General features: G+C 73.3%; 96 protein-coding genes and 3 pseudogenes. 60 read left to right on the top strand and 39 right to left on the bottom strand.

The annotated features are described in order from the left end of the window. Positions 1 to 164: 164 nt before the first annotated feature. On the top strand, positions 165 to 1,235 hold the full coding sequence (locus tag IE109_RS03395; protein ID WP_189548936.1) for a glycoside hydrolase family 43 protein: 1,071 nt from the start codon (positions 165 to 167) through the stop codon (positions 1,233 to 1,235). 97 nt (positions 1,236 to 1,332) lie between these two features. On the opposite strand, the gene IE109_RS03390 is transcribed toward IE109_RS03395, so the two are convergent. The 5 genes from IE109_RS03390 to IE109_RS03370 all read right to left on the bottom strand — a co-directional run bounded on the left by IE109_RS03390 (position 1,333) and on the right by IE109_RS03370 (position 8,666). Then, a complete protein-coding gene (locus tag IE109_RS03390) occupies positions 1,333 to 2,028 on the bottom strand; it encodes an ester cyclase (protein ID WP_189548935.1) in 696 nt (231 codons plus the stop codon). 93 nt (positions 2,029 to 2,121) lie between these two features. Further along, positions 2,122 to 4,956, bottom strand: a complete 2,835-nt coding sequence (locus IE109_RS03385; protein ID WP_229890512.1) for a helix-turn-helix transcriptional regulator — start codon at positions 4,954 to 4,956, stop codon at positions 2,122 to 2,124. Positions 4,957 to 5,160: 204 nt separating this feature from the next. Next, the gene (locus IE109_RS03380; RefSeq protein WP_189549596.1) at positions 5,161 to 6,972 is read right to left on the bottom strand and encodes a S8 family peptidase; all 1,812 of its coding nucleotides are present in this window, start codon (positions 6,970 to 6,972) and stop codon (positions 5,161 to 5,163) included. Between the two features lie 786 nt (positions 6,973 to 7,758). After that, positions 7,759 to 8,181 carry a hypothetical protein gene (locus tag IE109_RS03375; RefSeq protein ID WP_189548933.1) on the bottom strand — a complete coding sequence of 141 codons (423 nt, stop codon included), beginning with the start codon at positions 8,179 to 8,181 and terminating at the stop codon, positions 7,759 to 7,761. 5 nt (positions 8,182 to 8,186) lie between these two features. Continuing rightward, complete coding sequence (locus IE109_RS03370; RefSeq protein WP_189548932.1) at positions 8,187 to 8,666, bottom strand: ATP-binding protein; 480 nt, start codon at positions 8,664 to 8,666, stop codon at positions 8,187 to 8,189. Between the two features lie 214 nt (positions 8,667 to 8,880). Here IE109_RS03370 and IE109_RS03365 point away from each other — a divergent pair, with 214 nt between their 5' ends. The 4 genes from IE109_RS03365 (at position 8,881) to IE109_RS03350 (ending at position 11,836) form a co-directional block, all read left to right on the top strand. Then, positions 8,881 to 9,744, top strand: a complete 864-nt coding sequence (locus tag IE109_RS03365) for a Sco1979 family transcriptional regulator (RefSeq protein WP_189548931.1) — start codon at positions 8,881 to 8,883, stop codon at positions 9,742 to 9,744. Further along, a complete protein-coding gene (locus IE109_RS03360; RefSeq protein WP_064072405.1) occupies positions 9,745 to 9,990 on the top strand; it encodes a DUF397 domain-containing protein in 246 nt (81 codons plus the stop codon). It abuts the gene before it with no gap. 132 nt (positions 9,991 to 10,122) lie between these two features. After that, on the top strand, positions 10,123 to 10,911 hold the full coding sequence (locus IE109_RS03355; RefSeq protein WP_189548930.1) for an SAM-dependent methyltransferase: 789 nt from the start codon (positions 10,123 to 10,125) through the stop codon (positions 10,909 to 10,911). 550 nt (positions 10,912 to 11,461) lie between these two features. Beyond that, positions 11,462 to 11,836, top strand: a complete 375-nt coding sequence (locus IE109_RS03350; protein ID WP_189548929.1) for a hypothetical protein — start codon at positions 11,462 to 11,464, stop codon at positions 11,834 to 11,836. A 51-nt stretch (positions 11,837 to 11,887) separates the two neighbouring features. Here IE109_RS03350 and IE109_RS03345 read toward each other — a convergent pair whose 3' ends face one another. From IE109_RS03345 to tgmA, 5 genes are all read right to left on the bottom strand, one after another. After that, entirely contained in the window at positions 11,888 to 13,783 is a 1,896-nt protein-coding gene (locus IE109_RS03345) for a M64 family metallopeptidase (RefSeq protein ID WP_189548928.1), read from the bottom strand. A gap of 57 nt (positions 13,784 to 13,840) precedes the next feature. Next, a complete protein-coding gene (locus IE109_RS03340) occupies positions 13,841 to 15,163 on the bottom strand; it encodes a 6-phospho-beta-glucosidase (protein ID WP_189548927.1) in 1,323 nt (440 codons plus the stop codon). Between the two features lie 90 nt (positions 15,164 to 15,253). Then, positions 15,254 to 17,050: a hydroxysqualene dehydroxylase gene (locus IE109_RS03335; protein WP_189548926.1), complete on the bottom strand. Its 1,797-nt coding sequence runs from the start codon at positions 17,048 to 17,050 to the stop codon at positions 15,254 to 15,256. Positions 17,051 to 17,172: 122 nt separating this feature from the next. Continuing rightward, positions 17,173 to 18,111, bottom strand: a complete 939-nt coding sequence (tgmB, locus tag IE109_RS03330) for an ATP-grasp ribosomal peptide maturase (protein WP_189548925.1) — start codon at positions 18,109 to 18,111, stop codon at positions 17,173 to 17,175. A 23-nt stretch (positions 18,112 to 18,134) separates the two neighbouring features. After that, the gene (gene tgmA, locus IE109_RS03325) at positions 18,135 to 18,329 is read right to left on the bottom strand and encodes a putative ATP-grasp-modified RiPP (protein ID WP_189548924.1); all 195 of its coding nucleotides are present in this window, start codon (positions 18,327 to 18,329) and stop codon (positions 18,135 to 18,137) included. A 129-nt stretch (positions 18,330 to 18,458) separates the two neighbouring features. On the opposite strand from tgmA, the gene IE109_RS03320 reads away from it, so the two are divergent. Together IE109_RS03320 and IE109_RS03315 are read left to right on the top strand one after the other, a co-directional pair. Next, on the top strand, positions 18,459 to 18,947 hold the full coding sequence (locus IE109_RS03320) for a YchJ family protein (RefSeq protein WP_189548923.1): 489 nt from the start codon (positions 18,459 to 18,461) through the stop codon (positions 18,945 to 18,947). Beyond that, positions 18,944 to 19,216: a DUF2283 domain-containing protein gene (locus IE109_RS03315; protein WP_189548922.1), complete on the top strand. Its 273-nt coding sequence runs from the start codon at positions 18,944 to 18,946 to the stop codon at positions 19,214 to 19,216. The genes IE109_RS03320 and IE109_RS03315 overlap by 4 nt, the downstream gene beginning before the upstream one ends. An 88-nt stretch (positions 19,217 to 19,304) precedes the next feature. On the opposite strand, the gene IE109_RS03310 is transcribed toward IE109_RS03315, so the two are convergent. Both IE109_RS03310 and IE109_RS03305 read right to left on the bottom strand, forming a co-directional pair. Then, entirely contained in the window at positions 19,305 to 19,565 is a 261-nt protein-coding gene (locus tag IE109_RS03310) for a hypothetical protein (protein WP_189548921.1), read from the bottom strand. A gap of 212 nt (positions 19,566 to 19,777) precedes the next feature. Continuing rightward, on the bottom strand, positions 19,778 to 21,007 hold the full coding sequence (locus IE109_RS03305; protein ID WP_189548920.1) for a PucR family transcriptional regulator: 1,230 nt from the start codon (positions 21,005 to 21,007) through the stop codon (positions 19,778 to 19,780). A 520-nt stretch (positions 21,008 to 21,527) separates the two neighbouring features. On the opposite strand from IE109_RS03305, the gene IE109_RS33670 reads away from it, so the two are divergent. From IE109_RS33670 to IE109_RS03225, 16 genes are all read left to right on the top strand, one after another. Then, a complete protein-coding gene (locus IE109_RS33670) occupies positions 21,528 to 22,181 on the top strand; it encodes a hypothetical protein (protein ID WP_189548919.1) in 654 nt (217 codons plus the stop codon). A 121-nt stretch (positions 22,182 to 22,302) separates the two neighbouring features. After that, positions 22,303 to 23,856, top strand: coding sequence for a DUF6801 domain-containing protein (locus tag IE109_RS03295; protein ID WP_189548918.1), 1,554 nt, complete (start codon positions 22,303 to 22,305; stop codon positions 23,854 to 23,856). A 189-nt stretch (positions 23,857 to 24,045) separates the two neighbouring features. Beyond that, the gene (locus tag IE109_RS03290) at positions 24,046 to 25,089 is read left to right on the top strand and encodes an ABC transporter ATP-binding protein (RefSeq protein ID WP_189548917.1); all 1,044 of its coding nucleotides are present in this window, start codon (positions 24,046 to 24,048) and stop codon (positions 25,087 to 25,089) included. Beyond that, entirely contained in the window at positions 25,086 to 26,138 is a 1,053-nt protein-coding gene (locus tag IE109_RS03285) for an MlaE family ABC transporter permease (protein WP_229890509.1), read from the top strand. The genes IE109_RS03290 and IE109_RS03285 overlap by 4 nt, the downstream gene beginning before the upstream one ends. A gap of 2 nt (positions 26,139 to 26,140) precedes the next feature. Further along, positions 26,141 to 26,947 carry an MlaE family ABC transporter permease gene (locus IE109_RS03280; RefSeq protein ID WP_189548916.1) on the top strand — a complete coding sequence of 269 codons (807 nt, stop codon included), beginning with the start codon at positions 26,141 to 26,143 and terminating at the stop codon, positions 26,945 to 26,947. Further along, positions 26,944 to 28,179 (top strand): MCE family protein, encoded by a 1,236-nt coding sequence (locus IE109_RS03275; protein WP_189548915.1) that lies wholly within the window; start codon positions 26,944 to 26,946, stop codon positions 28,177 to 28,179. The genes IE109_RS03280 and IE109_RS03275 overlap by 4 nt, the downstream gene beginning before the upstream one ends. Next, positions 28,176 to 29,207, top strand: a complete 1,032-nt coding sequence (locus tag IE109_RS03270) for an MCE family protein (protein ID WP_189548914.1) — start codon at positions 28,176 to 28,178, stop codon at positions 29,205 to 29,207. Before IE109_RS03275 ends, IE109_RS03270 begins: the two co-directional genes overlap by 4 nt. Beyond that, the gene (locus IE109_RS03265; protein ID WP_189548913.1) at positions 29,204 to 30,355 is read left to right on the top strand and encodes an MCE family protein; all 1,152 of its coding nucleotides are present in this window, start codon (positions 29,204 to 29,206) and stop codon (positions 30,353 to 30,355) included. The genes IE109_RS03270 and IE109_RS03265 overlap by 4 nt, the downstream gene beginning before the upstream one ends. Further along, on the top strand, positions 30,352 to 31,503 hold the full coding sequence (locus IE109_RS03260; RefSeq protein WP_189548912.1) for an MCE family protein: 1,152 nt from the start codon (positions 30,352 to 30,354) through the stop codon (positions 31,501 to 31,503). Before IE109_RS03265 ends, IE109_RS03260 begins: the two co-directional genes overlap by 4 nt. Further along, positions 31,500 to 32,702, top strand: a complete 1,203-nt coding sequence (locus IE109_RS03255) for an MCE family protein (RefSeq protein ID WP_189548911.1) — start codon at positions 31,500 to 31,502, stop codon at positions 32,700 to 32,702. The genes IE109_RS03260 and IE109_RS03255 overlap by 4 nt, the downstream gene beginning before the upstream one ends. After that, positions 32,702 to 33,898: an MCE family protein gene (locus tag IE109_RS03250; RefSeq protein ID WP_189548910.1), complete on the top strand. Its 1,197-nt coding sequence runs from the start codon at positions 32,702 to 32,704 to the stop codon at positions 33,896 to 33,898. The genes IE109_RS03255 and IE109_RS03250 overlap by 1 nt, the downstream gene beginning before the upstream one ends. Beyond that, positions 33,895 to 34,404, top strand: a complete 510-nt coding sequence (locus tag IE109_RS03245) for a hypothetical protein (protein WP_189548909.1) — start codon at positions 33,895 to 33,897, stop codon at positions 34,402 to 34,404. The genes IE109_RS03250 and IE109_RS03245 overlap by 4 nt, the downstream gene beginning before the upstream one ends. Before the next feature lie 14 nt (positions 34,405 to 34,418). After that, complete coding sequence (locus IE109_RS03240; protein WP_229890506.1) at positions 34,419 to 35,024, top strand: nuclear transport factor 2 family protein; 606 nt, start codon at positions 34,419 to 34,421, stop codon at positions 35,022 to 35,024. 15 nt (positions 35,025 to 35,039) lie between these two features. After that, complete coding sequence (locus tag IE109_RS03235; protein WP_506417180.1) at positions 35,040 to 35,576, top strand: Rv1363c family protein; 537 nt, start codon at positions 35,040 to 35,042, stop codon at positions 35,574 to 35,576. A gap of 58 nt (positions 35,577 to 35,634) precedes the next feature. Continuing rightward, the gene (locus IE109_RS03230; protein WP_189548908.1) at positions 35,635 to 36,414 is read left to right on the top strand and encodes a nuclear transport factor 2 family protein; all 780 of its coding nucleotides are present in this window, start codon (positions 35,635 to 35,637) and stop codon (positions 36,412 to 36,414) included. Next, positions 36,411 to 37,793, top strand: a complete 1,383-nt coding sequence (locus IE109_RS03225) for a lytic transglycosylase domain-containing protein (RefSeq protein WP_189548907.1) — start codon at positions 36,411 to 36,413, stop codon at positions 37,791 to 37,793. The genes IE109_RS03230 and IE109_RS03225 overlap by 4 nt, the downstream gene beginning before the upstream one ends. Here the strand turns inward: IE109_RS03225 and IE109_RS03220 are convergent. Continuing rightward, positions 37,770 to 38,846, bottom strand: a complete 1,077-nt coding sequence (locus IE109_RS03220; RefSeq protein WP_189548906.1) for an ATP-dependent DNA ligase — start codon at positions 38,844 to 38,846, stop codon at positions 37,770 to 37,772. The genes IE109_RS03225 and IE109_RS03220 overlap by 24 nt on opposite strands. 74 nt (positions 38,847 to 38,920) lie before the next feature. Between IE109_RS03220 and ligD the strand changes: the two genes are divergently transcribed. Next, a complete protein-coding gene (gene ligD / locus IE109_RS03215) occupies positions 38,921 to 39,931 on the top strand; it encodes a non-homologous end-joining DNA ligase (protein ID WP_189548905.1) in 1,011 nt (336 codons plus the stop codon). Positions 39,932 to 39,935: 4 nt separating this feature from the next. On the opposite strand, the gene IE109_RS03210 is transcribed toward ligD, so the two are convergent. Both IE109_RS03210 and IE109_RS03205 read right to left on the bottom strand, forming a co-directional pair. Continuing rightward, a complete protein-coding gene (locus tag IE109_RS03210; RefSeq protein ID WP_229890504.1) occupies positions 39,936 to 42,131 on the bottom strand; it encodes an OmpL47-type beta-barrel domain-containing protein in 2,196 nt (731 codons plus the stop codon). Positions 42,132 to 42,145: 14 nt separating this feature from the next. Next, the gene (locus tag IE109_RS03205; protein ID WP_189548904.1) at positions 42,146 to 44,641 is read right to left on the bottom strand and encodes a ThuA domain-containing protein; all 2,496 of its coding nucleotides are present in this window, start codon (positions 44,639 to 44,641) and stop codon (positions 42,146 to 42,148) included. A 195-nt stretch (positions 44,642 to 44,836) separates the two neighbouring features. Here IE109_RS03205 and IE109_RS03200 point away from each other — a divergent pair, with 195 nt between their 5' ends. The 4 genes from IE109_RS03200 (at position 44,837) to IE109_RS03185 (ending at position 48,735) form a co-directional block, all read left to right on the top strand. Next, on the top strand, positions 44,837 to 45,826 hold the full coding sequence (locus tag IE109_RS03200) for a multicopper oxidase domain-containing protein (protein WP_189548903.1): 990 nt from the start codon (positions 44,837 to 44,839) through the stop codon (positions 45,824 to 45,826). A 225-nt stretch (positions 45,827 to 46,051) separates the two neighbouring features. Next, a complete protein-coding gene (locus tag IE109_RS03195) occupies positions 46,052 to 46,852 on the top strand; it encodes a VOC family protein (RefSeq protein WP_189548902.1) in 801 nt (266 codons plus the stop codon). Between the two features lie 234 nt (positions 46,853 to 47,086). Next, positions 47,087 to 47,335, top strand: a complete 249-nt coding sequence (locus IE109_RS03190) for a WhiB family transcriptional regulator (RefSeq protein ID WP_189548901.1) — start codon at positions 47,087 to 47,089, stop codon at positions 47,333 to 47,335. Positions 47,336 to 47,394: 59 nt separating this feature from the next. Next, positions 47,395 to 48,735: an SDR family oxidoreductase gene (locus tag IE109_RS03185; RefSeq protein WP_373297619.1), complete on the top strand. Its 1,341-nt coding sequence runs from the start codon at positions 47,395 to 47,397 to the stop codon at positions 48,733 to 48,735. Here IE109_RS03185 and IE109_RS03180 read toward each other — a convergent pair. The 5 genes from IE109_RS03180 to ssgD form a co-directional block, all read right to left on the bottom strand. Continuing rightward, entirely contained in the window at positions 48,707 to 49,648 is a 942-nt protein-coding gene (locus IE109_RS03180) for a chitosanase (protein WP_229890597.1), read from the bottom strand. The genes IE109_RS03185 and IE109_RS03180 overlap by 29 nt on opposite strands. Positions 49,649 to 49,876: 228 nt before the next feature. Further along, positions 49,877 to 50,848 carry an acyl-ACP desaturase gene (locus IE109_RS03175; RefSeq protein WP_189548900.1) on the bottom strand — a complete coding sequence of 324 codons (972 nt, stop codon included), beginning with the start codon at positions 50,846 to 50,848 and terminating at the stop codon, positions 49,877 to 49,879. A 118-nt stretch (positions 50,849 to 50,966) separates the two neighbouring features. Beyond that, the gene (ddaH, locus tag IE109_RS03170) at positions 50,967 to 51,743 is read right to left on the bottom strand and encodes a dimethylargininase (protein WP_189548899.1); all 777 of its coding nucleotides are present in this window, start codon (positions 51,741 to 51,743) and stop codon (positions 50,967 to 50,969) included. A 151-nt stretch (positions 51,744 to 51,894) separates the two neighbouring features. Continuing rightward, a complete protein-coding gene (locus IE109_RS03165; protein WP_189548898.1) occupies positions 51,895 to 53,529 on the bottom strand; it encodes an ABC-F family ATP-binding cassette domain-containing protein in 1,635 nt (544 codons plus the stop codon). A 286-nt stretch (positions 53,530 to 53,815) separates the two neighbouring features. After that, positions 53,816 to 54,232, bottom strand: a complete 417-nt coding sequence (gene ssgD / locus IE109_RS03160; protein ID WP_189548897.1) for a spore wall synthesis regulator SsgD — start codon at positions 54,230 to 54,232, stop codon at positions 53,816 to 53,818. 149 nt (positions 54,233 to 54,381) lie between these two features. Between ssgD and IE109_RS03155 the strand changes: the two genes are divergently transcribed. Continuing rightward, entirely contained in the window at positions 54,382 to 55,479 is a 1,098-nt protein-coding gene (locus tag IE109_RS03155) for a WD40/YVTN/BNR-like repeat-containing protein (RefSeq protein ID WP_189548896.1), read from the top strand. Between the two features lie 71 nt (positions 55,480 to 55,550). On the opposite strand, the gene IE109_RS03150 is transcribed toward IE109_RS03155, so the two are convergent. Continuing rightward, on the bottom strand, positions 55,551 to 55,859 hold the full coding sequence (locus IE109_RS03150; protein ID WP_189548895.1) for a YciI family protein: 309 nt from the start codon (positions 55,857 to 55,859) through the stop codon (positions 55,551 to 55,553). An 84-nt stretch (positions 55,860 to 55,943) separates the two neighbouring features. Between IE109_RS03150 and IE109_RS03145 the strand changes: the two genes are divergently transcribed. Together IE109_RS03145 and IE109_RS34225 are read left to right on the top strand one after the other, a co-directional pair. Further along, positions 55,944 to 56,633: an endonuclease V gene (locus tag IE109_RS03145; RefSeq protein ID WP_189548894.1), complete on the top strand. Its 690-nt coding sequence runs from the start codon at positions 55,944 to 55,946 to the stop codon at positions 56,631 to 56,633. Positions 56,634 to 56,702: 69 nt separating this feature from the next. Continuing rightward, positions 56,703 to 56,994 (top strand): annotated as a pseudogene (locus tag IE109_RS34225) (VOC family protein); the annotation flags it as partial. Positions 56,995 to 57,105: 111 nt separating this feature from the next. On the opposite strand, the gene IE109_RS03135 reads toward IE109_RS34225, so the two are convergent. Beyond that, the gene (locus tag IE109_RS03135; protein ID WP_189548893.1) at positions 57,106 to 58,296 is read right to left on the bottom strand and encodes a saccharopine dehydrogenase family protein; all 1,191 of its coding nucleotides are present in this window, start codon (positions 58,294 to 58,296) and stop codon (positions 57,106 to 57,108) included. Between the two features lie 185 nt (positions 58,297 to 58,481). Here IE109_RS03135 and IE109_RS03130 point away from each other — a divergent pair, with 185 nt between their 5' ends. From IE109_RS03130 to IE109_RS03115, 4 genes are read left to right on the top strand one after another with little or no spacing between them, the layout of a single operon-like run. Beyond that, on the top strand, positions 58,482 to 59,753 hold the full coding sequence (locus IE109_RS03130) for a CaiB/BaiF CoA transferase family protein (RefSeq protein WP_189548892.1): 1,272 nt from the start codon (positions 58,482 to 58,484) through the stop codon (positions 59,751 to 59,753). Continuing rightward, positions 59,750 to 60,892, top strand: a complete 1,143-nt coding sequence (locus IE109_RS03125) for an acyl-CoA dehydrogenase family protein (RefSeq protein ID WP_189548891.1) — start codon at positions 59,750 to 59,752, stop codon at positions 60,890 to 60,892. Before IE109_RS03130 ends, IE109_RS03125 begins: the two co-directional genes overlap by 4 nt. Positions 60,893 to 60,915: 23 nt before the next feature. Continuing rightward, positions 60,916 to 62,130, top strand: a complete 1,215-nt coding sequence (locus tag IE109_RS03120; RefSeq protein ID WP_189548890.1) for an acetyl-CoA C-acetyltransferase — start codon at positions 60,916 to 60,918, stop codon at positions 62,128 to 62,130. Between the two features lie 41 nt (positions 62,131 to 62,171). Beyond that, positions 62,172 to 64,346: a 3-hydroxyacyl-CoA dehydrogenase NAD-binding domain-containing protein gene (locus IE109_RS03115; RefSeq protein WP_189548889.1), complete on the top strand. Its 2,175-nt coding sequence runs from the start codon at positions 62,172 to 62,174 to the stop codon at positions 64,344 to 64,346. Between the two features lie 111 nt (positions 64,347 to 64,457). Here the strand turns inward: IE109_RS03115 and IE109_RS03110 are convergent, their stop codons facing one another. After that, positions 64,458 to 65,231 (bottom strand): MerR family transcriptional regulator, encoded by a 774-nt coding sequence (locus IE109_RS03110; protein ID WP_189548888.1) that lies wholly within the window; start codon positions 65,229 to 65,231, stop codon positions 64,458 to 64,460. A gap of 225 nt (positions 65,232 to 65,456) precedes the next feature. Here IE109_RS03110 and IE109_RS03105 point away from each other — a divergent pair, with 225 nt between their 5' ends. Further along, a complete protein-coding gene (locus tag IE109_RS03105) occupies positions 65,457 to 66,242 on the top strand; it encodes a GNAT family N-acetyltransferase (protein ID WP_189548887.1) in 786 nt (261 codons plus the stop codon). 195 nt (positions 66,243 to 66,437) lie between these two features. Here IE109_RS03105 and sph read toward each other — a convergent pair whose 3' ends face one another. Beyond that, positions 66,438 to 67,385, bottom strand: coding sequence for a sphingomyelin phosphodiesterase (gene sph / locus IE109_RS03100; protein ID WP_373297632.1), 948 nt, complete (start codon positions 67,383 to 67,385; stop codon positions 66,438 to 66,440). A 226-nt stretch (positions 67,386 to 67,611) separates the two neighbouring features. Between sph and IE109_RS03095 the strand changes: the two genes are divergently transcribed. Beyond that, positions 67,612 to 68,538 carry an oxygenase MpaB family protein gene (locus IE109_RS03095; RefSeq protein ID WP_189548885.1) on the top strand — a complete coding sequence of 309 codons (927 nt, stop codon included), beginning with the start codon at positions 67,612 to 67,614 and terminating at the stop codon, positions 68,536 to 68,538. On the opposite strand, the gene IE109_RS03090 is transcribed toward IE109_RS03095, so the two are convergent. The 4 genes from IE109_RS03090 to IE109_RS03075 all read right to left on the bottom strand — a co-directional run bounded on the left by IE109_RS03090 (position 68,510) and on the right by IE109_RS03075 (position 73,509). Continuing rightward, positions 68,510 to 69,880 (bottom strand): GH1 family beta-glucosidase, encoded by a 1,371-nt coding sequence (locus IE109_RS03090; protein WP_189548884.1) that lies wholly within the window; start codon positions 69,878 to 69,880, stop codon positions 68,510 to 68,512. The two genes, IE109_RS03095 and IE109_RS03090, sit on opposite strands and share 29 nt — an antisense overlap. 211 nt (positions 69,881 to 70,091) lie before the next feature. After that, positions 70,092 to 70,931, bottom strand: a complete 840-nt coding sequence (locus IE109_RS03085; RefSeq protein WP_189548883.1) for a carbohydrate ABC transporter permease — start codon at positions 70,929 to 70,931, stop codon at positions 70,092 to 70,094. Then, positions 70,928 to 71,878 carry a carbohydrate ABC transporter permease gene (locus IE109_RS03080; protein ID WP_189548882.1) on the bottom strand — a complete coding sequence of 317 codons (951 nt, stop codon included), beginning with the start codon at positions 71,876 to 71,878 and terminating at the stop codon, positions 70,928 to 70,930. Before IE109_RS03080 ends, IE109_RS03085 begins: the two co-directional genes overlap by 4 nt. A 299-nt stretch (positions 71,879 to 72,177) precedes the next feature. Then, positions 72,178 to 73,509: an ABC transporter substrate-binding protein gene (locus tag IE109_RS03075; RefSeq protein WP_189548881.1), complete on the bottom strand. Its 1,332-nt coding sequence runs from the start codon at positions 73,507 to 73,509 to the stop codon at positions 72,178 to 72,180. Between the two features lie 271 nt (positions 73,510 to 73,780). Between IE109_RS03075 and IE109_RS03070 the strand changes: the two genes are divergently transcribed. Beyond that, complete coding sequence (locus tag IE109_RS03070; protein ID WP_189548880.1) at positions 73,781 to 76,633, top strand: glycosyl hydrolase; 2,853 nt, start codon at positions 73,781 to 73,783, stop codon at positions 76,631 to 76,633. Between the two features lie 21 nt (positions 76,634 to 76,654). Here IE109_RS03070 and IE109_RS03065 read toward each other — a convergent pair whose 3' ends face one another. Both IE109_RS03065 and IE109_RS03060 read right to left on the bottom strand, forming a co-directional pair. Then, positions 76,655 to 77,704: a LacI family DNA-binding transcriptional regulator gene (locus IE109_RS03065; RefSeq protein ID WP_189549590.1), complete on the bottom strand. Its 1,050-nt coding sequence runs from the start codon at positions 77,702 to 77,704 to the stop codon at positions 76,655 to 76,657. Positions 77,705 to 77,851: 147 nt separating this feature from the next. Then, complete coding sequence (locus IE109_RS03060) at positions 77,852 to 79,375, bottom strand: M1 family metallopeptidase (RefSeq protein ID WP_189548879.1); 1,524 nt, start codon at positions 79,373 to 79,375, stop codon at positions 77,852 to 77,854. A 213-nt stretch (positions 79,376 to 79,588) separates the two neighbouring features. Here IE109_RS03060 and IE109_RS03055 point away from each other — a divergent pair, with 213 nt between their 5' ends. The 5 genes from IE109_RS03055 to IE109_RS03035 all read left to right on the top strand — a co-directional run bounded on the left by IE109_RS03055 (position 79,589) and on the right by IE109_RS03035 (position 87,289). Further along, positions 79,589 to 81,685 (top strand): Xaa-Pro dipeptidyl-peptidase, encoded by a 2,097-nt coding sequence (locus tag IE109_RS03055; protein ID WP_373297617.1) that lies wholly within the window; start codon positions 79,589 to 79,591, stop codon positions 81,683 to 81,685. Further along, the gene (locus IE109_RS03050) at positions 81,682 to 83,004 is read left to right on the top strand and encodes a M14 family metallopeptidase (protein WP_189548878.1); all 1,323 of its coding nucleotides are present in this window, start codon (positions 81,682 to 81,684) and stop codon (positions 83,002 to 83,004) included. Before IE109_RS03055 ends, IE109_RS03050 begins: the two co-directional genes overlap by 4 nt. A 109-nt stretch (positions 83,005 to 83,113) precedes the next feature. Beyond that, positions 83,114 to 84,829, top strand: coding sequence for a BCCT family transporter (locus IE109_RS03045; RefSeq protein ID WP_189548877.1), 1,716 nt, complete (start codon positions 83,114 to 83,116; stop codon positions 84,827 to 84,829). Positions 84,830 to 84,972: 143 nt separating this feature from the next. Beyond that, positions 84,973 to 85,506, top strand: coding sequence for a GNAT family N-acetyltransferase (locus tag IE109_RS03040; protein ID WP_189548876.1), 534 nt, complete (start codon positions 84,973 to 84,975; stop codon positions 85,504 to 85,506). A 130-nt stretch (positions 85,507 to 85,636) separates the two neighbouring features. Continuing rightward, positions 85,637 to 87,289: an ABC-F family ATP-binding cassette domain-containing protein gene (locus IE109_RS03035; protein ID WP_189548875.1), complete on the top strand. Its 1,653-nt coding sequence runs from the start codon at positions 85,637 to 85,639 to the stop codon at positions 87,287 to 87,289. A 70-nt stretch (positions 87,290 to 87,359) separates the two neighbouring features. On the opposite strand, the gene IE109_RS03030 is transcribed toward IE109_RS03035, so the two are convergent. From IE109_RS03030 to IE109_RS03020, 4 genes are all read right to left on the bottom strand, one after another. Beyond that, a complete protein-coding gene (locus IE109_RS03030) occupies positions 87,360 to 88,193 on the bottom strand; it encodes a pectate lyase (RefSeq protein ID WP_189548874.1) in 834 nt (277 codons plus the stop codon). Between the two features lie 206 nt (positions 88,194 to 88,399). Beyond that, positions 88,400 to 90,865: a Tex family protein gene (locus IE109_RS03025; RefSeq protein WP_189548873.1), complete on the bottom strand. Its 2,466-nt coding sequence runs from the start codon at positions 90,863 to 90,865 to the stop codon at positions 88,400 to 88,402. Between the two features lie 85 nt (positions 90,866 to 90,950). After that, entirely contained in the window at positions 90,951 to 91,082 is a 132-nt protein-coding gene (locus IE109_RS33665; RefSeq protein WP_260604312.1) for an LPFR motif small protein, read from the bottom strand. 181 nt (positions 91,083 to 91,263) lie between these two features. Continuing rightward, positions 91,264 to 92,127: an SCO6745 family protein gene (locus IE109_RS03020; RefSeq protein ID WP_189548872.1), complete on the bottom strand. Its 864-nt coding sequence runs from the start codon at positions 92,125 to 92,127 to the stop codon at positions 91,264 to 91,266. A 252-nt stretch (positions 92,128 to 92,379) separates the two neighbouring features. Between IE109_RS03020 and IE109_RS03015 the strand changes: the two genes are divergently transcribed. Next, positions 92,380 to 92,922 carry a DJ-1/PfpI family protein gene (locus IE109_RS03015; protein WP_189549588.1) on the top strand — a complete coding sequence of 181 codons (543 nt, stop codon included), beginning with the start codon at positions 92,380 to 92,382 and terminating at the stop codon, positions 92,920 to 92,922. Between the two features lie 94 nt (positions 92,923 to 93,016). Here IE109_RS03015 and IE109_RS03010 read toward each other — a convergent pair whose 3' ends face one another. Then, positions 93,017 to 93,763, bottom strand: coding sequence for an enoyl-CoA hydratase/isomerase family protein (locus IE109_RS03010; RefSeq protein WP_189548871.1), 747 nt, complete (start codon positions 93,761 to 93,763; stop codon positions 93,017 to 93,019). 162 nt (positions 93,764 to 93,925) lie between these two features. Between IE109_RS03010 and IE109_RS03005 the strand changes: the two are divergent. Then, positions 93,926 to 94,411, top strand: a pseudogene (locus IE109_RS03005) (ATP-binding protein); the annotation flags it as partial. Between the two features lie 328 nt (positions 94,412 to 94,739). On the opposite strand, the gene idi reads toward IE109_RS03005, so the two are convergent. The 4 genes from idi to galE form a co-directional block, all read right to left on the bottom strand. Next, on the bottom strand, positions 94,740 to 95,333 hold the full coding sequence (idi, locus tag IE109_RS03000) for an isopentenyl-diphosphate Delta-isomerase (protein ID WP_189548870.1): 594 nt from the start codon (positions 95,331 to 95,333) through the stop codon (positions 94,740 to 94,742). A gap of 100 nt (positions 95,334 to 95,433) precedes the next feature. Beyond that, on the bottom strand, positions 95,434 to 96,690 hold the full coding sequence (locus tag IE109_RS02995) for a bifunctional class I SAM-dependent methyltransferase/N-acetyltransferase (RefSeq protein WP_189548869.1): 1,257 nt from the start codon (positions 96,688 to 96,690) through the stop codon (positions 95,434 to 95,436). A 200-nt stretch (positions 96,691 to 96,890) separates the two neighbouring features. Beyond that, a complete protein-coding gene (locus IE109_RS02990; protein ID WP_189549587.1) occupies positions 96,891 to 97,835 on the bottom strand; it encodes a cation diffusion facilitator family transporter in 945 nt (314 codons plus the stop codon). Positions 97,836 to 98,054: 219 nt separating this feature from the next. Then, positions 98,055 to 99,044: a UDP-glucose 4-epimerase GalE gene (gene galE / locus IE109_RS02985; RefSeq protein WP_189548868.1), complete on the bottom strand. Its 990-nt coding sequence runs from the start codon at positions 99,042 to 99,044 to the stop codon at positions 98,055 to 98,057. Positions 99,045 to 99,258: 214 nt separating this feature from the next. On the opposite strand from galE, the gene IE109_RS02980 reads away from it, so the two are divergent. The 15 genes and pseudogenes from IE109_RS02980 to IE109_RS02910 form a co-directional block, all read left to right on the top strand. Further along, on the top strand, positions 99,259 to 101,115 hold the full coding sequence (locus tag IE109_RS02980; RefSeq protein ID WP_189549586.1) for a DUF5941 domain-containing protein: 1,857 nt from the start codon (positions 99,259 to 99,261) through the stop codon (positions 101,113 to 101,115). Further along, a complete protein-coding gene (locus IE109_RS02975) occupies positions 101,112 to 101,861 on the top strand; it encodes a phosphocholine cytidylyltransferase family protein (protein WP_189548867.1) in 750 nt (249 codons plus the stop codon). Before IE109_RS02980 ends, IE109_RS02975 begins: the two co-directional genes overlap by 4 nt. Continuing rightward, positions 101,849 to 102,910: an iron-containing alcohol dehydrogenase family protein gene (locus IE109_RS02970; protein WP_189548866.1), complete on the top strand. Its 1,062-nt coding sequence runs from the start codon at positions 101,849 to 101,851 to the stop codon at positions 102,908 to 102,910. The genes IE109_RS02975 and IE109_RS02970 overlap by 13 nt, the downstream gene beginning before the upstream one ends. Continuing rightward, the gene (locus IE109_RS02965) at positions 102,888 to 103,667 is read left to right on the top strand and encodes a CDP-alcohol phosphatidyltransferase family protein (RefSeq protein WP_189548865.1); all 780 of its coding nucleotides are present in this window, start codon (positions 102,888 to 102,890) and stop codon (positions 103,665 to 103,667) included. The genes IE109_RS02970 and IE109_RS02965 overlap by 23 nt, the downstream gene beginning before the upstream one ends. 5 nt (positions 103,668 to 103,672) lie before the next feature. After that, positions 103,673 to 104,545, top strand: coding sequence for a glycosyltransferase family 2 protein (locus IE109_RS02960; RefSeq protein WP_189548864.1), 873 nt, complete (start codon positions 103,673 to 103,675; stop codon positions 104,543 to 104,545). Positions 104,546 to 104,690: 145 nt separating this feature from the next. Further along, positions 104,691 to 105,620, top strand: a complete 930-nt coding sequence (locus tag IE109_RS02955; RefSeq protein WP_189548863.1) for an ABC transporter permease — start codon at positions 104,691 to 104,693, stop codon at positions 105,618 to 105,620. Further along, positions 105,613 to 106,425 carry an ABC transporter ATP-binding protein gene (locus IE109_RS02950; RefSeq protein WP_229890498.1) on the top strand — a complete coding sequence of 271 codons (813 nt, stop codon included), beginning with the start codon at positions 105,613 to 105,615 and terminating at the stop codon, positions 106,423 to 106,425. Before IE109_RS02955 ends, IE109_RS02950 begins: the two co-directional genes overlap by 8 nt. A 426-nt stretch (positions 106,426 to 106,851) precedes the next feature. Continuing rightward, entirely contained in the window at positions 106,852 to 107,757 is a 906-nt protein-coding gene (gene hpnC, locus IE109_RS02945) for a squalene synthase HpnC (protein WP_189548862.1), read from the top strand. 8 nt (positions 107,758 to 107,765) lie between these two features. Beyond that, the gene (hpnD, locus tag IE109_RS02940) at positions 107,766 to 108,704 is read left to right on the top strand and encodes a presqualene diphosphate synthase HpnD (protein WP_189548861.1); all 939 of its coding nucleotides are present in this window, start codon (positions 107,766 to 107,768) and stop codon (positions 108,702 to 108,704) included. Positions 108,705 to 108,808: 104 nt separating this feature from the next. Then, entirely contained in the window at positions 108,809 to 110,206 is a 1,398-nt protein-coding gene (gene hpnE / locus IE109_RS02935) for a hydroxysqualene dehydroxylase HpnE (RefSeq protein ID WP_189548860.1), read from the top strand. Beyond that, positions 110,203 to 111,303 carry a polyprenyl synthetase family protein gene (locus tag IE109_RS02930; protein WP_189548859.1) on the top strand — a complete coding sequence of 367 codons (1,101 nt, stop codon included), beginning with the start codon at positions 110,203 to 110,205 and terminating at the stop codon, positions 111,301 to 111,303. The genes hpnE and IE109_RS02930 overlap by 4 nt, the downstream gene beginning before the upstream one ends. Before the next feature lie 113 nt (positions 111,304 to 111,416). Further along, positions 111,417 to 113,465, top strand: coding sequence for a squalene--hopene cyclase (gene shc / locus IE109_RS02925; RefSeq protein WP_189548858.1), 2,049 nt, complete (start codon positions 111,417 to 111,419; stop codon positions 113,463 to 113,465). Between the two features lie 80 nt (positions 113,466 to 113,545). Beyond that, a complete protein-coding gene (locus IE109_RS02920) occupies positions 113,546 to 114,175 on the top strand; it encodes a phosphorylase family protein (RefSeq protein ID WP_229890595.1) in 630 nt (209 codons plus the stop codon). 5 nt (positions 114,176 to 114,180) lie between these two features. Beyond that, the gene (gene hpnH / locus IE109_RS02915; protein WP_189548856.1) at positions 114,181 to 115,203 is read left to right on the top strand and encodes an adenosyl-hopene transferase HpnH; all 1,023 of its coding nucleotides are present in this window, start codon (positions 114,181 to 114,183) and stop codon (positions 115,201 to 115,203) included. A 4-nt stretch (positions 115,204 to 115,207) separates the two neighbouring features. Further along, positions 115,208 to 115,343 (top strand): annotated as a pseudogene (locus tag IE109_RS02910) (flavodoxin-dependent (E)-4-hydroxy-3-methylbut-2-enyl-diphosphate synthase); the annotation flags it as partial.

Raw genomic sequence — 115,343 nt, 5'->3', positions numbered from 1 at the left:
CGGGGCCGTCGCCCCGCGACGCGGTGGACGCGCGACCCGTTGACCTTCCCGTGCCACGCCCTTACCGTTTCGCCGTTCGGTATCGCAGATGACGTCCGGGATACCGAACAAGCGTTGTCCACAAGGCCGTTGACCCGGCACCGGGACGGAAGGGCATCCACCGCATGAGCCACCACCCGACATCCCCCACCCGCCGACTGCTCCTCCAGGGAGCCCTGGCCGCGGGCGCGCTCGGCGCCGTGCCGGGGGTGGCGAGCGCCGCCCCCGCGGCCGGCGCCGCGCACCGCGGGTACACCAACCCCCTCGTCCGCAACCGCGCCGACCCGCACATCCACCGCCACACCGACGGCGGCTACTACTTCACCGCCACCGTCCCCGAGTACGACCGCGTCATCCTGCGCCGCTCCCGCACCCTCCGCGGACTGGCCACCGCGGCCGAGGCGGTCGTGTGGCGGAAGCACGACAGCGGTGACATGGGCGCCCACATCTGGGCGCCGGAGATCCACCACATCGACGGGAAGTGGTACATCTACTTCGCCGCCGCCCCCGCCGACGACATATGGAAGATCCGCATGTGGGTGCTGGAGAACCCCAGCAGGGACCCCTTCAAGGGCACCTGGACCGAGAGGGGGCGGATCGTCACCGCGTGGGACACCTTCTCGCTCGACGCCACCACCTTCACCCACCGCGGCTCCCGCTACCTCGCCTGGGCGCAGCACGAGCCCGGTACGGACAACAACACCGCCGTCTTCCTCTCCCGGATGGCCGGCCCCTGGACGCTCACCGGTCCCCAGGTCCGGCTCACCACCCCGGAGTACGACTGGGAGTGCGTGGGGTTCAAGGTGAACGAGGGCGCCTCCTTCATCCGGCGCAACGGCCGCGTCTTCATGACGTACTCGGCGAGCGCCACCGACAGCAACTACTGCATGGGGCTGCTCACCGCCGACGCCGACAGCGATCTGATGGACCCGCGCTCCTGGACCAAGTCGCCCCGCCCCGTCTTCGCCGGCGACGACACCACCCGCCAGTACGGCCCCGGGCACAACTGCTTCACCGTCGCCGAGGACGGCCGCACCGACGTCCTCGTCTACCACGCCCGCCAGTACAAGGAGATCAGCGGCGACCCGCTGAACGACCCCAACCGCCACACCCGGGTCCAGCCGCTGCGCTGGCGGCCGGACGGCACCCCGGACTTCGGCGTACCGGTCGCCGACGGCCCCGCACCCGGAGCGTGACCCGGTGCGCCCGCCGCGCCGGCACCCCGCCGCGGCGGGCGCACCCCGACCGCGTCGCCGCGTTGCGTCCGGCACCGCCGGGCGGTACGGCGCCGCGCTACTCCGGAACGACGCCCAACTGCCGCATCATGCCCATGTCGTCCACGTTCCACCAGCTCTCCGCGATCCTGCCGCCCTCGCAGCGGAAGGTCGCGTGACCGGTGCCGGTGACCTCCCGGCCGGTGGCCTCCAGTCCCTGGTACGCCGCGACGTGCCGGCCCTTGAACGACATCCGCAGGCACACGGTGTCGCCCTCGGCGACGAGTCCCTCGATGGTGCACGTCGGCCGGAACGCCCCCATGATCTCCCGGTTCGCCGCCTTGGCGGCCTCCAGGTCCATGTCGTAGGACGGCTGGGACGGGTCGTGCTCCCGGTAGCCCGGGGCGCACAGCTCGTCGGCCGCGTCGCTGTCGGCATTGTTGATCACTTCGTCGACGAACCTCCGCACGACCAGCTTGTTGAGCTGTTCGTCCCGGACGACGTCGAGGTCCGTGAAGGTGGGTTCGCCGTCGCACAGGGCCGTCATCTCCCGGAAGATGCGGTCGGTCTCGGGCAGCCTCGAGTTCTCCATCGCCTCCTCGTACGAGGGGAACTCCACGATCTCCAGCACGTGCGTGGAGTCCGAGCGGTCGCGGCCCATCATCGCGTGGGTGGCCGTCCGCCTGCCCTGGGTCGCCTCGGCCCAGCTGTCCAGCAGCCGGTTCATCTCCTCTACCCGGTCCGTCTTGCAGTCGATGATCTGTACGAATGTCATGACGCCTCCCGACATCGGAAACGACTGCGCTGCTCACAGCGTATGCCGGTCGGCCGGACCCGGCAGAGGACCGCCTCCCCGGGGCCGGCCGGATCAGCGCGACGGCGTGGCGAGCCCGCTGAGGGCCGTCGCCAGCTGGGCGCGGGAGCGGACGTCGAGCTTCTGGTAGATGCGGGTCAGCCGCGCCTCCACCGTCTTCACGCTCAGGTACAGCCGGGCGGCGGCCTCCTGGTTGCTCGCCCCCTCCCCGACGAGCCGGGCGAGCCGCAGCTCGGCCTCGGTCAGCCGGGACAGGGCGCTCCCGGCGGCCGGGACGGCCGCGGAGTCCGCCGGGGACGGGCTCTCCGCCGTCAGCCCGAGCCACGGCACGGCACCCGCCCGTTCGAAGACGGCCGCCGCCGCCTGCATCGCGGCCTGCGCGGCCGAGCGTCTGCGGCGCCGCCGCTCCACCCGGGCCAGGGCGATCAGGCAGCGGCCCTGCTCCAGGACCAGCCCGTGCCCGGCGAACCGGTCGGCCGTCTCCACGAGCAGGTCGACCGCCTCGTCGGTCTTCCCGCCCGCCGCCAGGCACAGCGCGTACACCCGGTCGCACCCCAGCAGCACCGTCGTACGGCCGAGCCGCTCCGCGACCGGGCCGACGTCGGCCAGCAGCGCCTGCGCCTCCTCGGGCGCGTCGCCCGCGAGCAGCGCCTCCGCCAGCTCCTCGTGCCAGCGCAGCATGGAGGGGTCGACCGCGCACTGGGCGCTCTCGGCGTCCCGCACCCGGCGCAGTGTCTCCAGCGCCCCGGCGACGTCCCCGGTGACCAGCTGGACCCGGCCGAGCGCGTAGAGGCTGCGGGAGAGGAAGACGTGGTCGCCCTCCTCCTCCGACGCCCGGACGCTGCGCCGCGCGTACCCGGCCGCCCGCGCGAAGCTGCCGCCCGCGGTCTCGGCCAGCGCCAGCGCGTACCACGCCGGGCCCGGCGACAGGCCGGCCTCCAGCGTCAGGGCGAGCGACCGGCCGGCGTGCGCCAGCGCCGCCGCGCACTGGCCGCGCCGGGCCTCGACCTCGGCGAGCGTGCGGAACAGCTCGATCGCGTCCTCGACCGGCCCCCGCCGCTCGACCAGCGGGAGCAGCGCGTACAACTGGTCGCGGGCCTCCGCGAGCCGGTCGTCGAACAGGGCGTGGCGGATCGTCAGGATCTGGGCGGTGTTGCGGACGCCCAGCGGCCGGTCCGTCATCTCCAGCGCGCGCGCCTCGGCCAGCGTCCGCTCCGCGTCCGGCGAGCCCAGCACCCGGTCGATCCGCGCCTGCTGGGTGAGCGCCTGCGCGGCGGTGTGCCGGTCGCCGACCGACATCGCCAGGGCCGCCGACTCCACCGCCGCCGTCCGCGACCGCACCGGGTCGCCGTCCGCCAGGACGTACTTCACCGCCAGGCGCAGCTGGACCGCGGCCCGCAGCGCCGGCTCGCCCTCGGAGTCCTCCATGGCGTGCACGTAGATCTCGTCCAGGTCGGTCAGGCCCTGCCCGGCGGTGTCGAGCACGGCCAGCCGCACCCGCACCCGGTCGGCGGGCGTCGCGTCCCGCGCCAGCAGGTCCGCCGCCGCGCGCATCGCGAGATCCGCGCGGGCGGCCCGCGCCGCCTCCTCGGCCGCGTCCACCAGCCGCTGGAGCCGGCGGCGCCCCAGCCCCGGGGGCGTCGTCTCGGCGGCGAGCAGCGCCAGCTCGGCGGCGAGCGCGCTGTTGCCCCGCCGGCGCGCCGTGTCGGCCGCCTCGGCGACCTCGGCGGCCAGCTCCTCGTCCGGCACGTCGTTGGCCAGCGCCCGGTGCCGTACCGCCTCCACCGGATCGTCGGCCACCGCGGCGAGGGCGGCGTGGCCCCGGCTGCGCTCGGTCCAGCAGGTGTCGTGGACCAGCGTGGACGGCAGCAGTCCGGCCGTGAAGGCGACCGTCCCGTCCTCGGTGAGCGATATCAGCCCGGCGCGCTCCGCGGCGGCCAGCTCCGCCTCCGCCGTCGGGCGGCCCGCGCGCCGCAGCAGCGCGGTGGTCGGCCGCAGCGCCAGGGCGGCCAGCAGCAGGGTGGCCCGCACCGGGGCGGAGGCGGGGGCGAGCATCCGGCGCGCGACGTCCCGGGCGCGGCCCGACAGCGGCAGCGCCTCGGCGTGGTGCACCGGTGTCCTGGAGTCGGCCAGCGAGCGGCCCACGGCGAGCGCGAGGCGCGGGTTGCCGCCGCTGGCACGGTGGATGCGCCCCGCGAGCCGGGACGGCAGCCGGTGGTGGACCAGGAGTTCGGCCATCTCGTCGGCCTGGAGCGGCGGCACGAGCAGGACGTCGGCCTCGGAGGCCACCCACAGCGGCATGGGCGCGCCGCCGCTGTCGGCCCCGCCCCCCGCGTACGGGGCCGGCGTCTCGACGGCGACGACCCGCAGCGCGGACGGCGCGAGGTGCAGGGCGAAGCGGAGCAGGTCGGCGCTGTCGGCGTCGATGCGCTGGGCGTCGTCGACGACCAGCAGGACGGGGGACCGCTCGGCCAGGGTCCGCAGGACGCCGGCGAGGGCCAGCCGCAGCGCGATCGGGTCCCAGCCGCTCTCCAGCGCGGCGGCCTCCCGGCAGAGCACCGCGACGGCGTCCCGCTGCGGACCCGGCAGGCCGTCCAGCGCGAAGGCGGGCACCGAGGCGACGAGCGCGGCCGCCGCGGCGCCGGGCATGTCGTGGTCGGCGGGCTGCGGGGCGAGCCACACCACCGTCTCGCCGCGCGCGGTGGCCTGGTCGGCGGCCGCCTGGGCCACCTCCGTCTTTCCGACGCCGGGCGGCCCGGTCAGCAGGGCGCGGCCCCGGCCGAGGAGGACGCGTTCGAGCCTGGCCAGCAGCTCGGTCCGCCCGACGGGCGCGGCCCGGTCGGTCCGTCCCGGGACGTACGGCGTGGAGGGGTACGGCGTCGACCTCACCTGCGACCACCACCCTCCGGCGCGCGGACCCCCTGCCCACGGACCCCCTGTCCGTGATCTGTCTCGCGAGCGCAGCATACGAACTCGGCCACGGGAGTCCAGGTGTCCTGTCCGGTATGTGGACGAACACACAAGCGGGCGTGCCCGCGGCGAATCGCCACGAGCACGCCCCTGACCTGCGAAGATGCGAGTACCGCGGGTCGATCAGAAGGTCAGGCCCCAGGAGTCGATGTAGCCGGTGTCACCCGACGCCACGTCCCGCACCTGGAGCTTCCAGGTGCCGTTGGCCGTCTCGGCGGAGGCGTCGACCGTGTACGTGGCGAGGATGTTGTCGGCCGAGTCGTTGCTGCTGGAGTTCTTCAGCCGGTAGGCGGTGCCGTCCGGGGCCACCAGGTCGACGACCAGGTCGCCGCGCCAGGTGTGCTTGATGTCCACGTCGACCTTGAGGGCGGCGGGGGCGTTGCCGGTGCGGCCGGTGACGGAGATCGGGGACGTCACCGTGGCGTTGTCCGAGATCGTTACGTTCGTGCTGTTGGTGAACGCCGTTCCGGTACCGGGGGTGGTGGTACCGGTCACGGCGTTCACGGTCTTGGTGGCGTCCGCGATGCCGGTGCCGCAGCCGCCGGTGCAGGTGCCGGGCAGCGGACGGGCGTTGGCCTTGATCGCGGACTCGATCTCGGCCGGGGTCAGCGTCGACTTGGCCGACTTCAGCAGGGCGGCGAGGCCGGCGATGTGGGGGGCGGCCATGGACGTGCCCTGGTAGGGCTTGTAGTTCTCCAGCGACTGGGTGGTGGTGCCCGAGTTCAGCGTGGAGAGGATGCCGTTCTCGGGGGTGGTGACGGTGCCGGGCGTGTCGGTGGCGCGGCGGGTCTCACCGCCGGGGGCCGAGACGTCGACGATGGTGCCGTAGTTCGAGTAGTACGAACGGTTGCCCTCACGGCTGGTGGACGCCACGTTGATGACGCCCGCGCAGTTGGCGGGGGTGAAGCCGGACGCGTTGGCGTTGCTGTTGCCGGCCGCGACGACGACGGTCGTGCCGCGCGAGACGGCGCCGTCGATGGCGTTCTTGTAGACGGTCGGGCAGGTGGAGCTGGCGCCGCCGAGGCTCATGTTGATGACCTTGGCCGGGTTCGGGTTCGCCGGGATGCCCGGGACGCTGCCGCCGGAGGCCCAGGTGATCGCGTCGGCGATGTCCGAGGACGCGCCGCCGCACTTGCCGAGCACGCGGACGTGCTGGACCTTCGCGCCGTACGCGATGCCCGCGACGCCCTTGGCGTTGTGGGTGGTCGCCGCGATGGTGCCGGCGACGTGGGTGCCGTGCCAGGAGGAGTTGCTCGCCTTGGAGCCGGTGCCGCACTCCCCGTCCGTGGCGTTCCAGTCGCCCTCGTCCTTGGGGTCGGCGTCGCGGCCGTTGCCGTCGCGGGCGTCGGTGGAGCTGGAGATGAAGTCGTAGCCCGCGACGGTGTTGCCGCTGAGGTCGCTGTGCGCGGCGGCGCCGGTGTCGATGACCGCGACGGTGACGCCGCTGCCGGTGGTCTTGTCCCAGGCGCCGGGCACGTTCATGCCGCCGGTGGCCTCGAAGAGGTCCCACTGCTTGGCGTACTCGGTGTCGTTCGGCGTGACGGCCATCGCGTAGGCGCGGATGTCGGCCTCCACGGAGGCGACCTGCGGGTCGGCGCGGAAGGCGTCCATGACCTCCGCGACGTCCTGCTTGGTGGCGTCCGCGCCGAGGTCGACCAGCGCGGCGCCGCTCGCCAGGCGGCGCTCGAAGCTGAGCTTCTCGCCCGTCTCCGCGCCCTTGGCGGCGGCGTCGCTCTTGGCCGCGGTGTCGGACGTGGCCTCGGCGGTCCGGGACTTGTAGGTGACGATGACCTTGTCCACGGGGGCGCTGGGCAGCGTGGCCGCGGACATGGCCTGCGAGGCCGGGACCGCCGGCTTCGGGGTGGGGGTGGCCTCTCCGGCGAGGGCCACCGCGGAGGTGGCGGTCACGCCGAGGATCGTGGCGCTCGCCGCCACGACGGATATGAGTCTCCGCCTGGAACCGTTCAAGGTGTTCCCTTTCAGGGCAGCTCCGGCGACTCCCGGAGCGGCTGACGGTGCAGGGCGCGACGGGCGGCGGGCGCGTGGGGAACGCGGACGTGCCGTGGGGGTGGCACCCCGTGTTCTCCGGGCCGGGTACGCCCCTCGCGCCGCCGCCGACGCGACGACCCCTGGGGCGGGGCCGTCACCGGGGGAACCCGCGTATTACATGCACCTGACAGGCAGATGAAGGGGAACCTCCGGTGCGGCAGACAGTAGGGAAACCCGCGTCGCACCCGATACGGGGAAAACCCTTGTCACCCCCGCGCGGCCCGAGGGCAGGCACGGGGACACCCCGCCTCACCTGCGCTTTCGGGCTCCGCCGACCGCCGCCCGCGCCCGTGCCGGCCGTCACCGGGTCCCGCCCTCCCGGCGAATCGGCCGCGCGGCCGGGCGGGATCGTGCGGGGTGCGGAGTACGGGGCCGCCACCGCGGCGCACGGGCCGTGACGCGGCGCCCCGGTGCGGAAGGGTCGGCCGTCCCGCGAGGAGGCGCGCCCGGAGGGGGTCGCGCGGCGCGGCATCCGCGCCGCGCCGACCCGGGTCGGCGCACGCTGGCGGGAAGGCACCCCGGGAGGGGGGTCCGGGACGGCGCGGCGCGATTACGGCCGGCGGTGGCGTACGCGCGGCTGTCCGCGGCGTACCCGCGGCTCGCGCGGCCCGGCCCCCCAGCCGGGGCCGCGCGAGCCGGCCGCCGTGGCCGGGGCCACGGCGGTCGCAGGGGTCACAGCCGGGTGCCGACGCCCGGGACGGTCCAGGCGGGGGCGATCCCGGTGAGCTGGCAGATCATGAGGTACAGCGGAATCGGCGGGGTGTACGGCGAGGTCGTGCCGGGCCGGTGGATCAGCCGGGGCCGCCGGTCGGGGACGTAGGCGTCCACCGCGTAACAGGAGGGCAGCGGCCACCGCAGGTCGGCGTCGGAGCCGGCCGGAACGATCCACCACCACCATTCCGTGTCGGCGAACACGCAGCCGTTGCCCGGCAGCCGTGACAGCAGCCGGAAGCCGTACCGCGCCGGTACCCCCACCGCGTCGCAGCCCAGCGTGGCGGGCAGCGCGGGCGGCAGGGCCAGCCGCACCTCGCCCCCGGGGTGGGCGGACCGGGCCTCCGCCTGCCGCCGGCCGCGCGCCGACAGCAGCGTGGCCATCGACCTCAGCACGGCGCCGCCGGTCCGGCCGGGCCGCCGCCGTGCCCCAGCTCCGCCCAGACGACACGCCCGGCGCCGTGGCGCGCGTGGTGCGCGCCCCACGCGCTGCTGACGGCGTCCACCAGCAGCAGGCCCCGGCCGCCCTCCTCGGGCGAGCCGCGGCGCAGCCGGGGCGCGGCGGCCGGGCAGCCCTCGTCCTGGACGGACACGCGCAACTGCTCGCCGCAGTCCCGGAGTTCGCAGACCACCCGGTGGCTGACGGTGTGCACCACGGCGTTGGTGACGAGTTCGGAGACCACCAGGGTCACCGCCTCGCACAGCGAGCCGTCCACCTCCCACAGCACCAGCCGTTCCTCGACGAGGTGCCGGGCCCGGGCGACCGATTCCGCGCGTGCGGGAAGTTCGAAGGAGAAGCGGCGGACGTCGGCGGAGATCGGGGGTCGCGGGGCTCTGAGCCGGGGGGTGAGCGCGTTACCAGGAGCCACGACCGATTCCTCACATGGGGGAGCGGCGCCGTACGTCGCCTCTCCCGTGGCAGAGCGCGGCAGCCGCGTGAACTGGTTCACCAACTGGTTCACCGGAATACTTTCCTCCCGACACGGACACTTGGCAAGTGGCACTCTGAAAATTGCAGAGTGTGGTGTTCTCTCTGCCCGCCGCATGGCACACTCGTCCAAAAAGCGCGTGGGGAGGTCTTAAGTGAGCGAGCCGCGGTCCGCCCCCACCGTGGGACAGGTCGTACTCGGCAAGCGTCTGCAGGATCTGCGGGAGCGGGCGGGCATGAGGCGGGAGGAGGCCGCCAAGGTGCTCCGCGTGGCCCCGGCCACGATCCGCAGAATGGAGACCGCGGAAGTCGCGCTGAAGATCCCCTACGTACAGCTCCTGCTCCAGGCGTACGGGGTGCCCGCGGGCGAGGCGGAGGGCTTCGTCCGGCTGGCCGAGGACGCCAACAGGCCCGGCTGGTGGCAGCGCTTCCACGACGTGCTGCCGGGCTGGTTCAGCATGTACGTCAGCCTGGAGGGCGCCGCGAGCGTCATCAGGGCCTACGAGCCGCAGTTCGTCCCCGGCCTCCTCCAGACCGAGGAGTACGCCCGGGCGATCCTGCGCGGCGGCGCGGTCGGCCAGGTGGGCGACGAAGACATCGAGCGCCACGTGGCCCTGCGGATGGAGCGGCAGGCCCTGCTCACCCGCCCCGACGCCCCGAAGTTCTGGGTGATCATGGACGAGACGGTGCTGTGCCGTCCCGTCGGCGGTGGTCCGGACGTCATGCGGGCGCAGATCGACCGGCTGCTGGAGGCCGCCGAGCTGCCGAACGTCACCCTCCAGGTCGCCGAGTTCTCCACCGGCCACCACCCCGGCACGTACGGACCGTTCGTCCTCTTCCGCTTCGCCGTGCCCGAACTCCCGGACATGGTCTACAGCGAGTACCTGACCGGCGCGGTCTACCTCGACGCGCGCCCCGAGGTGGCCTCGCACCTCGAGGTCATGGACCGCATGGCGGCGCAGGCCGCCACGGCACAACGCACGAAGGAAATCCTCAAGGGTTTCCGCAAGGAGCTGTGAATGGATAGCGCAGAGCGCATATACAACGGCATGCCCGCCGCCGAGCTCGGGGCCGAGGGGTGGCACAAGCCGTGGAGCGGCGGGAACGGCGGCAACTGCGTCGAGGCGATGAAGCTGGCCGACGGCCGGGTGGCGGTCCGCCAGTCCGCCGACCCCGACGGCCCCGCGCTGATCTACACGCACGGGGAGATCGCCGCGTTCATCCAGGGGGCCAAGTCGGGCAAGGCCGACTTCCTCCTCACCTGAGCCACCCTCGGCGCCCGTCCGCCCCGCCACCCGACCCAGCGGGAGCGGCACCGGCGACCACACCCGCACCGGCACCGGTCGACACACCGACCACCGACCACGTCCGTCCACATCACCAGGGGGAGCGCCCGAATGACCCGGATCGACACCAGCAAGCCACACCCGGCCCGTATGTACGACTGGTTCCTGGGCGGCAAGGACAACTATCCGGTCGACGAGGAGATGGCCAGGCAGCTCCTGACCATCGACTCCCGGGGACGCGACATGGCGCGGGTCAACCGGGCCTTCATGCACCGGGCCACCCGCTGGCTCGGCGCCCGGGGCGTCCGGCAGTACCTGGACATCGGCAGCGGCATCCCGACCGAGCCCAACCTGCACCAGATCGCCCAGCAGGTCGCCCCCGAGTCCCGGGTCGTCTACTGCGACAACGACCCCATCGTCCTCGCCCACGCCGAGGCGCTGCTGCGCTCCGCCCCCGAGGGCGTGACCGACTACATCCAGGCGGACGCGCGCGAGCCGGAAGGCATCCTCGAAGAGGCCGGCAAGGTCCTCGACTTCTCCCGGCCGGTCGCCCTCTCCATGCTCGCCCTGCTGCACTTCGTGGACGACGAGGACGGGGCGTACGAACTGCTCCACCGGCTCGTCGAGCGGCTGCCGTCCGGCAGCTACCTGGTCCTGTCGCAGGTCACCGGCGACTTCGACCCCGAGGGCGCCGCCAAGGCGCGTGCGATGTACCGGGGGCGCGGCCTCACGCTCCGGCCGCGCACCCGTGCCGAGTTCACCCGCTTCTTCGAGGGGCTGGAGCTCGTCGAGCCCGGGGTCTCGCTCACGGCGGACTGGCACCCCGAGCTCGGCGAGGCCGTCCCGGTCGCCGGCGACGACCCCATCCCGGGGTACGCCGGCGTGGCCCGCAAGCCGTAGCGGCTGGAGCGTGTTCGTCGCTTCTTCCGCCGCTGGGCGAAGGCGGTGAACACGCGGGCCGCGCCGAGGACCGGCCGGACGCCTGTCATCACGGACGCGGCCCACCGGCAAGGCACCGCTACGTCACGTCCGTCCGGGCCGCTCAAGGGGCCTTTGGCGCACTCCTCCTGTCGGGCCCGCCCCGGAAGCGCTCGACGGGAGTGCGCCTGCCCTGGCGGAACGCGGCCAGACCGGCGTCGAAATCCATTGCGGACCCCACGAACAGAACCGACTCGTCACCTGCCACGAAGATGCTTCCTCCACCCCGGACGCCGGCCCGGCACACCCGGATTCCCAGTCCGTCGGGCAACTCCCGTACCGTAAGTGGTCCAGCGGCGCCGAGTTCCCCGAAGAGCGTCGCCGCTATGCCCGCCAAGCGTTGGACATCCATGTCGCACTCCCTTGTGTTCCACCCGGCGCACCTTCCCACGCGGGGGAAGGCAGGCCGGCCGAGGGTGCCGGCGCTCGGCCCCATCCCTGAACCATCCGCATCCCGGAGAAGGAGCGCGCAGTGGATGCCGCAACGGCTCGGTTCATAGCGACCATCACGGCGCTGCCGCCCGAGACGCTCGCCGCCGCGTTCGACCACGCGGTAGGTCTGCGCCGGCAGGGCGGCCGTGAGGCGAGCCGTGCCCTCAGGCTCTCGGCATCGGAGAATTCCGAGCTCGACCACGCGGTGAGGTCGGCGCTCCTTCCGCGCGGTGAGGAACTCAACGCGTACCGCGCGGGTCTCCACTCGCGTGCCAAGTCCGTCTGTGTGATCGCGGCCAGAGCCGTACGGAAGCCCGGCACGCTCTCAGCCGAGCAGTACGCCCTGCTCACCGCCCCGTTCACCGTCCTCGATGTCGCCGTCCCCCGCCACCACGCCACCCGCCCCGTCCGGTAGGTCACGCGCGGTGCCGGATTCCGGACCCGACACCGACCGGAGAGACGGAACTCAACGCGCCGCCGGGGGCACCAGCGTGACGAGGAACCTCTTCGCCGGACCGGTGTTCCCGGCGGAGTCGATCGTCCGGTACTCCACGGTGTGCGTGCCGTACTCCGGTGTCGCGTCGTCCCACGGCACCACGCGCGGGGTGCCCAGCTTGCCGTAGACCAGGCCGTCGATCTCCGTGCCGCCCGGGGTGAACCGGAACGGCGCGTCCGCGTCCGTCGGCCAGCCGTAGTACGTGTACCAGCCGTCGCCGTCCACCCGGAACTGGCTGACCACGTACCCGGGGTGGTCGTCGCGCGCGGTCAGCCGCATGGTGAACGGGCCGTCGTACACGTACTCGACCGGACGGCCCGGCCGGTGGACCGTGCGCAGCGGCCGCGACAGCTCGTACGCGGCGGAGGCCGCCGTCGCGTCGACCGTCCAGCGCAGCTCGCGGTCCGTGCCCGCGATCCGGGCGGTCAGTGTGTGCGTGCCCGGCCGCAGCCGCAGCGCCGCCAGGTCCAGGTCGCGGTCGTTGCCCCCGGCGCCCACCCGCCGGCCGTCCAGCCGCCACTGGACGGCGAGGGTGCGGTCGTCCGGGTGCGTGGTGTCGGCGTACACCACCGACCGGGCCCCGACGGGCACGTCGGTGGCGGTGTGCCCGGTGAAGCCGGCGGCCACCGGGGCGGGCCGGGTGGTGACCGCCGTGTCGACGGTCCAGGCGACCGTCCGGGTCAGCGCCGGGGAAGCCCGCACCGCTGGGTCCCGCACGAACGGCGTCGGGTCGGTGATCGTCGCCGTCAGGGTGTGCCGGCCGGGCGCCACCTCCAGCCTCCGCAGGTCGAGCGTGCGGGCGCCGGCCACCGACCGCAGGGGGCGCCCGTCCAGCCGCCACACGACGTCCAGTTCGCCGCCCGTCGGGTGCAGGGTCTCCACCCACACCGTCCGGTCGGCGCCGACCGGCGCGGCGTTCGGGGTGTGTGCCTGGACCAGGTTCACCTTCGAGGAGATCGCCCGCACCATGACCTCGCGGCCCACCTGGTCGAAGGCGTAGCCCAGGGTCTTCATGATCGAGTGCCTGCTGGGCCGCCACACCCCCTCGGTGCCGTACAGACCGCCCTCGTGCCGGCCGATGACGCCGCCCGACTCGCTCTTCTCGCCCAGCCAGCGCCACCACTTGGCCCGCCGGTCGCGCATCTGCCCCTCGGTGAGCACCGTGTGGTGCGCCGACGACGGCTCGGCTCCCTCGTACGCACCGCCCGGTTCACCGCGACGGTAGTAGTCGTACTCGTCCTGGAGCCCGCCCAGCGAGTGGCCGATCTCGTGCGGGGTGATGAGGGAGGACAGGGCGTTGCCGCCGGACGCCGTGGCGTAGGTCCCGCCCGCGCCACCGTAGGTGTCGCTGTTGGCGAGGGCGACGATCTGCCGGTTGGCGCCCGTCGTGCCGGGGACGAGGTCGGCGAGCGTGTTCGCCGCGCCGCTGTCGACCGTCAGCAGCCGCTGCACGCCGCCCGCGTCGCAGCCGCCCCAGAAGCCCATGCCCAGCGGGGTGTCGCGGCGCGGCGCGTCCAGGCCGGGGTCGCAGTCGACACCGGACTCGGGGGAGGGCACCTCGACGGCCCACACGTTGACGTACGAGCGGTAGGAGGCGAACGGCTCGATGCTCCACAGGACGTTGAGGTGCTTGTCGACGTCCGCCCGGAACTCCGGGAGCTGCGCGGCGGTGTAGCCGTCCCCGAGCAGCACCAGGTTGAACCGCTTGTCGGCGGGACCGGTGGTCTGCACGGGGACGACGGTGGCGGACGCGGTGACCGGTGGGCGTTCCCCGGCGGTGGCCGGTCCCGAACCCACCGGCGCGGTGGTGAGGAGGCAGGCCGCGCCGATCAGCGCGGCGGCTCGTCCAAGGCGTTGGGCAACCATGGGGCCGGAGCGTACGGCGGAGCCAACGCGCCGTAAAGACGCCCTTGTTGGCCACCGTTACGCCAGGTGGCCCAGCTCCGGGTGCTCACGCGCATAAGCGGCGAGGAGCCGTCGCGCCACCGATACCGAGTCGACCAGCGGATGCAGGGCGAAGGCCTTGACGGCCGTCTCCCGCGAGCCGCTCTCCGCCGCCGCCAGCACCTCGCGCTCGGCCGCCTTGACCGCCGTCACCAGGCCGGCCGCGTGGAGCGGGAGCGGCGCCACCGACACCGGGTGGGCACCGTTGGCATCGACGAAACAGGGCACCTCGACCACCGCGTCCGCGTCCAGGACCGGCAGGGTGGCGCGGTTGCGGACGTTCAGGATGAGGGTGGTGCGCTCGTCGCGGGCGATGGCCCGCATCAGCGCCAGGGCGACCCGCTCGTAGCCACCCGGCTCCAGGTCCTCCTCGGCGCGCGCGCCGGCACCGGCCGCCTCGCGGTTGGCCGCCATGTAGGTCGCCTCGCGCTCGGCGAGGGTGGCGTGCCAGCTGTCGAGGGAGGGGGAGCCGTAGAACGCGGCCTGCTGCTCGCGCAGGTACGCGCCCCGCGTCCGCGCGGCCTCCCGGTAGGCGCGCACCGCCTCCCGGTTGAAGTAGTAGTAGTGCAGGTACTCGTTGGGGATCGCGCCCAGTGACCGCAGCCAGTCGGCGCCGAACAGCTTGCCCTCCTCGAACGAGCCCAGCGCCTCCGTGTCCGCCAGCAGCCGTGGCAGCTCGTCCCGCCCGGCGACCCGCACCCCGCGCAGCCAGCCGAGGTGGTTCAGGCCCGCGTAGTCGAACCACGCCTCGTCCGGGTCGGCGCCCAGCAGGCGCGCCACCCGCCGCCCCAGGCCCACCGGCGAGTCGCAGATGCCGATCACCCGGTCGCCCAGGACCCGGGACATGGCCTCGGTCACCAGACCGGCCGGGTTGGTGAAGTTGATGACCCAGGCGTCCGGCGCGATCCGCGCCACACGGCGGGCGACGTCCAGCGCCACCGGTACCGTTCGCAGGCCGTAGGCGATGCCGCCCGCGCCCACCGTCTCCTGCCCCAGGACGCCCTCGGCGAGCGCCACCCGCTCGTCCGCGGCCCGCCCGGCCAGCCCCCCGACGCGGATCGCCGAGAACACGAAGTCCGCGCCCCGCAGCGCCTCGTCCAGGTCCGTCGTCGCCGTCACCGCCGGCGCGTCGGACACGTCCCGGGCCTGCTCGGCCAGCACCCCGCCGATCGCCGCCAGCCGTTCTGCGTCCACGTCGTGCAGCGTCACCCGTGTGACCCGGCCCTCGGCGCGGTCCCCCAGCAGCGCCCGGTACACCAGCGGCACCCGGAACCCGCCGCCACCCAGAATCGTCAGCTTCATGCGGTCACGCTACTCGGCCGCCCGGGCACGGGCCGTCCTCGCCCGCACCCGGACGGCACGTGGCGTCCCCCGGGCGTCGTCCGGCGCCCCTCAGCCGACGTCCAGCGCGTTGGGCAGGCCCAGCCGGAAGCGGGTGCGGTCGTGACGCTTCAGCGCCTCGATCTCCGGCGCCCGGAACAGGGGCTTCACCGTGCAGCGCGGCGCGTTCGAACCAGTGCGGTCCAGCAGCGCGTTCACCGCCTGCCGGGCGGCGGCGTTGGCGCCCTCCATCGTGGCCAGGTCGATGTCCACCGACACGTAGTCGCCCGCCAGGAAGAAGTTCGGGACCGCCGTGGCCGCCGGGGGGCGCAGGTGGAACGTACCGGCCGGATGGATCAGCAGCTCGTCCTCGTTGGTGGGGTGCGGCGTCCCGAGACCGTCCACGCCCGGGTCCAGGAACCACGAGTGCAGGGCGCCGTCCTTCAGCACGGTACGGCCCGTGTCGTTGAGGGCGGCCTTGAGCTGCGCCCACACCTCGCGCGCGACCTGCTCGCGGGTGCACTGCTTGGCGGTTCTCCCGTACAGGATCCCCGGCCTGTCCCACTCCGAGATGTCCACGGACAGACACTCCACGGCCACGCCGTCGCCGTAGTCGGCGGCGAAGTCCCGCTCCGGCCAGTGCCCGGCCTGCGCGATCGCCGTCAGGGACCAGGGCGAGTCGATGCAGTTGACGTGGCCGCGCACCATCGGCGGCCGTTCCGTCAGATAGAACTGGATGCCCGTCATCCAGTCCGTGCGCAGCCCGTCGCAGCGCGCCAGCCGCGGGTCCGCCGCGCGCAGCGCGGCACCCCAGGTGCGCCGCGCGTGCTCCACCGGCAGCGCGCACACGTAGTGGTCGGCGGTGACCGTGGTGCGGGCGCCCCCGGCGTCCTCGACCAGCGCGCCGGTGACCCGCCCGTCGCCGTACCGCACCTCGCGCAGTGTCGACCCGATCCTGAACTCCACGCCCAAAGACCGCAGATGGGCCACCCACGGGTCGATCCACGCCTCGTTGGTGGGCGCGTTGAGGATCCGGTCCGGCGGGCCGTCCGCGCCGCGGCCGAGCGCGTTGAAGACGAACGCCTCGCCGAGCGTGCCGACCGTGCGGGTGCTCGCCTCCTCCGCCTTGGTCGCCACGATGTTGCGGGTGACGCCGATGGCCAGGATCCGCTGGTACGTCTCCGACATGCGCGCCGCCCGGGTGAAGTCCCACCAGGGCGTGCGCTCCCAGACCGTGTCGCGGCGCTCGTCGCAGCTGGTCAGGAAGACGAGCGCGCGGTTGACGAAGTACGCCCCCTCGTGGAGGGGCAGGCCGGCGGCCGTCTCGACGAGCGCGGTGAGGGCTCGGCGGATCTCGTCCAGGGTGAGCCGCTCCGGCCGGTGGCCCGGCCACGGAATGGACATCCGCAGGTCCTCGCGGCCCGAGCGGGCGAACATCATCTCGCGGGGTGCGATCAGGTTGTCGTACACACCGTGGGCGTTGCCGGGGAAGGGGATGCGCCGCATGGTGTCGGGCAGGTTGTGGTAGATGCCCGGGATGAAACGGAAGCCGTGCTCGGCGGGCAGGGGCCTGCGCCCGCCCCGCGCGCTGCCCGGCACGTCCATGCTGCGCGCCTTGCCGCCGAGCGCGCGGCGCTCGTGGACGGTGACCCGGAAGCCGCGCTCGGCCAGCTCGTGCGCCGCGGTGAGTCCGGCGACGCCGCCGCCGAACACCGCGACCGAGGGCGGCTCCGTGCCGTCCGCCGGGCCGGCCGGAGCGGCGGACGCCGCCGAGGCGGGGACGGCCGGCAGGGCACCCGCCCCCACCGCCCCGGTGACGGCGGTGGCGCCCGCCATGAAGGTGCGTCGCGTCGTACCCGTACGGTGCATGCCCCACCCACCTCTTACCCACGGTAACGTCTCGTCGGAAGCAGGAGCTTAGGGCCGCCCCGCCGGACCCGGAACCACCGCGCGCCCCCCTTCGCACAATGGCCGGTTTCCACCAGCCCCGGTCAGGGGCGCGCCGGCGGCGGAGCGCCCAGCCAGGCGGCGACCGCCCCGGCGATCGGCTGACCGGTCTCCAGCTCCACGAAGCCGAACTGCCCGCCCTGGTTGCACTCCAGGAACCACCACAGGCCCTCGGCGTCCTCGGCGAAGTCGAACGCGGCGTACGCCAGGCCCGCCAGGTCCATGAACTCACGCACCGGCCGGGCGATCCGGTCCGGCACCCCGGCCGGCTCCCACGCGTGCCCGGTGTCGCCGTACCGCCCGTCCACCTGCCCCTCGGCGGACGCCTTGCGCGCGGCGAACAGCCGCCCGCCCACGCACGTCAGCCGGATGTCCGCCCGCTTGGCCACGTACTGCTGGAGGAGCGTCGGACCGGCCGCCACCCCCGCGAAGTCCGTGCCGGGCTCCACCAGGGTCGTGGGCAGCGCGACCGGCGGGTCGGTGCGCGGCGGGCCCGACAGGGACTTGACGACGACCCGCCCGTACCGCGCCGCGAACTCCGCCGCCACCCCCGGGAAGGTCGTGATCAGCGTGGGCGGCACGGCGAAGCCGCTGAGGTGCGCGACCCGCAGCTGCCACGGCTTGTACCGGGCCTGCGCCGCCTGCCGCGGATGGTTCATCCAGCGCGCGGTCGTGGAGTACAGCATCCCGTACAGCGCCTGCGCGGTCTCGGCGCCCAGCCAGGCCGACGTCCCGGGCGCGTGCGCCGCCGGCTCGCCGGGCCTGCGCACCCAGACGGAGCGCAGGGCCCGCGAGCCGACCATGCGGCCCCGCGCCGACAGGTAGCAGTGGAAGTCCCCGTGGACGTACTCGGCCGACAGGTCGGCCCCACCGGGCAGATCGGCCGGGTCCAGCCGCACCAGCGGCACGCCCCGCTCGTGCAGCTCGGCCACCACCAGGTCCGCCGTGACGTCCTGAGGACTCGTCAGGACCAGTACGGTCATCAGCGCGTACCCGACCGGGTCGCTCAGTCGTCGAAGTGCGTCTGGGAACCGGCGGTGGACGTCGTCGTCCCGGCGGCCAGCATCAGCGCGCGGTCGCTGATCGCCGGGCGCCCGTCGGACAGGACGTTCAGCTGGAGCGCCGGGTCGTAGACGTAGGAAGCGGTGACGTCCTCCGAAGCCTTCTGCGGACGCGCGTAGCTGCACGCGAACGGCTGCATGATCCCCTCCATCACTCGTCAACTTCGGTACGGGTGACGGTACGGCGTCGAAGCCCCGCGAACTCACTACGCTGCGTCGCGGTGCGGGCACCGGCCGCGCGCCCGCCGCCGACCGGCACAATGGGAGGCATGTCCCGACGCACCTCCGCCCGCCGTCCCGCCCCCCGCCCCACCTCCCGCGACGCACGGCCCGCCGGGCGTCCCCGGTCCGCGTCCGGGGTGCGTGCCGACGGCCCCTGCCCGTGCGGCCTGCCCGCCGCCTACGCGGCCTGTTGTGGCCGGTTTCACAGCGGTGAGGCCCTCGCCCCGACCGCCGAACTGCTGATGCGCTCCCGCTACAGCGCCTTCGTCGCCGGTGACGAGCCCTACCTCCTGCGAACCTGGGCGCCGGCCACCCGGCCCGCGGCCGTCGACTTCGACCCGGCCATGCGGTGGACCGGCCAGGAGATCGTCGCCACCACCGACGGCACCCTCTTCCACACCACCGGGACGGTCACCTTCGTGGCCCGCTACACCCACCGGGGCGAACCCGGCGCGATGCGCGAGCACAGCCGCTTCGAGCGGGCCGGCGGCGCCTGGGTGTACGTCGACGGTGACGACGAACCGGCCGGGCCGTGAAGGGCGGCGCCGGCCCGCACGTCACCCACGACCCGCGGAACGACACCGCGTACGTCTCCCTCGTCGCGCACGTGGAGGACGGTTCCGCCGTCCGCCAGGTCACCGTGCCCGGCCCGGGCGGCGGGACCGAGCTGACGCTCGACTTCGACGCGGCCGGGCGCCTGCTGGGCGTCGAGGTCTTCGGGGCCCGCGCGGGGCTCACCCCGGAGACCCTCGCGCGGGCCGCCCCGGCGGGCGAGGCCCGCGGGGCGGTGCCGGACCACACCTGAGGGTCCCGGGTCGGGCGCGGGGCCCGGCGCCGGCGCCGGGCCGGGCGGCGGGACGGAGCGGGGCGCGGGGCCGGGCCGGACCCGCGGGTCAGCGCCAGGCAGCGCCCGGCCGCAGCAGCAGCCCCGGGTTGTAGGCGCCGAGCACCTTGTTCGCCCTGGCCAGCGCCGCCAGCGCGTGCTCGCGGTCCGCCTGGTCCTCGGCGCACAGCGGTGCGCGGAACCGGTACACCTCGCGGGCGGCGCACTCGGCGTCGACCTCCGCCTGAAGGATGCCGATCGGCATGCACGACCCGATGAGGGCGGCGACCCGGTCGGGGATCGGGACGGGGACGAGGGGCGACGCGGTCACGTGGAGTCCTTCGTGGGTCAAGCCTGCTTGTGGCAGTCGTCTGTTTGCTGTGCTCCCTCCATGGGTACAGCATCGAGTTCGCGTTTTCCCCAAGGGTTTGTATCTGTGCTGCAACCGTTTGCCCAGGAGACCGTACTTTTCCGTTTCTGCGAACCCGGGCGGGCCGTGCCGGCCCCGGACGATCAGCCAGGAGCCCTGCGCCCGGGGGGAGTTCAGTCGCCGCCGCGCCGGCCGCGCGTCCCCGCGGCGCGCAGATGCAGGGCGCGGAGCACCGCCTCGGTCGCGAACCGGGAGCGCGGATCGGCGAGCCGGCCGCCGAAGCGCGCCTCCAGGTTGCGCATCCGGTAGCGCACGGTCTGGGGGTGGACGTCGAGCAGCTCACCCATCTGGGCGGCGGTGCCACGGGTGTCCAGCCAGATGCGCAGGGTCTCGATGAGCCGGTCCCTGCGGGTGGGGGTGAGCCCGGCGAGCGGCGCGAGCTCCCGTTCGGCGAGCTGGTCGACGAGGGCGGGGTCGGCCAGGAGCCAGAGGGTGATCAGGTGGTCGGACGCCAGCGTGAGCGGGGCGTCCTCGACGATCCCGGCGTCGACCAGCTCCAGCACGCGGCGGGCCCAGCGGAGCGAGTCGGCGGCGGACGCGGTGGGAACGGTGAGGCCGACCGCGCCCCGGGTGGCGGGCAGCGCCGCCTCCAGATCCCGTCTCCGGGCGTCGTCCAGCGGACCGGGGAGCAGCAGGTGCGGCTGCGGATCGCTCAGGTCGATCAGGACATCGTTGTCGAGTTTCCCGGACCGGGAGAGCCGGGCCGGCGGGCGCAGGGCGACGAGCGTGACCCGCTCCGGCAGCGGCCAGCCGGTCTGGTCGGCCAGTTCGGTGACGGCGGTGCGCGGAACGGGCGGCCCGGCGAGGACGAGGTGGAGCAGCCGCCTGCGTAACGCCTCGGCCTCCTCCACCGTCTCCGCCCGCACCTGGACGTAGCCCTCGCGGGAGAGGGCCTCCAGCTCGTCGACGTAGGCGAAGAGGGCGTCGGCGAAGCTCAGCATCAGGGAGGGGGAGAGGTTGTAGCGCCGGCCCACCTTCTTGGCGCGCCGCAGCGCCACCCGGGCCCCCAGGCGGTACGCGCCCTGCAAGTTCTCCATGGTGCGGCCCTCGTACGCCTCGAACCGGCCGAACCTCCGGCACATCTCGTCGCGCAGGGTCGTGGGAGCCGACGGGGAGGCGACCCGGTCGACGAAGACGGAGATGTTCTGCTCCACACCGAGGCGGATCGCCTGGCCGTACGGGCCGTTGAGGAGCCGGGCGTACTCGGGGTAGGCGCGAGTGACCTCGATGCCTATCTCCTTGGTGAGGCTGGGCAGTTCCGGCCGGATGATGGCGGCGAACTCCTGGGGAAGCGGCCCCAGTGGCTCGCCCGCGTCCGACGGCTGGGTGGTGGACCGGGGCATGGCGGGTTGCCCCTCCTTCTCCGGGTGTACCGGTGGGGGAGGTGGTGCGGGGGCGCGTGGGGGGAAGCGCTCCCACGTACGGACGGGGTTGAGCACTTCGTGGGTGCCGAACATAGACCAGGAGCCTCGGGGCGCGCATCAGTTCCGACCATGGCCGCGGGCGCCCGGCCCGGATCTGGCCGAAGCCCGACCGTCAACCGGGCCGAGAGACGGCCGGCAGGGGGGCGGAGGGGCGGGAGTGCTCACTCGCGGACAAGAAACCCTCGCGATCTGTTGCCCGGGCGACAAGAAAATACCCGCCGGTAAGAGTGGCGGGGAAAACTTACGGGCGAGTATTGCGCGGCCGGTTACTCACTCGTAGCGTCAATCGCGCAAGGTGCTCGACCTGGTGGCCGTGCGAATCAGGCCCCGCGTTCCGTGAATTGAGCCGCTGCCGCTTTTCCCCGCCGCGTACGAGCCGCATACGCGGAGTGGAGAAGCGGTCATCAGGTACGCCCCATCCCTCAGGAGGGAACAGCCCGTGCGACGCATTACCAAAATCTCCGCCATTTCCGCCGCCGCGTTACTGGTCGCCGCCGGAGTCTCCGCCACGACCGCCTCGGCCGCCCCCCAGGCCCAGTGGACCGTCAGCAACCCGGCCGCCAACGACGCCTTCAGCGCCACCAACGTCGCGGCCGTCAACGCCGTACTCACCAACGTCACCACCGGCGCCACCATCACCTGCTCGGTGTACGCCGCGAGCGGGACGGCCGTCGACGGCGTGTACGCCAGCGGCGCCGGCCTGGCCACCATCGCCAACGCCACGTTCGGCACCTCCACCACCAAGTGCAACGGCCCGCTGGGGTCGAAGTGGGTCTCGCAGTCGGTCCAGCCCATGAAGCTGAACGGCGTGACCTACAGCGGCGGGGTCACCAAGGGCACGCTGACCGGCGTCAAGGTGACCCTCACCGGTACCAGCCTGCTGGGCACCTGCAACGCGACGATCGAGGGCTCCGCCAACACCGGCACCTACACCAACGGCACCGGTGTGCTGGAGATCGTGCCCGACGCGACGCCCGCGCTGACGGTCACCAGCGCGTCCGGCTCCTGCGCCGGTCTGATCAAGACCGGTGACAAGGCCAAGTTCGGCGCGAAGTACCAGGTCTCGCCGGTCATCACGGTCACCAGCCCGTAAGCGCCACACGGGCGAGCCCGTAACGAGTCGTGCGGTCGGCCGGCACCGGCCGCACGGCCACGTGAGGGCCCGCGCCCACCGCGGGACGGACAGCAGCGGGCGATGTGGGGGTGAGCGACCGATGGGTGACAGCAGCACGGGCGGGAGCCGGCACCGGCGTACCTGGGCACGGACGGCGTCGATCGGGGCGGCCGTACTGGTGGCCGGGCTCGTGCCCGGAACCGGTACCGGCATCGCCGTGGACGAGGGCGTGCGGCCCGTCGAGGCGGAGTTCGGCTACCGGTGCGGCCTGCCGGGCGGCGGACACCCCGCCCGGGTGCGGGTCTCGGCCGGGCTGCCGCGGCAGGTCGCTGCCGGCCGGCCGGTGCGGGCGTCGGACGTGCGGGTCGCCGTGGAACTGCCCGAGGAGGCGGTGGCCGCCCTCCGTGCCACGGGCGCGGCGACCGCGAACGGGGCGGCGCGCCTCACCGGGCGGGTCGCGCAGGGCGACGACGCCGCGGACCTGCCGTGGACCCAGCTGACCGTCCCGGACCGCGCCCTCCCGGCCACCGGGCCGCACACCGTCGAAGGCGCCGGTGCCGTGCCCACCGTGACCGCCTCCTCGGGGGGCGACCTCACGTTCTCCACCGGGCCCGTCACCCTGGACCTGCTCCTGCGTCGGGCCGACAGCACCCCGGCCACGCCGCCGGGGCTCGCCGTCACCTGCGACCCGGACCCGGACCAGGACCTGACCATCGGCCGTGTCGCGGTCCTCACCGTGCCCGGCGCGGACGGGCGGCCACCGGTGGTGGACGAGCACCCCCCGGCCGGTGGCGTGCCCTCCGCCCACCCCGCCCGCCCCGCCCGCCCCGGCGCTCCCGGCGACCCCGGCGACCCGGGGCGCGGGACACCCCCCGTGCCGCCCGGACCGTCCGCCGGCCGGGAGCCCGGTCCGAGGGCGGGCGCGGCCGACGAGTGCGTGGAGCAGCCGCCCGTGACACAGGACCCGGTACCGAGCCACGGCTACATCGCCGGCTTCGCCAACGTCCTGAAACTTGGCTCGGCCATGTTCATCAAGGACCCGGGCCTGATGAAGGTGGACATGGCGAAGGCCACCCAGACCTACCAGTGCCCGCGCGACGACGGGCTGGTGTTCACCATGTACAGCGACGCGACGTTCTCGTACCGGGGGAAACCGCAACTGCCGCCCGTCCGGTCGACGTTCCTCACCTTCGGGTTCATGCCGACGACGGCCACCGCGGAACTCACCCTGGACACGCCGATGGACATCGCCACCGGCAGCTACTTCTCACCGGACGGCCAGTTCTCCGAGGTGACGAAGGCGACCGCGCGACTGTGGGTGCGGCTCAGCGACGTGAAGGTGAACGGGACCCCGCTCGACGTCGGCCCCGCGTGCCGCACCGCCCGCCCCATGGAACTGTCCCTGACCGGCCGCGGCTCGTACGACGCCGAGGGCAGGCCGCACGGGTACACCGTGGTCACCGGCGGCCCCCTGACCGGCACCGCGACCATCCCCGGGTTCAGCGGCTGCGGCGTCACCGAGGACCTGGACCGGCTGTTCACGGCCTCCCTGTCCGGAGGCGGCAACCACACGAAGATGACCCAGGGCGTGCTGTGCTCGCCGGGCCAGCCGGAGTACTGCCCCGACCCGCCGAAGCCCAAGCCCGAGAGGTGATCCGGCCGGGTGCCGTTGCGCACACGGCGACAAGGAGACGGAACCGGTTTGTCACGCGCTGACAAACCATCCGGTCGCCCCGAACGCGTCGTGCGCGGCGCTTGTCGATGTCCTCCGAGTGACCGTAACGTGCGCCCTCCCGACGCACTTTTGTCACTTCCTCAGCAAGAGCGGGACCTGGGAGTTGTGGTGGGAACAGAAGTGGTCGTCGAAGGACTCACCAAATCCTTCGGCAAACAGAATGTGTGGCAGGACGTCTCCCTCACCCTGCCCGCCGGCGAGGTCAGTGTGATGCTCGGCCCCTCGGGCACCGGCAAGACGGTATTCCTGAAATCCATCATCGGGCTGCTGAAACCCGAACGCGGACGTGTCCTCATCGACGGCGTCGACATGGTGAACAGCCCAGAACGCGACATCTACGAAACGCGGAAGCTGTTCGGGCTCATGTTCCAGGACGGCGCCCTCTTCGGCTCGATGTCGCTGTTCGACAACATCGCCTTTCCGCTGCGGGAGCACACCCGCAAGAAGGAGTCCGAGATCCGTCGCATCGTCATGGAGCGGATGGAGATGGTGGGACTCGTCGGCGCGGAGGGGAAACTGCCCGGCGAGATATCCGGCGGAATGCGCAAACGCGCCGGACTGGCACGCGCCCTTGTCCTCGACCCGCAGATCATCCTCTGCGACGAACCCGACTCCGGGCTGGATCCCGTCCGCACCGCGTACCTCTCACAACTGCTGATCGACCTCAACGCCCAGATCGACGCCACGATGCTCATCGTGACGCACAACCTCGACATCGCGGCCACGGTCCCGGACAACATGGGCATGCTCTTCCGGCGCAACCTCGTCACCTTCGGACCGCGTGAGGTCCTGCTCACCAGTGACGAGCCGGTCGTGGCGCAATTCCTCAGCGGGCGGCGCGAAGGCCCCATCGGCATGTCGGAGGAGAAGGACGCCGCCACGCTGGCGCGCGAGCAGCGCACGCCCGCCCCGTACGCTCCCCGCACCCTCGCCCCCCAGCTGGAGCCGTCGCCCGGCCTGCCGTCCCGCGCCGCCGTACCGCGCCGCCGCGAGCGGGTCCTCGCCCTGCTGCCCGGGCTGCCGGAGCCCGCCAGGGCCGCGATCCTGCGGAGCTACGCGCCGGCGGGCCCGCCCGCCGGCACCGTCGGCGGTCCGGTCGGCGGGCCGGTCGGTGGTCCGGTCAACGGCGCCGTCGGCGGTGCCGCCTCATGACCGCGGACCACCCGGGGCCGCCCCGCCCGGCCCCCCCAGCCACTCCCGCCCCGGGCTCCGGTGGCGAGCCGTTCGCCCGAGGGGCCGCCGGCGACCATGTACGCGGCCCGGCCGCGCCCCCCGGCCGCGGCAACCCCCACCCGTACGAGACCCACCCGTACGAGACCCACCCGCACGAGACCCACCCGGCCCGGCCCGCCGCCAACCGCACCGCCCCCGGCCACGCCCCGCCGCCCACCGAGCCGGTCGCCCACTCCGCCCCCGGCGCGTACCGGCCGCCCGCGCGGGCGCTGGCACCGCTGCGGGAGACGGGGCGGCTGTTCGCGCTGGCCGCCACCGTGGCCCGCGACATGTTCCGGCGGCCCTTCCAGTTCCGGGAGTTCGTCGAGCAGTTCTGGTTCGTCGCGAGCGTCACCATCCTGCCCGCCGCCCTCGTCTCGATCCCGTTCGGCGCGGTCATCGCCCTCCAGGTCGGCTCGCTCACCCAGCAGTTGGGCGCCCAGTCGTTCACCGGCGGGGCCAGCGTCCTGGCCGTCATCCAGCAGGCCAGCCCCCTGATCGTCGCCCTCCTGATCGCCGGCGCCGGCGGCTCCGCCATCTGCGCCGACCTCGGCTCCCGCAAGATCCGCGAGGAGCTGGACGCCATGGAGGTCATGGGCGTCTCGCCCGTCCAGCGCCTGGTCGTCCCCCGGGTCCTCGCCACCATGCTCGTCGCCGTGCTGCTCAACGGCATGGTCTCCGTCGTCGGCACCCTCGGCGGCTACTTCTTCAACGTGATCATGCAGGACGGCACCCCCGGCGCCTACCTCGCCAGCTTCTCCGCCCTCGCCCAGCTCCCGGACCTCTGGATCAGCGAGATCAAGGCGCTGATCTTCGGCTTCCTCGCCGGCATCGTCGCCGCCCACCGGGGCCTCAATCCGCGCGGCGGACCGAAGGGGGTCGGCGACGCGGTCAACCAGTCCGTCGTCATCACCTTCCTCCTCCTCTTCTTCGTCAACATGGTCCTCACCGCCCTCTACCTCCAGCTCGTCCCGGCGAAGGGGGCCTGACGATGGCGTCCCCGCTCGCCTGGCTGGACCGCTCCGGCGACCACCTCATCTTCTACGCCAAGGCCCTGGCGTGGATCCCGCGCACGCTGCGCCGCTATTCCCGGGAGGTGCAACGCCTCCTCGCGGAGGTCGCCTTCGGCAGCGGTGGCCTCGGTGTCATCGGCGGCACCATCGGCGTGATGATCGCCATGACCCTGTTCACCGGCACCGTCGTCGGCCTCCAGGGCTACGCCGCGCTCAACCAGATCGGCACGTCCGCGTTCACGGGCTTCATCTCCGCCTACTTCAACACCCGCGAGATAGCCCCGCTCGTCGCCGGCCTCGCCCTCTCCGCCACCGTCGGCGCCGGCTTCACCGCTCAGCTCGGCGCCATGCGCATCAACGAGGAGGTCGACGCCCTCGAAGCGATGGGCGTGCGGTCCATGCCCTACCTCGTCACCACCCGCATCATCGCCGGCGTCGTCGCGATCATCCCGCTCTACGCGATCGGGCTGCTCTCCTCGTACGTGGCCTCCCGCGCGGTCACCGTGCTGTTCAACGGACAGTCGGCGGGCACCTACGACCACTACTTCACCCTCTTCCTCTCGCCGGACGACGTCCTGCTCTCCATCCTCAAGGTCCTGATCTTCAGCGTGCTGGTGATCCTCGCCCACTGCTACTACGGCTTCCGCGCCACCGGCGGGCCGGCCGGCGTGGGCGTCGCCGTCGGCCGCTCGGTGCGCAACGCCATCGTGCTGATCAGCGTGACCGACTTCTTCCTCTCGCTCGCGCTCTGGGGCGCGACCACGACCGTGAAGGTGGCCGGATGAACGGGACGACCGTACGCAGACGCCTCGCCGGGATCGTGTTCCTGCTCGTGCCCGTCCTCCTCGTCCGGCTCTCGCTCGCGGTGTACGACAAGGAGTTCACACGGGACGCCACGATCACCGTCCTCACCGGCAGCGCCGGCAACGAGATGCACCGCGGCGCCGAGGTGAAACTGCGCGGCGTGGTCATCGGCGAGGTGCGCGACATCCGCTCCGACGGCACCGGCGCCCGTCTCACCCTCGCCCTCGACCCCCGCCACCTCGACCGGGTCCCGGCCGACGTCACCGCCCAGATGCTGCCGACCACGCTCTTCGGCGAACGGTTCGTCGCCCTCGTACCGCCCGGAGGAAACCCCTCCCCGCGCGCCCTCGCCGCCGGTGACACCATCCCGCAGGACCGTTCCTCCAACGCGGTCGAGCTGGAGCAGGTCCTCGACCGGCTGCTCCCGCTGCTCACCGCCGTCAAGCCGGAGAAGCTGTCCGCGACCCTCACCGCCGTCGCCCAGGCCCTCGAAGGGCGGGGGGAGCGGCTCGGCGACACCCTCGTCACCCTCGAAGCGCACCTGAAGCGGCTCAACCCCCACCTGCCCGCCCTCAACCGGGACATCAGCCACCTCGTCGAGGTCAGCAGGGTCTATGGCGACGCCGCCCCCGACATACTCGACGCCCTCACCGACTTCACCACCACCAGCGGCACCCTCGCCGAGCAGCAGGCCGGGCTCGCGGACCTGTACGGCGCCACCACGGCCTCCGCCCAGGACCTCACCGCCTTCCTCCGCGACAACCGGAGCAACATCATCCGGCTGTCCGCCGTCTCCCGCCCCACCCTGGAGCTCCTCGCCCGGCACTCCTCCTCCTTCCCCTGCACCCTGCGCACCCTCGCGGGTTTCGTCCCCGCCATGGACAAGGCGCTCGGCAAGGGCACCGACGAGCCGGGCCTCCACGTGAACCTCCGGACCGTCCCCTCCCTCGGCCGGTACGTCCCCGGCAAGGACCGGCCCGTGTACGACGCGGCCGGCGGCGCCCACTGCTATGCCGTCCCCTACACCGGCGCGCCCGCCCCCGCGGCCGGCGCGGCCGACCGCGGCCTCGGCCTGCCCAACTCGCCGCAGGAGAACCAGCTCGTCAACGAACTGCTCGCCCCGGGCCTCGGCACCGCACCGCAGGCCCTCCCCGACTGGAGCACCGTCCTGACCGGACCCGTCTTCCGCGGAGCGGAGGTGACCCTCAAGTGAAGCGCCGCTCCCTCGCCGGACCGCTCCTGAAATCGCTCGCGTTCGTCGTGGTGACGGTCCTCGCCACCACCGTCCTCGCCTTCTCCGTCGCCAACAAGGGCGTCGGTGACACCGTCACCTACAAGGCCCGCTTCACCGACGCCACCGGACTCGTCGAGGGCGACAGCGTCCGCATCGCCGGGGTGAAGGTCGGACAGGTCGAGTCGATCAGGGTCGCCGACCGCCGGGTCGCCGAAGTCGCCTTCGCCGTACGCAGGGGCCGCGCCCTGCCCGCCTCGGCCACCGCGTCGATCAAGTACCTCAACATGGTCGGCCAGCGCTACGTCGACCTCGACCGGGACACCGGTCCCGTCGGGCGGTCGCTGCCCGCGGGGGCGGTCATCCCGCTCGAGCGCACCACCCCCGCGCTCGACCTCACCCAGCTCTTCAACGGGTTCCAGCCGCTCTTCCAGGGACTGTCGCCCGACGAGGTCAACAGCCTGGCCGGGTCGATCGTGCGGGTCCTGCAAGGAGAGGGCGGCACGGTCGACTCCCTCCTGGAGCACGTCGGGTCGCTCACCACGACCGTCGCGGCCAAGGACAAGGTCATCGGAGAAGTGATCAAGAACCTGAACACGGTGCTGAAGACGGTCAACGACCGGGAGGCCCGCTTCAACGACCTCGTCGTCACCCTCCAGCGACTCGTCAGCGGCTTCGCCGGCGACCGCGAGCCCCTGGGCGAGGCCATCACCGCCATGGGATCGCTCACCACCGTCACCGCCGGCCTCCTGGAGGACGGACGGGCGCCGCTCAAGGCCGACATCCGCCAACTCGGCCGGCTGTCCGGGCAACTGGCCCGGAGCACCGACCGGATCGAGGAGTTCCTGCGCACCACGCCCGCCAAGATGCAGGCCGTCGGACGCCTCGCCTCGTACGGGTCGTGGCTCAACCTCTACCTCTGCGAGGCCGCCGTCACCGGCGTCACCACCGACGACGGCTCCAGGCCCCCGACCGGCATCGCGATCACCGAACCGAGGTGCCGCGCATGAGAATCCCGCGCCCGGGCCCGTCGCGGCCCCGCTTCCCGCTCCACCGCCTCCCGTTCCCCGGCGTCCCGCTCCGCCGCCGGCCGCGCCCGGACGCCCCGCCCCCGGGGCGCCCCCGGCCGAAGCGGCCGGCGTTCACCCCCGTACGGCAACGCGACCCGATCACCGTCGGCGTCGTCGGCCTGCTCCTCCTCGCCCTGATCGCCCTCGGCGCGTACAAGGTGGACGCCCTCACCGGCGGCACCACCGCGTACACCGCGGACTTCACCGAGGCCGCCGGACTCGACGAGGGCGACGAGGTGCGCATCGCCGGCGTCAAGGTGGGCGAGGTCACCGCCGTCGGGCTCGACGGGGCCAAGGTCGAGGTGGCGTTCGAGGTCGACGACACCACCTGGATCGGCGACTCCAGCACCGCCGCCATCGCCATCAAGACTTTGCTCGGCGAGAAGTACCTGGCCGTCGACCCTCTCGGCGGCCGCGCCCAGAACCCCGCCGAACGCATCCCCGCCTCCCGTACCACCTCCCCCTACGACGTCACCAAGGCCCTCACCGGCCTCGGCGACACCATCGACGCCATCGACACGCAGGCGCTCGCCGAGAGCTTCCGGGCCATCTCCGCCACGTTCGCGAACTCGCCGCCCGACGTGCGCAGCGCCGCCACCGGGCTGTCCGCGCTCTCCCGGACGGTCTCCTCGCGCGACGCGCAGCTCGCCGAACTCCTCAAGGGCAGCAGGCAACTCACCAGGACCCTGGAGGGCAAGAAGAGCAGCTTCGAGACGCTCCTGGAGGACGGCGGACTGCTCCTCGGCGAGCTCCAGGCCCGCCGAGACGCCATCCACCAGCTGCTCACCGGTGCCAGGAACCTCGGCACCCAGCTCACCGGCCTGGTGCGGGACAACGAACGGCAGCTCGGGCCCACCCTGTCCGCCCTCGGCCGGGTCACCGGCGTCCTGCTGGAGAACCGCGAGAGCCTCGACCGGACGCTCGCACTTGCCGGGCCGTACTACCGGCTCGTCGGCAACACCCTCGGCAACGGCCGCTGGTTCGACACGTACGTCTGCGGCCTCGTCCCCAAGAACTACCTGGCCCCCGGCACACCCCCGGCCACCGGGTGCATGCCGCCCAAGCCGACGGGAGGCGGTGCCCGGTGAACCTCCGACGCGCTCTCGGCATCACCACCGGACTCGCCCTCGTGGCCGTCGCCGGAGCCTCCGGCGTCATTGCCCTCGACGAGTCCCGCGCCACCCGCATCACCGCCCGCTTCGACCGGGCCACCGGTGTGTACGAGGGCTCCGACCTCCGCGTCCTCGGGGTCCGGGTCGGCACGGTCGGCTCCGTACGCCCCCGGGGCAAGGAGGTCGAGGTGACCCTGCTGATCGACGAGGGCGTGCGCGTCCCCGCCGGAGCCCACGCCGTCATCGTCGCGCCCAGCGTCGTGGCCGACCGCTACGTCCAGCTCGCCCCCGCCTACACGGGCGGACCGGAGATCCGGGAGGGCGCGGTCCTGCCCGCAGCCCGCAACGCCACCCCCCTGGAGGTAGACCAGCTGTACGCGTCCATCACCGAACTCAGCGAGGCCCTCGGGCCCAAGGGGGCCAACGCCGACGGCGCCCTGGCCGGGCTCCTCGACACCGGCGCCGCGAACCTCCGGGGCAACGGCAAGGCCATCGGCGACTCCATCGAGCAGTTCGGCAAGGCCGCGAGGACCCTGGACCGCAGCAGCGGCGACCTCTTCGCCACCCTCACCCACCTCCAGGCATTCACCACCATGCTGAAGAACAACGACGGCGACGTCCGCACGGCCGAACAGCGGCTCGCGACCGTCACCGGCTTCCTCGCCGAGGACAAGGAGAACCTGGGCGCCGCCCTCAAGGAGCTGGGCACCGCGCTCGCCCGGGTCAAGACGTTCATCGAGGACAACCGCGGCAGCCTGAAGAAGAACGTCGATCTCCTCGCCCCGCTCACCCGGACGCTCGTCGACCAGCGCGCCTCGCTCGCCGAGGCACTCGACACCGCGCCCCTCGCCGCCGGGAACGCCCTCAAGGCGTACGACCCGGTGCACCGCACCCTCAACGGCCGCGCGAACATCAACGAGCTGAGCTTCGGCACCGGCGTCCCGGGCGCCGGAGCGGCGACCGGCACCGGGACGGGGACCGGCGTCCCCGGCACCGGAGGCGCGGCGCCCGCGCCGGACGGTCTCGTCCCCCTCACCCCCGACCGGCGCGCGGACCTGCCCGCGCTCCCGCTGCCCGTGGCCGGCACCGTCTACGGGACACCGGAGAAGGGCGGCGTACGGTGAACCGGCCCTCCCGTACCACCACCGCCGGCATCGCGGCCACCCTCGCCCTGGCCGTCGGCGTCCCGGTGACCGTCGCGAGCTGCGACGCGCCCGCCGGGGGCCTGGAGCTGTCCGGCATCGAGCAGTTGCCGCTGCCCGGAGGCGCCGACCTCGGCGACCGCCCGTACGAGATCACCGCCGAGTTCGCCGACGTCCTCAGCCTCGTCCCGCAGTCCGCGGTCAAGGTGAACGACGTCGCCGTCGGGCGGGTGACCGGCATCGCCCTCGACCGCGGGGACTGGACCGCCACCGTCACCATGCGGGTCAACGGCGAGGTGCGGCTCCCGGCCAACGCCTACGCCCACCTCGAACAGTCCAGCCTGCTGGGCGAGAAGTACATCCAGCTCACCGCGCCCCCCGCGCCCCGCGGCAGCCTCGGCGACGGCGCCCGCATCCCGATGACCCGCACCAACCGCAACCCGGAGGTCGAAGAGGTCTTCGGCGCCCTGTCGATGCTCCTCAACGGCGGCGGCATCCAGCAACTGCGCACCATCACCACCGAGCTGGGCACCGCCCTGGGCGGCAACGAGGCGGAGGTCCGCTCCCTGCTCGGACGGCTCAACACCGCGGTCGCCGCCCTCGACAGCAACAAGAGCGACATCACCGCCGCCCTCGACGGCGTCAACCGCCTCACCGCCACCCTCGCCACCCGCGAACGGGACGTCGACAAGGTCCTCACCGGGCTGACCCCCGGCCTGAAGGTCCTCCAGAAGCAGCGCGGTTCGCTCCTCACCATGCTCGGCGCGCTGGACACCCTCTCGGGCGTCGCCGTCGACACCGTCAACAGGAGCAAGGCGGACATCGTCGCCGACCTCAAGGCCCTCGGCCCCACCCTCAAGGCGCTCGCCGACTCCGGCGAGGCACTGCCCGACTCGCTGGAGGTGCTGCTCACCTACCCGTTCACCGACGAGGTGCTGCGCGGCGTCAAGGGCGACTACCTCAACGTCTACCTGGACCTCACCGCCGCGCCGGGGACGCAGATCGTCCCGGCGCTCACACCCCAGGACGAGACGGCCCCGCCCGCTCCGTCCGCCCCGTCGGCGCGCACCGCCGGACCGTCCCTGCCCCTGCCCCTGCCGTCCGCGCCTGTTCCGTCGGCGTCTTCGCCGTCGGCCTCCCCGCCGTCCGCGCCCCCGCCGCCCGCCGCCGGGAGGAACTGATGCTCACCCCCGCCACCCGGCTGAAGAACCTCGCCTTCCTCCTCATCGGCGCCCTCGTCCTCGGAGTCGTCGGCGTGCGGTACGCGGACGTCGGGCACCTCGTCGGCCTCCGCGACCACTACACCGTCCGCGTCCGGCTCGACTCCACCGGCGGGCTGTTCACCCACTCCAACGTCACCTACCGGGGCGTCTCGGTCGGCCGCGTCGGGCCGATCCGGCTCACCGACGACGGGGTGGAGGCCGAGCTGCGGATCAAGGACTCGGCCCCCGCCATCCCCGCCGACCTGGAAGCCGTCGTCGCCAACCTCTCCGCCGTCGGCGAGCAGTACATCGACCTCCGCCCGGCCTCCGACAGCGGCCCCTACCTGCGCGACGGCGCGGTCATCGCCCGCTCCGACACGCGCACCCCCGCACCGGTCACCACCATGCTGACCGGAGTGGGCGACCTGGCGGCCTCCATCGACCTGGAGGCACTGCGCACGGTCGTCGACGAGTTCGGAACGGCGCTGAACGGGCGCGGTGACGACCTCCAGGCGCTCATCGACAGCGGCAGCGACTTCGTGGCGGCCGCCGACGAGGCGCTGCCCGCCACCTCCCGGCTGATCACCGACGGCGAGACGGTGCTGCGGACCCAGGCCGAGGAAGGGAAGGCGCTCACCTCGTTCGCGGCCGGGGCCAAGGAGCTCGCCGCGCGGCTCAAGAGCTCCGACGGCGACCTGCGCGCCCTGATCACCGCGGCTCCGGACGCCGCCGGCCAGGTCAGCGGACTGCTCCGGGACCTCGATCCCTCCCTCGGCGTCGTCCTGGCCAACCTGCTCACCACCTCGGAGGTGGCGGTGACCCGGCAGCGGGGCATGGAGGAGTTCCTGGTGCGGATGCCGGCCGTGGCGGCCGCCGGAGCGACCGCGGTGACCGCCCAGGGCGTCAACCTCGGCATGTCGGTCACCTTCTTCCAGCCGCTGCCGTGCACGGCGGGCTACGGCGGGACGCGGTACCGCAACGGCCTGGACCTGTCGTCGCCGCCCGCCCTCAACACCGGGGCGCGCTGCGCCTCGCCGCCGTCGAGCGGCGTCAACGTGCGCGGCTCCGCCAACGCCCCCCGGGGCGGTCCGCTCCCACCCCCTGCCACGGCGCCCGGCGCCCCGGCCCCCGCCGACGGCATGGGTGATCTGCTGGGTCTCGGGGAGGGCCGGTGAACCGCCGGGCGGCCGGGCAGGCCCGGCTCGGGTGGTGGGCCGCGGTCGCGGTGGCGGCGCTGCTGTGCGGTCTGGCCGGCTGGTCCTGCGTCCGCGCGGCGGGCGACGGGACGCGGGCGTTCGCCGAGGAGCGGGACGACGTCCTGGCGGCGGGGCGTGACCACGTCGCCCGCCTCAGCAGCGTGGACGCGGCGGACCCCGGCGCGGCGCGGGCGCGGTGGCTGGACGCGACCACCGGAGACCTCCACGCCCGGCTGAAGGGGACCGACCCGCGGAAGGGCACGGGCGGAGCCTCCACCCGCGCGACCGTCACCGACGCCGCCCTCACCGCCCTGGACGACCGGGCCGGCACGGCCGAGCTCATCGCGACCGTGAGCGTGGAGACCACGCCCGCCGCCGGCCGGCCGGGCGGCACGGACCGCAAACGGCTGGAAGCCGCCCTCGTCCGCACCGGCGGCGGCTGGAAGGTCACCGCCCTGACCGCCGTACCGGTGGGCGGATCATGAAGGGAGCCGACCGGATGAGGATCCCGACCCCCGCGCCGCGCGCGTCCGCCGAGGACGCTGCCGCGTCCGCCGGGGACGCCCCCGCGCCGGCGGCACCGGCGCGCCCCCGCGCCCGGAGCCCCCGTGCCCCACGCCCCTGGACGGCCGTCGCGCTGGTGGTGGTGCTGCTCTGCGGCGGGGCCGGGCTGCTGTGGCGCGCCCAGCAACTGACCGGGGAGCCCGCCCTGCACAACCGGGCGCTGTCCGACACCGAGGCCACGTCCCGGGTGGCCGACGAGGTCGGCGGAGCACTCACCCGGGTCTTCTCGTACGGGCCCGGCGACACCGCGGCGACCCGGGAGGCCGCGCGCCGGCTGCTCGCGGGCACGGCGGCCCGCCAGTACGAGGCGCTGTTCGGCCAGGTCGAGCAGCGGGCGGCGCGGCAAGGACTGACGCTCACCACCCATGTCGTACGCGCCGGGGTGACCCGGCTCGACGACCGCGGCGCGCACCTCCTGGTCTTCCTCGATCAGGTCGCCCAGCGCGCCGGCAAACCCGCCACCACGGTCGCCGCGCAGCTCTCCGTCACCGCCGAACGGCGGGACGGGCGCTGGCGGATCGTCGACATCCGATCGCGATAGGGGGCTCCCGCACCGATGGCCCGCACCATGAGAGGCAACCCGCTCCTGACGGCGGCGGCCGCGCTGGCCCTCCTCGCCGCCGGAGGCGCCGGCTGGGGCGGCTGGTCCTGGTACGCGGCGGCGCACGACGAGTCCGCCGCGTACGCCACCACCCGCGACGAGGTGCTCGCCGCGGGCGAGCAGGCCGTGCAGAACATGAACACGCTCGACCACCGCGACCTGCGACGCGGACTGGACACCTGGCAGGACTCCGCCACCGGTGACCTGCTGGCCCAGCTGACCGGCGGGCGCGCGCGGTTCGAGCGGCAGATCCAGCAGGCGAGAACGGTGACCTCGGCGAAGGTCCTGTCGGGCGCGGTGACCGAACTGGACACCCGGGCCGGGCGCGCCAGCGTGATGGTCGCCCTCCGGATCACGGTGACCCCGCCCAAGGGCGCGCCGGCCGCCAAGGAGAGCCGGATGCTCGGCGAGCTCACCCGCACCCCCGAGGGCTGGAAGCTCAGCGCCCTCGGCCAGGCCCCGGTCGGCAACACGGCGGGCACCGCCGACTGAACGCGCCCTGCGAAGGACCCGGCGCGGACCCCGCGAGGAACCGAGAGGACCCGGCACCATGTCGACGACCCGTCACCTCATCAACCGCCGGCGCCGCCTGGCGACCGCGCAGGCTCCCCGCCCGGCGCCACCCCCACCACGCACCGACCGCCCCGACGGCCCCGACCGCCTCAAGGGCCCCGTCCGCGCCGGCCGTCCCGGCGCGGGCGAACACCCCGGGCATCCCGAACACCCCGAGCATCCCGACGGAGCCGTCCGCACCGGGCGGCCCGGCTCCGGCGGCGGTGCCGAGGACGCGTCGCCGCCCCGGTCCCGGCCGCGCCCCCGGCTGCCCGCCGCGCTGGGCGTCCTCACCGTCCTCCTGGGCGGTTTCGCCGCCTGGGCCACCGGGGAGGCGGCCGCCCTGCGCGACACGTCCGCCGCCCGCAACACCGCGCTCACCGACATCGCCCGTACCAGTGAGCTGAAGGGCCAGGTCACCAAGGCGGTCAACGAGCTGTTCTCGTACGACCACGCCGCCACGGCCACGGCCGACCGGGCCATCCGGGCCCACCTCACCGGCAAGGCCGTCGGGCAGCACCGCGCGATGCTCGCACCGGTCCGGGCGCAGGCGGCCCGGCAGAAGCTGGTCCTCACCACCACCGTCACCCACAGCGGGGTGGAGCTGATCGACGGTGACCGGGCCCGGGTGCTGGTCTACGCGGACCAGAGCAACACCCGCACGGCGGCCAGTAAGCCCGAGACGACGTACGGCGCCGCCATGTTCGCGGTGGAGGCGATCCGGAAGGACGGCGCGTGGCGCATCGCCGTCATCGACACCCTGGGAGCGGGATCATGAGGGCAGCACGAGCACGGCGGGCGAGGGCGCGCCGGGGAGCCGGCCGCACGGTGGCGGCCGTCGCCGCGATGGCCGCACTGACCGCGTCGCAGGCACCCGGTGCGGTCCGACCGCCTGCGCCGGCCGCGTCGGAACCGCCGGCGGGCGGCCCCGCGGGGGTCTCGGTGCCCCGGCCGCCGGCCGACGGCGCGTACCACACGGAGCTGCCCCCGCTCGTCCTCCCGCCCGCGTCGTCGCGGCCGCTGCCGCCGGGCGACGTCCCCCGGGCCGGAGGCTCCCCGGCCGGGGGCGTTCGCCCGGCCGGCGCGGTCACCGCCCAGGCCGGGATACCCGCCACCGTCCTGGCCGCCTACCGGCGCGCCGAGGCCGCCGTCGCCGGCACCGACCCGGGCTGCCGGCTGCCGTGGCAACTGCTCGCGGCGATCGGCAAGGTCGAGTCCGGCCAGGCGCGCGGGGGCCGGGTGGACGCGCACGGCACCACGCTGGAGCCGATCCTCGGTCCGGTGCTCGACGGCCGGGGGTTCGCCCGGATCACGGACACCGACGGGGGCGCGTACGACGGCGACACGGTGTTCGACCGGGCCGTCGGCCCCATGCAGTTCATCCCCTCGACATGGGCCCGCTGGGGCGCGGACGGCAACGGCGACGGCCGCCGCGACCCGGGCAACATCCATGACGCCGCCCTGGCCGCCGGGCACTACCTCTGCGCGGGGGAGCGGACCCTCACGGTCGATGCCGACCTGGACCGGGCCATCCTCAGCTACAACCACTCGGGCGCCTATCTGCGGACCGTCCTGGCCTGGCTGGCGTTCTACCGGCACGGCGCGCACGCCGTGCCGGACACCACGGGCGTGCTCCCGGTGAGCCCGGGGGCGGGCCGGGGCACCGGCGGGACGGGCGCCAACGGGGCCACCGGCGGTGGGGCGGTCCCGAAGCCGATTCCGCGTCCCGACCCCGGCCCGGGCGGCGGGATCGTGGTGGGCCCCCGGCCCCCGGCCCGGCCGCCCGTCGTGCCCGCCCGCCCGACGCACCCGTCCAGGCCGCCCGTCACCCCGCACCCCTCCCCGTCCCCGCCACGGCCTTCCCCCTCGCCCCCCACGCCGACTCCGACCCCCACGCCGACCCCCACGCCCACCCCGACCCCCACGCCGACCCCCACGCCCACCCCGACTCCGACCCCCGCCCCCACGGAGCCGTCGCCGGATCCCACCTGCCCGCCGCCGCCCGCCGAGCCGACCGGCCCGCCTTCCCCGGACCCGGCCCCGGACGCGAACTCTTCCTCCGGCCAGGCTCCTGCCCCCGGCCCGGCCGCGGAGCCGGCGTCGTCCACCGGCACCGCGGCCGGCGAATCGTGCTCAGGCCCCGCTCCCGCCCCCTGACAGCACCTCACCGAGGTCGTACGAGACGGGCTCCTGCAACTGCCCGTACCCGCAGCTCTCCGGCGCCCGGTCCGGCCGCCACCGGCGGAACTGGGCCGTGTGCCGGAAGCGGCTGCCCTCCATGTGGTCGTACCCCACCTCGCACACCAGCTCGGGCCGCAGCGCCACCCAGGAGAGGTCCTTCTTGCCGGACCAGCGGCTCGGTGCTCCCGGCAGCCTGGCGGTCTCGTGCGCGCTCTCGTCCGTCCAGGCGGCCCACGGGTGGCCGTCGGGCGGGTCCATGCGCAGCGGTTCCAGCTCGTCGACGAGTTCCGCGCGCCGTTGCGCGGTGAACGCGGCGCACACGCCGACGTGCTGGAGGGCGCCGTGGTCGTCGTACAGGCCCAGCAGCAGGGACCCGACGACCGGGCCGCTCTTGTGGAAGCGGTAACCGGCCACCACCACATCGGCCGTCCGCTCGTGCTTGATCTTGTACATCAGCCGGGCGTCGGGCCGGTAGCGAAGGTCCAGGGGCTTGGCGATCACCCCGTCGAGCCCGGCGCCCTCGTACCGCTCGAACCAGCCCCGCGCCACGTCGATGTCGGTGGTGGACGGGGCGAGGTGGACGGGTGCGCCGGCTCCGCGCAGGGCGTCCTCCAGGGCCGCCCGGCGCTCGACCAGGGGGGTGTCCATCAGCGACTCGTCGCCCAGCGCCAGCAGGTCGAAGGCGATGAACCGCGCCGGGGTCCGCTCCGCCAGCATCGCGACGCGGGAGGCGGCGGGGTGGATGCGCTCGGTGAGCCGGTCGAAGTCCAGCCGCCCCTCGTGGGCGATGACGATCTCGCCGTCCACGACGCAGCGCTCCGGGAGCCGGGACGGCAGGGCGGCCACCAGCTCGGGGAAGTAGCGGGTGAGGGGCTTCCCGGTCCGGCTGCCGATCACCAGCTCCGGCCCGTCCCGGTGGACGACGGCCCGGAAGCCGTCCCACTTGGCCTCGTACTGCATACCGGGCGGGATCTTCTTCACGGACTTGGCCAGCATCGGCTTCACAGGGGGCATCACCGGCAGGTCCATGGCCCGATTCTGCCCGACCGCTGTGCGGTATGCCCGATATGCGATGTCCGTCGGGGCGCCCTACTGTGACGCCTATGGGAAACGCGGTGGAGCTGGAGGCCGGCGGTCGGACCGTACGCCTGTCCAACCCGGACAAGATCTACTTCCCGGAGCGCGGCTTCACCAAGCTGGACGTGGCGCGCTACTTCCTGGCCGTGGGCGAGGGCATCACCCGCGCGCTGCGCGACCGCCCGACGACCCTGGAGCGCTTCGTCGACGGCGTCGATGGCGAGTCCTTCTTCCAGAAGCGCGCGCCCAAGAACCTCCCCGACTGGATCCCCACCGCCCACATCACCTTCCCGAGCGGCCGCTTCGCCGACGAGATCCGCCCCACCGAGATCGCGGCCGTCATCTGGGCGGCCAACCTCGGCACCCTCACCTTCCACCCCTGGCCCGTCCGCGGCGACGGCACCGACCACCCCGACGAGCTGCGCATCGACCTCGACCCGCAGCCCGGCACCGGCTTCGCCGAGGCGGTGGCCGCCGCGCACGAACTGCGCGCCCTGCTCGACGAGCACCAGCTGCGCGGCTGGCCCAAGACCTCCGGTGGACGCGGCCTCCACGTCTACGTACCGATCGAGCCCCGCTGGGACTTCACCCGCGTCCGCCGCGCCGCCATCGCCGTGGGCCGCGAGCTGGAACGGCGCATGCCCGGCCGGGTCACCACCGCCTGGTGGAAGGAGGAGCGCGGCGAGCGGATCTTCGTCGACTACAACCAGACGGCCCGCGACCGGACCATCGCCTCCGCCTACTCCATCCGCCCCAAGCCGCACGCCCCCGTCTCCGCCCCCCTGCGGTGGGACGAACTGGACGACGTCGACCCCCGGGACTTCGACCTGGCGACCATGCCCGTGCGCTACGCCGACCACGGCGACATCCACGCCGACATGGACGACCACGCCTTCTCGCTGGACAGCCTGCTGGAGCTGGCCGCCCGGGACGAACGCGACCACGGCCTGGCGGACCTGCCGTACCCGCCGGACTACCCGAAGATGCCGGGTGAGCCCAAGCGGGTACAGCCGAGCCGCGCCAAGAAGACCGGCTAGCCGGTCACAGCTCCTTGATCCGGATGTCGCGGTAGGAGATGACGTCCGTCGTGCCGTGGACCTGGAGCCCTATGTGACCGGTGGCGTACCGACGCCCGTCGGTGCCCGGGTCGCCGTCGCGCGGCGGGGAGAACTCCTGGCCACCGTCGTTGTCGAACTCGTTGATCAGCACACCGTCGCGGAACACGGAGTAGTGCTGGCCCTCCACCCTGATCTCGTAGTCGTTCCAGGTCCCCTTCGGGGTCACGCGCGCGCCACCGAGGCCCACCCGGTCGAACCCGTACACCGAACCGGTCTTGTACATGTCGCCGTCCGGCCGGTCCAGCACCTGGATCTCGTGACCGAACCTGATGGCGACCCACTCCGGCCGCGACTCCTCCGGGTGGTCGTGGACGTTCGGGAAGCGGACGAAGACGCCGGAGTTGGCGTTGCCGGTGCCCGGGGCGTCGTCGCGCCACTGGAGCTTCAGCGAGAAGTCTCCGTACCGCCGCTGCGGATACCACAGCATGCCCATGCCCGGCACCGTGGTGCCGCTGGTCATCGAGCCGTCGCCGTTGAGGCCGAACCTGCCGCCACCCACGTGCTGCCACCTGGCGAAGGACTCCGCCGAGCCGTCGAACAGCGTCCGGTAGCCGGTGGTCCGCCCCGGCTTGCCGATGCCGGACTCCCTGGCCGCCCGGTAGACCGTCCGGTGCTCGCGGGTGTCGATCACGCCCTCGGCGAGCAGCCGGTCGAGGACCGCGTCCACGTGCTTGAGGAACAGCGCGTGCGACGACCAGTCCCTCTCGTCCTCGATCAGCTCGTTGATCGTGCACCGGCCGCGCGTCATCCGGTTCGGTACGCCGCTGTCGACCGTGCCGACGATGACGGTGAGCCGCTCGTCGTACTCGGGGCAGTGGGGTGCCGGTACGCCGCCGCCCTCCGCGACGTCGAAGCCCACCCGCCCGGCCGCCGAGGTGTTGCCGGCCTTGTCGGTGGCCCGGTGCAGCACCGTGTGGTGACCCACCCGGTCCACGACGACCGGCGCGGTGTAGGCCAGGTAGGGCCCGCCGTCCAGGGAGTACTCGACCCGGTCCACGCCCGAGCCGCCGGCGTCGGTGGCCGTCACCGTCACCGTGGCGCGGGCGACGAACGCGCCGTCCGTGTTCCTGGTGCCGGTCACCGCGGCCGCCGTCTGCGGCGGGGTGGTGTCCTGGGCGGGCGGGGCGACGACGGTGAACCCCACGGACTTCTCGGCCGCCGCGTTCCCGGCCCGGTCGGTGGCCCGGTACCGGACCGTGTGGGTGCCCACCTGGTGGACCATCACCGGGGCGGTGTACGCCTGCCAGGCGCCGCCGGCCCCGATCGCGTACTCGACGGTGCCGACGCCCGAGCCCGTGTCGGAAGCGCTGACGGTGACCGTCGCCATGTCCAGGTACTGGCCCTGCTCGTTCCGCTCGCCGCTGACGGTGGCCGACGTCTCCGGCGGGGTCCTGTCGTCCGTCGGGGGCGCGACGACGGTGAAGTCCACGGCCTTCTCGGCCGAGGTGTTGCCCGCCTTGTCCGTGGCCCGGTAGCGGATCCGGTGGGTGCCCACCTGGTGGACCGTCACCGGGGCGGTGTACGCCTGCCAGGCGCCGTCCGCCCCGACCGCGTACTCGACCCGGTCCACGCCCGAGCCGCCGGTGTCGGTCGCCGAGACGGTGACGCCCGCGTGTCCGACGTACGCGCCGTCCGCGTTCCGCTCGCCCTCGACCTTCGCGGAGGTCTCCGGCGCCGTGGTGTCCTCGCCGCCGCCCCCGTCCGTCACGGTGAGGATGCCCTGCATCGAGCCGTGGCCCGGGATGGTGCAGTGGAAGCGGTACCGGCCGGGTGTCAGGGTGACCTGCGCGGTGTGCCTGCCGTCCCGGTCGTCGTTGGGGCTGGCCAGGATGTTGAGCCGGACGTCGTCGTTGTACTCCGGGTCCGAGACGTCGAACGTCAGGGTGTGCGGCATCCCGGTGGTGTTCCCGGTGGCCGCGCTGTTCTCGAAGACGATCGTCGCCGGTCCCGCCACCGCCGTGGCCGGGAACGTCAGATAGCGGTCGACGGGGTCACCGGCGGTCCAGGTCAGCACCTGCTCCGCCACGGCCGCCGGCCCGTTGTCCGGCCGCCCGTACGCGGCGGTCGACGTCAGTCCGAGGACCATCAGCAGCGCCCCGGCCAGGGCCGTCCAGAGCATCGGGGAACGGTGTCTCACCGGGTGGCCGCCTTCCTCGCGAGGCCGTCGGCGGCCGGCGTCGGCTCGCCGCCCTTGTACGTCACGCGCCACAGCGCGGACCTGGAGTCGGAGGTGAAGAAGCCGCGCCCGTAGTCCAGGACGTACAGCGAGCCGTCCGGCGCGAACTTCCAGTCCATCAGGTTGCGGATGCCGTTCGCCCCCACCGGGACGATCTTCCTCAGGGACTCGGCGTGCACCGGCAGGCCGCCCTTGCCGACCGTCCTCGGGTCGGTCAGCACGGCGTGCCGCGGCTGGTCCCCGTCGTAGAAGTCACCGACGAACCACTTGCCGTCCCAGTACGAGGGCCATTTGACCGTGCTGCCGGACGCCGCGTCGTACCGGTACACCGGCCCGTTCATGGTCGCCTGGCCGCCACCCCTGAGCCACGGCAGCAGCAGCTTCTGCTCCTCGGTCCGGTAGCTGGGCACGCCGCTCGCGTCACGCGGGTAGTCCACGCCGCCGCCCTGCGGCGAGTACCAGATGGTGTTCGGCGTGACCGGTGGCAGGTTCACCAGGCCGTCGTTGTTGGGCGACTCGTTCTTCGGCCTGGCGCAGTCGTACCAGCCCAGAGGCTCGGCCGGGTCGGGGAGGTTGCGGTCCCGGTAGGGCTGGTTGTTGCCCATGCAGTACGGCCAGCCGTGGTTGCCCGCCTTGGTGATCGCGGCGAACGTGTCGTACTTGGCCGGACCCCAGGTGGTGGACGGCGCTCCGGCGTCGGGGCCGACCCACCCGGCGTACAGGATGTCCGTCCGCTGGTCGACGAAGATCCGGGCGGGGTTGCGCACGCCCATCACGTAGATCTCGCCACGGGTCTTGCCGCCCCCCTCGTCCGGTTCCCGGCCGGTGAAGAGGTTGCCCTCGGGGATCGTGTACGTCCCGTCGTCCTCCGGGTGGATACGGAGGATCTTGCCGTTGAGGTTGTTGGTGTTGCCGGCGGTACGGCGGGCGTCGGCGAAGGAGACGCCCTTGAAGTCCGGCTCCGGGTTGTTGCCCGAGTACCCCGCGCTGAAGCCGCTGGAGTTGTTGTCACCGGTGGCGATGTACAGGTTCTCCTCGGAGTCCCACGCCATACCGCCTCCGGCGTGGCAGCAGCTGTGGATCTGCACCGGCCACCTGAGCAGCACCTTCTCGCTCGCCGGGTCCAGGGTGTCGGTGGCGAGGTCCAGGGTGAACCGGGAGACGTACCGCTCCGCCATGTGGGTGTCGCGGTTGATCCGCGCGTGCGGTGTGTAGTGCAGGTACACCCAGCCGTTGGTCATGAAGTCAGGGTCCAGCTCGATGCCGAGCAGCCCCTCCTCGTTCTTGGTCAGCTCGTCGCCCCCGCCCTTGTTGCCGAAGACGGTGAGCGCGCCCGCGAGGCGGACCTTCCCCGTCCGCGGGTCGTAGACGTGGATTTCGCCCGTGCCCTTGCCGACGTCCGGGTCGTTCCAGTCGGTCACCACGGGGTGCGAGGGGTCCGCGCCACCGCGCCCGATGTAGAGGACCCGGCCGTCCGGGGCGACGGCCAGGCCGTGCGGCTCGCCGATCTGGTCGTTCAGCCCGGGCCGGTTGGGCCGGGTTACCCGCTCCGCCGTGTAGTGGGCGTCGATGGTGGCCTTGCAGTCGGCGCGCGACAGCCGGGTCGTCCACAGCAGCGCGCCGCGCAGGTGGTCGCGGAAGTCGGTCTCGGCGAACGAGTCGGCCGTGCCGCCCATGCCCGTGTAGAAGGAGCGTCCGCCGTCGTAGTCACGGCACCACGAGACCGGGTGGTCCCAGCCGTTGGCGCTCGGGCCCGGCCGGTAGGTGCTCTCCCTGACGCGTGCGACCGTGTGGACGCTGCCCGAGGGGTTGACCGTCCAGTTCAGCCACTTGTCCGGGCGCCTCCAGTTCAGCGGGAGCCGCTGCGTGGCCGGATGCTGCCGGTCGCCCACCTCGACCGTGGCGCGCTGCACGGCCGTGGGGCTGTTCGCGGCGGGCCGGGCCCCCACCAGGCCGGTGAACCAGTCCGAGTACGGCTCGGTGCGCGCGGCGTCGTGGACGCCCAGAAAGCCGCCGCCCGCCTCCATGTACGCCTCCAGGCCCGCCTCCTGCTCGGGGTCGAGGACGTCACCGCCGCCGGTCAGGAACACGACCGCGTTGTACCGGCCGAGCTTGCGGGCGCTGGTGAAGACCGAGGCGTCGTCGGTGGCGTCGGTGCGGAACCGCTGCGCCGTCGGGCCCGACAGGCCGATCGACTCGATCGCCGCGATACCGGCGTCGACGGCCGGTGACTCGGCGGTCGCCGAGGCGTGGAAGACCAGCACCCGCACATCCGCCCCACCGGGCGGCGAGGGTAAGGACAACGTTGTCCGAGCGCCCGGCCCGGGCTCCCCCGGATTGGGTCCGGCGGTGGCCGGCGTACCGCTGAGCAGGGAGGCCGCCAGGGCGCCGGCGGCGAGCGCCGCCGCCGCTCCGCGGCGGGTTCTCGACCGGTGATGTGGTGCACGGTGCATGTGTTCACCCACCCCTCTGTGGTCACAGCGAACGACGACGAAGCTAGACCTCTTTCCGTGGCGCGCCAATAGCCTGGCAGCAATCCCGCGAACTTTGTCCTGGCTGTGGATGAACCAAGGTTCGCCCGGCTACGGTGTGCCCGTCCCGGGGGCGTCTCGCCCCGTCATCCTCCGTATCGCACTGGGGAGTTCGGCATGGACAGACGGAGCTTCAACCGGCGGCTCCTCGCCGGGGGAGCGGTGGCCGCGACCGGCGTGACATCGTTGTCCCAGGCTTCCGCGCCCACCGCGTCGGCGGCGGAGGCGCCCGCGCCCACCGCCCCGGCGGGCGGTCAGGTGCGGCATCTCCGGTTGTACGCCGAGAAACTGGCGGACGGACAGATGGGCTACGGGCTGGAGAAGGGCAAGGCCAGCATCCCCGGGCCGCTCATCGAGCTCAACGAAGGGGACACCCTCCACATCGAGTTCGAGAACACCATGGACGTGCCCGCCAGTCTGCACGTCCACGGCGTCGACTACGACGTGGCGAGCGACGGCACGAGGATGAACCGCAGCCATGTGGAGCCCGGCGGCACCCGCACCTACACCTGGCGCACCCACGCCCCCGGCCGCCGCAAGGACGGCACGTGGCGCGCCGGCAGCGCGGGCTACTGGCACTACCACGACCACGTCGTGGGCACGGACCACGGCACGGGCGGCATCCGCAAGGGGCTGTACGGGCCGGTCGTGGTGCGCCGCAAGGGCGACGTCCTGCCGGACAAGCAGTTCACGATCGTCTTCAACGACATGACGATCAACAACAGCCCGGGCCACCGGAGCCCGGACTTCCGGGCCACCGTGGGCGACCGGGTCGAGATCATCATGATCACGCACGGCGAGTACTACCACACGTTCCACATCCACGGGCACCGGTGGGCGGACAACCGCACCGGACTGCTCACCGGCCCCGACGACCCCAGCCGGGTCGTCGACAACAAGATCACCGGCCCCGCCGACTCGTTCGGTTTCCAGATCGTCGCGGGTGAACACGTGGGCGCCGGCGCGTGGATGTACCACTGCCACGTGCAGAGCCACTCCGACATGGGCATGGCCGGACTGCTCCTGGTGGCCAAGCCGGACGGCACCGTCCCCGGCTACGAGCCGCATCATCCGGTGGCGCCCCCCGGCGGCACCCACGGCCACTGAGTGCCCCGCCGCGCCCCGCCGGCCGGGGACGCCCCGGGACGTGGTCGCGTGCGAGGGTCCCGGGCGAAGGAGCGCCCGGTCGCCCGGTCGCGCGGTCGCCCGGTCACTCGGTCGCGGGGCGCGCGGTCGCCCGGCCGGCCGGGCGCCGGGCGGGGGCGCGGCGCGGTCAGCCGGGCGGGCGCCCTCCTGATGCGGCGCCCCGGGGACGGCACCAGACTCGGCACCATGCTGACAACCCGGTACGTCACCGGTGCCCCGAACTGGCTCGACCTGGGCACTCCCGACCTCCAGGGTGCCGAGTCCTTCTACGGCACCCTGTTCGGCTGGCGCTTCCGGTCCGCCGGCCCGGAGGCCGGCGGCTACGGCATGTTCCGGCTCGACGACAGGACCGTCGCCGGCGGGATGACCGTTCCCCCCGACCAGGCACCGCCGGGGTGGATGGTCTACTTCCGGACGCCCGACGCCGACGCCACGGCGGCAGCGGTGCGGGAGGGCGGCGGAACCGTGCTGTTCGAGCCGATGGACGTCTTCGGCCTCGGCCGCATGGCGGTCTTCACCGACCCGGGCGGGGCAGGCTTCGCCGTCTGGCAGCCCCGCGCCCTCGAAGGTCTGGAACTGGTCGGCGACCCCCATTCGCTGTGCTGGACCGAGCTGTACACGCACGACCCGGCCGCCGCCATGGCCTTCTACGGCACGGTGCTCGGCATGGAGTCGTCCGCCGTCCCCCAACCCGACGGAACCGGCACCTACCTCCTCCTCAACCCGGCGGGCGGCGACGACGACTCCGCGTTCGGCGGTGTGGTGCCCCTCGCCGCCGAACCGGCGGAAGCGGACGAAGGACCGCACTGGGTGCCCTACTTCGAGGTCCCCGACACCGACACGACGGCCGCCCGGGCGGAGCGGCTCGGCGGCACCGTCCTCCTGGCACCCACCGACATGGGCGGCGTGGGCCGCTTCGCCCGGCTCGCCGACCCCTACGGCGCCCGTTTCGCGGTCATCACCAGCGCCCCGGAGGAACGGCCCTGACGTCCCGTCGGGTCCGGGGCACCCCCAGTGCCGCCCCGGACCGGTGGCGCGACGGCGCGGTGACACCCCGGGCCGGAGAGGTGACGACGCGGTGACACCCCGTCCGGCCCGAAACCCTTGCCGATCACGCCGTGGAAGCCCATGCTTACGGAGCGAACCGGCACTCCCCGGCACCCGGAGGCCGTTGATCGTTCGTTGACGCGCCGTTTATCGCGGCGGGGCAGCGTGTGCGGCATGCCGATCAACAGCACCGCTTCCAGCGACGAACTCTCCTGGCAGGACACCGCCCTGTGCGCCCAGACCGGCCCGGACTTCTTCTTCCCGGACCCGGGCTCCTCCACCCGCGAGGCCAAGCGTCTCTGCGCCGCCTGCGACATCCGCGAGGCGTGCCTCGAATACGCCCTCACCCACGACGAGCGCTTCGGCGTCTGGGGCGGGCTGTCCGAGAAGGAGCGGTACGCGCTCCGGCGGCGAGGGCGTTGAGCCGCCGAGGCAAAACCGGGATGCCGGCGCGGCCGGCCGACCCGTAGGATCACCTGCGCATGGAGCAGCAGCACAGCGCGATGACGGACGAGGAGCTGGCCGCCTTCGGCCGTACGGTGGAGCGGCTTCGGGCGCTGCCGCTGGACGATCCCTCGCGGAGGCGCGCCGAGGAACTGGCCGCGTCGTTCGCCCGGGAGAGCCGCAACAAGCGCCGCAAGGCCCGGCAGCGGAACAGGTCCGAGGCCGACGCCCGGCTCAGCGCCGCCACCGCGACCGGCGCGCTCGACCGGCGTGAGGACGCGCCCCTGGCGACCCGGCGGGGCAGCGTGGGGGAGTTCCTCAAACCCCGCCACTGCTACGTCTGCAAAGCGCCCTACCGGCGGGCCGACGCGTTCTACCACCGTCTCTGCCCCGTCTGCGCCGCCGACAACACCGCTCGCCGCGCGCTGTCCGCCGACCTCACCGGGCGTCGCGCCCTGCTCACCGGCGGCAGGGTGAAGATAGGGTTCCAGCTCGCCCTGATGATGCTACGCGACGGCGCCGAACTCCTCGTCACCAGCCGCTTCCCGCACGACACACTGCGCCGCTTCCGCGCCGCCGAAGGCAGCGCGCGGTGGCTGGGGCGTCTCACCGTCCTCGCCGTCGATCTGCGCGACCCGCGCCAGGTCCTCGGCCTGTGCGAGCGGCTCCTCGCCGACGGCCGGCCGCTCGACATCCTGGTCAACAACGCCGCCCAGACGATACGGCGCCCGCCCGGGTCGTACGCCGCGCTCAGGGCGGGGGAGCGGGACGAGCTGCCGGCCGGTGTCGTGGCGGCTCCCGGGTACGCCCCGGACCTCCCGGCCGGCGGGGGCGGCGCCCTCGCCCTCGTACTCGACGGTGAGACGGACGAGGCCGGGCTGCTTCCCGACCCGGCGCCGCACAACTCCTGGTCCGCCCGCCTCGGCGAACTCGACCCCGCCGAGCTGCTGGAGACCCAGCTCGTGAACGCCCTGGCGCCCGCGCTGCTGTGCGACCGCCTGCTGCCGCTGCTGCTGGCCTCCCCGCACCCGCGCCGCTACGTCGTCAACGTCAGCGCGGTGGAGGGACGGTTCGCCGTCCGCAACAAGACGGCCGGTCACCCGCACACCAACATGGCCAAGGCCGCCCTCAACATGCTGACCCGCACCAGCGCGGAGCAACTCGCCCGGCAGGGCGTCCACATGTGCAGCGTCGACACCGGCTGGATCACCGACGAGAACCCCGCGCCCCGCAAGGCGCGGATCGCCGCCGCCGGCACCCGTACGCCGCTGGACGTCGTGGACGGCGCCGCCCGCGTCTACGACCCGATCGTGCGGGGCGAGGCGGGCGACCCCGTCGCCGGGGTGTTCCTCAAGGACTACCGGCCGGCTGCGTGGTGATCCGGAACGTCTCGCCGTACGTCCGCCAGGTCAGCGGCACGTCCAGGTCCATGTTCCCCTCCCGCAGGAACACCCGCTGAGCGGTGTCGATACGGGACGTGTCGCGCTCCCGTTCGGTCTTCTGGGCCTTCATGACGGCGCGGCTCGCGTCCAGGAAGGCGTCGAGGTACGCCTTCTCGTCACCGCCCTCGGCCGCGGTCCCGGCCTTCTTCATCGCCTCGGCGCGGATGCCGTAGAACGCCTCGGGCCCCACACCCGGGCCGTGCAGCACCATCGCGTCGTAGTAGATGAACTGGCCGAGCGTGGACAGCCCGTCCATCTTCGCCAGCCGTACGGCCGGGTCGAAGTAGACGCGGTCCCGCATCACGTCCTGCGCCTCGCGGAACGCCGGGTCCTCGGCCGCCTTCCGCCAGGCGGCCGGGAAGCCGGGGTCGAGGCCCTCGTGGGAGTCGGTGCCGTCGACCGCGCGCAGCGCCGGGAGGTACGGGGCCAGCGGGTTGCCGGGGTGTTCCGCGGTGTAGTGCTCGACGAGCTGGAGCATGTCGTTGGTGCCGGAGCAGAAGCCGATCACCCCGGCGGTGTAGCCGTTCCCGTCGCCGATGTCCTCGATGTCGTCGTACGCGCCGCGCCAGTCGAGGGTCGAGTTGTCCGCACTGGCGACCAGCTGGGCGGCGATCTCCTTCTTGCCGGGCGCGGCGAGGCCGGGCGGCATCTTGGCGATGCGGGCCTCCAGGGCCTTCTGCTCGTCCGCCGTACCCGCCTTGAGCGGGTTCGGCGCCCCCGAGGAGCGGGGTGCCCGCGGTGCGGCGCTCTCGTCGGCCACGTCGGCGGGGCGTACGGAACCGTCGCCTCCGCCGAAGACGAGGGAGGCGACGACGGCTATCGGAGCGCCGATCAGGAAAAAGCGGGTCACAGGCTTCACGCGCCACAGCGTACGACGCGGCCGCACGCCCCCTGTGAGCGCCCTGTGCGCCACCAGCACCGCCCGGGGGACCCCGGCGGCCTTCTGCCTCCGGCCGTGCCCGGCCTCGGGTGCCGCGCGCCGGCCTCGGGACGTGCCCGGGATCCGGTGTCCGGCCGCGGGCGGGCGCCCGGCCGAGGCCGGGCGCCCGCCCGCGTACGCGCCGGGCGCCGCCTCGGGTCAGCGGCCGCGGGCCGCCATACGGGCCTTGCGGGCCGCGAGCTTCTCGTCGAACTTGCTCGCCTCCGCGTCCAGGCCGCCCATGTACAGGCCCAGCTCCTCCTGTGCCTTCAGGCCCTCGGGGCCCAGCCCGTCGATCTCGAGGACCTTCAGGAAGCGCAGTACCGGCTGGAGGACGTCGTCGTGGTGGATGCGCAGGTTGTAGATCTCTCCGATCGCCATCTGCGCGGCCGCCCGCTCGAAGCCCGGCATGCCGTGGCCCGGCATGCGGAAGTTCACGACCACGTCGCGCACCGCCTGCATGGTCAGGTCCGGGGCGAGCTCGAAGGCCGCGCCCAGCAGGTTCCGGTAGAAGACCATGTGCAGGTTCTCGTCGGTCGCGATGCGCGACAGCATCCGGTCGCAGACCGGGTCGCCCGACTGGTGGCCGGTGTTGCGGTGCGAGATGCGGGTGGCGAGCTCCTGGAAGGCGACGTACGCCACCGAGTGCAGCATCGAGTGGCGGTTGTCCGACTCGAAGCCCTCACTCATGTGGGACATCCGGAACTGCTCCAGCTTGTCCGGGTCCACCGCGCGCGAGGCGAGCAGGTAGTCGCGCATGACGATGCCGTGCCGGCCCTCCTCGGCGGTCCAGCGGTGCACCCAGGTGCCCCACGCGCCGTCCCGCCCGAAGAGCGTGGCGATCTCGTGGTGGTAGCTGGGCAGGTTGTCCTCGGTCAGCAGATTGACGACGAGGGCGATCTTGCCGATGTCGGTGACCTTGGACTGCTGCGGCTCCCAGGCCTCGCCGTCCTCGAACAGGCCGGGGAAGTTCCGGCCGTCCGACCACGGGACGTACTCGTGCGGCATCCAGTCCTTGACGACCTTGAGATGGCGGTTGAGCTCCTTCTCGACCACCTCCTCCAGGGCGTACAGCAGCCGGGCGTCGGTCCACGCGTCCGAACTGCCGAGGTGGGGAGAGGTGAGGGTCATACGGGTGCTCCTGGGGGACGGGAGAAATACCTACGGGTTCGTAGGTTACGAGACCGTAGGTTAAGGGTGCGGTAAACACGCGCCAAGCCCGGGTCCGGGGATGTTCGCTTACGTTCCGTTATGTGGGGAGGTCGCGGAGGCGGATGGAGAGGCAGGTCACGCAGCCTTCGAGCTTCTCGAACTCGCCGATGTCGACCGTGACCGGCTCGTACCCGAGGCCCGCGAACAGCTCGGCGGACTTCGGCGCGCTCGCCGCCATCAGCAGCTTCCGGCCGCCCAGCAGCACCACGTGCGCGCCCGCCTCCTCCGGCACCGGCAGGAAGCGCGGGAAGAGCGAGGCCGCCTCCACCAGGGGCTCGTACCCGATCACCGTGCCGTCCGGCAGTGCCGTGACCGCCGACTTCAGGTGCAGCACCCGGCTGACCGGTACGGCGACGACCCGCGCGCCCAGCGGCTCGAAGGCCGCCCGCAGCTGCGCCAGGCCCCCGGCATCGGTCCGCCCGCCCTGCCCGACGTAGACCGTGTCACCGACCTTCAGCACATCGCCCCCGTCGAGCGTGCCCGGCTCCCGCACACGGCGTACCGCACAGCCCAGACCTGCCACCGCCCGCTCGACCGCCGCCGTCTCCGCGCGCCGCGACCGCGCGCCGGACCGGCACACCAGCGCCACGTCGCGGAACACCACCACCGCGTCCTCGACGAAGACCCCGTCGGGGCAGTCGTCGGCCGGTTCCACCTCCACGGGCTCCCAGCCGTGCTCGCGCAGGGCGCCGACGTACCGCTCCCACTGGCCGAGTGCCAGGGCGGGGTCGACGGGGGTCCGCTCGATATGGGTGACCAGGCCCTCGGCGAGCCGCGGGCTCGGACGGCGGACCAGGGCTCTCCTGCTGGGCACGGCGGCCTCCCGAAGTCGGTGACCGCCCTCCTCTACCCCGTCGCCCACCGGTCATGCCGCACCCGGACCGGGCTCCGCCGGGACCGCCCCCCCCGGCGGACGGCGGGCCCCCGGGCATCGCGCGCCACGCGGCCGGGAGCCCGCCGGGCCGTCACCGGTCCGCCAGTACCTCGTCCGCCGTCGTCGGGCGAAGCTCGCCGTCCTCCAGCAGCAGCCAGCGGGTGATGCCGAGGGACTCCAGGAACGGCACGTCGTGGCCGGCCACGATCAGTGCCCCCTCGTAGGCGTCCAGGGCCGCCGTGAGCTTCCGGACGCTCGCCATGTCGAGGTTGTTCGTCGGCTCGTCCAGCATCAGCAGCTGCGGGGCCGGCTCGGCCAGCAGCAGGGCGGCCAGCGCCGCACGGAACCGCTCGCCGCCCGACAGCGTCCCCGCCCGCTGGTCGGCCTTCGCGCCCCGGAACAGGAAGCGGGCCAGCCGCGCCCGGATCCGGTTGGCGGTCGCCTCGGGTGCGAACCGCGCGACGTTCTCCACCACGCTCAGGTCGTCGTCGAGGACGTCCAACCGCTGCGGCAGGAAGCGCAGCGGGACGTGCGCCACCACCTCTCCCGCCACCGGCTCCAGCTCACCGGCGATGGTACGCAGCAGCGTCGTCTTGCCGGCGCCGTTGCGCCCGACGAGCGCGACGCGCTCCGGCCCGCGCAGCTCCCACTCTCCGGCGACCCGCGCCCCGTACCGCAGCTCCAGGTCGCGCAGCAGCAGCACGCCCCTGCCGGGCGGGACGGTGGTGTACGGCAGCTCGACGCGGATCTCGTCGTCGTCCCGCACCGCCTCCACCGCCTCGTCGAGCCGTTCCCTGGCCTCGGCGAGCCGCTGGGAGTGCGTGGTGCGGTGCTTGCCGGCCGCCTCCTGCGCCGCCCGCTTGCGCGCCCCCATGACGATCTTCGGCTCGCGTTTGCTCTCGTACATTTTCTGTCCGTACCGCTTGCGCCGCGCCAGCTTCACCTGGGCGTCGGCCAGTTCGCGCTTCTGCCGCTGGACGTCGGCGTCGGCGACCCGCACCATGCGCTCGGCCGCCTCCTGTTCGGCGGCGAGCGACTCCTCGTACGCCGAGTAGGCGCCGCCGTACCAGGTCACCTCGCCGTCGCGGAGGTCGGCGATCCGGTCGACCAGCTCCAGCAGTTCGCGGTCGTGACTGACCAGGACCAGGACGCCGGACCAGGCCCCGACGGCCGCGTACAGCCGGCGGCGGGCGTGCAGGTCCAGGTTGTTCGTCGGCTCGTCGAGCAGGAGGACGTCGGGCCGGGCCAGCAGCAGGGCGGCCAGCCGGAGCAGCACACACTCGCCGCCCGACACCTCGCCGATGGTGCGGTCCAGGCCGATGTGCCCGAGGCCCAGCTGGTCGAGCGTGGCGCGCGCCCGCTCCTCGACGTCCCAGTCGTCCCCGATCGCCGTGAAGTGCTCCTCGCCCGCGTCACCGCCCTCGATGGCGAGCAGCGCGGCGCGGGTGCCGGCGATCCCGAGGGCCTGGTCCACGCGGAGCGCCGTGTCGAGGGTGGCGTTCTGCGGCAGGTAACCGATCTCGCCCGCGGTGCGGACCGTGCCGTGGGTGGGGGTGAGCTCCCCGGCGATCAGCTTCAGCAGGGTCGACTTGCCGGAGCCGTTGAGGCCGATGAGGCCGGTCCTGCCGGGGCCGACCGCGAGCTGGAAGCCGTCCAGCACCTCGGTGCCGTCGGGCCACGAGAACGACAGGTCGGTGCAGGTGATGAAGGTGGGGAAGGTAGACATACGGGTCTCCCTGTTGCGTGAGGAAAGGGGGCAACGGGTGAGACACCTGGACGGCTCATGGCCGAGGTCGCACACGACGGGGCGCACAGCGCCGGACACGGCTGTGCGACACGGTGTCTCGAGACCTCAGAAGAGCAACGTCCTGCTCCGATCGACGACAACAAGGGCCGGGAAAGACGCTACGCCCGGCGCCTTCCGTACGGCAACGGATTTACCCGCCGCGCGAGGCCACCGGTCGCGCGGGGCCACCGGTGGCGCAGGGCACCGGTCGCACGGCGTCAAGGCGTCAGCAGGCGTCGCGCAGCAGTTCGGTCAGGTCCTGGTCGAGGTCCAGGAACTCGTGCTCGCGGCCGACCGGCACCAGATGCTGGGCGCGCCGCAGGAAGCGGCGCACCTCGGAGGTGCGGATGTGCACCATCGCGACGCCCTCCAGCGCGTGGAACTCCACGACCGTACGGTCGTACCCGTAGGGCCGTACGCGTACGTCGCCGACCCCGGCCGGCTCGTCGAGGCCCGCCACGAGCAGTTCCCTGGCGAACTCCCAGGCCACCTCGACGCCTTCGAGCGTGGCCCGCGCGGGGAAGGACATCTGCACGGCGAAGGGGTTCCCGCGGTCGTAGCGCAGCGTGGCGGCGACGGAATCCGTGCGGGGCGCGGACGCTACCAGGCGGGCCCGTACGGCCTGCTCGATGACGGTGGACAAGGCCAGCTCCCTCACACACGGCTCGGCGGTACGTCTCTTGCACCAGGGAGGACGACGAATTCCGCGGAGGCGTGCACTGGTGAACGGTGTGACCTGCGTCACTGGCGCGGTCTGGACGCCCTCCACGCGGTGGGCTACGTTCCCGCGCCATGACGCCGATGGGGAAGACGATACGAACGGTGACCGCGGGCCTGTGCGGGACGGCGCTGGCGGTCGCGCTCGCCGCCGCGCCGGCCCAGGCCGGTCCCGCGACCGGGACGCCCGCCTGGGAGCCGAAGCCGACCGGGACGGACGTCCGCTTCCGGGGACTGGCCGCCGTGAGCCGTTCGTCCGCCTGGGTGGCGGGCTCCAAGGGCACGGTACTGCGCACGTCGGACGGCGGCCGGACCTGGCGGAACGTCTCGCCTCCCGGCGCGGCCGAGCTGGAGTTCCGGGACGTGGAGGCGTTCGACGGCCGCCGCGCGGTGGTGCTGGCGATCGGCGAGGGCGAGTCCTCCCGCATCCTGCGCACCGACGACGGCGGCGAGAGCTGGACGGAGACGTTCCGCAACACCGACCCCCGGGCCTTCTACGACTGCGTCACCTTCCTCGACAGGCGCCACGGACTGGCCATGAGCGACCCGGTCGACGGCAGGTACCGCATCCTGTCCACCGCTGACGGCGGCCGCACCTGGGAGGTGCTGCCGAGCGCGGGCATGCCCGCGGCGCTGCCGGGGGAGGCCGGCTTCGCGGCGAGCGGCCAGTGTCTGGTCGGTTCCGGACCCCGGGACGTGTGGCTGGCCACCGGTGGTGGCGCCACCGCGCGCGTGCTGCACTCCTCCGACCGCGGCCTGAACTGGACGGTCGCCGAATCGACGATCCCCGCCGGCGACCCGGCGCGCGGGGTGTTCGCCCTGGCCTTCCGCGACCGTGCGCACGGCATCGCCGTCGGCGGCGACTACCGCACCGGGCAGCCGTCCCCCCGGGCGGCGGCCGTCAGCCGGGACGGCGGCAGGACCTGGCGGCAGGCGTCCACCCCGCCGCCCGCGTACCGGTCGGGCGTGGCCTGGCTCCCGCACAGCCGGTCGGCCGCCCTCGCCGTCGGCCCCACCGGGACGGACCTGACGACGGACGGCGGCCGTACCTGGCGGACCGTCGACACCGGGTCGTACGACACGGTCGACTGCGCCGGAGGTCCCGGTCCCGGCCTCGGACTCGGCTGCTGGGCCTCGGGTGAGAAGGGGCGGGTCGCCCGCCTGGAACGGTGAAGCGGCGACTTGGAGCAGCCGGCGGACCCGGCACCGGGTCCGCCGGCGCCCGGGTCGCCGCCGCCCCGGGCCTACTTCCCCGGCGCGGGCAGCGGCTGGCGGTAGGCGGAGAGGCCGGGCGCCGTCCTGGTCGCGAGGAACTCGGTGACGCGGTACGCGCACAGCCCCCCGGTGACGAACGGGTCGGTCGCCGTGATCGCCTCGATCCGCGCCCGGTCGTCCCCGACGGCCAGGATGACGCCGCCGTCGCGCGGGTTCTTCCGGCCCGAGGCGATGAACACCCCTGCCGCGTAGTGGGTGTCGAGCCAGGCGACATGCTCCGGGAGGAGTTCGTCCACCCGCTCGAGGGGCCCGGTGTAGGTCAATTCCAGTACGAACATGACCGGGAGGCTACCGGCCCCCGCCCAAGGCCCCGTCCGCGGCCGTGCCGGCGCGACCGCGGCGCACGTAGGCTGACGAGCACTATGAGGATCATCGACAAGCCCGCCGACTGGCCCGCCGACGAGGCGGCGGCCCTGGCCGTCCAGGACGAACTGCGCGGCCAGGTCGTCCTCGACGAGCCGGGACCGCCGCCCGGCACCGGCCTGGTCACCGGTGTCGACGTGGCCTACGACGACGAACGCGACCTCGTCGCCGCGGCGGCCGTCGTCCTGGACGCCCGGACGCTCACCGTCGTCGAGGAGGCCACGGCCGTCGGCCGGGTGTCCTTCCCGTACGTCCCCGGCCTGCTCGCCTTCCGCGAGATACCGACCGTGCTGGCCGCGCTCGGCGCGCTGCGGGGCGAGCCCGGACTGGTGGTGTGCGACGGCTACGGCCGGGCCCACCCGCGCCGCTTCGGTCTCGCCAGCCACCTCGGCGTCCTCACCGGCCTGCCGGTCATCGGTGTCGCCAAGAACCCGTTCACCTTCTCCTACGAGCGGCCCGCCCCCGGACGCGGGGCGTCCACCCCCCTGGTGGCGGACGACGAAGAGGTCGGCCGGGCGCTGCGCACCCAGGAGGGGGTGAAGCCGGTGTTCGTCTCGGCCGGCCACCGGGTCACCCTCGACAACGCCTGCGTCCACACCCTGCACCTGGCGCCCCGCTACCGGATCCCGGAGACCACCCGCCGCGCGGACTCCCTGTGCAGGCGCGCCCTCAAGGAGGCGACGGCCTGATCGGCCGGGTCCGGTGCACCGTTCGAGGACTGCCCCGACCCGCTTGCCCCGACCCGCTTCTACCAGGGGCTGCTCGGCGGGGAGGTGAACCGCCCGGACCGCCGCTGGTCGCTCGACGCGGACTTGGCGACCCCGCACCTGGACGAGGGGCGGGTCCTGGCGTTCCAGCGGGCCGACCCGCACCACCCGCCGGCCTGGCCCGGCCCGCCCGCAGCAGTCCCACCTGGACATCGGCGTGCCCGACCTCGCCCGGGCGCGGCAGCGGGTGCTCGACCTGGGCGCCGCCCCGCTCGACGACGACCCCGCCCGTGGCCGGCACGTCTACGCCGACCCGGCGGGGCACCCGTTCTGCCTCGTACGCGACCGAGGACGCCGGCCGGCGCACGTGCGCGACCGAGACCGCCGGCGCACGTGCGCGCCCGGGCGATCCGGCCGGCGCACACGCGCGTGGGGCGCCGGGACGGACGTCCGTTCAGCGCGAGTCGGCGACCCGGAAGCGGATGCCGGCGCGGCTCAGCCTCTCCAGCAGCGCGTCACCCATCGCGACCGCCGTGGTGACCTGGCCGGCGGTCGGCGGCAGGGTGTCGAAGGCCAGGGACAGCGCCGATTCGGCGAGCATCTTCGCCGTCTCGTCGTACCCGGGGTCGCCGCCCGACACCTCGGTGAACACCCGCCTGCCGCCGCCCTCGCCGACGAACCGCACCGTGAACCAACTGCGCGCCCGGCGCTCCTCGTCCGGCCCCTGCCCCGCTTCGTAACGGTCCATCAGCCACCGTCGAGCGGGCGGCACCTGCGCGAGCGTGAACAGCGCGCCCATGGCCGCCGTCCCGCCGACCGCCACCGGCAGGGCCCTCACCGCCGCGTAGTGGCGGTAGCGGAAGTCCGGCCCGTACCCGGGGAGGGCCGCCGCCGAACGCGCCACGACCGCCGCGTCCAGGGTGGGCAGCGGAAGGGCCCACGCGCCGGTCTCCCGGCTGAACCGCGGCGCGCCCAGTGGCGCGCGCGCCCGGCGCCCCACCAGGCGCGGCTCGTGCAGCCGGCGCTCCCGGGCCGCCCGCAGCATGTGCCGGCCACGCCCCATGGCGGTGATCGCCGAGGCGAACGTACCGCCGGAGAAGAAGGCGTTGGACCGCACGAACCCGTCCACGCGCAGCGGTACGTCCTTCGGCAGCCGCGCCACGGTGAAGTACACGCCCAGGTCGTGCGGGACCGAGTCGAAGCCGCAGGCGTGCACGATCCGCGCCCCCGTCTCCCGGGCCCGCGCGTCGTGGCGCACGTACATCAGGTCCACGAACTCCGGCTCACCGGTGAGGTCCACGTAGTCCGTGCCCGCCTCGGCGCAGGCGGCCACCAGCGGCTCGCCGTGCCAGACGTAGGGCCCGACGGTCGTCGCCACGACCCTGGCCGATCCGGCGAGCTCGCGCAGGGAGCGCGCGTCGGAGGCGTCGGCCGTCACCAGGGGGAGGTCCGCGCACCGCGGGTGCTCGGCGGCCAGCCGGTCGCGGAGCGCCGCCAGCTTCTCCCGGCTCCGCCCGGCGAGCGCCCACCGGCAGGTCGCCGGCGCGTGCGCGGCCAGGTAGCGGGCGGTCAGCTCGCCGACGAACCCGGTCGCCCCGAAGAGCACCACGTCGTACGCCCGCTCCGTGCCGTCCCGTGTGTCCATCCCAGACCTCCGCCGTCCGCGCCGTTGTCGGAGGCAGAGGCTAGCGTGCGGGTCAGGAGGTGACCGCCCCGGAGGGCGTTCGGATCACGCCGGGGCGCCCGCTTGTCCACAGGGCTTGTGCGGAGTGGAACACGTTCTTAGCATCGTTGCTGTTACAGCAGTTGTGTCACAGTGCTGGGGGTCCGATGGCAGGGACAGGCGAAGGGCCGCTCGCCGGCGTTCGCGTGGTCGAACTGGCGGGCATCGGGCCAGGCCCGTTCGCCGCCATGCTCCTGGGCGACCTGGGTGCCGATGTCGTGCGGGTGGACCGGCCCGGTGGCGCGGGACTCGCGATCGACCCGGGCTTCGACCTCACCAACCGCAACAAGCGCTCCGTGCTCGTCGACCTCAAGGCCGACGGCGGCGCCGAGCGCGTCCTGGACCTCGTCGAGCGGGCCGACGTCCTCATCGAGGGGTACCGTCCCGGAGTCGCCGAGCGGCTCGGTGTCGGCCCGGAGCCGTGCCTCGCGCGCAACCCGGGGCTCGTCTACGGGCGGATGACCGGCTGGGGGCAGGACGGGCCGCTCGCCCACCGCGCCGGGCACGACATCGGGTACATCGCCGTCACCGGCACCCTCTCCATGATCGGCAAGGCCGGGGAGCCGCCGGCCGTGCCCGCGAACCTGGTCGGCGACTACGCGGGCGGCTCGCTCTACCTGGTGGTCGGCATCCTCGCCGCGCTGCATCACGCGCGCGGGGAGGGCGGCGGTGGCCAGGTCGTCGACGCGGCGATCACCGACGGCGCCGCCCACCTCGCCACGATGATCCACGCGATGATGGCCGCCGGGGCCTGGCAGGACCGGCGGGGCGCCAACCTGCTGGACGGCGGCTGCCCCTTCTACGGCACCTACGAGACGTCCGACGGCCGGTACATGGCCGTCGGCGCGCTGGAGCAGCGGTTCTACGACGAGTTCACCACTTTGCTCGGCCTTCCCGACACCGCTCCCTCCCGCGACGACCCCGACCGCTGGGGCGAACTGCGCACCGCCGTCGCCGCGCGCTTCAGGAGCCGGACCCGCGACGAATGGACGGCCGTGTTCGAGGGCTCCGACGCCTGCGTCGCCCCGGTCCTGTCCCTGCGTGAGGCGCCCGGCCACCCGCACCTCGCCGCCCGTGCCACCTTCACCGACCACGGCGGGATCACCCAGCCCGCCCCCGCCCCCCGTTTCTCCGCGACCCCCGGCGCCGTGACCCGCCCCCCGGCCCGTCCGGGCGCCGACACCGACGAGGTCGCCCGTGACTGGGCCGTACCGAGCCTGCGTGACGCGGGCCGCCCCGCCCCCGGCGACCGCCCCGCCCCCGGCGACCGCCCCGGCAGCGGCACCCACCCCGGCAGTGGCGACCGCCTCACCGCCGGCCGCCACGACGACCGCCGCCACGACGACCGCCGCACCGACGACGACAGGGGTACCAGGTGAAGCGCCGCATCTTCGACGCCGAGCACGACGCGTTCCGCGAGACCGTCCGCACCTTCCTCGCCAAGGAGGTCGTCCCGCACTACGAGCAGTGGGAGAAGGACGGCATCGTCTCCCGCGACGCCTGGCTGGCGGCCGGCCGACAGGGACTGCTCGGCATCGCCGTCCCCGAGGAGTACGGGGGCGGCGGCAACACCGACTTCCGCTACAGCGCCGTCCTCGCCGAGGAGTTCACCCGCGCCGGCGCCCCCGGACTCGCGGTCGGACTGCACAACGACATCATCGGCCCGTACCTCACCTCGCTCGGCACCGACGAACAGAAGCGGCGCTGGCTCCCCGGCTTCTGCACCGGCGAGATCATCACCGCCATCGCGATGACCGAGCCCGGCGCCGGATCCGACCTCCAGGGCATCCGCACCACCGCCGAGGACAGAGGCGACCACTGGCTGCTCAACGGCTCCAAGACCTTCATCTCCAACGGCATCCTCGCCGACCTGGTGATCGTCGTCGCGAAGACGACCCCCGAGGGCGGCGCGCACGGCCTGTCCCTCCTGGTCGTCGAGCGCGGCGCGGAGGGCTTCGAGCGGGGCCGCAACCTCGACAAGATCGGCCAGAAGGCCCAGGACACCGCCGAGCTGTTCTTCCACGACGTGCGCGTCCCCAAGGAGAACCTGCTCGGCGAGCTCAACGGCGCGTTCCTCCACCTGATGACCAACCTCGCCCAGGAGCGGCTGAACATCGCGGTCGCCGGCATCGCCGCCGCCGAACACCTGCTGGAGATCACCACGGCGTACGTCAAGGAGCGCGAGGCGTTCGGACGTCCGCTCGCCCGGCTCCAGCACATCCGCTTCGAGATCGCCGAGATGGCCACCGAATGCGCCGTCACGCGCGAGTTCCTGGACCGCTGCGTCGTCGACCACTCCCAGGGGGAGCTGGACGCCGTGCACGCCTCCATGGCCAAGTGGTGGGCCACCGAACTGCAGAAACGGGTCGCGGACCGCTGTCTGCAGCTCCACGGCGGCTACGGCTACATGGCCGAATATCCGGTCGCCAAGGCCTTCACGGATGGCCGGATCCAGACCATTTACGGCGGTACGACCGAGATCATGAAGGAAATCATCGGCCGTTCCCTGCTCGGCTGACCCCTCCCCGAAAGGCTTGACCAGTGAGCACCGAAGCGTACGTGTACGACGCGATCCGCACCCCGCGCGGGCGCGGAAAGGCCAATGGCGCCCTGCACGGCACCAAGCCGATCGACCTGGTGGTCGGCCTCATCCACGAACTGCGCGGCCGGTTCCCGGGCCTCGACCCGGCCGCCATCGACGACATCGTCCTCGGCGTCGTCGGCCCCGTCGGGGACCAGGGGTCCGACATCGCGAGGATCGCCGCCATCGCCGCCGGACTGCCCGACACCGTCGCCGGCGTGCAGGAGAACCGCTTCTGTGCCTCGGGCCTGGAGGCCGTCAACATGGCGGCCATGAAGGTCCGCTCCGGCTGGGAGGACCTGGTCCTCGCCGGCGGTGTCGAGTCGATGTCCCGGGTGCCGATGGCCTCCGACGGCGGCGCCTGGTTCGCCGACCCGATGACCAACTGGGACACCAACTTCGTCCCGCAGGGCATCGGCGCCGACCTGATCGCCACCATCGAGGGCTACACGCGGCGCGACGTCGACGAGTACGCCGCGCTCTCCCAGGAGCGGGCCGCCACCGCCTGGAAGGACGGCCGCTTCGACCGCTCCGTCGTCCCCGTCAAGGGCCGCGCCGGACTCACCGTCCTCGACCACGACGAGCACATGCGGCCCGGCACCACCGCCGACTCGCTCGCCTCCCTCAAGCCCTCGTTCGCGGCCATCGGCGAGATGGGCGGCTTCGACGCCGTGGCCCTGCAGAAGTACCACTGGGTCGAGCGGATCGACCACGTCCACCACGCCGGCAACTCCTCCGGCATCGTCGACGGCGCCGCGCTCGTCGCGATCGGCAACAAGGAGGTCGGCGAGCGGTACGGGCTGACTCCCCGCGCCCGGATCGTCTCCGTGGCCGTGTCGGGCTCCGAGCCCACCATCATGCTCACCGGCCCCGCCCCCGCCTCCAAGAAGGCCCTCGCCAAGGCCGGACTGACCATCGACGACATCGACCTGGTCGAGATCAACGAGGCGTTCGCCGCGGTCGTGCTGCGGTTCGTGAAGGACATGGGCCTGTCCCTGGACAAGGTCAACGTCAACGGTGGGGCCATCGCCATGGGCCACCCCCTCGGCGCGACCGGAGCCATGATCCTCGGCACCCTCGTCGACGAACTGGAGCGCCAGGACAAGCGCTACGGCCTCGCCACGCTCTGCGTCGGCGGAGGCATGGGCATCGCCACCGTCGTCGAGCGCGTCTGACCCCGTCCTTTCCCGTACGGCCTTACGGAGCAGCCACCACCATGAGCCAGTCCACCACCATCCGCTGGGAACAGGACGAGACCGGCGTCGTCACGCTCGTCCTCGACGACCCCGACCAGTCCGCCAACACCATGAACCAGGCCTTCCGGACCTCGATCGCGGCCGTCGCCGACCGCGCCGAGGCCGAGAAGGACTCCATCCGCGGCATCATCTACACCTCCGCCAAGAAGACCTTCTTCGCGGGCGGTGACCTCAAGGACATGATGAAGGCGGGGCCCGCCGACGCCCGGCGGATCTTCGACGCCGGCATGGAGATGAAGCGCGCCCTGCGCCGCATCGAGACCCTCGGCAAGCCGGTCGTCGCCGCCATCAACGGTGCCGCCCTCGGCGGAGGCTACGAGATCGCCCTCGCCTCCCACCACCGGATCGCCCTCGACGTGCCCGGCTCCAAGATCGGCCTGCCCGAGGTCACCCTCGGCCTCCTCCCCGGGGGCGGCGGCGTCGCCCGCACCGTACGCCTCATGGGCATCGCCGACGCACTGCTCAAGGTGCTCCTCCAGGGCACCCAGTACACGCCGCGACGGGCCCTGGAGAACGGCCTGGTCCACGAAGTGGCCGGCAGCCGGGAGGAGATGCTCGCCAAGGCGCGGGCGTTCATCGACGCCCACCCGGAGTCCGCGCAGCCCTGGGACGTCCAGGGACACAGGATTCCCGGCGGCACCCCGGCGCACCCCAAGTTCGCCGCCAACCTGCCCGCCTTCCCGGCCAACCTGAAGAAGCAGATCAACGGCGCGCCCTACCCGGCGCCCCGCAACATCCTCGCGGCCGCCGTCGAGGGCTCCCAGGTCGACTTCGAGACCGCGCTGACCATCGAGTCGCGGTACTTCACCGAGCTGGTCACCGGGCAGACCGCCAAGAACATGATCCAGGCGTTCTTCTTCGACCTCCAGGCGGTCAACTCCGGCGCCAGCCGCCCCGGGGGCGTCGAACCGCGCACCGTGCGCAAGGTCGCGGTCCTCGGCGCCGGGATGATGGGCGCCGGCATCGCCTACTCCTGCGCCAAGGCGGGTATCGACGTCGTCCTCAAGGACGTGTCGGCCGAGGCGGCGGAGAAGGGCAAGGCGTACTCCGCCAAACTCCTCGACAAGGCGCTGTCCCGCGGCAGGACGACCGAGGCCGCGCGCGACGAGCTGCTGGCCCGCATCACCCCGACCGCCGACCCCGCCGACCTCGCGGGCTGCGACGCAGTCATCGAGGCGGTCTTCGAGGACACGGCGCTCAAGCACAAGGTGTTCCAGGAGATCCAGGAGATCGTCGAACCCGGCGCGCTGCTGTGCTCCAACACCTCGACGCTGCCGATCACGCTCCTCGCGGAGGGCGTCGAGCGGCCCGCCGACTTCGTCGGCCTGCACTTCTTCTCGCCGGTCGACAAGATGCCGCTCGTCGAGATCATCAAGGGCGAGCGGACCGGCGACGAGGCGCTCGCGCGCGCCTTCGACCTCGTCCGGCAGATCAACAAGACGCCGATCGTCGTCAACGACTCGCGCGGCTTCTTCACCTCGCGCGTCATCGGGCAGTTCATCAACGAGGGCGTCGCCATGGTCGGAGAGGGCGTGGAGCCCGCGTCCGTCGAACAGGCGGCGGCGCAGGCCGGCTACCCGGCGAAGGTGCTGTCCCTGATGGACGAGCTGACCCTCACCCTCCCGCGCAGGATCCGCGACGAGACGCGGCGGGCCGTCGAGGAGGCCGGCGGCACCTGGCAGGAGCACCCGGCCGACACGGTGATCGACCGGATGGTCGACGAGTTCGGGCGCACCGGCCGCAGCGGCGGCGCGGGCTTCTACGACTACGACGAGGAAGGCAAGCGGCAGGGCCTGTGGCCGGGGCTGCGCGAGCACTTCGGCACCGGCGGCTCGGCGGCCGTCCCCTTCGACGACATGAAGGAGCGGATGCTCTTCTCGGAGGCGCTGGACACCGTCCGCTGTCTTGAGGAGGGCGTGCTCACGTCCGTCGCCGACGCCAACATCGGCTCCATCATGGGCATCGGCTTCCCCGCGTGGACCGGCGGTGCGCTCCAGTACATCAACGGCTACGAGGGCGGGCTGTCCGGCTTCGTGGCACGCGCGGGTGAGCTCGCCGAGCGGTACGGGGAGCGGTTCCGGCCGCCGGCGCTGCTGGTCGAGAAGGCCGGGCGGGGCGAGAGGTTCGGCGACTGACACCGCCGGACGGGTCACCGGGAGGCGTCGCCGGCACGGCGGCCCTCCCGGTGCCGGCCCGCCGGCCCGCGCCCGGCGGCGGCTCGCTCCGTACGGCGCGCCCCGTACGGCTCACTCCGTGCGGAACGCGGCCCCCAGCTCCTCCTTGAGCGACCGCTGGAACGCCGTGACCAGTGCCTGGATCACCAGCGGCTGCATATGGGCGGACAGCGACTTCATCGCCGCGACGTGCTCCGGGTCCGACTCGCGCTCCCGGTAGGGCCCCCACACCTCGTCCCGGAACAGCCGCGTGAGCTCCTGGGCGGCCGCCCGCGTGTGCTCGAGAAGGACCGTGCGGGACGCCAGGATGGTCTCGTGCGCGATGGGCACGTCCAGCAGCCGGACCCCCAGCCGCAGCAGCCCGGGGTCCACCCGGAAGGTGTCGTCCGCGTCCCCGGGGGCCAGCACGTCCATCGCGGCGAGCCGGTCGAGGTCCTCGTCGCCGAGCGGGCGGCCGGCCCGCCGCTCCAGCTCGATCCGCGGCAGCTCCTCCGGCGCGTCCGGCGCCCAGGTCGCCACCAGGGCCCGGTGGATGGCCAGATCGTGGGCGCTCAGGTCGGGCGGGAGCTGCTCCAGGTACCGTTCGATCGCGGCGAGCGTCATGCCCTGGTGCTGGAGCTCCTCGATGAGCGCCAGCCGGGAGAGGTGCTCCACCCCGTAGTGCCCCACCCGGCGCGGCCCGATCACCGGGGGCGGCAGGAGGCCGCGGGTGCCGTAGAACCGGATGGTGCGCACGGTGACGCCCGCCCGGGCGGCCAGCTCGTCGACGGTCAGCGTCGGCTGCGGCTCCTCGGTGCGGCTCGCCCCGGTGCCGGTCACCTCGCCGCGGGTCGCCTCGGTCGCCATGCGGGGCCTCACTTCCGACGTCTGCGCTGGTTCTGTACAACAGTATTGCTGTCTCACCATCGCTGTGAAAGACACCCGCTCCCACCGCCGGCTCCGCCCGCGGCCGGGGGATCACGGTGACCGTCGGCGACCGCGGGGCCCGACGGCGACGCGTGAGGAGGGAGTGCCGGCGTGACTCCGGCGAATCCGGTTGCCTGGCCGGGTGTCCACTGCTGGGCTGGCCCCATGGAACACCACACGGTACTGGCGCTGTACGACCGGCAGGCGCGGTGGGACGCCCGCCCCGAAGGGCCGGACTCCACGGTCGAGCGGGTGGGGGACGTGGTGCGGCAGACCGGCCCCGCCCACGGGTGGAACGGCGTGCTCTGGTCCGGTCTCGACGAGGAGCGGGCCGATGAGGCGATCGCCGGTCAGGTGCGCCACTTCACCTCGCTCGGCCGGTCCTTCGAGTGGAAGCTGTACGGGCACGACGGCCCGGCGGACCTCGGCGAGCGGCTGCGGAGGGCCGGGTTCACGCCCGAACCGGCCGAGGCACTGATGGTCGCCGAGGCCGCCGGCCTCCACCGCTCCGGGCTCGGCGCAGCGCCGCCCGAGGGCATCGAGATCCGGCCGGTCACGGACGCGGCCGGCGTCGCGCTGATGGCGGAGGTACACGAGCGGGCCTTCGGCACGGACAGCGCCGGCCTGCGGCGCCGCGTGCTCGACCGGCTGGCCGCCCGGCCGGACACGGTGGCCGCCGTCGTGGCGATGGCGGGGGACCGGCCGGTGAGTTCGGCCCGGCTGGAGCTGCCGCCCGGGACCGCGTTCGCCGGCCTGTGGGGCGGCGGCACCGTACCGGAGTGGCGGGGCCGGGGCGTGTACCGCGCCCTGGTCGCCCATCGCGCCCGCATCGCGTCGGAGCGCGGCTACCGCTACCTCCAGGTCGACGCGTCCGACCTGAGCCGCCCCATCCTCCGCCGTCTGGGCTTCACGAGGCTGTCCACCACCACCCCATATGTCTACGAGCCCTGAGCCGCCGTCGGGAAGTGGTGGGCCGGCACCTCGTGCGGGTGCCCGTCCACCGGGTGCGCGTGGTCGACGTGGACCGTGGCCCCCGCCGGCCGGGGCACCGCGTGTTCCGCCGCGACCGCCGCCGTGACGGCCGGCAGGTGCCGCACCCGCCGCGGCCGGCAGCCGCCGGACCGCCTCGTACCCCGGGCGTTGCGACTACCCGGCGTACGCGATCACCGGATAGTGGTCGGACAGGTTGGTGTACGTGTAGCGCGTGCCCCAGCTCGACACCGTCCAGGGCGTGCTCTGCTCCTTGACCACCTGGTTGGTCCAGCCGGCCGGCCTGGCGTGCCCGGCGCGGTGCAGGACGTGGTCGAGGTCCTCGCGCGGGTCGTCGGGGTAGCGCTCGGAGGCGATCGAGTTGGCCTCGGTGTCGAAGGAGTACGGATGGCCCGTGCGCGCGTCCGCCGCCGCCAGGCCCGCGTCGGCCAGCATCGTGGCGTACTCGCCGCTGCGGGAGTCCACGTTCAGGTCGCCCGCCACCAGCACCTGCTCGGACGCCGGGATGTTCTTGGCGTCCAGGAAGGCGTCCATCGCCCTGAACTGGCGGCTGCGCGTCTGCGCCGCCTCGCCGCTGTCACAACCCGGGTCGGTCGACTGGGCGTGCGTGCCGACCACATGGACGCGGGAGCCGTTGACGTCCAGCACGGCGTAGACGAAGCCCTTGTTGGAGTACCAGTCCGCACCGCACGCGTCCTTGTAGACGTACTGCTCCTTGCGGATGATCGGCCACTTGCTGAGCACCGTGACACCGCCGTCCTCCGGCGTCGTGGCCGAGTACGCGCCGCTGGTGGCGTCCCACCCGGTCTTCCCGCGGCCCATGACCGGTGTCCGATACGGGTACTGGGCGGCGGCGTTGCGCATGAGCGCGTCGGAGGAGGAGTTGTCGAAGGCCTCCTGGAGCACCACCACGTCCTGACCGCGGAAGAAGGACGCCGCGGGTATCTCCCTCGCCCGGTGGTCCTGTCCCCAGTTCGGGTAGAGGGTCCGGTCGAAGAGGAACGCGTTGTACGACAGCACCTTCAGCGCCGGCGTCCCGGCCACCCCGGTGGGGGCGGCCGAGGCGGACGGGGCGGCCCCGGCCACCGCGCAGGCGGCGAGCACGGTGGAGACAGCGGTGGAGAGGGCGGTGGAGAGGGCGGTGGAGCGGGCGGCGGACAGCGCGGGGCGCTTCGGGGATCGCGGCACGGGAACTCCCGGGAGAAGTGGGGGGCGGACGTCGCGCGGCACATCAAAGCAGCCACGGTTACTTTCGGGTAGCCATCGCGTGCAGGGAACCTTGCGGACCCCGGTCCACCGCACGAACATCTCAGCGGCGGATACTGGGACCATGAGCACGTCCTCCGCCGAACACGATCCCGCACCGCCCCCACCCGGAGGAGTGCTCTGGACCCTCGCGGGCGACATCCGGGGCCTGCTGATGCTCCCGGCCGCCTTCACCCTCCAGGTCGCCCACCCCGCCGTCGGCGCCGGCGTCGACGAACACTCCGTCTTCCGCACCGACCCGTGGGGCCGCGGCGAGCGCTCCCTGCGCTCGCTCCAGCTCTGGGTGTACGGAGGGGAGGCCGCCGCCGAGGAAGGGCGCCGGCTCCGCGCCCTCCACGCCACGATCCGGGGCACCGACACCCGGGGCCGCCGGTACCACGCCCTCACTCCCGCGAACTACGCCTGGGTCCACGCGACCGGTTTCCCCGTCTACCAGCACGCGGCCCGCTACCTGATCCGCCCCCTCACCGAGGCCCAGGAGCGGCAGCTGTACGCCGAGTGGCTCCGGGTCGGCCGTGTCCTCGGCATCCACGACCGCGACATGCCGCAGACCGTCGAGGAGTTCTGGCCCTACTACCGCGAGGTCCTCGCCGACGAGATCGAGCCCACCGCCGTCGCCCGCGAACTCGCCGCCGCGTCGACCTCCTTGCCACCGCTTGACCGTGGACCCCTGCCGCTGCGCCTCCTGCTGCGGGTGCTGTGGCCGGTGCTGCTCCCGCCGTTCGCCCGCTTCCGGCGCTTCCTGACCGTCGGGCTGATGCCGCCCGAGGCACGGGAGGCGATCGGCCTGGAGTGGACGGAGGCCCAGGAGCGGACGCTGCGCCGCTTCGGCCGGGTCGTCCGGGCCGTCGTCCCGGTACTCCCCGAGCGGCTGCGCTACCTCCCGATCGCACGGGAGGCCCGTCGGGAGCAGCGAAAGCACCGGGAGCACCGGGATCCGCAGGGGCGGCGGGGGCGACGGCTCAGCCGCGCAGCCCGCCCCGCGCGATGACGTCCGCGTACCAGCGCGCGCTGTCCTTGGGCGTACGGCGCTGCGACGCGAAGTCCACGTGCACGATGCCGAACCGCTTGCCGTAGCCGTACGCCCACTCGAAGTTGTCCAGCAGCGACCACAGGAAGTAGCCCCGTACGTCCACCCCGTCGGCGAGCGCCCGGTGCACCGCAGCGAGGTGGCCGCGCAGGTAGGCGACGCGCTCCGGGTCGTGCACCTCCCCGGAGGGATCGGCGTAGTCGTCGTACGCCGCGCCGTTCTCCGTGACCATCAGCGGTACCTCGGGCAACTCGTCCCGAAGCCGGGTCAGCAGTTCGTACAGGCCGTCCGGGTCCACCGGCCAGTCCATCGCGGTGCGCGGACCCGGCGCCGGAACGAACCGGACGTGCGGCTCGGCACCCGGCCAGGGGGAGGGGGCCGGCGAGCTGCCCGCCGCGACGACCGTGGGCGAGTAGTAGTTGATGCCCAGCGAGTCGAGGGGGGCGGCGGTCACCTCCAGGTCCCCGTCGCGGACGAAGGACCAGTCCGTCAGCGCCGCCGTGTCCTCCACCAGGTCGCCCGGGAGGCGCCCGTGGAACACCGGGTCCAGGAAGATCCGGTTGCCCAGCGCGTCGACCCGCCGGGCGGCGTCACGGTCCTCGGCGGAGTCCGACAGGGGCCGCACCGCGTGCAGGTTCAGCGTCAGCGAGACCTCCGCCGACGGCGGTAGGGCGGCGCGCAGTGCCTGGACGGCGCGTCCGTGCGCCAGGTTCAGGTGGTGGGCGGCGCGCAGCGACGCGACGGCGTCGGTACGTCCCGGGGCGTGGACCCCGGAGGCGTACCCCAGGAACGCCGCGCACCACGGCTCGTTGAGCGTCGTCCAGGTCGTGACCCGGTCGCCCAGGGCGTCCGCCACCAGCCCGGCGTACTCGGCGAACCGGTCGGCCGTGTCCCGGTGCGGCCAGCCGCCCGCGTCCTCCAGCTCCTGCGGCAGATCCCAGTGGTAGAGGGTGACGACCGGCCGGATGTCCGCGCTCAGCAGTTCGTCGGTGAGCCGCCGGTAGAAGTCCAGACCCTTCCGTACGGCCGGGCCCCGCCCGGTCGGCTGTACCCGGGGCCATGCCACCGAGAACCGGTAGTCGGTCACGCCCAGGTCCTTCATCAGGGCGACGTCCTCGCCCATCCGGTGGTAGTGGTCGGCGGCGATGTCACCGGTGTCGCCGTTGCGGACCCTGCCCGGCGTACGGCTGAAGGTGTCCCAGATGGACGGCGTACGGCCGTCCTCGTCGGCGGCGCCTTCGATCTGGTAGGCGGCCGTGGCCGTGCCCCAGCGGAAGCCGGCCGGGAAGGTGAGGTCGGTCATGGGCGGGAGACTCCCAACACGAAGTGGACGAACCACGAAACGGAGAGGGGGAAACGAACGACGGAGCGGACAGGACGCCGTGGCGCCCACGAAGCACAACGAGCACGGAACACAACGAGCACGGAACGCGGCGAGCGCACACCGGCGGCACCGGACGGAGACGGCCCCGGCCGGGGGAAGCGCGCCACGACGGGGACCGGGGACGGGGCCGTCAGCCCTTCACCGCGCCCTGCATGATGCCGCCCACGATCTGCCGGCCCAGCAGGCCGAACACCAGCAGCACGGGAAGCGTGCCCAGCAGGGTCCCCGCCATGATCACGGACTGGTCGTTGACGTACCCGCCGCCCAGCTGGCGCAGGGCGACCTGCACGGTCGGGTTCTGCGACGACAGCGCGACGATCGGCCAGAAGAAGTCGTTCCAGGCGGCCATGAACGTCAGCAGACCCAGTACGGCCATACCCGGCCGGGCGATCGGCACCACGATCGACCAGAAGATCCTCGCGGAGGAGGCGCCGTCCACCCGCGCCGCCTCGATCAGCTCGTCCGGCAGCGCCTGCACGAGGAACTGGCGCATGAAGAACACGCCGAAGGCCGACACCAGACCGGGCAGGATCACCGACTGGAGCTGGTTCACCCACTCCAGCTCCGCGATCAGCATGAACAGCGGGATCACGCCCAGCTGCGGCGGGATCATCATGGTGCCCACGGTGACCGCGAGCAGCGCGCCCCGGCCACGGAACCGCAGCTTGGCGAAGGCGAACCCGGCGAGGGTGCAGCACAGCACCGTACCGACGGTGATGGAACCGGAGACGATCAGGGAGTTGACGAGGGCCTTGCCGATGTCCGCCTCCTCCATCACCGCCTCGAAGTTGCGCATCAGGTTGGGCCCGGGCAGGAGGGACGGCGGGACCTTCGCCAGGTCCGCGTTGGAGCGGCTGGCGGCGACGACGGTCCAGTAGAACGGGAAGGCGGACACCAGGACGGCGACGACGAGGATCGCGTACGCGACCCTGCCGCCGTGCAGGGTGCGCCCGGCGCGGCGTGCGGTCATCGGCCGGCCTCCTTGCGGGAACGGCGGCGCACGATCAGGGCGTTGACCCCGACCAGCACCAGGATCAGCAGGAACATCACCCAGGCGATGGCGGCGGCGCGGCCGAGGTGGAAGAAGCCCCAGCCCTGCTCGTACATGTAGAGCCCGAGCGTCTGGTACTGGTGCGAGATGCCGCCGGAGACCGACCCCTCGAACAGCAGCGGTTCACCGAAGAGCTGGGTGGCGCCGATGGTCGACACCACGGCGGTGAAGACGATCGTCGGACGCAGTCCGGGCAGGGTGACGTGGAAGAACTGCCGCCACCGCGACGCCCCGTCCATCTCCGCCGCCTCGTACAGCTCGCTCGGGATGGACTGCATGCCCGCGAGGTAGATCAGCGCGTTGTAGCCGGTCCAGCGCCAGATGACGATCGTGGACACGGCGATCTGCGAGGCGACCGTGTTCGTCTGCCAGTCGACCGGGTCGATGCCGACCAGCCCCAGCGCGTAGTTGACGAGTCCGAAGTCACGGCCGAAGAGCTGGGCGAAGACCAGCGTCGCGGCGGCCACGGAGGTGGCGTAGGGGAGCAGCATCGCCGTACGGAAGAACGTCCGGCCGCGCAACCGGTAGTTGAGCAGGTGGGCCAGGCCCAGGGCCATCACCAGCTGCGGGACGGTGGAGAGCACGCCGATGGTGAAGGTGTTGCGCAGCGAGATCCAGAAGAACTCGTCGGTGAACAGGGCCGCGTAGTTGCCGAAGCCGCGCCACTCCATGTCGCCGGGCGTCTGGAGCTCGACGCGGTAGAGCGAGACGAACGCGGTGTAGAGCAGGGGGAACAGGCCGAAGGCGGCGAAGAGCGTGAAGAACGGGGCGAGGTACGCGTAGGGCGAGACGGTCCGCCATGCGCGGCGCGCCGCGGACGGGCGCCGTCGTGCGGCCGCCTTTCCTGCCGGTGCGGTGAGGGTCACTGTGCGGCCCTTCGTGGTGTGCGGGACGGGCGTGGTGTGCGGGACGGGCGTGGAGGGGCGTGGCGGGGCGGAAGGAGAGGGCGCGGGTCCGACAGGCCCCGACGGACCGGATCGGGCCGCACGGACCTGCCCGAGTCCGATCGACCTCCCGGTCCTCAACGGCCGCAACAGGGGCCTCAACGGGCCTGATATGGCCTGATCAGGCCCGTAGAGGCTCCCGAGGATCGAGGACCCGAGGGCCCGAGGATCGAGGACCCGAGGACCCGACGGCCTGCGGGGCGGAGGGGCGGGCGGGCCGGTCAGCCCGTGATGTTCTCGACGCCCTTCTTCGCGTTCGACCAGGCCTTGTCCGGTGACGTCCCCTTCCGCTCGACCTCGCTCAGCGCGTTGGTGATCTGGTCGGCGACGTTCTTGTCGTGCACGCCCAGCACCTGCACGGGGGCGGCCTTGGCGGCGTCGCCGAAGATCTTGCCGATCGGGGCGCCGGAGAAGTAGGGGTCCGTGGCGCCGGCGACCTTGGCGATGGCACCCGTGGAGGAGGGGAAGTTGCCCTGCTTCTCGAAGAGCCTGGCCTGCTGCTCCGGCGCGGTGAGCCACTGGATCAGGTCGTACGCCTCCTTCTTGTGCTTCGCCGCCCGTGGGACGCTCAGGTACGAACCGCCCCAGTTGCCGGCGCCGCCGGGCAGCTTGGCGATGTCCCACTTGCCCTTGCCGGCCTCACCGGCCTGGCCCTTGATGTAGCCGAGCATCCAGGCGGGGCAGGGGATGGTGGCGAACGAGCCGGCGGCGAACGCCTGGTTCCACTGCGGCGACCACTGGTCGAGCTTGGCGCTCAGGCCGGCGGCGGCGGCCTCGGTGGCGGTGTCCCAGGCGGTCTTGACGGCCGGGTTCGATTCGTGGATCAGCTTGCCGGAGGCGTCGTAGTACCGCTCCTCCTCCTGACCGATCATGATCGTGTACAGGCTGCCCACGCTGTCCAGCCAGGCGCTCTTGGCCGGGGCCTTGGCCTTGTACTGCTTGCCGAGCTCCAGGTAGCCGTCCCAGGTGGACCACTTCCGCGCCAGTTCGGCACGGTCGGTGGGCAGCCCGGCCTGCTTGAGCAGGTCCGTCCGGTAGCACATGGCCTCGGGCCCCACGTCCGTGCCGAGCCCCAGGACCCGGCCGTCCTTCGTCGTCGCCGCCGACCACTTGGCCTCGGCGAACTCGCCCTTCAGCTTCTCCGCGCCGTACTTGGTCAGGTCCTCGAACCTGTCCGCCTGCTGCTGCGTGACCGAGGCGATGCGGCCGACCTCGATCGCCTGTACGTCGGCGAGCCCGCCGCCCCCGGCGAGCCTGGTCTGGAGCGACTTCCAGTAGTCCTGCTCGTCCTCCGTGTCCGTCTGCTTGATCTTGATGCCGGGGTGCAGCTTCTCGTACTCGGCGTAGAGTCCCGCCTCCTTGTAGCCGAAGGAGCCGAAGAGGTCCACGGTCAGGGTGACCGTGCCGTCGGACGCCTCGTCCGACGCGCCGGACCCACAAGCGGCCAGCAGCGCCCCGGTGAGCGCGACGGCGCCGAGCCGGACGGCGGCCCTCCTGACCGTGGCCCTCCTGCCCGTGGTTCTGCGGCCGGTGGCGGATCGGGCGATGGTCATGGGAAGCCTCCCTTGGCTTCGGCGGGGTGCGGTGCGAGGTGCTGCGGGGCGGAGCACGAGAGCAAGGACTTGAGAGCGCTCTCAAGAAGTCGCTCTGGAGCGTGCCCCGAGCACCCCGCCCCCGTCAAGACTCGAACGCGTAACGACCGGGGGTACGCCCAACCTCCCTGCGCGTCACCTGTATTGACAGTGCCGTTTCAGGAGTTTTACGTTCCTGGGCACCTGAGAGCGCTCTCGAAACGCTCTCCCGCCATCCCCTCGAGGTGCCGACATGCCATCCCCCCGCACCCGACCATCCCCCCACCCCACCGGTCCCGACCCCCTCCGCCCGGCCGCCCGGCCGTCCGCCCGAACCGCCGCCCGCCCGGCCGTCCTGCTCCTCGCCACCGCCCTGGCCGCACTCGGGCTCACCGCGACGACCGCCGCCCCCGCCGCGGCCGCCACCGTCCCGGTCGGAGCGGGCAGCTACTCCGACACCCGCCCGCCCGGAACCTCCGGCCCCACCACCAACACCGGTGCCCCCGTCACCCCCAAGCTCACCCCCGCCGCCCAGGGCAAACCGGTACCCACCAACGACTGGTGGTCCTCGCTCGCCTTCCAGCGCTACGGCGACAACCCCTGGTCGACCCCCATGTACGGCCACCCGCTCACCTACCAGGCGACCGCCGCCGGCCTCGACATCGGCTACCCGACGAGCCCCACGATCGTCGGCGACGGCAGGCAGTACGAGTACGCCCACAAGCGGGACCTCACCCTCGGCCTCACCGGCCTGAACTCGCCCGACACCAAGGCCGACGCCTGGTCCGACTGGACCGTCACCCCCTACTGGTCCGACGGCGCCCGCACCCTGCGCACGACCATCGGCCACGGCTCGCCGTTCGTGTACGCCAAGGGCACCGGCGGCGACGCGCGGATCACCACCGCCACCGCCCCGGCCGTCTTCGCCGACCAGGGCAACGTCCTCGGCATCACGGTCGCCGGCCACCACTACGCGCTGTTCGCCCCCACGGGCACCGACTGGACGGTCTCCGGCTCCACCGTCACGGCCGGACTGGGCGGCAAGGACTACTTCTCGGTCGCCGTCCTGCCCTCACCGGACGCGCTGGCCACCTACCGCGCGTACGCCTACAGCTTCGTCACCGGCTCCAAGGTCGAATGGAGCTACGGCGGCGGCACGGTGAGAGCGACCTACACCCTCACCACCCAGCCCCAGGAGGGCACCCAGACCGGCACCCTCCAGGCCCTGTACCGGCACCAGTGGCTCCACACCACCGACGCGCTGACGCCGTACACCTACGTCTCCCCGCGCGGCACCATGAAGGTCCGCGCCTCCACCACCTTCACCACGAGCCAGAAGGCCGCCGCCGTGCTGCCCGCGCTGCCGAAGTCACCGGGCGTCGACACCGCCCGCCTGCGCGGCTACCTCAACGAGGTGGTGAACGCCGCCGACCCGTTCTCCGGCGCCACCGACACCTACTGGACCGGCAAGGCGCTCGGCCGCCTCGCCCAGCTGGTGCCCGTGGCCGAGCAGATCGGCGAGACCGCGACCCGGGACCGGCTGATCGCCCTGCTCAAGGGCCGCCTCCAGGACTGGTTCACGGCCGGCGGCGCGAACGAGTTCTCCTACGACCGCGTCTGGAAGACCCTCACCGGCTACCCCGCCTCGTACGGCAGCGACACCGAGCTCAACGACCACCACTTCCACTACTCGTACTACGTCTACGCGGCGGCGGTCGTCGCCCAGTACGACCCCGCCTGGGCCGCCGACCCGGCGTGGGGCGGCATGGTCAGGACCCTGGTGCGGGACGCCGCCAACCCCAGCCGCACGGACACGTCCTTCCCCTTCCTGCGGGGCTTCGACGTGTACGCCGGTCACAGCTGGGCCTCCGGCCACCAGGGCTTCGCCGCCGGCAACAACCAGGAGTCGTCGTCGGAGTCCACCAACCTGAGCGCCGGCCTGGTCCTGTGGGGCGCGGCCACCGGTGACACCGCGCTGCGGGACCTCGGGGTGTACCTGCTGACCACCGAGGCCGAGGCCATAGCCCAGTACTGGTTCGACGCCGACCAGCAGGTCTTCCCGGCGTCCTTCGGCCATGACACCGCCGGCATGGTGTGGGGCAGCGGCGCGGCCTACTCCACCTGGTGGACCGCCAACCCCGAGGAGATCCACGGCATCAACGTCCTGCCGGTGACCGGCGGGTCGCTGCACCTGGGCGGCGAGAAGGCGGCCGTCCGCCGCAACCTCGCCGAGATGGAGCGCGAGAACGGCGGCCCGGCCGTCGAATGGCGCGACATCCTGTGGGAGTTCCAGTCCCTGGCCGACCCGGCCGCCGCCAAGGCCAAGTGGGACGCGGGCCACGCGGCGTACACCCCGGAGGCGGGGGAGTCCAAGGCGCACACCCACCACTGGATCGGCACCCTGGACGCACTCGGTGCCCCGGACGCGACCGTCACCGGCGACCTGCCCACCTCGGCCGTCTTCAGCAAGGGCACGGTACGGACCTACGCGGCGCACAATCACGGCTCCACCGCCCGCACCGTGACCTTCTCCGACGGCGCGAAGCTCACCGTCCCGGCCCGCTCCACGGCCACCGGCACCGGCACGGGCGGCGACCCGGGTGACCCCGGCGACCCCGGGCCGTCCACCGGCGGCACGTTCCAGCTCCGCTCCGGCGGCACGCTCACCACGGCGACCGGCGCGGCGGCGGGCGCGGACACCATCGCGTCGGCGGGCGGCACGAACCACGACGGCACCCCGTACCAGCCGCTGGTCTACGAGGCGAAGGGCGTCAACGGCACGCTGAAGCCCGGCGCCACCACCGCCTTCCGGCTCCAGGTCGACGCGGGCACAACGGTCGGGCTCGGCCAGCAGGCCCGGGTCAGCTACGACCTGACCGGCGACGGCACCTTCGAGCGCACGGAGACGTACCAGTACTTCGCCACCGACCCGGTGGCCGGCTGGGAGGAGTACGCCCAGACGCGGGGCCTGAAGTCGGCGACCGGCACGCTGGGCGACCTCAGGGGCGGCACCGTACGCCTGGAGGTCTGGCACGCCATCGGCAACGGCACGGCCAGGCTCCAGACCGGAACCGACCGGTCCGTCCTGGTCATCCCGTACGGCTGACCGGGGCGCCGGCCGGGAGCCCTACGCCGACGCCCGCCGTACCAGCTCCGTAGGAGTGATCACCGAGCCCGGGGTGCTGCCCGCCCCGGGCTCGGCCTCGTCCGCGTTCAGGACCCGCATCAGCAGCCGCACCATCAGGCGGCCCATGCCCTCGATGTCCTGGCGCACCGTGGTCAGCGGCGGGTCGGTGGCCTCCGCGATGGACGTCATGTCGTCGAAGCCCACCAGCGCCACGTCCTCCGGCACGCGCAGCCCGCGCTCCCGCAGCACCCGCAGCGCCCCGGACGCCATCAGGTCGTTGGCGGTGAACACCGCGTCCAGATCCGGCCGCTGCTCCAGCAGCTCCGCCATCGCCCGCGCCCCGCTCTCCTCGGTGAAGTCGCCCTGCGCGATCAGCCCGGGGCCCGCGTCCAGCAGGACGTCCCGGTAACCGTCGAGCCGGTCCATCGCCGAGGTCTGGTCGTGCGGGCCGGCGATGTGCGCGACGCGCTCGCGGCCCAGCGACAGCAGGTGCCGTACGGCCTCCCGGGCGCCGCCCCGGTTGTCGCAGTCCACGTACGGCACGGCGAGCCCGGCCGTCGCGCCCGGCCAGCCGGGCCGCCCGCCGAACACCGCCGGGACCTGCGCCCGCCGGATGATGGAGGGCAGCTCGTCGTCGTTGTGCACCGAGAAGGCGAGTGCGCCGTCGACGTGGCCCCCGCCCAGGTACCGGCCGATCCGCTCGTAGTCGCCGGGCCCCTCCACCCACAGCAGCACCAGCTGCGTGTCGTGCGCCGTCAGCTCGCGGCTGATGCCCCGCACCTGCTGCTCGAAGAAGGGGTCGGAGAACACCCGGAACTCCGGCTCCGCGATGATCACCGCCACCGCGCCGTTGCGCCGCGTCACCAGGGTGCGGGCCGCGTGGTTCGGCACGTACCCGAGCTCCTCCACCGCCTCCCGCACCTTCTCGACCAGGGCCTGCCGCACCCCGGCGCCGCCGTTCACGACACGGGACACCGTGGCCCGCGACACCCCCGCACGCGCCGCGACGGCTTCCAGGGTGGGGCGGGAGCCGTGGGCCGGTTCGGGCATGCTGGACAAGGGGAAGCTCCTCGGCGGCGCGGCGAATGCTGTCTACGCAGCAGGGTAGCCGGTCGGCCGACCGCTTGAGAGCGCTCTCTACGCTGCACGACGGCGCCGCTGCCCCGAGTCCCGGGGCGGCGGCACCGCGTGCGCCGGTCAGTGACCGCGACGGTGGCCGGGGCCGTCGTGGTCGTGGATCGTGTTGGTCGCGGCGATCTTCTTCCAGGACTTCGGCTGGGCCGGCTTCGCCGCCGTCTGCGAGCGCGCGATCCGCGCGCCCGCCGCGGCCGGCGCCGCCGGCTTCGACGGCTGGTACAGCCAGGTGTCGAACAGCCCGGCCAGCGGCTTGCCCGAGACGCGCTCCGCGTACTTCACGAAGTCGCCCACCTTGGCGTTGCCGTACGCGTACGCGGTGGGCCAGCCCTTCAGGATGGCGAAGAAGTCCTCGTCGCCGATCTCGTTGCGCAGCGCCTGGAGAGCCAGCGCGCCCCGGTCGTACACGGCCAGGTCGAACTGGTGGTCAGGGCCCGGGTCGCCCGGCTTGACCGTCCAGAACGGGTCGTCGGCCGGGTGCTGCGCGTACACGTAGTCCGCCAGCTCCTGCGCCGTGCCCTCGCCCTCCTTCTCCGACCACAGCCACTGGCTGTAGCGGGCGAACCCCTCGTTGACCCAGATGTCCTTCCAGCCGTCGACGGACACGCTGTCGCCGTACCACTGGTGGGCCAGCTCGTGCACGACCACCGACACGTTCGCCCCGTTGGCGAACTGGCGGGGGCTGTAGAACGGTCGCGTCTGCGTCTCCAGCGCGTAACCGCTGGTCACGTTGGGAACGTACCCGCCGAGGGCGTTGAAGGGGTACGGCCCGAAGACCTCCTCCAGCCACTCCGCGACCTCGGCCGTGCGCTCGATGCTGGCCCGCGCCGCGCCCGCGTTGTCGCCCAGGTCCCTGCTGTACGCGTTGAGGACGGGTAGGCCCTTGTCGGTCTTGTCCGTGGTGATGTCGAACTTGCCGACCGCCAGGGTGGCGAGGTAGCTCGCCTGCGGCTTGTTGGAGCGCCAGTTGTACCGCGTCCAGCCGAGCCGCGAGGACTGCGACTGGAGCACGCCGTTGCTGATGGCCTGCGTCCCGTCCGGCACGGAGACCGAGACGTCGTACGTCGCCTTGTCCAGCGGGTGGTCGTTCGACGGGAACCACCACACGGCCGAGTCCGGCTCCTGCGCCGCCACACCGCCGTCGGGGGTGCGGTGCCAGGCGGTCCAGCCGCCGATCTTCAGCTCGGACGGCTTGCCCGCGTACCGGACGACCACCGATATCGCGCGGTTCTTCGCCAGCGGCGCCGCCGGCGTGATCTCCAGCTCGTGGTCGCCGGTGGCCTTGAAGCGCGCCTTCTTGCCGTTGACCCGCACCTCGCCGGCGGTGAGGCCGAGGTCGAGGTTGAAGCGGGACAGGTCCTGCGTGGTGGTGGCGACGATGGTCGCCGTACCCTCCAGCAGGTCCGTCTTCGGCTGGTACTTCAGGCGCAGGTCGTAGTGCGACACGTCGTAGCCGCCGTTGCCGCTGGCCGGGTAGTAGGGGTCGCCGATACCCGGGGCGCCCGGGCTGTAGTCGGCCGCCGATGCCGGGATCGCCAGCAACAGCGAGGCCGCGAGTGCGCTCGGGACGATCAGTCTGCGGTGCACGTCAAGCTCTCCAAGTCGTATGGACGGAAGATCTCTTGAAGGCTATTCAGCCCCTCGCGGATCAGTCATGTCCATGGCCCCATCCGTCACGCGATCGCCATTCGGCCGACATGAACCCCCCTCGTACCCACCGCCCCCTGTGCCCCTTGTGTCCCCCTTCCTCCCCGTAGCGCCCCCTGTCCTGAGGCAGTTGGCCCCGTGTACCTTCCGCCCATGCCGATACGTGCGCGGAGAACGCCCATGACGAGCGGAGTCCTGGCGATGGCGGCCACCGCCGCCCTGATGGCCGGGGCGGCACCCCCCGTGAGCGCCCGGCCCGTCCCCACGACCACCCGGGACGCGCCCGTCCAGGACGGGACCCCCGAAGACGCGTCCGGGGCCGCGTCCGCACGGGGCGCGTCCCTTCGCCACCCGCCCGTGCGGGAGTCGCGCCCCGTCCACTCGTACGCCGACGCGATCCGTGAGTCCGTCTGGGTCGACACCGGCCTCGACGGCGACCGGGACGGCAGGGCCGACCGCGTGGCCGTCGACATCATCAGGCCCCGCGAGGCCGCCCGCCAGGGCCGCAAGGTCCCCGTCATCATGGACGCCAGCCCCTACTACGCCTGCTGCGGGCGCGGCAACGAGAGCCAGAAGAAGACGTACGACGCCAAGGGCGCCCCAGTGCGGTTCCCGCTGTACTACGACAACTACTTCGTCCCGCGCGGCTACGCCTTCGCCGCCGTCGATCTGGCCGGAACCAACCGCTCGGACGGCTGCGACGACGTCGGAGGCCGTTCCGACATCCGGTCCGCCAAGGCCGTCGTCGACTGGCTGAACGGACGCGGCCGGGGCTACACCACCCGCACCGGCACCGACCGGGCCCGTGCCACCGGCTGGTCCACCGGCGACACCGGGATGATCGGCAAGAGCTGGGACGGCACCATCGCCAACGGCGTCGCCGCCACCGGCGTCGAGGGCCTGAAGACCATCGTCCCGATCGGCGCCATCTCCTCCTGGTACGACTACTACTTCGCCAAGGGCGCCCCGCTGTACGACTCCGGTCCCGACTGGCTCTCCCAGTACGTCAACAGCCCCGAGGCCCGCACCCGCTGCGCCCACGTCCAGCAGCGCCTGGTCGACGGCGCCCCGCGCACCGGTGACCGGACCCCGCTGTGGGACGCGCGCGACCACGTCAAGGACGCGCACAAGGTGAAGGCCAGCGTGTTCGTCGTCCACGGGCAGCAGGACCTCAACGTCCGCGCCAAGCACTTCGGCCAGTGGTGGGACGCGCTCGCCGAGCACGGCGTCGAGCGCAAGATCTGGCTCTCGCAGACCGGCCACGTCGACCCCTTCGACTTCCGCCGGGCCGACTGGGTCCGCACCCTGCACCGCTGGTTCGACCACCACCTGCTCGGCTACGACAACGGCATCGACCGCGAGCCGATGGCCGACATCGAGCGCGCCCCCGACCAGTGGTCCACCGACCGCGTCTGGCCGCCGCGGGCCACCGCCGGAACCACGCTCCGCCCCGGCACGGGCGCCGCGCCCGGCGTCGGCACCCTCGGCGTCACCCGGGCCCGGCCCGGCGCGACCGAGACGTTCCGGGACGACCCGGCGCTCGGCGAACTCGACTGGGCGGCCCACATCGACGCGCCCACCCCGGCCAAGGCGGGCTTCGTCACCCGCCCGCTCACCCGCGACCTGCGGCTCTCCGGCTCCTCCACGGTCACCGTGACCGCCACCCCGGACACCACCAGCGCCCACCTCTCCGCCGTACTGGTCGACCTCGGACCCGCCACCATCCGCGACTACGGGGCGGCCGGCGAAGGCATCACCACCCTCCCCGAACGCACCTGCTGGGGCGCGAGCACGGCCGGGGACAGCGCCTGCTACAAGGAGACCCGGGCGAAGACCGCCGACGTCGGCTTCACCGTCGTCAGCAGGGGCTGGGCCGACCTCGGCAACTGGGCCGACGAGGACCGGGGCCGTCCCCTCACCCCCGGCAAGGCCCACACCATCACCCTCGACCTGGCCGCCGCCGACCACGTCGTCCCGGCCGACCACCGGCTCGCCCTCGTCATCGGCGGCACCGACCGGGACCTGATCGACCCCCCGTCGACGCGGCCCACGCTCACCCTGGACCTGACCCGCGCCTCCGCCCGGCTGCCCCTTGTCGGCGGCGCCCCCGCCTTCGTCCGCGCCACCTCCGGCCCCGCGCACCCCACCACCTCCGGCTCCGCGCGCCCGGCAGCCCCGAGCACCGCGCCCCTCGCCGGAGTCACCGATCCCCGCCCGGCCCCGCCGATCCCCGGAGGCAGCACCCGATGACGCCGCGCGCCCGACGTGCCCGCGCCCTGGCCGTGACCGTCACCGCCACCGCGCTCGCCCTGCCGCTGATCAACGCCTCCGCCCAGGCGTCACCCGCCCCACCCGCCTCACCACCCCGCACCGGCTTCGAGAGCAGCGCCGGGGCCCGCTGGACCGGCCAGGACGAGGAGCGGCGCTTCCTCACCGCCGTGGACCGGGCGAGCGACCGGGTCTCCATGACCCGGATCGGCACCACCCGCCAGGGCCGCCCGCTCCAGCTCGTGCGCGTGTCCACGGCTCCGGGCACCGCGCCGGGCACCACCACCGTGCTCCTCATCTGCAGCCAGCACGGCGACGAACCGTCCGGCCGGGAGGCCTGTCTGACCACGGTCCGCGACCTGGCGTACGCCAAGGACCGCGCGACCCTCCGCTTCCTGGCCCGCACGACCGTGCTGGTCGTGCCGACCGCCAACCCCGACGGCCGCGCGGCGGACACCAGGGGCAACGCCGACGGCGTCGACGTCAACCGCGACCACCTCGCCCTCGCGACCGCCGAGGCCCGCGCCCTGGCCGCCGTCCTCCGCGACCACCGGCCGGACGTCGTGTACGACCTGCACGAGTACGGCGCCACCCCGCCGTACTACGACAAGGACCTGCTCGCGCTCTGGCCCCGCAATCCCAACACCGACGCGCGCGTCCACGACGAGGCGCACACCCTCTCCGAGTCGTACGTCCGTCCCGCGGCCGAACGGGCCGGGTTCGACAGCGGCGTCTACGGCATCTGGACCGATCCGGTCACCGGAGAGCCCGTCAAGCAGGTGGCGGGGGACGGCCAGGAGCGCATCCTGCGCAACACGGCGGGCCTCAAGCACGCCGTCGGCCTGCTCGTCGAGACCCGCGTCGACCCCCTCACCCCCGAGGAGAGGAATGACCCGGCCCTCAACAACCGGCGGCGGGTGAACAGCCAGCTCGCCGCCCTCGACGGCCTCTTCGGCCATGTCGGTGACCGACGCGCCGCCATCGGGGCCGCCACCACCACGGCCCGGCTCGCCGGCCTGCGCGACCGGGGCCCGATCCACCTGGGCGGCGCCGACAACGATCCGCCGGAGCCCGCCGAGACGCTCCAGGACCCGCCCTGCGGCTACCGCCTCGACCCCGCCCAGTACGCCGGCGTCAAGGACGAGCTGGCGCTGCACGGGGTCGCCGTCCGGGCGGACGGCGACGGCGGTGACGGCGTCCTCGTACCGCTGCGCCAGTCGCGGCGGGCCCTCGTCCCGCTGCTTCTCGACACCCGCGCGGCCTATCACCTCGCAGAAGGGCGGCCGGTGGCCGCCTGTTGATCCCGGGACAGGTGTGCGCGACGTGGTAGGGGGTATCAAGAGCCAAATCCGGCCATGATCGCGAAAGGTGCCGCCTGTGTCTCAGGAGCAACGTAAACCGGGGCAGAGGATGAGGCTGCCGGTGAAGGCCGCCCTGCCCGGCCGTCACCCGCACGAGGACAAGGCACCCGTCACCGACCGGGTGGTCTTCGGGGTGACGGCCGTGCTCACCCTGGCCTTCGTGGTCTGGGGCGCCACCGCGACCAAGTCGCTGGAGAGCGTCTCCGACGCCATGCTGGGCGGCCTGATGCACAACGGCGGCTGGGCGTTCGTCCTGGCCGCCTCGGGCTTCGTCGTCTTCGCGCTCTGGCTCGCCGTCAGCCGGTACGGCCGGATCGAGCTGGGCCAGGAGCACGAGGAGCCCGAGTTCAGCACGGTCTCCTGGGTCGCCATGATGTTCAGCGCCGGCATGGGCATCGGCCTGATGTTCTACGGCGTCAGCGAACCCCTCGCCCACTACACCACCCCGCCGCCCGGCACCGACCCCGCCGACTCGGCGGACGCCATGCAGACGGCCCTCGCCACCACCCTCTTCCACTGGACCCTGCACCCCTGGGCCATCTACGCCGTGGTCGGTCTGGCCATCGCGTACAGCACCTTCCGGCGCCGCAGGCGGCAGACGATCAGCGCCGTCTTCGTCCCGCTCATCGGCCGCAAGCGCGCCGAGGGCGCCCCCGGCCGCGTGATCGACATCCTGGCGATCTTCGCCACGCTCTTCGGTTCCGCCACCTCCCTCGGGCTCGGCGCGCTGCAGATCGGCAGCGGAATGCACGAGGTGGGGTGGCTGGACAAGGCCGGAACCGGACTGCTGGTCGCGATCATCGGCGTACTGACGGCCTGCTTCATCTTCTCCGCCGTGTCGGGCGTGGAGAAGGGCATCCAGTGGCTGTCCAACACCAACATGGTGCTGGCCGTCGTGCTCGCCGTCTTCCTCTTCGTCGTCGGGCCCACCATCCTGGTCCTCGACCTGATCCCCACCTCCCTCGCCGCGTACCTCGACCAGCTGCCGCAGCTGGCCGGCCGCACCGAGGCGGCCACCGGCGGCGGCGACGTCGCCGACTGGCTGAGCAGCTGGACGGTCTTCTACTGGGCCTGGTGGATCTCCTGGACGCCGTTCGTCGGGATGTTCATCGCCCGCATCAGCCGGGGCCGGACGATCCGGCAGTTCATCGGCGGCGTCATCCTGGTCCCCAGCACCGTGAGCCTCGTCTGGTTCGCCGTCTTCGGCGGTACGGCGATGCACCTGAAGGAGCGCGGCGACCTCGGGGCCGCGACCACCCCCGAGGCCCAGCTCTTCGGCGTGCTCCAGGAGTTCCCGATCGCGGGTGTGATGAGCCTGCTGGTGATGATCCTCGTCGGCATCTTCTTCATCTCCGGCGCGGACGCCGCCTCGATCGTGATGGGCACCCTCTCCCAGAGGGGCACCTTCGAGCCCGCCCGCTTCGTCGTCGTCTTCTGGGGCGTGGTGACCGGCGGCGTGGCGGCCGTGATGCTGCTCGTCGGCGAGGGCAAGGGCGACGCGCTCGCGGGCCTGCAGCACCTCACGATCCTGGTCGCCGCGCCGTTCGTGCTGGTCATGATCGGCATGTGCTGGGCCCTCATGCGCGACCTGCGCCAGGACCCGCTGATCGTCCGTGGCGAACTCGCGGAGGAGGCCGTGGAGGAGGCCGTCATCGCCGGCCACGAGAAGTACGCCGGCGACTTCGAGATCCGCATCGGCCCCAGCCAGGACGAGCCCCCCCGGCGGGAACCCGGCACGAGCCCGGAGGACCGCCGGAACCCGTGACCGGGCCCCGGGCCCAGGGCCGCGCGGACCCGGGACCGCCCCCCTCGCCCCGCCCTCGCCCCGAGAGGCGCGTACCGGGCGGGGCGGGGTGGTTCGATACGGCCGATTCACGTCGTGGGCGCTCCATCGGAGAGGATGGCGCCATGACCGAGATCCTCACCCCCCGCCTCCTCCTGCGCCGCTGGGTCGACGACGACCTCGTCCCCATGGCCGACATCGACGCGGACCCGGAGGTCATGCGCTGGATCGGCGACGGGTCCGTCCGGGACCTGGAGGGGACCGCCGAGGACATCGAACGGTGGGAGGAGGAGTGGGACGAGGAGGGCTTCGGGCTCTTCGCCGTCGAGCTCCTCGCCTCGGGCGAGCTGATCGGCTGCGCCGGCCTGTCCGTGCCCGAGTACCTGCCCGAGGTGATGCCGGCCGTCGAGATCGTCTTCCGCCTCGGCCGCTCGTTCCAGGGCCAGGGGTACGCCTCAGAGGCCGCGCACGCCGTGCTGGAGTTCGCGCTCCAGGACCGGGGCCTCGACCGGGTCGTGGGCATCGCCCGGCTCGGTGACGACGCCGCCGAGAACGTCCTGCGCAAGCTGGGCATGGCGCCGGAGCGCGAGACGACGCACCCCGTGCACGGCGTTCCGCTGCAGGTCCACGCCATCGACCTCACCGAGTACCAGGGCTGAGCCGCTTCGCCCACCGCACCGTCACCCCCCGGAAGTACGCAGCGGTGGGCGGCCGGGCGGTGGGGGCCCGGGCCGGGGGCGCGCCCTCTCGAAGCCCGCCGGGGCGCCCTGGCCTAGGATCGGCCATCTGATGACTGCAACCCTCGTCGCCAAGGACCTTGCCGCCGGCCACGGCGAACGCTCCCTCTTCTCGGGCCTGGACCTCGTCGTCGCGCCCGGTGACGTGATCGGCCTCGTCGGCGTGAACGGCGCCGGCAAGTCGACCCTGCTGCGGCTCCTCGCCGGGCTCGACACCCCCGAGCAGGGTGGGCTGCGCCTGTCGCCGCCCACCGCCACCGTCGGCCACCTCCCGCAGGAGCCGGACCGCCGCGAGGGGGAGACCGTGCGCGGCTTCCTCGCCCGCCGCACCGGTGTCGCCGCCGCCCAGGACGCCATGGACACCGCCGCCCAGGGCCTGGTCGACGGCACGCCCGGCGCCGACGACGCGTACGCCACCGCCCTGGACCGCTGGCTGAACCTCGGCGGCGCCGACCTCGACGAGCGTGCCGAGGAGGTCGCCGGCTCCCTCGGCCTGACCGTCGGGCTCGACCGGCCCATGACGTCCCTGTCCGGCGGCCAGGCCGCCCGCGCGGGCCTGGCGTCGCTGCTCCTGTCCCGTTACGACGTGTTCCTGCTCGACGAGCCGACGAACGACCTGGACCTGGACGGTCTGGAGCGTCTGGAACGCTTCGTCCAGGGGCTGCGCGCCGGGACGGTCGTCATCAGCCACGACCGCGAGTTCCTCGCCCGCACCGTCACCAAGGTCCTCGAACTGGACCTGGCGCAGCAGCAGGTGCGGCTCTTCGGCGGCGGCTACGAGGCGTACCTGGAGGAGCGCGAGACGGCCCGCCGGCACGCCCGCGAGGAGTTCGAGGAGTACGCCGACAAGAGGTCCGCCCTTGAGGGCCGCGCCCAGATGCAGCGCTCCTGGATGGACAAGGGCGTCAAGAACGCCCGCCGCAAGGCGGGCAACGACAACGACAAGCTCGGCCGCAAGTTCCGCAGCGAGGCGAGCGAGAAGCAGGCGGCCAAGGCCCGCCAGACCCAGCGCATGATCGAGCGGCTGGACGTCGTCGACGAGCCCCGCAAGGAGTGGGAGCTGCGGATGGAGATCGCCGCCGCGCCCCGCTCCGGCGCGGTGGTGGCGACCCTGCGCGACGCCGAGGCCGTCCGCGGCGACTTCCGCTTCGGCCCCGTCTCGCTCCGGATCGACTGGGCCGACCGCGTCGCCATCACCGGCGCCAACGGCGCGGGCAAGTCCACCCTGCTCGCCGCGCTCCTCGGCCGCCTCCCGCTGGACGCGGGCCACGCCTCGCTCGGCTCGGGCGTGGTCGTCGGGGAGGTGGACCAGGCCCGGAAGCTGTTCCACGGCCAGGAGTCCCTGCTGGACGCCTTCTGCGCCGCGGTCCCCGACACCGAGCCGGCCGACGTCCGCACCCTGCTCGCGAAGTTCGGCCTCAAGGCCCACCACGTGACGCGCTCCGCGACCTCCCTGTCGCCGGGCGAGCGCACCCGCGCCGCTCTCGCCCTGCTCCAGGGCCGGGGTGTGAACCTCCTGGTCCTGGACGAGCCGACCAACCACCTGGACCTGCCGGCCATCGAGCAGCTCGAGTCGGCCCTCGACACGTACACCGGCACGCTGCTGCTGGTCACCCACGACCGGCGCATGCTCGACGCGGTCCGCACCACCCGCCGCGTCGAGGTCGCCGGGGGCAGGGTCACCGAGACGGCCGTCGGCGCGTGAACGCGGGTGGGCCCCGCGAAGGGTCTTCGCGGGGCCCACGGCACGGATCAGCGAGGCGCCGGGGGCGCCGTCACTTGTAGGTGATGTCGGACGCCTTGTACAGGCAGTGCTTGCCGTCGGGGCCGTTGCCGAGCTCCTTGGGCTCCTTACCGGTGTTGTTGCCCTGGAACCTGGTGCACACCTTCATCTTCTTCTTGGTGTCGCCGGTGATGCGCACCTTCGTCAGGGTCGCGGTGTCACCGTAGTTCTCGTTGATGCCGACGATGGACTTGCCGGGCGCGGTGATGTCCACGTCGCTGATGACGACGGTGCGCTTGTACTGCTTGCCGCAGTTGCCGCAGGTGCGGACGAGCTTGCCGAAGTCCGAGACCTGGAAACCGGTCACGGTCAGCTTGCCGGCGCCGTTGAACTGAAGCACCTTGTCGGACGCCTTGCGGGCGCCGCCGCCCTTGACGGTGTACGTGGCCGACGGCGACGTGCCCTTGAAGGTCGCGGCGTCCTCGCCGACGTCCTCCCACCAGACGTTCTCCAGGGTGCACGTGCCCGCGCAGTGCACACCGTCGGCGGCCGGGGAGCCGAGGATGACGTTCTTCAGGACGGCGCCGTCCTTCAGCTTGAACAGCGGGTCCTGGTTCTCGTCCTGGCCGTCGCCGCCCAGCTTGCCGCTGCCGACGTAGCGCTGCATCGCGCCGTCGTGGACGCCCGAGACCTCGATGGTCCTGGGGACGGGCACCGGCTTGCCCTGCGCGGTGGGCCAGGCGCCGGCGGCACCGGCCGGAGCGAGCAGGCCGGTGCCGAGGAGGGCGCCGCCGGTCAGGGCCAGGGCGGCGGCGGAACCGATGACGGCCCGCTTCGTGGTGACCTTGCGGCGGTGCCGTGCCGGCCGTTGTGTGGGGGTACTCACGTAGGTGGTTCCTTCTCAGGGGGATGTCTTGCACCCTCCAGTCGCCGCCCGCCCGGCGGAGGTTGCCGCCCGTGCGTTTTTTTCGCGCCCCTCCGACGGCGCCTCCCGCACGTGCCGGCCTCCCGCGCGCCCGTCGTACGACGCGACGGTCCGGTCCCCGGCTTTCCCGGGGGCCGGACCGTCGCGTCATGTCAGGTCACCGGCCGTCAGCGGCCGCGGCGGGAGTTCCCCTCACCGCCGCCCAGCAAACCAGCCTTGCGCAGGGCGTCCGCCATGGCGCTGTTGGCGGGTGCGGTCGCCGGGGAGGGACGCCCCGCGCCCCTCCCGCCACCGCCGGAACCGCCGCCGGAACCGGCGCCGCGCCGCTCGCCCCGGTCACCGGCGCCCCCGCTGCCCTGCCGCTGCCGGGGCGGCCGGCCGCCCCGCTCACGCTTCGGCGCACCGGTACCGGCGCCATCTCCGGCACGGGCACCCGACCCGGCACCGGAGTCCGCGGCGTCGTCCAGCCGCAGCGTCAGCGAGATCCGCTTGCGCGGGATGTCGATGTCCAGCACCTTGACCCGCACCACGTCACCCGGCTTCACCACCTCGCGCGGGTCCTTCACGAAGTTCCGGGACATGGCCGACACATGGACGAGCCCGTCCTGGTGCACACCGACGTCCACGAAGGCACCGAAGGCGGCCACATTGGTCACCACGCCCTCCAGCACCATCCCGGCCTCCAGGTCGCCGATCTTCTCGACGCCCTCCTTGAAGGTGGCCGTCCTGAACGCCGGCCGGGGGTCGCGCCCCGGCTTCTCCAGCTCGCGCAGAATGTCGGTGACCGTCGGCAGACCGAAGGTCTCGTCCACGAAGTCGTCCGGCCGCAGCGACCGCAGCACCGGCGTGTTGCCGATCAGCGACGCGACCTCGCCGCCCGTCGTCTTCACCATCCGCCGCACCACCGGGTACGCCTCGGGGTGCACGCTCGACGCGTCCAGCGGGTCGTCGCCGCCCCGGATCCGCAGGAAGCCCGCGCACTGCTCGTACGCCTTCGGGCCCAGCCGCGCCACGTCCTTGAGCGCCCTGCGCGACCGGAAGGGGCCGTTGGCGTCCCGGTGCGCCACGATGTTCTCGGCGAGACCCGCCCCGATCCCGGACACCCGCGAGAGCAGCGGCGCCGAGGCGGTGTTGACGTCGACGCCGACACCGTTCACACAGTCCTCGACCACCGCGTCCAGCGACCGGGACAGCTTCACCTCGGACAGGTCGTGCTGGTACTGCCCGACACCGATCGACTTCGGGTCGATCTTCACCAGCTCGGCCAGCGGGTCCTGGAGCCGGCGCGCGATCGAGACGGCGCCGCGCAGCGACACGTCCAGGTCCGGCAGCTCCTGCGAGGCGAACGCGGAAGCCGAGTACACCGAAGCGCCCGCCTCCGACACCATCACCTTGGTGAGGCCGAGCTCCGGGTGCCTGGCGATCAGCTCGCCCGCCAGCTTGTCGGTCTCCCGCGACGCCGTGCCGTTGCCGATGGCGACCAGCTCGACCGCGTGCTCCTCGGCGAGCCGCGCCAGGGTGGCCAGCGACTGGTCCCACTTGTTCGCCGGTACGTGCGGGTGGATGGTGTCGGTGGCGACGACCTTGCCGGTCGCGTCGACGACGGCGACCTTCACACCGGTTCGGTAACCGGGGTCGAGCCCGAGCGTCGCGCGCGTTCCGGCGGGCGCCGCGAGCAGGAGGTCGCGCAGGTTCGCCGCGAAGACGCGTACCGCCTCGTCCTCCGCCGCGGTCCGCAGCCGCAGCCGCAGGTCGATGCCGAGGTGGACCAGGATCCGGGTGCGCCACGCCCAGCGGACGGTCTCGCCCAGCCATTTGTCACCGGGCCGGCCCTGCTGGGAGATCCCGAACCGGGAGGCGACGATCCCCTCGTACGACGAAGGGCCCTCGACCGGCTCCTCCGGCTCCAGGACCAGGTCGAGCACCTCCTCCTTCTCGCCGCGCAGCATCGCCAGCACGCGGTGCGAGGGAAGCTGGGTGAAGGGCTCGGCGAAGTCGAAGTAGTCGGCGAACTTCGCGCCCGGCCCCTCCTTGGCGTCGCCCTTGCCCTCCCGCACCTTGGAGACCAGCCGCCCGCGCGTCCACATCCGCTCCCGCAGCTCGCCGATCAGGTCGGCGTCCTCCGCGAACCGTTCGGTGAGGATGGCGCGGGCGCCGTCCAGCGCGGCGGCCGGGTCCGCGACGCCCTTGCCGGCGTCGACGAACGCCGCCGCGGCGGCGAGCGGCTCCACCGACGGGTCGGCCAGCAGTCCGTCGGCCAGCGGCTCCAGCCCGGCCTCCCGGGCGATCTGCGCCTTGGTGCGCCGCTTGGGCTTGAAGGGCAGGTAGATGTCCTCCAGCCGGGCCTTGGTGTCGGCGGCGAGGATCCGCGCCCGCAGCTCCTCGGTGAGCTTGCCCTGTTCGCGTACCGAGTCGAGGATGGCGGCCCGCCGGTCCTCCAGCTCCCGCAGGTACCGCAGCCGCTCCTCGAGCGTGCGCAGCTGCGCGTCGTCGAGCATCTCGGTCGCTTCCTTGCGGTAGCGCGCGATGAACGGCACGGTCGACCCGCCGTCGAGCAGCTCGACGGCCGCCTTCACCTGCCGCTCACGTACGCCGAGCTCCTCGGCGATCCTGCCTTCGATGGACGTCGTCACGGTGTCCCGACTCGCCTTCTCGTGCCTGCCAGCTTGAGGTTGCATTCTGCCGGGTCACCGTGCGGCGCGTCCGTCTGCCCCGGCGTCAGGCGCGGCGCGCCCGCCCGCCGCCGCGCGAGGCTCCGCCGAACAGCCGCGCCAGCAGCCGGAACGGCAGGGTGACGACGGTGGCGACGGCCGAGCCGATCATGCGGAAGAAGTCGGCGATGGTACGCACGGGGCACCTCCAAGTGCTCTCGGTTGCCCCGTGCGGGTTGCCGCCGCCCCTCCGCCGAAACGTCACCGCCCGCCGGGAGCCGCCCGGTAGGGGCTTCCTCGCTCCCCGGCCGTACTTTCCCCGTCCCCGGCCCGGCCCGGTAACGCGCCCCCCGTCCCGCCGGGCCCGGTACGGGACGGTGTCAGCCCTTGCCGGCCAGGTCCTGCGGGAACGCCCCCGCCGCCACGGCCGCGCCGAGGAAGCCCCGGCCCAGCTCGGTGAGGCGTTCGACGTCCGCCGCGCCGAGGTGCTCGTACGGAGCGGCGTCCAGGCGGTCCGTGTGCTCCTCCAGCTCGGCGCGCAGGGCGGAGCCCGCGCTCGTCAGCTCGTCCCGCTCGTCCAGCAGGCCCCGGCCGCGCAGCCGTTCGGCCGCCGCGTCCCAGTCGGCGCGCCGCCAGCCGCGGGTGGCGAGGATCCAGCGGGGCGCCATGCCCTTGCCGGTCGCGGTGTGACTGACGAGGGCCTCCAGCGGGTCGAGCCCGGCGGACAGCAGCGCGACCAGGTGGGCGTCGCCGCGGTGCTCACGCAGCAGCGTCGCGGCGTGCCAGTACGCCAGGTGCGGCTCCTCGGGCACCGGGAGGTCGGCGTGGGCGGCGTACAGCGGCCGGGCGTGCCGGGTGCACGCCTCGGTGGCCCGCAGGGCGAGCCGGGCGGCCTCCGCCATGCCGTCCGACGCGACGGCCGCGTCGCCCAGCAGCCGCCGCAGGGTGGTGTCGGCCGCCCGCAGCCGGGCGGCGAGCACGGCCTCGGGGGAGGCGGTGTCCCAGACCGCCGGCAGGTGGCGGGCGACCAGCTCGTGGCTGAAGTTGTAGAAGGACGCCGTCACGGCCCCCGGCCCGACCGCGCCCATGGCGGCGGCGCGGCCGGCGAAGTACGCGGCGCTGGGGTCCGTCACCCCGAGGGCGGCGAGCTCCGCGGTGAAGTCCGGCGAGAAGTACACCGTCGAGTGCAGCGGGTTCAGGGCGTTGTGGCAGCGGCGTCCGGCGCGCGGCGGCAGAGTCGTCATACCGGCAGGCTACCGACTGGTTGGTACGCGAGAGGGGCGGGGTGCGGTCCGGTCCGGGGCGGCGGGCGCCGATGGCAGGAAAGGGGGGTTCTTCGTCATTGCGGCCATCGAGCCGCGCCCGAGGGATGAGGGGCATGACGCAGCGACCCGTACTCGTCGTCCTCTTCGACGGCGTGCAGAGCCTGGACGTCACCGGACCGGTGGAGGTGTTCGCGGGGGCCCACCAGGACGGCCGCCCCCGCCCCGTACCCGATCCGCACCGCCTCGCTCGACGGAGCGCCCGTCCGCACCGGAAGCGGCCTGCGGCTGGCCGCCGACGGTTCGCTGGCCGACGCCCCCCGCCCGCACACCCTGCTGGTCCCCGGCGGGGACGGCACCCGCGACCCCGATCCGCGCCTGGTCGGCTGGCTGCGCGTCCACGCCCCGCGCGCCGAGCGCCTGGTGTCGGTCTGCACCGGCGCGGTCCTGCTCGCCCGGGCCGGACTGCTGGACGGCCGGCGCGCCACGACCCACTGGCTCGCGATGGACGAGCTCAAGGAGCACGGAGCCGAACCGACGGGGGAGCGGGTCGTCCTCGACGGGAAGTACGTCACGGCCGCCGGCGTCTCGTCCGGCATCGACATGGGCCTGCACCTGGTCGGCCGGATCGCGGGCGACCGCCATGCCCAGACCGTGCAGCTCCTCACCGAGTACGACCCGCGGCCCCCGTACGACGCGGGCTCCCCGGACAAGGCCCCGGCCGAGATCGTCGCGTTCTGGCGCGCCGCGGCGAGCCGCCCGCCGGCCGCCGGCTGACCGGCCCGAGCCCCGCCCGGCCTCGGACCGCGCCGGACCCGTGGCCACGCCTGACCGGGCGGGGCCCGGAAGACCGGCCGGGGTCCGCGCGGGGTCACACCCCGTAGGTGAAGCGCGGCGCCCGCCGCTCCAGGAAGGCGGCCACGCCCTCCGTGGTGTCGCCGCTGCCACGCGCCTGCTCCGCCCAGTACGCGTCCCGGTCGGTGCGGCCGGCCGCGAACTCCTTCGCGGCCGCCTGGGTGAGCAGGGAGCGGGAGACCAGCACGCGGGTGAACTCGGCGACCCGCTCGCCCAGACCCCCCGCCGGCAGCACCTCGTCCACCAGACCGGTGCGCAGCGCGCGTGCCGTGTCGACGAGCTCGCCCGAGAAGAGCAGGTACTTGGCGGCCGACGGCCCCACCAGCGACACCAGCCGCCGCGTGGAGGACGACGGATAGACGATGCCGAGCTTCGCCGGCGTGATGCCGAAGAGCGCCCCCTCCTCGGCGAACCGCAGGTCACAGGCGGCCGCGAGCTGGCTGCCGCCACCGACGCAGTAGCCCCGGACGGCGGCGAGCGTCGGCTTGGGGAAGGCCGCCAGGGCCTCCTCGGCCCGCACGGCGAGGGACTGCTGCTCGTCACCCGGCTCGCGCAGCGACGCGATGTCGGCGCCGGCGCAGAAGGTGGTCCCCGCGCCGGTCAGCACCAGGACCCGCACGCGCGGGTCGGCGGCCAGCGAGTCGAGCAGTCCGGGCAGCGCGCGCCACATCCCGGCCGTCATCGCGTTGCGCTTGGCGGGGTTGCTGATGACGACGGTGGCGACACCGTCCGCGACGGACTGTTCCAGCTGCGGCTGCTCCATGCGCCGGATGCTATCCGGCCCGACCCGGCGCTCTATCAGAAAGGGGCGGGAACGGTCGAACGTGCGATGTCGTTGCACAGGAACGGTCGCCACTCTTCGAAAAGCCGCCGACTTCTGGTCAGTGCTCCTGAGGGGTGGCACGCGGTCCCAACACTCGACAACGTGGCGACAATCGAGCATGAGGGTGGAAACCGGACGACGGAGAGCCGCGGGGGCGTCCCGCCCCGGCCCTTCTCGCACGAAGGGGTGTGGCGGTTCACCGCTCCCGCCGTCGATGTGTCCGTGCCGCAGGCCAGGCGTGCGGTACGGGATCTGCTGAAACGTCAAGGCGTGCCCGTGGACGACGACGTCGCCCACGCGCTGCTCCTGATCGTCTCGGAACTGGTGACCAACGCCGTGCGGCACGCGGCCCTGCTCTCACCCGAACTCGCGGTGGAGGTCGCGATCGGGGCGGAGTGGATCCGGGTGTCGGTCGAGGACGCGCACCCGTACCGGCCCAAGGCGCTGGAGGCCGACCACGGCCGGACGGGCGGACGCGGCCTGCTGCTGGTGCGGGAGGTCACGCGGGAGGCGGGCGGGGAGTGCGACGTGGAGCACACCGCGAGCGGAGGAAAGATCATCTGGGCCGCGCTGCCGCTGAGACCCGCGGCGGCCCCCGGGCCGCCCGCACCACCGCCATCCGCCGTGACGCTCCAGCCCCCCGGACCGCTCCAGCCCGGCGCGTCACTCCAGCCCCCCGGACCGCTCCAGCCCGGCGCGTCACTCCAGCCCCCCGGACCGCTCCAGCCCGGCGCGTCACTCCAGCCCCCCGGACCGCTCCAGCCCGGCGCGTCACTCCAGCTCCCCACCCCGCTCCCGTCCCCCCTGCCGCGTCCGCCCGCCGCGCCACTCCCGCCCCCCGCACCGCGGGCCGAGCCGCCGGTACCGGCCGGCCCCCCGGGAGCCGAGGGGCCGGCCGGGCCGGACGGACCGGCGGTCACCAGCCCCCGGTCTCCCCTGTCAGCTCCTTGACCGCCGGACGCGCCGCGTCCAGCACCGTCATGAACCAGGCGGAGAACGGCGCGGACGCGTGCCGTTCGCTGAGCTCACGCGCCGTCACGAACGCCGTCTCCTCCACCTCCGCCGGATCCGGCCGCAGCGGAGCCTGGACCATCCCCACGAAGAGGTGGTTGTACTCCTGCTCGACCAGCCCCGACTCGGGGTCCGGGTGGTTGTAGCGGACCGTACCCGCCTCGGCGAGCAGCGACGGCGACACCCCGAGTTCCTCGTGGACGCGCCGGGCGGCCGCCGCGAACGGCGCCTCACCCGGATACGGATGCCCGCAACAGGTGTTCGACCAGACGCCGGGGGAGTGGTACTTCCCCAGCGCCCGACGCTGGAGCAGCAGCCGCCCCTCCTCGTCGAAGAGGAACACCGAGAACGCCCGGTGCAGTTGCCCGGGTGCCTGGTGGGCGGCCAGCTTCTCCGCGGTGCCGATGGTGGTGCCGTTCTCGTCGACCAGTTCGAGCATGATCGACGGCGCGGTCCCGTTCGACGAGCTGTTCGCCGCGGTGGCTGGTGTGGTCGGCATAACCATCCTTCGCTTCGGTTCTCGGCCCTGTGGGCACGGCTCAGTCTGCCGTACAAAAGCCGCTTGTCGGCACACGACGACGCGCACCCGTAATGTCGGATCAGACGCCGAACGCACGCGGATAGTGAATCGTGCCCTGCGGTACCTTTCCGGAACCGTCCAGGTCGAGCGCCATCATCGCCTCGTCCGGCACGTCGAAGGAGGGCCGGATTCCGTACCGGGAAGCCGGCGTGAAACCGAACCTCGGGTAATACTCCGGATGACCGAGCACCAGCACCAGCCGCTCGCCGGCCAGCCGGGCCGCGTCCAGGACCGCGCGCACCACCGCCTGCCCGGCGCCCTGCCGCTGGTACGCCGGCGCCACCGCGACCGGCGCCAGGGCCGCTGCCGGCGCGTCCCCCACCCGGCACCGGGTGATCAGCGCGTACGCGGCGACCGAGCCGTCCGCAGCCTCGGCGACGTACGACAGGCCCGGCAGCCAGGCGGAGGGGTCCTCACGCAGCCGGTCCACCAGCTCCGCCTCCGCGTCCCTCGCGAACGCGGCGGCGTTGACCGCCCGCACCGCCGCGAGGTCCGCGTCCGTGCCGGGCCCGGTACGCCACCGGGGGTCGGCGGGACGCAGGACGTAACCGGTGTAGTCGTACTCCGCGCCGTGCTCGCGGCGCATCGCGATCTCCTCGCGGGTGGCGGCGAGCGCCTCGGCCATGCCGGGCACGGCCGGGTCGGCGGCGTCGGCCCGCTCGGCGAGCGGCCCGTAGTACTCGTCCCAGTCGCTCTCGGGCTGCCGGTAGGTACCGGCCACGTGGTAGCCGGCGCCGACCGCCGCCGCCACATTGGCCGCGGTACCGCGCAGCGCGTAGTGCCGGTCCCAGAAGGCCCGCGCAGCCGGGCTCGGGTCGCCGACCGTCCACGCGCACTCGGTGACGACCAGCGTCCCGCCGGGGGAGAGGAGCCGGCGCCAGGAGCGCAGCGCGTGGTCGAAGCCGATCGAGTACGCCGAGCTCTCCGCCCACACCAGGTCGAACGACCCGTCGGGGTGGGGGAGCCGGCCCATGTCGGCCCGCACGGCGTGGACGGCGTCACCGAGCCCGCGGGCGTCGGCGGCCCGCCGCAGCTCGGTCAGGAACGGTTCGTGCAGATCGACGGCCGTCACGTCCGCGCCGGCCTCCGCGGCGAGCAGCAGCGCGGACCGGCCGGGGCCGCAGCCCAGGTCGAGCACGCGCGGCCGGACGGGCAGCGGGCCGGCGAGCGTCGCGAGCGACAGGAGCCTGCGGGTGGTGTCGTCGGAACCGGGGCCCTGCCGCGGGAGACCGTGGTGCAGGGCGAAGAAGGCGTCGTACGGAGCGTTGTCGGACAACGTGGGAGACCCTTTGGTGTGAGCGGGCCCCGGCCGACGGTGGAGTGCGGGTCAGCCAGGAACCCGGAAGCCGAAGTCGATGCTGGACCGGGTGCTGCGCGGGGCAGCCGTCACCGCGACGGTCATCGACCTCATCTCCTCTCACAGGGCACGGCGCACGTCGGAACGGACGACGTTGCGGGGATCAACCCTAGCAGCGGTCAGTGACAGAGCCGTTCGTGCGCGGCATGGCCGCTCGGCTCCAGCTGGAAGGTGCAGTGCTCGACGTCGAAGTGGTCGCCGAGGCATCCCTGGAGCTCGTGCAGCAGCTTCTCGTGACCCACCGAGTCGAGGGCCTCCTGGTGCACCACGACGTGCGCCGACAGCACCGGCATCCCGGACGTGATGGTCCACGCGTGCAGGTCGTGCACGTCCTGCACGCCCGGCAGGGCGAGTATGTGCGCCCGTACCTCGGCCATGTCCACGCCCTTGGGGGCCGCCTCCAGCAGCACGTCGAGCGTCTCCCGCAGCAGCTTCAGCGTGCGCGGGACGATCATCAGGCCGATCACCAGGGACGCGATCGGGTCGGCCGCCTGCCAGCCGGTGGCCAGGATGATGCCGGCCGCGATCAGAACCGTCACCGAGCCCAGGGCGTCCGCCAGCACCTCCAGGTACGCGCCGCGCACGTTCAGGCTCTCGCGCTGCCCGCGTACGAGCAGGGAGAGCGAGACCATGTTCGCGACCAGGCCGAACAGGGCGAAGGCGATCGCCACCCCGCCCCTGGTCTCGGCCGGCGTGATGAACCGCTGCACCGCCTCGAACAGCAGGTAGCCGCCCACACCGAGCAGCAGCAGGCAGTTGGCCAGCGCGGCCAGGATCTCGGCCCGTGCGAAGCCGAAGGTACGCCGCTGGTCGGCCGGACGGCCCGCGAAGTGGATGGCCAGCAGCGCCATGGCGAGGCCGACGGCGTCGGTCGCCATGTGCGCGGCGTCGGCGATCAGCGCGAGCGAGTCGGCGACGACGCCGCCGACGATCTCGGCCACCATGACCGCGAGGGTGATCGTGAGCGCGATCCGCAGCCGTCCCCTGTAGGCGGCGGCCGCGGTCCCCGTCGGCGGTGGACCGCCGTGGCCGTGTCCGTGCCCGTGGTCGTGCCCTGCCCCCATCGTCATGCCTCCCGCTGATCGACGACACCGGCCAGTGAACTACGGGTGGGGGGTATCCGCAAGCCGGTACTGAACACCGTTGTCATATGCCCTGACCTGCGGTGATGTCCCCTGGTCAGGCAGTGCGGCGATCAGCCGGACGCGGCGGCCGGCGGGCGCGCGACGCCGGGCGGCGACGCGCGGCGACCGGCGGTCGTGGCGCTCGACGGGACGCGGCGGTCAGTGCGACGGGACGGCCGCCCGTGCCTCGGGATGGCGCAGGCACCAGCCCTCCCACGCCGACTCGACCATCTCGCGCACCCCGAGGGAGGCGCTCCAGCCCAGCTCCTCGGTGATCCGGCCGACCGACGCCACCGCCCGGGCCGCGTCGCCCGGCCGCCGTGCCTCCACCACCGGCTCCAGGCCGTGGCCGGTGACCTCCGCCACCAGGTCGGCCAGCTGCCGCACGGACACGCCCTCGCCGCGGCCGACGTTCAGGGTCAGGTCGCCCTCGCGCCCCTCCAGCCGCCGCGCCACGGCGAGGTGCGCGTCGGCGACGTCGGCGACATGGATGTAGTCGCGCACGCAGGTGCCGTCCGGCGTCGGGTAGTCGTCCCCGAAGATCCGGGGAGCCTCGCCCCGGGTGATCCGGTCGAAGAACATCGGAATGATGTTGAACACGCCCGTGTCCGCCAGCTCGGGCCGTACGGCCCCGGCCACGTTGAAGTAGCGCAGGCACGCGGTCGCCATGCCGTGCGCCCGGCCGGTCGCCCGCACCAGCCACTCACCGGCCAGCTTCGTCTCGCCGTAGGGGTTGATCGGCACCGCAGGGGTGTCCTCGTCGATCAGCTCCGCGTCCGGTACGCCGTACACGGCGGCCGAGGAGGAGAAGAGGAACCGCTTCACCCCGGCGGCCACCACGGCCTCCAGCAGCACGGTCAGCCCGTGCACGTTCTCCCGGTAGTAGCGCAGAGGCTGCTCGACCGACTCCCCGACCTGCTTCTTCGCCGCGAGATGCACCACACCGGTCACCCCGTGACCGGCCAGGGTCCGGTCCACGAGATCCCGGTCGGCCAGCGAACCGCGGACCAGCCGGACGCCGTCCGGCAGCCGCTCCGGGACGCCCGAGGAGACGTCGTCCAGGACGACGACCCGCTCGCCCGCCTGCGTCATCGCCCGGGCCACATGAGCGCCGATATATCCCGTACCGCCTGTGATCAACCACGTCATGACCGCCAGCCTAAGCGGTCGCCCATCCGTGGTTTGTGGGGCGAGGGGCCCATCGACCATGATGATCGCGTCCCGGCGGACGGCCGCCGGGCGCCGGGAAACCTCGATGAACTCGCGCCTCCGTTCATCCGATAGCCTCTGCCGACGTGCCGCCGCCCGCGACGGGCCGAGCCGCCGTGCACCAGCCCTGATCAGCTCCAAGGAGTGAGTTCGTCTGTCGACCGCCATCCTCACCGGTCCTCCGGTACCCGGATCGCCGCTCGAGGGCGATCTGCGGTCGCTGGGCTTCGACGTCCGGACCGCCGCCGACGAGCGGGAGACCGCCGCCTTGCTCGCCGCCGTCCCGGCCGCGGAGCGCGTCGCGGTCGTCGACCCGCGCTTCGTGGGCCACGTCCACGCGCTGCGCCTCGCCCTGACGGACCCCCGCTTCCCGGCCGCCGCCGCCCCCGGCGCCCTCACGGCCCGGCCGGAGGCCCGCCCCGCGCTGGCCCGCGCGCTGACCGCCGTGACGTCCGCCACCCCGGCCACCCGCACCCCGCCCGCCGCCCCCGCCCCGGCCACCCCCGGCCCGCCCGCCCGGCCGGGCGCCGGACGGCCGTGGACACTGCCGGACCGGCTGGCCGAGGCGCTGGCGGCCGACGGGGTCCCGGTGCAGCGGCCCGAACTCGGGTCGCTGGTCGCCGCCGTACCCGCCGACCCGCAGAGCCGCAAGGAGACGCGGGACGCGGTCGAAGCCGTCGACGACGAGGCCGTACGCCTCCGCTCCGCCGTGAAGGCGCGTGACGGCTTCTTCACCACCTTCTTCGTCAGCCCGTACTCGCGCTACATCGCCCGCTGGTGCGCCCGCCGGGGCCTCACCCCGAACCAGGTCACCACCGCCTCCCTGCTCACCGCGCTCGTCGCGGCCGGGTGCGCGGCGACCGGGACGCGCGGCGGCTTCGTCGCCGCCGGGCTGCTGCTGCTCCTCTCCTTCGTCCTGGACTGCACCGACGGCCAGCTCGCCCGCTACTCGCTGCAGTACTCCACGATGGGCGCCTGGCTGGACGCCACCTTCGACCGGGCCAAGGAGTACGCCTACTACGCCGGCCTCGCACTCGGCGCCGCCCGCGGCGGCGACGACGTATGGGCGCTGGCCCTCGGTGCGATGGTCCTGCAGACCTGCCGGCACGTCGTGGACTTCTCCTTCAACGAGGCCAACCACGACGCCACCGCGAACACCAGCCCCACCGCCGCCCTGTCGGACAAACTCGACAGCCGGGGCTGGACGGTCTGGGTGCGCCGGATGATAGTCCTGCCCATCGGCGAACGCTGGGCCATGATCGCCGTCCTGACGGCGGCCACCACCCCCCGCGTCGTCTTCTGGGCCCTGCTGATCGGCTGCGCCTTCGCCGCCTGCTACACCACCGCCGGCCGGCTCCTGCGGTCGCTGACCCGCAAGGCCCGCCGCACCGACCGGGCCGCCGGCGCCCTGGCCGACCTCGCCGACTCCGGCCCGCTCGCCCGGGCCGTGGCCGCGCTCGCCCGGAAGGCGCCCCGGACGTTCCCGGCCCCCACCGCCCTGGTGGGCGCCGCCGCCGTCGTCACCACCGCCGCGCTCGCCCCGCTCGACGGGCCCTGGCCGGCGCTCGCCGCCCTCGGCTACGCGCTGACGTCCGGCATCGCCGTGGCCCGCCCGCTCAAGGGCTCCCTCGACTGGCTCGTCCCGCCCGTCCTCCGGGCCGCCGAGTACCTCACCCTCCTGGTCCTGGCCGCCCGCTCGGACGCCCCCCACGCGCTGCCCGCCGCATTCGGCCTGGTCGCGGCGGTCGCCTACCATCACTACGACACGGTCTACCGCATCCGCGGCGGTACGGGCGCGCCGCCCGCGTGGCTGGTGCGGACGATCGGCGGCCACGAGGGCCGCACGCTGGTGGTGGCGGCCCTCGCCGCGGTCCTGGCGGCCGGGAGCCACTTCACCGTCGCGCTCACCGCCCTCGCGGTGGCCGTCGCGCTGGTCGTGCTCGTGGAGTCCGTCCGCTTCTGGGTGTCCTCCGGAGCGCCCGCAGTACACGACGAAGGAGAACCCGCATGATCGGCCTCGTACTCGCAGCCGGTGCCGGACGGCGTCTGCGCCCCTACACCGAGACGCTCCCGAAGGCCCTCGTGCCGGTCGACCCCGCGGGAGACGGCTCGAAGACGGTCCTCGACCTGACCCTCGCCAACTTCGCCGCCGTGGGACTCACCGAGGCCGCCATCGTCGTCGGCTACCGCAAGGAAGCGGTCTACGCCCGCAAGGACGAGCTCCAGGCGCGCTACGGCCTGAAGCTCACCCTGATCGACAACGACAAGGCCGAGGAGTGGAACAACGCCTACTCCCTGTGGTGCGCCCGTGAGGTCCTGAAGCGGGGCGTCATCCTCGCCAACGGCGACACCGTGCACCCGGTGTCCGTCGAGGAGACCCTGCTCGCCGCCCGGGGCGAGGGCCGGCGCGTCATCCTCGCCCTCGACACGGTGAAGAGCCTCGCCGACGAGGAGATGAAGGTCATCACCGCCGACGGCCAGGGCGTGCGCCGCATCACCAAGCTGATGGACCCCGCCGACGCCACCGGCGAGTACATCGGCGTCACCCTCATCGAGCCCGAGGCCGCCGAGGACCTCGCGGACGCGCTGAAGGCCACCTTCGAGCGCGACCCGGACCTCTACTACGAGGACGGCTACCAGGAGCTCGTCCACCGCGGCTTCCGGATCGACGTGGCGCCCATCGGCGACGTCAAGTGGGTCGAGATCGACAACCACGACGACCTCGCGAAGGGCCGTGAGATCGCGTGCCTGTACTGACCCGGCTCATCCCGTCGCCGGTGGTCGTCGACATCAGCTGCGGGGCGATGGACGACCTGGCCGGTCTCCTCGCCGACCAGCGGATCTCCGCCTCCGGCAAGCTCGCCGTGGCGATCAGCAACGGCTCGGGCCGGGCGCTGCGCGAGAAGCTCGCGCCGCTGCTCCCCGACGCCGACTGGTACGCGGTCGAGGACGGCAGCATCGATTCCGCCGTGCGCCTCGCCGACGCCATCAAGGGCAAGCGCTACGACGCCGTGGTCGGCCTCGGCGGCGGCAAGATCATCGACGTGGCGAAGTACGCCGCGGCGCGGGTCGGCGTGCCTATGGTGTCGGTCGCGACCAACCTGTCGCACGACGGCATCTGCTCACCGGTCTCCACCCTCGACAACGACAACGGCCGCGGCTCCTACGGCGTCCCCTCGCCGATCGCCATGGTCATCGACCTCGATGTGATCCGGGAGGCCCCGGCGCGGTTCGTCCGCTCCGGCATCGGCGACGCGATCTCCAACATCTCGGCCATCGCCGACTGGGAACTGTCCCACCGGCACACCGGCGAGCAGGTGGACGGCCTGGCCGCCGCCATGGCCCGCACCGCCGGCGAGGCGGTGCTGCGCCACCCGGGAACGGTCGCGGACGACGAGTTCCTCATCGTGCTGGCCGAGGCCCTCGTCCTGACCGGCATCGCCATGTCGATCAGCGGTGACACCCGGCCCGCGTCGGGTGCCTGCCACGAGATCTCCCACGCCTTCGACCTGCTGCACCCGGCGCGCTCCGCGCTCCACGGGGAGCAGGTCGGGCTCGGCGCCGCCTTCGCGATGCACCTGCGCGGCGCCCGCGAGGAGTCGGGGCTCTTCGCCGAGGCCCTGCGCCGGCACGGCCTGCCGGTGCTGCCCGAGGAGATCGGGTTCTCCCCCGAGGAGTTCGTCGGAGCCGTGGAGTACGCACCGCAGACCCGCCCCGGGCGCTTCACCATCCTCGAGCACCTCGACCTGTCCACCGACCAGATCAGGGACGCGTACGCCGACTATGCCAAGACCATCCGTAGCTGAACTCCGCCCGGTCGTCCATCCGGCGGGAGTGAAGGACCGTCGCAGCGGCGAACACTGGGGCGGCCGCCTCTACATGCGCGAGATCTCGCTGCGCATCACCCGTCTCCTGGTCACCACGCGGGTCACCCCGAACCAGCTCACGTACGTGATGACCGTCGCGGGCGTCCTCGCTGCCCCGGCCCTGCTGATCCCGGGCATCCCCGGCGCGCTGCTCGGCGCGCTCATGGTCCAGCTCTACCTGCTGCTCGACTGCGTGGACGGCGAGGTCGCCCGCTGGAAGAAGCAGTTCTCGCTCGGCGGGGTCTACCTGGACCGGGTGGGCGCCTACCTGTGCGACGCGGCCGTGCTCGTCGGTTTCGGCCTGCGCGCCGCGGACCTGTGGGGCAGCGGCCGGATCGACTGGCTGTGGGCCTTCCTCGGCACCCTCGCCGCGCTCGGCGCCATCCTGATCAAGGCCGAGACCGACCTGGTCGGCGTCGCCCGCCACCAGGGCGGCCTGCCCCCGGTCAAGGAGTCGGCCGCCGAGCCGCGCTCGTCCGGCATGGCGCTGGCCCGCAGGGCCGCCGCGGCGCTGAAGTTCCACCGGCTCGTCCTCGGCATCGAGGCGTCGCTGCTCATCGTGGTGCTGGCGGTCCTGGACACGGTCCGGGACGACCTGTTCTTCTCCCGCCTGGGCGTCGCCGTGCTGGCCGGCATCGCGCTGCTCCAGACGGTGCTGCACCTGGTGTCGATCCTCGTCTCCAGCAGGCTGAGGTGAGCGCCATGAGGCTCGGCGCCGTCATCATCACCATGGGCAACCGCCCGGACGACCTCCGGGCGCTCGTCGAGTCGGTCCGCGCGCAGGACGGCGACCCGGTCGAGATCGTCGTCGTCGGCAACGGCGCCCCCGTCACGGGCGTCCCCGACGGCGTACGCACGATCGACCTCCCGGAGAACCTGGGCATCCCGGGCGGCCGCAACGCCGGCATCGAGGCGTTCGGCCCCGGCGGCACGGACGTGGACGCCCTGCTGTTCCTCGACGACGACGGTCTGCTGCCCCACAAGGACACCGCCGAGCTGGTCCGCCAGGCGTTCACGGCCGACCCGGAACTGGGCATCATCAGCTTCCGGATCGCCGACCCGGACACCGGCGTCACCCAGCGCCGGCACGTGCCGCGGCTGCGGGCCTCGGACCCCATGCGCTCGTCGCGGGTGACGACCTTCCTCGGCGGGGCCAACGCGGTCCGCACGAAGGTGTTCGCCGAGGTGGGCGGGTTGCCGGACGAGTTCTTCTACGCGCACGAGGAGACCGATCTCGCCTGGCGGGCGCTCGACGCCGGCTGGATGATCGACTACCGCGCGGACATGGTGCTCTTCCACCCGACGACCGCCCCCTCCCGGCACGCCGTCTACCACCGCATGATCGCCCGCAACCGGGTCTGGCTGGCCCGCCGGAACCTGCCCGCGCCGCTGGTGCCGGTGTACCTCGGGGTCTGGCTGCTGCTCACCCTGGCGCGGCGCCCCTCGGTGCCGGCGCTCAGGGCCTGGTTCGGCGGGTTCAGGGAGGGCTGGACGTCCCCGTGCGGGCCGCGCCGGCCGATGCGGTGGCGTACGGTGTGGCGCCTGACGCGACTGGGCCGCCCACCCGTCATCTGACAAGCTCGGAATCTGACAAGCTCGTCACCGACAGCACGTCGCCGACGTGCTCGTCACCGACAAGCACGGGGCACCCGGGGCCCGGCCGCCACCTGACCCGCCCGCCCCCCACTGCCGCGCATCTCGGACACGAAAGTTTCAACTTGTGAGTGAGACAACCCACGACGGAGCGATCGCCGTGACCGCCCCGCCATCCGCGGACGCGGGCCTGTCCCCGGCGGAACTGGCCGCCAAGTACGGTCTGTCGGTCAGCGGGGCCCGGCCCGGTCTGGCCGAGTACGTCCGGCAGCTGTGGGGACGCCGTCACTTCATCCTGGCCTTCTCCCAGGCGAAGCTCACGGCCCAGTACAGCCAGGCCAAGCTGGGCCAGCTCTGGCAGGTGGCGACGCCGCTGCTGAACGCGGCGGTCTACTTCCTGATCTTCGGCCTGATCCTGAACGCCGGCCGGGGCATGGACAAGGAGGTCTACATCCCGTTCCTGGTGACGGGTGTCTTCGTGTTCATGTTCACGCAGACGTCCGTCATGTCCGGCGTGCGGGCGATCTCCGGCAACCTGGGGCTGGTCCGGGCGCTGCACTTCCCGCGTGCCTCCCTGCCCATCTCCTTCGCGTTGCAGCAGCTCCAGCAGCTGCTGTTCTCGATGATCGTGCTGTTCGTCATCGCGGCGGTGTTCGGCAGCTACCCCTCGCTCTCCTGGCTGCTGATCCTCCCGGCGCTGGCGTTGCAGTTCCTGTTCAACGTCGGCCTCTCGCTGATCATGGCCAGGCTCGGCAGCAAGACCCCCGACCTCGCGCAGCTGATGCCCTTCGTCATGCGCACCTGGATGTACGGCTCGGGCGTCATGTTCTCGATCCCGATCATGCTCAAGGACAAGCCGGCCTGGATCGCCGACGTACTGATGTACAACCCGGCGGCCATCTACATGGACCTCATCCGGTTCGCACTGATCGACGGGTACGGCACGGAGAACCTGCCCTCCCACGTCTGGGTGGCCGCGCTGCTGTGGGCCGTCCTGGTCGGGGCCGCCGGCTTCGTGTACTTCTGGAAGGCAGAGGAGCGGTACGGACGTGGCTGAGCACACCGAGGACGTGACCGCGACCGCCGCCGCCGACGGCGCGCGGATCCCCACCGTCATCGCCGACGACGTGCACATCGTGTACCGGGTCAACGGCGGCGGGGGCGGCAAGGGCAGCGCCACCGCCGCGCTCAGCCGGATAATCCGCCGCGACCGGGGCGAGTCCCGCGGCGTACGCAAGGTGCACGCGGTGCGCGGGGTGTCCTTCACCGCGTACCGGGGCGAGGCCATCGGCCTCATCGGCACCAACGGCTCCGGCAAGTCGACCCTGCTGCGTGCCATCGCGGGCCTGCTGCCCACGGAGAAGGGCAAGGTCTACACCGACGGCCAGCCCTCGCTGCTGGGCGTGAACGCGGCTCTGATGGGCGACCTGACCGGTGAGCGCAACGTGATCCTGGGCGGGCTCGCCATGGGCATGTCGCGCGAGGAGATCCGGGAGCGCTACCAGGACATCGTCGACTTCTCCGGCATCAACGAGAAGGGCGACTTCATCACCCTCCCGATGCGGACGTACTCCTCCGGCATGGGGGCCCGCCTCCGGTTCGCCATCGCCGCGGCGAAGAACCACGACGTCCTGATGATCGACGAGGCGCTCGCCACCGGTGACCGCAAGTTCCAGATCCGCTCCGAGCAGCGCATCCGCGAGCTGCGCAAGGAGGCCGGCACGGTCTTCCTGGTCAGCCACAGCAACAAGTCGATCAGGGACACCTGCGACCGCGTCCTGTGGCTGGAGAAGGGCGAGCTGCTGATGGACGGCCCCACGAACGAGGTCCTCAGGGCGTACGAGAAGGAGACCGGCAGGTAGTGCCGGTCGTGCGCCGCCGCGAGGGCCCCCGCCGAGGAGCGTGGCGGGGGCCCTCGCGGCGGCGCGGCGCGGCGGCGGGCACGCGCGGATGACCCCCTGCCGCCGGATGCCATGTTTCGGTCAAGTCCCGTACCGAATGGGCCTGTTGAGGCCAAGTGCGTGACTCTTCCCGTGCGTGTGACACCCCGGCACGGTCCCGGACGTTGTACAACGTAAGCTGTACCGGTCCTGATTCGCGGCATGTGGGGCGATATTGCCAGGACCTCGCCGGACCGGGGCGGTATCCCCGTCGACAGGACCGGCGGCGTGTCCGAAATGGGATGTATTGGGTCGGCAGTGTAGAACGGGAGACGTGACGGCAATGACGGTGAATCCCCAGCCCCGCCTCCGCAAGGGCCCCGCCGTCCCCGCGCCGGGCAGTCCCCAGTGACAGGTACCCGGCAGGTGTGCCCCGACGCCTCCTCGCGCACCACGCTCGACAAGGCCGCCCACGAGAACTTCCCCGTGGCGCCCTTCTTCCTGCCCCGCGCCTGGCGCGACGACCTGATGGCCGTCTACGGCTACGCCAGGCTCGTGGACGACATCGGCGACGGCGACCTCGCCCCCGGCGGGGCCGACGCCCGCCTGCTGGGCGCCGAGGGGGAGACGGACCGGCTCGCCCTGCTCGACGCCTTCGAGACGGACCTGCGGCGCGTCTTCGACGGCACCCCCTCCCACCCGCTGCTGCGCGCCCTCCGGCCCACGGTGCGGCGTCACGGGCTCACCCCCGAGCCGTTCCTCGGCCTGATCGAGGCCAACCGGCAGGACCAGCTCGTGCGGCGCTACGAGACGTACGACGACCTCGCCGCCTACTGCGAGCTCTCCGCCAACCCCGTCGGCCGCCTGGTCCTGGGCATCACCGGCACCACCAGCCCCGAGCGCCTGCGCCGCTCCGACGCGGTCTGCACCGCGCTCCAGATCGTCGAGCACCTCCAGGACGTCGCCGAGGACCTCGCCCACGACCGGATCTACCTCCCGGCCGAGGACATGAGGCGGTTCCGCGTCACCGAGGCCGACCTGGCCCGGCCCAGCGGCGGCGCCTCGGTGCGCGCCCTCATCGCCTTCGAGGCCGAACGCACCCGCCGGCTCCTCGACGAAGGACGCCCCCTCGTGGGCAGCGTCCGCGGCCGGCTCCGGCTGCTCCTCGCCGGCTTCGTCGGCGGCGGCCACGCCGCCCTCGACGCGATCACGGCCGCCGGGCACGACGTACTCCCCGGACCGCCCAGGGCCACCGGGCCGAACCTGATGCGCTCGGTGGGAGCCGTGCTGCGCCGAGCGCGTGGAGAGGGGTGAGCGGGACCGTGGAAGGACAGACCGGGAACTCCGCACCGGTGGCGGCCGCCTACAGCTACTGCGAAACCGTCACCGGACAGCAGGCCCGCAACTTCGCCTACGGCATCCGGCTCCTGCCGGCCGACAAGCGGCAGGCCATGTCGGCGCTGTACGCGTTCTCCCGGCGGGTCGACGACATCGGTGACGGGAGCCTCGCCCCCGAGGCCAAGGCCGACCGGCTCACGACCACCCGCGAGCTGCTCGAACGCATCCGCAAGGGCGCGGTCGACGAGGACGACACCGACCCGGTGGCCGTCGCGCTCGCCGACACCGCCCGCCGCTTCCCGCTGCCCCTCGGCGGCCTCGACGAACTCATCGACGGCGTCCTGATGGACGTACGCGGCGAGACGTACGAGACCTGGGACGACCTCAAGGTGTACTGCCGGTGCGTGGCCGGTGCCATCGGCCGGCTCTCCCTCGCCATCTTCGGCACGACCCCGGGGGCGCCCGGCGCGGACCGCGCCCCCGAGTACGCCGACACGCTGGGCCTCGCCCTCCAGCTCACCAACATCCTCCGCGACGTCCGCGAGGACGCCGGCACCGGACGCACCTACCTGCCCGCCGACGACCTCGCCAAGTTCGGCTGCTCCGACGGGTTCCGCGGCGCCACCCCGCCCCCGGGCGCCGACTTCCCCGGACTCGTCCACTACGAAGTACGCCGCGCCCGCGCCCTGTTCGCCGAGGGCTACCGCCTGCTGCCCCTGCTCGACCGGCGCAGCGGCGCCTGCGTCGCCGCCATGGCCGGCATCTACCGCCGCCTCCTCGACCGCATCGAACGCGATCCGGCCGCCGTCCTGCGCGGCCGCGTCTCCCTCCCCGGCCACGAGAAGGCGTACGTCGCCGTCCGCGGCCTGTCCGGCCTCGACGCCCGCACCGTCTCCCGGCAGCGGGTCGGGAGGCGCGCCTAGATGACCACCATGCCCGCGACCCGCCCCACGAACCGGCACAATCGGCGCGCAACCCTCCGCCCCGACCCCGCGTCCCTGACTGCGACCACCCGACGGGAGACCGCATGAGCGACGAGCCGACCCCGGCCCGCACCGCACCGGGCCACGCCGTGGTCGTCGGCGGCGGCCTCGCCGGCATCACCGCCGCCCTGCGCCTGGCCGACTCCGGACTGCGCGTCACGCTCCTCGAGGGCCGGCCCCGCCTCGGCGGCCTCGCCTTCTCCTTCAAGCGCGGCGACCTCACCGTCGACAACGGCCAGCACGTGTACCTCCGCTGCTGCACCGCCTACCGCTGGTTCCTCGAACGCGTCGGCGGCGCCCACCTCGCGCCCCTCCAGCCCCGCCTGGACGTCCCGGTCCTCGACGTAGGTCACCCGCGCGGCCCCCGCCTCGGCCGGCTGCGCCGCACCGCGCTGCCCGTGCCGCTGCACCTCGCCGCGAGCCTCGCCGGCTACCCGCACCTCTCGCTCGCCGAGCGCGCGGGCGTCGGCCGCGCCGCCCTCGCCCTGGCGAGGCTCGACCCGGCCGACCCCGCCCTCGACGGCATCGACTTCGCCACCTGGCTCACCCGCCAGGGCCAGTCGCCCCGCGCCGTCGAGGCCCTGTGGGACCTGATCGGCGTCGCCACCCTCAACGCCACCGCCCCGCACTCCTCCATGGGCCTGGCCGCCATGGTCTTCAGGACCGCCCTGCTGAGCGATCCCGGCGCCGCCGACATCGGCTGGGCGCACGTCCCGCTCGGCGAGCTGCACGACACCCGCGCCCGCCGGGCGCTGGACGCCGCCGGCGTACGCACCGAACTGCGCGCCAAGGTCACGGCCGTACTGCCCGGACCGCACGGCCGCTGGGTGGTGGACGTGCCCGGCGAGCGACTGGAGGCCGACACCGTCGTCCTCGCCGTACCGCAGCGCGAGGCCCACGACCTGCTGCCGCACGGCGCGCTGGACGACCCCGGCAAGCTCCTCGACATCGGCACCGCCCCCATCCTCAACATCCACGTCCTGTACGACCGCGCGGTACTGCGCCGCCCGTTCTTCGCCGCGCTCGGCTCCCCGGTCCAGTGGGTCTTCGACCGCACCGACGCCTCCGGCTACACCGACGGCCAGTACCTGGCGCTGTCCCAGTCGGCCGCCGGGGACGAGATCGACGAACCCGTCTCCGTGCTCCGCGACCGCTACCTGCCGGAACTGGAACGGCTGCTGCCCGCGGCACGCGGCGCCAAGGTCCGGGACTTCTTCGTCACCCGGGAGCGGACAGCGACGTTCGCCCCCACCCCCGGCGTCGGCCGGCTGCGGCCCGGCGCCCGCACCCACGCGCCGGGCCTCCACCTGGCCGGCGCGTGGACCGCCACCGGCTGGCCCGCGACCATGGAGGGCGCGGTCCGCAGCGGCTTCACCGCCGCGGGCGCGGCCCTCTCGGCGCTCGGCCGCCCCCATGTACATCCGCTCGAGGAGGCGGCATGAGCCTGAGTACTGGAACCAGAGGAGAGACCGTGCCGACTGTGCCCCCGGTGAACCCGGTCGTCGACACCGCGGACGTCACCGCACTGCTGGAGCGTGGCCGGACCATGTCCACCCCGGTCCTGCGCACGGCCGTGCGGCGGCTCGCGCCGCCCATGGACACCGTCGCCGCCTACCACTTCGGCTGGATCGACGCCCACGGCCGGCCCGCCGACGGCGACAGCGGCAAGGCCGTCCGCCCGGCCCTCGCCCTGCTGTCCGCCGAGGCGGCGGGCGCGGCCCCCGAGGTCGGCATCCCCGGCGCGGTCGCCGTGGAGCTCGTGCACAACTTCTCCCTGCTGCACGACGACCTCATGGACGGCGACGAGCAGCGCCGCCACCGCGACACCGTGTGGAAGGTCCACGGCCCGGCCCAGGCCATCCTCGTCGGCGACGCGCTGTTCGCCCTCGCCAACGAACTGCTGCTGGAGCTCGGCACCGTGGACGCCGGCCGCGCCACCCGCCGGCTGATCACCGCCAGCCGCAAGCTCATCGACGGCCAGGCCCAGGACATCTCCTACGAGCACCGCGAGCGGGTCACCGTCGAGGAGTGCCTGGAGATGGAGGGCAACAAGACCGGCGCCCTGCTCGCCTGCGCCTGCTCCATCGGCGCCGTCCTCGGCGGCGCCGACGACCGCGTCGCCGACACCCTGGAGGCGTACGGCCACCACCTGGGCCTCGCCTTCCAGGCCGTCGACGACCTGCTCGGCATCTGGGGCGACCCGGAGGCCACCGGCAAGCAGACCTGGAGCGACCTGCGCCAGCGCAAGAAGTCGCTGCCGGTCGTCGCCGCCCTCGCCGCCGGCGGGCCGGCCTCCCGGCGCCTCGGGGAACTGCTCACCGCCGACGCCAAGAACCCGGACCTGGACAGCTTCTCCGAGGAGGAGTTCGCCACGCGCGCCGCCCTCATCGAGGAGGCGGGCGGCCGGGAGTGGACCTCGGAGGAGGCCCGCCGCCAGCACGCCGTCGCCATCGAGGCACTGCACCGCGTCGACATGCCGGAACGGGTCCGCGCCCAGCTCACCGCACTCGCGGACTTCGTCGTCGTACGAAAGCGATGACCACCATCAGGACCGTCACCCGCACCATATGAATCGCTAGTCGCCGGCCGGTGCACCGCACCGGCCGACGGCCCACCCGCACCGCAGGACGCCAACTGCACGAAGGGGAAGCCATGACAGCGACGACCGGCGGAAGCACCGGGGCCCTGGAGCCCCACGCGCCCTCGGCCACCGGAACCGCCACCGGAACGACCACCGCCACCGGAACGACCACCACCACCGGAATCACCACCGCCCCCCCGGCCCCCGCCGCGCGCGGCACGGCGGACCTCGCCGCGCGGGCCGCCCAGCGCTCCATCGAGCACCTCCTCTCCCGGCAGGACGCCCAGGGCTGGTGGAAGGGCGACCTGGAGACCAACGTCACCATGGACGCCGAGGACCTCCTGCTGCGGCAGTTCCTCGACGTACGGGACGAGGAGACCACCGGCGCCGCCGCCCTGCACATCCGCGGGCAGCAGCGCGACGACGGCACCTGGGCCACCTTCTACGGCGGGCCCGGCGAGCTGTCCGCCACCATCGAGGCGTACGTCGCGCTCCGCCTGGCCGGCGACCGGCCCGACGAGCCGCACATGGCGCGCGCCGCCGCCTGGATCAGGGAACGGGGCGGCATCGCCGCCGCCCGCGTCTTCACCCGCATCTGGCTGGCCCTGTTCGGCTGGTGGAAGTGGGACGACCTGCCCCAGATGCCGCCGGAGCTGATCTTCCTGCCGAAGTGGTTCCCGCTCAACATCTACGACTTCGGCTGCTGGGCCCGCCAGACGATCGTGCCGCTGACCGTGGTCTCCGCCAAGCGGCCCGTGCGCCCCGCGCCGTTCCCGCTCGACGAGCTGCACACCGACGTCCGGGTGCCCAACCCGCCGAAGCCGCTCGCTCCGGCGAACACCTGGGAGGGCGCCTTCCAGCGGCTCGACAAGGCGCTGCACGCGTACCACCGGGTCGCCCCGCGCCGGCTGCGGCGGGCCGCGATGAACAGCGCGTCCCGCTGGATCATCGAGCGGCAGGAGAACGACGGCTGCTGGGGCGGCATCCAGCCGCCCGCGGTGTACTCGCTCATCGCCCTCCACCTGCTGGGCTACGACCTGGAGCACCCGGTGATGCGCGCCGGCCTGGAGTCGCTCGACCGGTTCGCCGTACGGCGCGCGGACGGCGCCCGCATGATCGAGGCGTGCCAGTCGCCGGTGTGGGACACCTGCCTGGCCGTGATCGCGCTGGCCGACGCCGGGGTGCGCCCCGACCACCCGGCGCTCGTCAGGGCCGCCGACTGGATGCTTGGCGAGGAGATCGTCCGCCCCGGCGACTGGGCCGTCCGCCGCCCCGGACTCGCCCCCGGTGGCTGGGCGTTCGAGTTCCACAACGACAACTACCCGGACATCGACGACACCGCCGAGGTCATCCTGGCCCTGCGCCGGGTCAGGCACCCGCATCCGGAGCAGGTCGAGGCGGCGGTGCGGCGCGGCGCCAACTGGACCGCCGGCATGCAGTCGCGCGACGGGGCCTGGGGCGCCTTCGACGCCGACAACACCAGCCCCTTCCCCAACCGGCTTCCGTTCTGCGACTTCGGCGAGGTCATCGACCCGCCGTCCGCCGACGTCACCGCCCACGTGGTGGAGATGCTGGCGCACGAGGGCAAGGCCCATCACCCCCGTACCCGCCGGGGCGTCGCCTGGCTGCTGGCCGAACAGGAGGAGTGCGGCGCCTGGTTCGGGCGCTGGGGCGTCAACTACGTCTACGGCACCGGCTCGGTGGTGCCCGCGCTGACCGCCGCCGGGCTGCCCACCTCGCACCCCGCGATCCGGCGGGCCGTCGCCTGGCTGGAGTCCGTGCAGAACGCCGACGGCGGATGGGGCGAGGACCTGCGCTCCTACCGGGAGCAGGAGTGGATCGGCCACGGCGCCTCCACCGCCTCGCAGACCGCGTGGGCGCTCCTCGCCCTGCTGGCGGGCGGCGAGCGGGAGTCCGGGGCGGTGGAGCGGGGCGTCCGCTGGCTCGCGGAGACCCAGCGGGAGGACGGCTCCTGGGACGAGCCGTTCTTCACCGGCACGGGCTTCCCCTGGGACTTCTCCATCAACTACCACCTGTACCGGCAGGTCTTCCCGCTCACCGCGCTCGGCCGGTACCTGCACGGCGAACCGGTGGTCGGCCGGCTCGGCAAGGGGGCCTGATGGCGGCCGGACCGGAGCCTTCCGGCTTCCCGCACGCCGCTGATGCCCCCGGCGCCGCCGGTTCCGTGCCCGCCGCGCCGATGCTGATCGCCTGCGCCCTCGGTATCGAGCGGCTCGCGCTGAGCAGCGGCCGGCGCCGCCACGGCAGCGGGTCGCCCGGCCCGGTGACGGTGATCCGTACGGGCATGGGGCCGGCGAACGCCCAGCGGGCGGTGACCCGGGCCCTGGAGGGCGGCGAGCTGCGCGGCGCAGCGGTCGTCGCGTCCGGGTTCTGCGCCGGACTGGAGCCGGGCATGCACCCCGGCGACCTGGTCGTCGCCGACGAGACCCGGGGCCCCGGCGGATCCACCCTCTGCACGGGCACCGAGCTGCTGGTCGAGGCGCTGGAGCGGGCCGTTCCCGGACGTACGGTCCACACCGGGCCGCTGAGCGGCTCCGACCACGTCGTACGCGGTCAGGAGCGGGCGCAGCTGCGCGGCACGGGGGCGATCGCGGTCGACATGGAGTCCGCCGCCACCCTGCGCGCCGCGCTCAACACGGGCGTCCGGTCCCGGCCCGTTGCGGCCGTACGGGTGGTCGTGGACGCCCCGGAGCACGAGCTCGTCCGCATCGGCACGGTACGCGGGGGAATATCTGCCTTCCGTGTTCTTCGCTCGGTATTGCCTGCTTTCTTTGACTGGCACCGTTCTTTGCTGCTCCCCAGGAGGTGAGCCAGATGGCCATGCCGCTTCGCCAGACCATCCGGGTCGGCACGTATCTCTTCGAACAGAAACTGCGCAAGCGGAAGAAGTTCCCGCTCATCGTCGAACTGGAGCCGCTCTACGCCTGCAACCTCGCCTGCGAGGGCTGCGGGAAGATCCAGCACCCGGCGGGGGTGCTCAAACAGCGCATGCCGGTCGCCCAGGCGGTCGGAGCCGTGCTGGAGTCCGGTGCGCCGATGGTGTCCATCGCGGGCGGCGAGCCGCTGATGCACCCGCAGATCGACGAGATCGTCCGCCAGCTGGTGGCCAAGAGGAAGTACGTCTTCCTCTGCACCAACGCCCTGCTGCTGCGCAAGAAGATCGAGAAGTTCACGCCCTCGCCGTACTTCGCCTTCGCCGTGCACATCGACGGCCTGCGCGAACGGCACGACGAGTCGGTCGCCAAGGAGGGCGTGTTCGACGAGGCCGTGGCGGCCATCAAGGAGGCGCAGCGGCGCGGCTTCCGGGTCACCACCAACTCCACCTTCTTCAACACCGACACCCCCCAGACCATCATCGAGGTGCTCAACTTCCTCAACGACGACCTAAAGGTCGACGAGATGATGATCTCGCCCGCGTACGCCTACGAGAAGGCGCCCGACCAGGAGCACTTCCTGGGCGTCGAGCAGACCCGCGAGCTGTTCCGGAAGGCCTTCGCCGGCGGCAACCGGCGACGCTGGCGGCTGAACCACTCCCCGCTCTTCCTGGACTTCCTGGAGGGCAGGGCCGACTTCCCCTGCACCGCGTGGGCGATCCCCAACTACTCGCTCTTCGGCTGGCAGCGCCCCTGCTACCTGATGGCCGACGGCTACGTCCCGACGTACCGGCAGCTCATCGAGGAGACCGACTGGGACCGGTACGGCCGGGGCAAGGACCCCCGCTGCGCCAACTGCATGGCGCACTGCGGCTACGAGCCGACCGCCGTCCTCGCCACCATGGGCTCCCTGAAGGAGTCCCTGCGCGCCGTCCGCGAGACGGTCTCCGGAAGCGGGGGGTGACGTGATGCCGGAACCCGTGGGCCTCGGGCTGCCCGCGCTGCCGCCCCGGCCGATCGCGGTGCGCCGCGCGTCCCGGCGCATCCAGGTCGGCTCGGTGGCCGTGGGCGGGGACGCGCCCGTGTCGGTGCAGTCGATGACCA

The sequence above is a fragment of the Streptomyces lavendofoliae genome (genome assembly GCF_014649735.1).
Lineage (GTDB): Bacteria > Actinomycetota > Actinomycetes > Streptomycetales > Streptomycetaceae > Streptomyces > Streptomyces lavendofoliae.
The sequence above is the reverse complement of the archived record's forward strand: the minus strand, read 5'-3'. Positions and strand labels throughout refer to the sequence as shown.

What these genes read in the sequence shown, in the direction of transcription:
- IE109_RS02960 (WP_189548864.1), top strand. Translation starts at nt 103,673, where the DNA reads ATGAGGCTCGGCGCCGTCATCATCACCATGGGCAACCGCCCGGACGAC.
- IE109_RS03265 (WP_189548913.1), top strand. Translation starts at nt 29,204, where the DNA reads ATGAGAATCCCGCGCCCGGGCCCGTCGCGGCCCCGCTTCCCGCTCCAC.
- IE109_RS02975 (WP_189548867.1), top strand. Translation starts at nt 101,112, where the DNA reads ATGATCGGCCTCGTACTCGCAGCCGGTGCCGGACGGCGTCTGCGCCCC.
- IE109_RS03195 (WP_189548902.1), top strand. Translation starts at nt 46,052, where the DNA reads ATGCTGACAACCCGGTACGTCACCGGTGCCCCGAACTGGCTCGACCTG.
- IE109_RS03035 (WP_189548875.1), top strand. Translation starts at nt 85,637, where the DNA reads ATGACTGCAACCCTCGTCGCCAAGGACCTTGCCGCCGGCCACGGCGAA.
- IE109_RS02990 (WP_189549587.1), bottom strand. Translation starts at nt 97,835, where the DNA reads ATGGGGGCAGGGCACGACCACGGGCACGGACACGGCCACGGCGGTCCA.
- IE109_RS03360 (WP_064072405.1), top strand. Translation starts at nt 9,745, where the DNA reads ATGGATAGCGCAGAGCGCATATACAACGGCATGCCCGCCGCCGAGCTC.
- IE109_RS02930 (WP_189548859.1), top strand. Translation starts at nt 110,203, where the DNA reads ATGAGCCTGAGTACTGGAACCAGAGGAGAGACCGTGCCGACTGTGCCC.
- IE109_RS03250 (WP_189548910.1), top strand. Translation starts at nt 32,702, where the DNA reads ATGCTCACCCCCGCCACCCGGCTGAAGAACCTCGCCTTCCTCCTCATC.
- IE109_RS03230 (WP_189548908.1), top strand. Translation starts at nt 35,635, where the DNA reads ATGTCGACGACCCGTCACCTCATCAACCGCCGGCGCCGCCTGGCGACC.
- IE109_RS03150 (WP_189548895.1), bottom strand. Translation starts at nt 55,859, where the DNA reads ATGTTCGTACTGGAATTGACCTACACCGGGCCCCTCGAGCGGGTGGAC.
- IE109_RS03225 (WP_189548907.1), top strand. Translation starts at nt 36,411, where the DNA reads ATGAGGGCAGCACGAGCACGGCGGGCGAGGGCGCGCCGGGGAGCCGGC.
- IE109_RS02920 (WP_229890595.1), top strand. Translation starts at nt 113,546, where the DNA reads ATGCTGATCGCCTGCGCCCTCGGTATCGAGCGGCTCGCGCTGAGCAGC.
- IE109_RS03165 (WP_189548898.1), bottom strand. Translation starts at nt 53,529, where the DNA reads ATGTCTACCTTCCCCACCTTCATCACCTGCACCGACCTGTCGTTCTCG.
- IE109_RS03155 (WP_189548896.1), top strand. Translation starts at nt 54,382, where the DNA reads ATGACGCCGATGGGGAAGACGATACGAACGGTGACCGCGGGCCTGTGC.
- ligD (WP_189548905.1), top strand. Translation starts at nt 38,921, where the DNA reads ATGGGAAACGCGGTGGAGCTGGAGGCCGGCGGTCGGACCGTACGCCTG.
- IE109_RS03375 (WP_189548933.1), bottom strand. Translation starts at nt 8,181, where the DNA reads ATGGCCACGCTGCTGTCGGCGCGCGGCCGGCGGCAGGCGGAGGCCCGG.
- galE (WP_189548868.1), bottom strand. Translation starts at nt 99,044, where the DNA reads ATGACGTGGTTGATCACAGGCGGTACGGGATATATCGGCGCTCATGTG.
- IE109_RS03095 (WP_189548885.1), top strand. Translation starts at nt 67,612, where the DNA reads ATGAGCACGTCCTCCGCCGAACACGATCCCGCACCGCCCCCACCCGGA.
- IE109_RS03280 (WP_189548916.1), top strand. Translation starts at nt 26,141, where the DNA reads ATGGCGTCCCCGCTCGCCTGGCTGGACCGCTCCGGCGACCACCTCATC.
- IE109_RS03040 (WP_189548876.1), top strand. Translation starts at nt 84,973, where the DNA reads ATGACCGAGATCCTCACCCCCCGCCTCCTCCTGCGCCGCTGGGTCGAC.
- IE109_RS03065 (WP_189549590.1), bottom strand. Translation starts at nt 77,704, where the DNA reads ATGCCCGAACCGGCCCACGGCTCCCGCCCCACCCTGGAAGCCGTCGCG.
- IE109_RS03275 (WP_189548915.1), top strand. Translation starts at nt 26,944, where the DNA reads ATGAACGGGACGACCGTACGCAGACGCCTCGCCGGGATCGTGTTCCTG.
- IE109_RS03320 (WP_189548923.1), top strand. Translation starts at nt 18,459, where the DNA reads ATGTCCCGACGCACCTCCGCCCGCCGTCCCGCCCCCCGCCCCACCTCC.
- IE109_RS03135 (WP_189548893.1), bottom strand. Translation starts at nt 58,296, where the DNA reads ATGGACACACGGGACGGCACGGAGCGGGCGTACGACGTGGTGCTCTTC.
- IE109_RS03220 (WP_189548906.1), bottom strand. Translation starts at nt 38,846, where the DNA reads ATGGACCTGCCGGTGATGCCCCCTGTGAAGCCGATGCTGGCCAAGTCC.
- tgmB (WP_189548925.1), bottom strand. Translation starts at nt 18,111, where the DNA reads ATGACCGTACTGGTCCTGACGAGTCCTCAGGACGTCACGGCGGACCTG.
- IE109_RS03020 (WP_189548872.1), bottom strand. Translation starts at nt 92,127, where the DNA reads ATGACGACTCTGCCGCCGCGCGCCGGACGCCGCTGCCACAACGCCCTG.
- IE109_RS03190 (WP_189548901.1), top strand. Translation starts at nt 47,087, where the DNA reads ATGCCGATCAACAGCACCGCTTCCAGCGACGAACTCTCCTGGCAGGAC.
- IE109_RS03075 (WP_189548881.1), bottom strand. Translation starts at nt 73,509, where the DNA reads ATGACCATCGCCCGATCCGCCACCGGCCGCAGAACCACGGGCAGGAGG.
- IE109_RS03115 (WP_189548889.1), top strand. Translation starts at nt 62,172, where the DNA reads ATGAGCCAGTCCACCACCATCCGCTGGGAACAGGACGAGACCGGCGTC.
- hpnH (WP_189548856.1), top strand. Translation starts at nt 114,181, where the DNA reads ATGGCCATGCCGCTTCGCCAGACCATCCGGGTCGGCACGTATCTCTTC.
- IE109_RS03235 (WP_506417180.1), top strand. Translation starts at nt 35,040, where the DNA reads ATGGCCCGCACCATGAGAGGCAACCCGCTCCTGACGGCGGCGGCCGCG.
- IE109_RS03175 (WP_189548900.1), bottom strand. Translation starts at nt 50,848, where the DNA reads ATGACCCTCACCTCTCCCCACCTCGGCAGTTCGGACGCGTGGACCGAC.
- IE109_RS03210 (WP_229890504.1), bottom strand. Translation starts at nt 42,131, where the DNA reads ATGCTCTGGACGGCCCTGGCCGGGGCGCTGCTGATGGTCCTCGGACTG.
- IE109_RS03090 (WP_189548884.1), bottom strand. Translation starts at nt 69,880, where the DNA reads ATGACCGACCTCACCTTCCCGGCCGGCTTCCGCTGGGGCACGGCCACG.
- IE109_RS03205 (WP_189548904.1), bottom strand. Translation starts at nt 44,641, where the DNA reads ATGCACCGTGCACCACATCACCGGTCGAGAACCCGCCGCGGAGCGGCG.
- shc (WP_189548858.1), top strand. Translation starts at nt 111,417, where the DNA reads ATGACAGCGACGACCGGCGGAAGCACCGGGGCCCTGGAGCCCCACGCG.
- IE109_RS03055 (WP_373297617.1), top strand. Translation starts at nt 79,589, where the DNA reads ATGCCGATACGTGCGCGGAGAACGCCCATGACGAGCGGAGTCCTGGCG.
- IE109_RS03105 (WP_189548887.1), top strand. Translation starts at nt 65,457, where the DNA reads ATGGAACACCACACGGTACTGGCGCTGTACGACCGGCAGGCGCGGTGG.
- IE109_RS03335 (WP_189548926.1), bottom strand. Translation starts at nt 17,050, where the DNA reads ATGCACCGTACGGGTACGACGCGACGCACCTTCATGGCGGGCGCCACC.
- IE109_RS03045 (WP_189548877.1), top strand. Translation starts at nt 83,114, where the DNA reads ATGAGGCTGCCGGTGAAGGCCGCCCTGCCCGGCCGTCACCCGCACGAG.
- IE109_RS03085 (WP_189548883.1), bottom strand. Translation starts at nt 70,931, where the DNA reads ATGACCGCACGCCGCGCCGGGCGCACCCTGCACGGCGGCAGGGTCGCG.
- IE109_RS03295 (WP_189548918.1), top strand. Translation starts at nt 22,303, where the DNA reads ATGGGTGACAGCAGCACGGGCGGGAGCCGGCACCGGCGTACCTGGGCA.
- IE109_RS03130 (WP_189548892.1), top strand. Translation starts at nt 58,482, where the DNA reads ATGGCAGGGACAGGCGAAGGGCCGCTCGCCGGCGTTCGCGTGGTCGAA.
- IE109_RS03305 (WP_189548920.1), bottom strand. Translation starts at nt 21,007, where the DNA reads ATGCCCCGGTCCACCACCCAGCCGTCGGACGCGGGCGAGCCACTGGGG.
- IE109_RS03010 (WP_189548871.1), bottom strand. Translation starts at nt 93,763, where the DNA reads ATGGAGCAGCCGCAGCTGGAACAGTCCGTCGCGGACGGTGTCGCCACC.
- hpnE (WP_189548860.1), top strand. Translation starts at nt 108,809, where the DNA reads ATGAGCGACGAGCCGACCCCGGCCCGCACCGCACCGGGCCACGCCGTG.
- IE109_RS03070 (WP_189548880.1), top strand. Translation starts at nt 73,781, where the DNA reads ATGCCATCCCCCCGCACCCGACCATCCCCCCACCCCACCGGTCCCGAC.
- IE109_RS03390 (WP_189548935.1), bottom strand. Translation starts at nt 2,028, where the DNA reads ATGACATTCGTACAGATCATCGACTGCAAGACGGACCGGGTAGAGGAG.
- IE109_RS03145 (WP_189548894.1), top strand. Translation starts at nt 55,944, where the DNA reads ATGAGGATCATCGACAAGCCCGCCGACTGGCCCGCCGACGAGGCGGCG.
- IE109_RS03185 (WP_373297619.1), top strand. Translation starts at nt 47,395, where the DNA reads ATGGAGCAGCAGCACAGCGCGATGACGGACGAGGAGCTGGCCGCCTTC.
- IE109_RS03285 (WP_229890509.1), top strand. Translation starts at nt 25,086, where the DNA reads ATGACCGCGGACCACCCGGGGCCGCCCCGCCCGGCCCCCCCAGCCACT.
- IE109_RS03345 (WP_189548928.1), bottom strand. Translation starts at nt 13,783, where the DNA reads ATGGTTGCCCAACGCCTTGGACGAGCCGCCGCGCTGATCGGCGCGGCC.
- IE109_RS03355 (WP_189548930.1), top strand. Translation starts at nt 10,123, where the DNA reads ATGACCCGGATCGACACCAGCAAGCCACACCCGGCCCGTATGTACGAC.
- IE109_RS03340 (WP_189548927.1), bottom strand. Translation starts at nt 15,163, where the DNA reads ATGAAGCTGACGATTCTGGGTGGCGGCGGGTTCCGGGTGCCGCTGGTG.
- IE109_RS03395 (WP_189548936.1), top strand. Translation starts at nt 165, where the DNA reads ATGAGCCACCACCCGACATCCCCCACCCGCCGACTGCTCCTCCAGGGA.
- IE109_RS03240 (WP_229890506.1), top strand. Translation starts at nt 34,419, where the DNA reads ATGAGGATCCCGACCCCCGCGCCGCGCGCGTCCGCCGAGGACGCTGCC.
- IE109_RS02965 (WP_189548865.1), top strand. Translation starts at nt 102,888, where the DNA reads ATGCCAAGACCATCCGTAGCTGAACTCCGCCCGGTCGTCCATCCGGCG.
- IE109_RS03050 (WP_189548878.1), top strand. Translation starts at nt 81,682, where the DNA reads ATGACGCCGCGCGCCCGACGTGCCCGCGCCCTGGCCGTGACCGTCACC.
- IE109_RS03200 (WP_189548903.1), top strand. Translation starts at nt 44,837, where the DNA reads ATGGACAGACGGAGCTTCAACCGGCGGCTCCTCGCCGGGGGAGCGGTG.
- tgmA (WP_189548924.1), bottom strand. Translation starts at nt 18,329, where the DNA reads ATGCAGCCGTTCGCGTGCAGCTACGCGCGTCCGCAGAAGGCTTCGGAG.
- IE109_RS03110 (WP_189548888.1), bottom strand. Translation starts at nt 65,231, where the DNA reads ATGGCGACCGAGGCGACCCGCGGCGAGGTGACCGGCACCGGGGCGAGC.
- idi (WP_189548870.1), bottom strand. Translation starts at nt 95,333, where the DNA reads ATGCCGACCACACCAGCCACCGCGGCGAACAGCTCGTCGAACGGGACC.